Raw genomic sequence first — 115,343 nt, 5'->3', positions numbered from 1 at the left:
ATATATGTCAAGTTAAATCAATATGATTGGGTGACAAATGACTTTCAGTATAAGTCAGAATTAAAATATATTTTTGATGGCGCTCCAGATTTAATCAAGCAGGTTTTACCAGCAGAAAAGTTACCTTCTCATATATTCTGTGCTGGTTGGTTTGCGGCTAAAAAACAAATTTTTTCCGCAGATTTATTAACTACTCTCCTGGATAAATTACAGTCTGGTGAAGCTGATGTTATGGCTTTAGGAGGGCCAGATCAATCTTTATTTAACTACATGGTATTAAAAAGTGATATTGCCTATTATAATTTCGCCTATGATGATTATGAAAATACCACAGGTAATCACTGGATTTCTCAATTTGATGTGCAAGATTATGTTCTCTACGACAAAGGAAGACGTTTAACATATCTGCACTATATGAGCATAGGTGCATCAGCATTTACTAAACTTTGTGCTGGTGAAGATGTGGATATTCCTTACCGAGATGTATTTTTGCATTATCGTTATTTAAAATCTCCTGAGCAGCGTCCGCAAAAATTCATTCGTCCAAATATGCTAATCCAGATGCAAAATCTGACTAGCAGTTTTATCCAACAAAAAATTAACAATATTAAGCTTAACTATCGCAATTTTAAGAATAAAGTTATTCAATAAATTTGCCATGACTCAGCAATTAAAAATACTTATATCAACATTGGAGAGATAATTATGGAGATGTCTCAAGAATTCTGCTTTTGTACATTGGCTGTGGGTAAAAGGTATCGTCATCATGCAAGGATGCTAGCCCAAGATATTCAGCAATACATACCAGCTACAGCTTTATGCATCCTCACCGATGAGCCAGAAGATTTTCGAGAATTTACTCACGTTCTCGCCTTCAAGCACAGGCTTCAAAGCGTGAAAGGATATCATGATAAACGCTTTGTCTTGGAAAAGTCTCTCTCACTATTTAACAGTTGTATGTTTTTAGATTCTGATGTGCGAGTTATTGGTGCTGTCGAAAAACCAATGAATCCGCTTCCAGGAATCACAGCGAGAACTGGTTGTGATTTGCTCCACCACATAGCAAATATTAATAGTTGCAAAGAAATTCAAGTTATAGAAGAAGTGGCTCAAAAGCTAGATATCGATATTCAAAAAGTGCAATGGTTTCATGAATTTATGTTTTTTATGAGGAAGCAGGATGAATTAGAAAAAAAATTCTTTCAATTCTGGGAAACTATTTCTTATTTTTTTGAAACCCAAGGCATTTATCATGGAGAAGGTTATGCTATGGGTTTAGCAGCAGAAAAAGTGGGATTAATGATTAGATTTGATCGGGAAGATAAATTTCCTTTTTTTAAGGACAATATAGAATTAATAAGAATTAAAAATGGCCAATCAGATCTCCAAGAAAAAGCTATTTACTTCCAGATGCATCAGGAAATTGAATATCCAAAACTGTCAATTTTGAGAAGAATAATTAATAAGCTGATAAAACACAGCATATTTTTATATCGTATATTGAGGCTCAAAATATTGGTTCAAAAAGATGAAAAATTCCACAAACTTTTTGGCGTTAGTTAACAAGCTTAAACGCAGACTAAAAAACCACTACACCGGATTGGATTAAGTAAATCACTTAATTCCAAAGTTTGTCAGTTTCCGGTGAGTGGCAAAGTTTGCGTAGTTATATTTTGGCAGCTATTGCTATCAGTCTTAAGATAAAGAATCTAAATCTAGAGATTGCATTCCTCGACTTTCGACAAACTCCAACATACTACCCAATTGCAACCACACTAGTAAACAAGTTAGTAAACTAATTGGTAAGCCAATTCCTAAAGCCAAAAAGACAGGAAAACCAAATATCTGTAACCCGGAAGTGAGAAATAAAGAAATACCGCCGGTGATACCAAGAAAGGGTACGAAGAGTTCTTTTAATTGAGATTTTGGTTTCACACTTTTTGCTCGCTTGCTTGCCCATTTCTGCGCAATTACTTTTAATGTACCAGACAGAGCAATGCCAGAAGTTACGGCGATCAATAAACCAACAAGTAGTAAGAAATAAGGCGGATGCAGAGGGTAATAGTACATGAAAACTCCTAATTGCAGAGAATTGTCAAACTAATTGGGCGTTTTTACTTGTTAGTTTCGATGTGTTAGTTTTGGCTTGGCGCAGAATTGCTACCAAAAGTCATAAAGGATGTGGCTGTTGGGAGAATCGCGGCTGCGCCTTCTCTTGATAACTCTGTTAAAAAACCGATCGCCACATTGAATAGACGATTTGGCTGTAAGTCATCTTTAACTAGGTTCCACAGGCGTTGAACTTCTTCTGTATGCAGACGATCGTCTTCTGTGAGGGCTAGCACTAGTTGCTGACGCAGGAACTTACCTTCTTCAGACAGCAGAAATTGTAACCCCATCTGAGCTGTAGGTAAGACATCAAAGCTGTCATCGGTACGGGCGATCGCAATTAAGTTTTCTAACCGTTGCCACTGAAATCTACCATCTTTAAACAGCACGTTTAGTAGCCGTCGCCGTAATTGGGGAGATTCACCAGTCAGCAAGCGTCTGGCTATATAGGGATAACCCACCTCAACAATTTTAAAATTGGGGTTGAGGCTTAAAGCAATCCCTTCTTGGGTAACCAGGGAACGAATAATTAAAGCAAACTTCGCCGGCACTCGGAAAGGATATTCATACATCAATTCCGAGAATTCATCGGTAATGGTTTTGAAGTTAAAATCGCTAACATTTTTACCGATCGCATTCCCTAACACTGATTCTAATGCTGGTACAATCGGGCAAATATTTGTCTCTGGCGTGAGAAAACCCAACTTGACAAAGTCTGCGGCTAAGTCGGTGTAGTCTTTATTTACCAGATGCACTAAAGCATCTACCAGCGTTTCTTTGGTAGTTTCCTCTAGCTGATCCATCATCCCAAAGTCAATGTAAGCCATCCTACCATCGGGCGTGGCAAACAGGTTACCTGGGTGAGGATCTGCATGGAAGAAACCATATTCTAATAGCTGTTGTAAACCGGAGGTAACCCCAATTTTGATGATCTCCTCTGGATCTAAACCGACAGCACGGATACTTTTGGTATCTGTCAATTTAAAGCCGTTAATCCATTCCAGAGTTAACACGCGGCTATTAGTATACCGCCAATAAATACTAGGAACTTTGACGCTAGGATCGTCACGGAAGTTATGAGCGAATTTTTCCGCGTTGCGCCCTTCATTAATGTAATCGATTTCCTCAAATAACTTGGTACCAAACTCATCCACAATTAAGGAGAGATCGTGACCGAGATTTAATGGTAACCAAGGTGCTAGCCAAGTTGCACCCCAACGCATGAGGTATAAGTCTTTGGTCAAAGTTGGTCGTAAATTAGGGCGCTGGACTTTGACGGCGACTTCTTCACCACTCATTAAGCGAGCGCGATAAACTTGACCTAAGCTAGCTGCGGCTACGGGTTTAGGTGATAGTTCGCTAAAGACTTCGCTAATTGAGCGATCGAGTTCAGTTTCGATAATTTGATAAGCCAATCCATTATCGAAAGCTGGTAATTGGTCTTGTAACTTGATCAGTTCTTCTAAGAAGTCTTTACGTATCAAGTCAGGTCTAGTAGATAGGGCTTGACCTACTTTAATGAAGGTGGGGCCTAGACGAGTAAGCAGTTCACGTAATTGAGTGGCGCGTTTCCTCTTGTTCTGCTCTACTTGATTTTGCCATTCATCCCACTTCAAACTAATAATAAATCCAGAGAAAGACCAGATAATTCTCAGTAAACGCCCCCAAACAAGCCAGGGACGGTAACGATAATAACGGGCGATCGCTTCTGGATCGTAGCGCCTTAGTTGAGCAGATTGATACTCACCCACGCTGTTATTTGCCTCTTCAACTGGGAAATTTACACTTTTTTCTGGTTTCTAAAAATACTTGCTCATTGCAAGTCAAAGATACCGATTAGTTGTTATAAAACACAATAAAGCTTTACCCATTTCTGGGAAGTATTTATGGCAATATTTAGCCTACTTTACTGCTGATTTTTTGTTATCTTTTTCTTAATTATACTTTATAAAAGTACAAATATTCCTGCTCTGTAAGGATTTTGGGTACTTGTGTGATGTAGGATACATTTGGGTATGGGGCATGGGGCATTGGGCATTGGGCATTGGGCATGGGGCATTGGGCATTGGGCATTGGGCATTGGGCATTGCTCAACAGTCAACAGTCAACCGTCAACCGTCAACAATAACCTATAGCCATTCGCCGCCTCGGAAACGCCAACGGGGGAAGATGATGCGCATGAGGCTTTGGGAGGAAATGAAAATTGCTAGCCAAACAATGCTGTAATGGATCAATAAGAATTGTGGTGCTAGTTCTTCTTTGGGGATGGGTAGAAAGCCAAATATTTTGACGCCACAGAAGACAAAGATAAATTCCCAAATTCCCGCCAAGAGTTGGTAAGCTGCAGGCCAGTCTCGATCCCAACGGAATTTTTGCAGATAGTTATAAAGTACATCCCAACCTAACCCAAAGATGGCGACGTAAGCGAGTACCCAGAAATAAGCTGTACTAGGTGTATTACCAATTAAACCGATCGCAAAGGGTAAGGATACTACTACGCCTACAGTTGCTAGTAATAATAATCGAGTTTGCCAGCGACCGAATAAAGTAGGTGTCATAAAAGTACTGAGTAGTTAGTTTAATTAAGCTTAATCATACTCATACCAATTTGAAAAAAGAAGACGACAGATGGTAGGGGCATGGCACTGCCATGCCCTCTAGAATATATTGATGTGCCGCAAAAGCTATTTAAATTGGTATCACAATAAAAAACTCCACAAGATTGTGGAGCTTTTCTGAAAAATGGCAGTTTTTTTAAATCGCTACGGGAGATTGATACTTAGTTAATGCTGGCCAATTAATTACATCTTCTAACAAAGCTTGATAACCTAAGGTGTTGGGATGAAGTCCATCATCGCTGATGCGTTTGCGCCGCCAAAGTTCGCCACGTTCCATCCATTGGTCTAAAATATCAAGATAGGGAATACGGCGTTGATTGCAAGCAATTTTCGTGGCTTCTTTATAGCGATATTGATCGGCGTGATTGTAATAGAAGCAATTGAGGAATGGCATTTTGGCTTCATCAACGGGAACCATCCCCACAAATACCACAGGACAAAGTTGTTGCGCTTGTTCTAGTAATTCGGCAATTTGTGATTCAAATAAGCCAAAATCTGTATAATTCCGCCCATCAAGACGAGATAACCGCGCTGAATCGTTTACGCCTACAGATAAAATGATTAAATCGGGGACGCGATTTCGCAGTTCACCTCGGTGGCGAAATTCTACTTCTAATCTTTGGGCGACTTGTTGAGTGCGATCGCCTCTGACTCCCAGATTATAAAGTATGTGACCGCTACTATCCGGTAACATCCACTGTCGCCGTAGTTGTTCGACCCAGCCCCCTTTATCTGGATCGCCGAATCCATATACTAAGCTATCTCCCAGTGCGATAATCTTCAAAGGCTGGCATTGATTTGGTGCTATGGACAGCTGCATTGAGGAAGGTCGCGCGAATGTTTGCATTTTAAAAAGAGTTTATTTTATATCTCTACAAAATTCTATACATTTGTACACCATTACAGTGTATCTTCCTACTCTATATGTTGAGAAGAGTTAAGCAAGTAGGGAATTAATGTACCTTGGCGCGGCCAATTGCGATAGAGAAAGCGGGCTAGCAAAGGGAGGGAAATCAGCATCAATACAACTCCAATCCACCAAAGAGAACGTAATTGTTCGATTTGGTTCGTGACTGAAGTGGTAGTTTTAGAACCACTAGATAATAATCCCATACCTACGGCGAGAGAATTGTTAAATGCATGACAGGCGATAGGTACAATCAGCGTGCGGGTTTTAATATATAAAACCCCCATGATGATGCCAAATAAAGATAATCCCAGCACATTAGCATGTAACATACCAAACATTATGCCAGAAACTATTAACGCAGTAGGAATACCCCATTTGCTTGCCCAGCGCTGCAAGATAATACCGCGAAAGAGAAATTCTTCAGTAATTGGCGCAATGACTATGTATACTATGGCTGAAAATAAATTATAAAAAGGTGGTGCAGTATTGCGTGGTGATGGACTACTAGCCAGCTGACGCATAACATTTTCGACAAAGGAAGGCGCTGCCAAGGAGAGCAAATAAAATGATACCAAATAGGCGCTAAGGGAAAACAGAATTATTAAGAAGACTAACCCAAGCATAGGTAGCCATTTATACTTTTTAGGTAATCGGCCAACCACATATTGCAATCGAATGCCAAAGCGCTGAAAGTCTGCTAGCTGCCAAAGACAAAGGAAGCTAAAAATTAATATGTAGAGAAAGAGAGTAGTAAATTGATTGTTAAATTTTACTCTCAGAAAGCCTTCCACCAGACCGAGGACAATACCAAGACCAATCGTTAATAATATAGCCCGCAAACATAAGTAGCGAACCTTCAGATGGAGAAATGGATTAGGGGAATTTTCGGCTGTCATAGATTTATTTTGGGCATGGGGCATTGGGCATGGGGCATTGGGCATTTGTTAGAGACGCGATTAATCGCGTCTGTACAATTGTCTTCCTTGTCCCCCTTGTCTCCCTTGTCCTCCTTGCCTTTGGGCGATTACCTAACTGGGAGACTGATTAAACACCCACTTCAGCCACTGATTAAAAGAACTGATGGCGTTCAAGGGTTTAACTCCTGGGGCGCGGGCGGCGGCGAGTCCGTCAACGGCGACGACTGCGGCGTACTGCAAGCCTAAGAAGCTATCAACGGCGGCGTAGGGGCCGCCAAGGGTAATTGCTCCGGCGGCATACATTTGACCTTTGTTGTTACGCATTTCTACTAGCTCAAAGTTGTTGGCAACAACTAAGCGCCCCAGGTGATTGAGGGGCAAATTGTAATGTTTGACGAAGTCATCTAATAAAGGATTAGTCTGGACTTTGGCATCTAAACCAGTGGCGTCAACAATAAAGTCGGCTTCTAGCTTCATTTCTCCCAAACCCTTTTCGCGGATATGGGTAATAGTGCGATTTTTGCTACCTTGTTCTACACCGAGTACATCACCAAAGGTAATTTGATACCAGCCTTCACTTAAGCCTATATCTGTGATTTGTTGCCAATCATAGCGGTCGGCGGTGGTAGTACCGCCCCAGTCTGCGAGTAGGCTTTTGCGTTGGTCGGGAGTGGCTTTTTCTAGCATGACCCGCAATTCCCCGCTCCAACAGGCTTTCGGCCAGTTAAACGGTTGAAATTCATAATGATTTTTGACTAGGCGGGTAGCTTTTTGGAATGTGTTGCCTTTGGGTTTAGGCGATCGCATTAAATGCAAAACTGTAATATTGCGATTTTTCTTGCGGGCTTCATAAATTCGCTGCACAATCCGCGAAGCTACAATTCCCCGCCCACGTAGTAAGACAATCCCACCCTGTTGTTCTAGCTGCTGATAAACATGATCGTGTTCTTCATAGGCATTTACAACAGCCTTAAAATCTTGATATTTTTCTCTATAAGCTTGTAAATCTGGTAAAAACTGAATTGCTGGATAGCCTGTTGCTAAGTGCAAATAACGTGTAATCAAAAAAGCATAATTTCCCGGGCCGCGAGAATAAGCTACGCAATATCTACCATCTTCAGTTTTGCGAATTGCTCTGACACGCCCATAACGATAAATTTGTTGCCAACCAATACGTCTAGCTTCTCGGTCTATAGAATCAAAGACATTACCTGCACGGGGTGTATAAGTTTCTACAAGTGTTGGTTCGCCAAATACCTGCCATAAATATCTAAAAGCTGTTTCTAGCTGACCTTGCCGAAAATCATGCCAAGCTTCTCTTAAAGCATAGCTAGGCCAGCCCCAAATATTATCAGGACAGGAATCAGAATTAGACCGCAATCTTTCATGTAAAGGAATTTGCGAATTTAAACACAGGCGCTTGTAACGGGCGTAAGGTTCAGCTTCTAAGCCCAAGGCGACAATTTTGTCAGCACGAACACCGCTAAGACGCAGTAAATCTGTCCAGATAAAGCTACCCAATCCCGCCCCAACTGCTAGATAATCGCATTCATCTACAGGTAAGCCTGTTGCGTGTAGCGCTTGGACAACGACATGTTGAGCTTGAAATGCTGGTGGCGGAAAATTGCTACCCAAAGGTGTGACAACGGGAGCAGGTGGTAAACTCGGATCTGGAATATTGGTTGTGGGATTAAATTGAATAGTTGAAGGGGGACTAGTAACCGGAGGTGGTGCGTTAACACTGAAGGTTACTGTAATTTGGTAGGGGCCAATTTGTACTGTATCACCGTTAGCTATAACGCTGCGTGTTTGGCGTTGACCGTTGATAAATACACCATTAACACTACCTTGATCGGTAATAACCAGTTGATTTTGTTCCCAATCTATTAGCGCATGATAGCGAGAAACTTGCTCGCTATTTAGCAGCATCCGCGAGACACGCTGTCCCCCCACTTCGTTAGGTAAACGAGCGAATTCTCGTCCAAAAGCGATAGGTACAGCTAATCTCGGTTCTCGTCGTTCCCCTGTAGCTGGATCGTCCCAACTTAATAGAATTTCTACGTTAGTCATTGGTCAATGGTCAATAGTCAGTTGTTAGAGACGCGATTAATCGCGTCTGTACAATAGTCAATGGTCAACAGTCAACGGTCAACAGTCAACGGTTAATACTGTACTTTAGGGATATCCAATTTTTTAAATACCCCATCAATTTGTAATGCGAGCATCTTGCTCGCTGGTGTTCAAAAGCGAGCAAGATGCTCGCACTACAGAATTTGGGTAATTTATTTTTTGTAAGTCCCTTAATGATTGGGTGAGACTAAGACGCTGACGGCTGCTGCTAAAGATGTACCACACCAAGGACAGCCAACTTGCAGATTTTCTGGGGGTGATACTTTGTGACATTTAGGACATTCTAAGCCATACACTCCTTGTGGTGCAGGAGTTACATGTTGGTGCTGGTGATGCTGGTGATGTTGGTGATGTTGGTGATACTGGGGATATTTAGGTTGTACTGGTGGCTGTGGGTTGATGGGCTGTTGATTGATAAGGTTTTTGGTCGGCTGGGTAGTACCTATGGGTGGGGTGAGTGGGGTTGGTGGGGTTGGTGGTGTCAAAATTGTTGCGGGAATACTGTTGATAGCAACAGCAATTACTTTGACTAACATTTGTCCCAATTGAATGGTGCTACCTTCCTGTAAAGGTAGTTCACCTTGGACTAGTTGTTGTCTATCGACTAAAGGCGGATTTTGCGATCGCAGGTTGCGGATATAAAATCTTTGTTGCTGTGAGTTAAAAAATATCTCTACATGCAAACCAGATACAGTAGGATTACTAACAACAATGTCGCACCGGAGTGGATCTCTACCGATGCGGACAGTTCCCGGATTTTTGCTAGGTTGTTGTTCGTAAATATTCTGAGTTATATCATGACCTGCATCGTGCCACTGTAAAGTGAGTGCGTTCATTTGCTTCTAACTTAGTAACTTTTATTGAGTTACTTCAACTCCTCCCTGTGCGATTCCTAACACGTTTAGCCTTGAGCAAGCAAGTATTTGGGAAAAACTTCAAACAACAGGTATTATCTCTGTTTTCGGTTTAGCGATCTGAGGCTAATTTATCAGCAATGCGAGTAGTTTCTGGCAGTCTATATTTTGTGGTGCAACGTAATACGTAGTCAATTGCTGTTGCTAAACTCACTCGATGACCGCTAGAAATATATAAAGGTTTAACTCCTGTGCGGGTGCGTAAAACTGCGCCGATGGTTTCACCTTTATGAATGAGGGGTTGCCAGCTTCCTTTTGTTTCTGGAACTTCTTCATATTTGCCAATAAGCAAGGATTTAGCAGCACCAATTGTAGGTATATCTATCAGCAATCCTAAATGGCTGGCTATCCCCAGTCTGCGAGGATGGGCAATTCCCTGACCATCGCAGAGAATTAGATCTGGGATGATTTTAACTTTTTCTAGGGCATCAAGTACAGCTGGAATTTCGCGAAATGACAGAAATCCGGGAATATAAGGAAAGGTTGTTGGACGATAAGCGATCGCAGTTTCCACTACTTGCAAGCCAGGAAAACTCAATACAGCCACGGCTGCACGGCTAATTGTACCATCGGCTTCAAAGCCCATATCTACACCGGCAACATATTGCACAGTTTCCGGGAGTTTATCTTCTGTAATTATTTGATCGCGCAATTTCTCCTGAATTGCGATCGCTTCTTCTACCGTTTGCGGCCAAGCATGTTCTTGATAAATCTTCATATTTAAGCTGGAATTTTCTTCAAACAGGCATAAATTTAGATTTTGAGAATCAATTATTACGTAAAAATATAAAATTATTTACTAATAAATTACATAGTAGCCCAAAAAAACTTTATTTTGTGGGCATTGCTACCCTAATTATATTTATTTTTTACCAGACAAATAATCTTAATAAATTCCTATTTTAACAAATATTTTTCAGATCTTTTTTAAAGACTACGGTGGATAATTGTTAATACTAAAATACATAATTCCTTGCCCAGTCATGATTATTGCACTCACAAATGACCAATGACAAATGACAAATGACAAATGACTAACAAAAACTATCCACCATATCCCTGAAATTATCTGTTAACATGCTGCCATGTTACAGATGCATAATTCGGTATTAAAGAATCTAACAGATTAGCGATACTTCTATCAGACAAATCGGGAATATTTAAAACTCTGTCGGCTTTATGAAAATAGCTCCCAATTGAGTGATTATAGATGGGGTCGTAATAGGATTTTAATAAGTCTTGTACTAATACTTCCCAAGCACCCACATCAATCAACTGATACCATTGAATTAATTTTTCCCAACCACAGCGATATTTTAGTTTCTCCAGTTTTCGTTTTAAGATTTCTGGACTAGATATCAAGTGACTATATTCCTGTAAGAGAAAATCGACTCTAGCGGCTAGCGGTAGTTGAATTTCTACACAACTAGATTCTCTCATTTTCTGCCATAAAGCATGAGGTAAATAAAGTTGCCCAATTTTGTTACTTTCTGATTCGATCCACACTGGCTGATTGGGGTCGAATTTTTGCAAAACTTGTAATAACTGAGTTTCAAAATATTTTTGTGAAGGTTGGAAAGCACGCTGAGTTTGCAATTCTCCCCCCAACAGAGAACCGCGATGTTTAGCTAAACTTTCTAAGTCTAAAACTTGAGCGCCAAGTTGTTCTAGCTTGCTTAAAATGTAGGTTTTACCGCTACCAGTTAAACCGCACAATATCCGATAATTAAATTTTTCTGGGAGATGCTCTAGTTGTTGGCGGACATAATTACGATAAGTCTTATATCCACCTTCTAAAACAGTGACTTCCCAGCCAATTTGTGTCAGCACAGTAGCCATGCTGTTAGAACGCTGTCCACCCCGTCCGCAGTAAATTAAAGGATGGTATTCTGGGTCTTTAGCCGCAAAGTGTTGACTGAGATGTTGGTAAATATTTCGCGTGACTAAAGCAGCACCAATTTTGCGTGCAGTAAAAGAGCAAACTTGTTGATAAATTGTCCCTACTTCTCCACGTTCAGCATCATTCAAAACGGGTAGATTAATTGCACCGGGGATGCGATCTTCTAGATATTCACTAGGCGATCGCACATCAATGATTTCACTGTAACTTTCAGCCCAAGGACGCTGAGTATATGTAACTGAAGGTAACATAAAATTTAATTTCTCACTTTCTTAATTTTGGCACTCGGATAAGTTTAATGGGGGATTTTTGTACTTTGGTTAATTTAAATAAATCTATGTAAACATTACAGTACACACGAAAACGGGGATCAAAATCTGAATGTCAAAGTTCAACAAGTAATCCAGAGGATAGAAGATCATTTGTTCAATTTATATATAAATCAAGTTTGATCGTAGAAAACCCTCTTTTTGAAGTTTCATTGTAGTGTGTGTCATGTTTTTATTACACAATATTTCCATAATCAAATAAGCATCCTATATTAAATAGAGCTTAATACAGCATTAAGTTTAATATAGCAAGTTTAAATCATGGGTAAAAATTGATAAAAAACTTAAATCACCAACTGCTTCCAGTTATAAGCCAATACAGTTTAGTTAAGGATCATTGTAGGTTGGGTTGAACGAAGTGAAACCCAACAAATTGTCTAAAATGTTGGGTTTCGTTCCTCAACCCAACCTACGCAGCTTAAGGTTTTTGGCACTAACTGAACTGTATTGAGTTATAAGCCCTTTGTTTTACGGAACTCTCGGACAACTTCTTTAATATCTTGTAATTCACCTTCAACTAAATAATTTAATCGGCGCATTTCATCCGCAGTCATTAGTTCTGCTAATGGCGCGATCGCTTTTTTTAATTGCGGGTATTTTGCTAAAATTGCTTGTCGCACAATTGGCGTCGGTTCATAAGGCGGAAAATATTGCTTATCATCCTCAAGAACTACTAAACCCAAACGCGCAATCTGTCCATCGGTAGAGTTACCCGCTACCAAGTCTACTTGTTTTTGAATTAACGCCCGATAAATTAAGCCTAAATCCATGATTTGTGGTGGTTTAGCAAAGCGTAGGTTGTAGGTTTTGGCTAATCCCGCATAACCATCTTCCCGTTCTAAAAATTCATAGCCAAAGCCAGCACGCCATTGGGGTGTATACTTACTAGCTTCCGAGAGAGTTCGCAGATTGTAGCGTCTAGCATCTTCGCCTCTAATAGTAATTGCAAAAGTGCTGTTAAATCCCAAACTGGGCATAACTTCTAAGTTAAATTGTTGAGCATAGGCTTGTTTTAATTTTTCGTAAAGGATTTTTGGATCGTTAATTACTTTTTGTTTTAATATCCCTGTAAACGCTGTACCCGTATATTCAATATAAGCGTCGATTTTGCCAGAAGTAATAGCATTATGACAGATAAAGGAACCGCCTAAGCGAGGGCGACGGACTACTTTTAAATTAGTTGTAGCTTCAATTTGCTGGGCTAAAAGTTCGCCTAAAATATCTTGTTCGGTAAAATCTTTAGAAGCGACAATAATATCACCACTGCTACTATTATTAGGGCTAGAGTTACAACTAGCGATCGCCATTACTAAAGCAAAGGCTAATAAGCAATAAACCACGAATTTCTTCATATTAATTTTCGGGTATTTTCAGCATATTCAATTAATTTTTCTTTAATTTTCCTTCAAGCCAGCCTATTGCTAAATCAGCAATTAATGCAATCGCTGCTGACGGTACTGCTCCTGCTAAAATTAACTGATTATTAACTACAGCAATTCCCCGAAAAATAAATACACCTAAACCACCAGCGCCAATTGCAGCCGCGATAGTTGCAATTCCAATACCAATAACAGTTGCTACTCTTACCCCAGCTAAAATTACACTCATTGCTAGGGGAATTTCGACTTGAAATAATAATTGTTGATCGGTCATTCCCATACCACGCCCAGCTTCACGAATTGCTGGATCGACGCTAGTAATGCCAGTATAAGTATTACGAATTATCGGCAATAAAGAATATAAAGTTAATGCTACAATTGCCGGGACAATACCAATACCGCCAATAATGGGGACAGGAATTAATAAGCCAAATAATGCTAAACTAGGAATAGTTTGCAAGATATTAGCAATACCTAAAATTGGTTGGCGTAGTTGAGTTTTGCGGGTAATTAAAATCCCTAAAGGAATGCCAATTAACACAGCAATGCCAATGGCAATACCCACCATCAATAAATGTTCTAGGGTATGCTGTAAAATTTCTGGCGCATACTTAATTAGAAAAAAGTCTTTCATAAATTGTCTTGCAAAGAACGCAGACATTGCAGAAAAGCTAGGCTTTCGGGATGGTGCGATCGCATAAATTCATCCTTGGTTCCTAATACTACCAATTCCCCCCCATACATTAAACCAATTCTCGATGCCAAAACAAAGGCTTCTTGAATATCATGGGTGACAAATACCACAGTTTTACCTAATTCCTGTTGTAATCGATGAAACTCCTGTTGAATTTCTAAGCGAGTAATCGGATCGAGTGCGCCGAAGGGTTCATCCATCAATAATACTGGCGGATCGGCGGCTAAAGCCCTAGCCACGCCTACCCGTTGTCTTTGTCCTCCCGAAAGTTCGTGAGGATAACGCCCAGCAAATTTTTCTGGTTCTAAACCAATTAATTGTAATAATTCGTACACTCTAGTTTTAATTTGTTTTGGTTTCCAACCTTCCAAAGCAGGAACTAAGCCAACATTGCGTTCCACTGTAAAATGCGGAAATAAGCCAGTTTCTTGAATTACATAGCCAATTTTTCGCCGCAGTTTAATTTCATCCCATCCAGTAGTCGGTACGCCATCAAATAATACTTCTCCTTGAGTTGGTGTCAAGAGGCGATTAATTAATTTCATGGTCGTAGTTTTACCGCTACCACTGCGTCCTAATAATACCAGTGCTTCTCCTGGGGGAATGGAGAAATTGAGATGAGATACCAAAGGACGGCGATCGCGGCTAAAGGTGACATCGCGGAATTCTATAGCGATTTTCTGGTTTTGTGACATAGTTAATTTTGGTGTCAGAGAATAAACTGCGATCGCCCCTGTAGCTAGCGATCGCGGTCATCATAAAATTAGTTGCAGAAATTTGCGGAATTTTCCGAAATCACCTAGCGCCCCATTGTAATCATTACTAGACAAGCAAATTATAAGTAACTATATAACTAAAGGTAAGGGGACATACCCCAACTCAAACCCAGCAATTATCGCTGGGTTTTTGAGTATGTCTGTACAAACTAGATTATAAAAATGCTGATAAAAAAGTCTGGTCAATTTAACCAGACTTAATAAAACGTTATGAGAAAATTGTGCAAAATTGAATTATTTACCTGCAAGCATGGCTTTTGTCGCAGATTCTCCAGCTTTGACTAAGTTGCGCCGCAATTGGAATACTAACAAGCTCATCATAGTCAAGTAACTAAAAATTGGTAGGAAGGCTGTGATGAATGATAGGTATTTACCATCAGGAGAAATTGCGAAAATTGGCCCAACTATTGAATATAACCAGAGAAAATTGTTGTCTCTATAAGTCGAGGTAAATACACCGATAATAATCGCTGGTAATACCATTGCTGCACCCACAGTACCCGCAGACCAAAATACTCGATTGTGATTTTTGCTAAATAAAAGCAGTTGGGCTAAGGCTGCATAAACCATAGCTAAACTCACAGATAATACAAGCGCAAAAAGCGCATTGAGTTTTTCATTCACTGAATATTGAGAGAGGACTATGAAGCCACTAATAGCAATGCTGGCAATTATGGCATTGATAGCGATCGCTAACAAGCCAGGACTTTTTTCGCCCCAAATTAAATCTTGCACTAATCGGCTATCTACTAATCCTTTCACCCGCGCAGTACGGCGATAACGCGCCCAATCTTGTAAAGCTTGACGATGGGGATTTAATGCTGCAATTAAATAGAGAAATAGCCAAAAATCTAAGAACAATAAGCACACCAAATTTTCAGCAAGCTTGTAGTCACCGGGGTCTGATTCTAAAACTAATCTAGACCAATTCGCAAATCCTAAAGTAACCAAGGCATAGCAAGCTGTTAATAGATAACTTTGACGCTTGCTCAACATAGTAGTATTTGGATCGCGAAAACAACGGTTTAAAGATTGGCAGATAAAATATGTTCCTAAACCGTAAATTACGAGAGTAGTTCCTAATGTTGTTAATAAATTACTACCGAGAGGGAATGTAAACCATTCAAAAGGAATCAGTCGCGAATAAGCAGATGAAAATACAGCAGTAATAGCCGTGTCTGGAATTAAGTATGTAGGATTAAACAACCTAGCAAAAATTAAGGGATAATCATCTGATAGTTCTACTAATGCTAATCGCATAGTCACTAGGAGAAAACAGAAAACTACGCCAGCACCTAACCAAGATTGAAACCCGCCTAGCCAAGAACCAACTAAGCCAAATAACAGTGCAGCACTATAATATAAAATGCAGGCAGCAACTACGGCTAAATAAAAGCTGAAAATTTCAACAATCGGAATTTGCCCAGCTAAAGCTGAGGATAAATGCAAAGGCATTGTTAACAGAATGCCAATAAATAATAAAATTGGCACTCCTAACAATTTACCCGATAAAATACTTTGGGGCGATTGAGGACTGAGGCGAATAAAATTGAGTGTTTCTCGCTTTTCTTCAGATGCTAAATCATTAATTATCAGGTAAGTTCCGGCTGTTAAAAGAGTAAAACAACCAATAATACTCAGCCAGGTAAATACATCTAAATGCCACAATTGCCAGTTAATAATCACCTCGCCAAATGCATCAACAAGACATTTGCGTTGATCGCCATATTCTGTAACACCGGTGCAATATCTGTGGGAAGGATTGTATCCCAACTCTAGCTTATTTGGTAGCTGAGTACGGAAATACATAAAGAGAATAAATTGACCCAGCAAAGAAACAGCCGCAGATAGTAATAAATTGCGCGACTTCAGTCTTCCTTTGAGTTCGCGCAACAGTTGCGGGTTCCAGTCTCCTATTTGATTCATCCAGTTGAGATTCATATTATAAAGTCTCGTTAGTCATTGGTTGGAGACGCGATTAATCGCGTCTGTACAATTGTCATTAGTCATTGGTGATTGGCTAACAGTTAATAATTCCTCTTACTTGCGTCCAGCTAACAGTGCTTTTGTGGCTGATTCTCCGGCTAAATTAATTTGCTTATTTAACTGGATATTTAATAACAGGATAACGCCTAAGTTAGTTATGAAGGATGTAAAAACACCCATCATTGCTGAATTTTCTAAAGACCAAGGAAAGTTAAAAAATAGCCAAGCTTCAGGATTATTGCTGACTGTAATACCGGAAATTCCTAAAAATACGGGTGGTAATATAGTCGCTGCAACTACAGCACCAGTCGCCCATAAACCACGTCTGGGAGATTTCATTAGTAGTAGTAATTGCGCTAATGTGGTGTAAATCATCATTAAGCTAATACATAAAAATACACCAGATATAGACTTGAATCTACCCAGAGAATTAACCCAATTGATAGCGGTATTATGGTGAATATTCAAAACGGGTGCAATGACTATCCAAACTATGATTGGTGTGGTGGCGATCGCTAAATTAATTAACATCGCTAATAAAGACGGACTTTTTTCGTCTACAACCCAATCTTTTAACCAAAATTCACCGCGAATATCACGATAATTAGTTGAATTTTGATGTCTATATCTTGCCCAATCTTGAATAGTTTGGCGATGAGGTGAAAGAATAGCCAGCAATCCAAATAATAGGACTATGTTAAAAAATACTATGAAGAAGATATTTTGTCCTATTTGATAATTCACATCATAATAGGGGGTATATTCTTTGTAATTGGGGACATAATTTTTGTGGTATTGTAAAGTAAATCCCCAAAAAATCACTTGATAGCTGGCTACTAACAAATAACTTTGAAATTTGTTAATTGCTGCCCCTTCAGGATTACGAAATCTGCGTTTTATAGCTTGCCATGCCCAATAGATACCAACACCATAATTTAATATATGGATGCCAACCAAACCAACAATGCTTTTACCTACTGGGATATAGAAAAACTGCAATTCGTGTAAAGATAATTCATTTTTTCTCGGCCAGGTATAGCCCAGCATTTCAAAAGGACTTAAAAGCCTTAACCAAGTAGCGGTATGATGTAGTTCTCCATTACTATAACTCATAGTATTGAAAGTGATAAATAGGAATAGCAGAACTAACCCACTACCTAACCAAGGTTGAAAGCCACTAAAAAAGCGACTAATTAAACCGAATAATAATGCATTACTGTAGAAGAAAATACAGCTAGCAATTAGGACTACATAGAAACCAAAAATTGCGCCGATAGGGATATTTGCAGAAATTCCAGACCATAAATTTAAAGGTACAGCAGCTAAAACTATGAGGTAGATAATAACTGGTACTCCTAACATTTTTCCGGTCAAAATACTGTGTTCTGACTGGGGACTGAGGCGGATAAAGTTCAATGTTCCACGACGGTCTTCTTGGGCTAAATTGGCAATTAATAAATAAGTACCAGTAACTAAAAGCGTGAAGACAAACATCACACTTAAAGTTATATATATATATTGCCAATGGTCTTGCCACCAAAGTTGCATATTAATTTGCTCTGGCGGACAGTAGCTTTGATATAAGATTTTTTCAAGCTCAGAATGTTGCGCTTTCAGAGGTTTTAATTGGTCTTTGAATTCCTGAACTTTTACCAAGTCATAGTTTTTAAGACTGGTATAGGCAGTGATTTTTTGTTCAATTTGGTAAATAGCTTGATTGACAGAATTATACTTTAATTCGTAACCTTGCTTGAGATTACAGTATGCTCCTGACATGGAATAGAATTTAGTTGGAAAATCGCTGAATTGATATATAAAAACTCCTAGTTGAGTCAGCAGCGATATTACCAAAGCAATTAAGATGTTGAAAACTTTTAGGCGACCTTTCAGTTCTCTAAATAATTGGGGATTCCACTCACCAATTTTGTCTATTAAATTAAATGTCATAGGAAAATTCTCCAAAGCAGAAAGCTGAATAATTCGTAATTCAGAAGATAGCTAATCGCGATAAAATATCTCTTTCCAGTCAACAGTCAACAGTCAACAGTCAACGCTATTTTCAAACCAGGTAAAAGACTGTACCCAGCCTAAGAAGCTTGTTTATGTCCCAATTTGAGGAAGATAGTTTCTAAATCTTCTTGAGTGCAGTGAAAATTACTGATGGGAATTCCCGCTTGAATTAGCGATCGCAATAAATCAGCACAGTCTTCCTGTTTACCGGAAAAGTTGACTCTGGCGCTATTCCTTCCGGGTAATACTTCCCAAGCTTCCACTAAAGGATTATTTTTCAATTCGCTCAAAAGTGGTTCGATTGTCCCCAAAGTAGATAAAACTATTTGTTGTCGGGATAATCGCTGGTAAAGTTGCTGCAAGGAAGCACTTTCTACTAAAAATCCTAGTTCCATAATCCCCACAGAAGTACAAAGTTCCGCTAAATCACTTAGTACGTGGGAGGAAATCAAAATTGTCATCCCCGCTTCTTGCAAAGCTTTGATGATTTCCCGGAACTGCATCCTCGCTATGGGGTCAAGACCGGAAACCGGTTCATCTAACAGTAGTAAAATTGGTTCGTGAATAATCGTCCGCGCTAAACTTAAACGCTGCTTCATCCCCCGTGACAATGTAGAAATTAAGCTATTGCGCTTATTACCCAGTTGGATTAGTTCTAATACTTCATGGAGACGTTGAGTGCGTCGAGGTTCCCGTAAGCGATATAGCCGCGCAAAGTAATCTAAATAATCCCAGACTGTTAAATCCTCATACAGTGGATAGTCATCAGGTAAGTAACCCAGACGACGCTTAAGAGTAGGGTTGCTTTTGTCACGCAACAAGCGATCGCCATTAATATAAATCTCACCCGTAGTCGGCTCCTCTGCGGCTGCTAACATGCGGATGAGAGTGGTTTTACCTGCGCCATTCGGGCCGATTAGTCCGTATACTTCACCTGCTTGGATCTCTAAATGCACATCGTTGACGGCTATATGCCGATCAAATTGCTTAGTCAGTCCAGAGGTACGAATTGCTAATTCTTTTACCATAGCTGCTTAGGTGCGGCTTGTGATTTACAGTTAACCTAACCTGTCTCTACAGTCTTTGTCAGGTTCGTTTCAGAAATGGTAACGAGGTTTATACAAACTTTACCTTAGCACAGGTTAATACTGAATTTATTGTTTAAATAAAGACAGTTATTTTATTAAATTTACGGGGAATATTAAATTTAGCAAGCTTTAAGTATGCACAGTTAATCAACTATAAAATTTATGGATCTTGACTCGATCATGAACATGCCTGGTATCGGGCCAATAATTGCTAGTGCTATCGAAGATGGTAGGAAGTGGGGAAAAACTTTCATTCAAGATTCATCATGGAAAAGTGATAAGCAGAGAATGGCAAATCATGCCATATATGAATCAACATTGTGGTCAGTGGGCAACGGAATTGCAGGCGGAGTTGTTGGGATAGCTGGAATACCAATTGAAATTGCTACTACCCTTTATTCTCAAGTAAAGTTGGCATCTACCCTTTTTACTATTTATGGAATTGATACCTACAGCCCATCTTCACAACCCCTAGTTTTAGCTGCTGCTGCTGGAGTTAGTGTTGCTGAATTGGCTAATACTTTAGGAAGTAAGGTAGCACAACAGGCTATTCAAAAAGCTTTGATGGCTCTCCCAAATAAAACATTTGCACAGATAAATAAAACTTTGGGGATTAAGTTAATTGCTAAAACTGGTGAAAAAGCTTTCTTGAATGTAGCAAAAATAGTCCCTTTTGTAGGTTGTGCGGTTGGTGGTACAGTCAATGCGGTTATGATGAATGCCTGTGGACATTCAGTGATTGCCTTTATCGACGGTTGGAACAAGGGATAAAATAGCAAAATAGGTAAGGAAGATATCCTTACCTACTTTTTATTTGAATTATTTAGCTTTGTACTGCAGTTTTAACCGATATTCGATGCGGGAATTATCGGCTCAATGCCATTGGACGATAAACTACTAACTGAATAGCGTTGTTCGGGAACTGGATAACCTGCTTCACCAAAGGTTTCTCTGATAGCTTTATTGGTGTCAAAGTACACTTGCCAGTAATGATCGTTATGGCAATAAGGACGTACTGCTAATACCGGGCCTGCCAAATTGAAGGTAATAATTTCTACATCTGGTGCAGGGTCTCTGAGAACGTTGGGAATATTGCTAATTTTAGCTTTCAAACGCGCGATCGCATCGTTATGATTTACATCGTGATGCAGTTGCGCTACTAGGTCAACCCGACGGTAAGGATTGGCGGAAAAGTTCTGAATATTGTCGGAAAAGATTTTGTTATTCGCAATAATCGTCAAAATGTTATCTGGTGTGTTGATGCTACTTGTAAATAGTCCGATTTCTGTGACAGTTCCCGTAACACCTGCTGCGGTGATAAAGTCACCAACTTTAAATGGACGAAAAACAATTAAAAATGCACCTGCGGCAAAGTTTGCTAACAATCCACCCCAAGCTGCACCAATCGCTACACCAGCAGCTGCTAATAAAGCTGCAAATGAGGTAGTTTCAACACCAAAGAAACCAAGAATTGCGACAATGAGAACAATTCTCAAGGTCACAGAAATAATATTCAGAAGGTAATTAATGAGTGTTGGCTCGACGTTTTGACTGCGGAAAGCGCGTTTTATTAACTTTATTGCAAAGTCAATCAATCGTTGAGCGATAATCCACAACAGGATAGCGCCTACCAGCTTTAGCCCAAACTCTGTTAAGAGTTGAAGGGCAACTTGGCCAATTTCATTAAGCTTCATAAATTTTTTTGTTTGTTCATTGTTAAACACAACAAACATACAATTAATTGACACGAAAATGTCTAGAAATACTTTTTTTTTAACTTTTTAGTCTCCTGTGTAATGAAACCGTAAATTATTTTCCGCAAATGTTTGTCAAGCGATCGCTCTGATTATTACCCTCATAAGATATTGGCTGCTCATATCGCAAACCCTTTACTATACTATGGTTTCGCTAAGAAAAGCTATTTATTAACCAGCTAGTGTGTTGATATTTGGCTAGATAGTAATCAAAAAATTTTTGAGCAAGATTTGTATTGTTTTAATATCTTTTTATACACGCAGATATCTTGTGTGTTAAGAGCGATCGCAATTTTATGACTGCGAACAATCAAATTCTGGCTTTTGCGTAATATTCAGTTGAAAAGAAGTAATTAATGTCTATCATTAACTGACTCAACCAAATCCAAGATAAATAATAACTGACAGATTCAATGCCATAAAATGCACCCTATAAGTAATTGACTAGTCATATTTTCATTTAACAATAGTATTGAGAGCATTAATAATAGCAACCGTATCATCACTCTCTGATTTTTTGATTAGTTCGACAACCCGATCAAAGGTACGGTTCGGATTAGCGATCGCTCGACCGAGAAATGATACCTTACTATCAATTACTGTGATAATATCCTGTTGAATCTCAGGAGTTTGATAAGCTAAAATTTTGGCATGATTCCAAGCTGCTTGTCTGGCTTTACGAATACTAAAATTAAAGATAATTTCATCTTTTCTGCCACCAAATCTATCCAGAATCTCAATTAGCGGTGACATTTGCCCTAAAACCATCTCTGTAGGTTCAAGCAAATCATTCAGAATAGCATTAATCTTAATAAAATCATCTCGTAGCGTATGTATTTTTTCACCAGGACAAAGTTTAGCAGCTACAATACCCAAATCTAAATTAATGTGAGAGTTAATTGCTAACAGTAAATGTTGCAAAATTAGTAAGTCTGGTTTTTGTACTGCGTCGAATGTTAGCTGCCAACTGCGAGTTGATTTGATATTTTTTTGGTAATCATCCAAAGCACGAAAATAACGATTAGCAAATTGCGTCGTGAATTCTTCCATTCTGGCTGAATCGTCAAAAAAGCCATGTTTGATACCTATCTTTACTTTCAAAGTTACTTGACGATACAGTGCAGCGAAAAATCCCCTCCGACTACGTTCTGCGATCGCTTCGGCAATAATGTTGTCTAAGTATTGGATTACCTCATCAGTATTTTTAGCTAACATAATATTCTCTGGTGATAGGGATAAACTTGATTGAGTCTGGAATGCATTCAATGCTAGAAAGCATTGCGTTCCATATAATTGCAATCAATCACAAGCGATCCCTATTCGGATTTTATGATTTTTACTTTACAATTCTTAATTAAGTAGATATAACATCAAGCCAAAATACTAGTATCAATTAGAGCAATTAATATACTGACTACTATAGTAAATATTGAGTCATAAAAAAGACGTTATTTTCTGATATACTTATCCGTATCAAATTGAGATTTGAAAAAAATTTAAAATTAGGGTAAAAATAACTGATAATGCCATAAAAATAGGCACAACATTGTTGTACCTATCCATATATCCTATTCTCTTGGTTAATTTGTATAAACTTCAACGATTCTGCCCAAAAGGGTTAGCTGTTAGCTACAGGAATCTGCTGTATATTTCCAAATAGCGATGTCTGGCGACAAGCTGCTACGCATCTACGCAATAATGATAAAAATCTATCCGTCGCGATCGATAATTAAGTTATAAGGCCAAAACAAAGCCTTGAACAAACAAGTAGATTTTGAAATTAAATCTGCTACCCAAACAAAAGGAAAGTGACTGTATTCCTCAAATTCCCGACATTTATTGCTAAGTTGTAACCATTGGATAATGGCTCCTAAAAGATAAGATAAAAGAGCAACCCATAACCAAATTGACATATAAAGATTTGTTCCTCATTTACAGTAGGTACGACAAAATAAGTACTTTCATCTAACAAGTTAAACGGTTTAACTTTTGGCTGTTGTCTGATAAAACTTTTCACCCCAGCGATTAAGCGCCAGGGATAGATAGCTGTCATCAGACTTGCTATTACCAGAGATAGCACGCAGAACCTACCAAGCATCACCTCCTATAGAATTATCCAGTAGGGTGAATTGATATTTTGTCAGATAGTACTTGATTTGAAAAGGATATACAACATCTTGTGAGATTCTTGTGAAGAGGTGAATCAGCAAAAGTTATGAGATTTTGATAAAAATGTTTATCTTATTATGTTCTTATTTTGAGTAATTTAAATTTATTTTAACTGGTTTATAAGTTGAGCTAATTTACCTTTTTGTTACTGCCGCATTGCTAAAATAAGATAAATTTTGCACTTAAACCCAGCTACCGCAAGTGCCATGCCCATACGTATCAATTTAACGCGAAACCCGTCTACCGCAAGGAACTGAAGTTCCTTGCTAATAGCCAAAGTCATCTAAAGATGACTAAATATCCTCAAAATCTTGAGTCTACTTCAGTAGGGGCGGGTTCACAGATATGCTCCCATAATTCACGACTATCTCGCTTAACCCGCCCCTACTTTGGTTATTAGCCTTGGAATTTATTCCAAGGCGGGTGACAAAGCTAAGACAGAGGCTATTTTTAACTTAAATTGACAGGTATGGGCAGTACCATGCACCTACAATCAACGATAATTTGCATTTGTTGATGCAGAAATTTAGACAGCAGCGATCGCACAAACTTGTAACCCCACAGGTGTCTGAATAATTACCGATTCCACCCCAAATACTTGAGCGATCGCGTCGGGGGTAAGTACTGCTTCCGGCGTACCTACATCCCAAAGATAACCTTGTTTTAATAAAGCAATGCGAGAACTATAACGAGCAGCTAAATTTAATTCGTGTAAAACTGTAACAATAGTTAAATTCTGTTGCTGGTTTAAAGTTTTAAGTAATTCTAATAATTGTAATTGATAGTTAATATCTAAATAAGTTGTAGGCTCATCTAACAATAAAACTTGCGGTTCTTGCGCCAAGGCTAAAGCTAAAAAAGCCCGTTGTCTCTCACCACCAGAGAGTTGTTCCACTAAGCGATCGCTTAATTTTTCTAGTTGTGTTTTGACAATTGCCGCTTCTATTTGTTGCCTATCTTGAGCCGTTAATTCCCATTGCCACCAAGGTTGATGCGGTGTACGTCCTAAACTGACTAATTGTCGCACAGTTAAACCCACAGGAACCGTTTGCTGTTGAGGTAATAAAGCTAATTTTTGAGCAACTACATTCGGTGGTTGAGAATGAATTGCTTTGCCATCAAGTAGTACGGTTCCCTGTTGTGGGGAGAGAATTCGACTGAGTAATTTCAGTAATGTAGATTTACCAGAACCATTGGCACCGACTAAACTTAACCATTCTCCCGTTTGCAACGAGAGGTTAATGTTTTGAATAATTGGCGTACTACTGTAACCGCCTGTGAGATTTTGTAATTCTATGGGCATGGGGCATTGGGCATGGGGCATGGGGCATGGGATGATTTTGAATGATTTATTTATCTTTCCATCCCAGAAGAACGGCGATAAAGTAACCAGATAAATAAAGGTGAACCTAGCAAAGCGGTGACGGAACCTACAGGTAATTCTATGGCTCCCAGTCTAGATAGTAAATCGGCAAAAATGAGTAACCATGCACCAGCTAAGGCGGAAAGCGGTAAGACGAAGCGATGATCTGTGCCGATAATGAGGCGTACACCGTGGGGAACGACAAGGCCGACAAAGCCAATTAACCCGCTAATGCTGACTGCACCGGCGGCGAGTAAAGTAGCGACACCACCAATTAATAAACGCGATCGCGTTAATGATACTCCCAAACTTAAAGCTAAATCATCACCCAAAGCCAACACGTTAAGCGATCGCGCCAGCAAACATCCCCCCAACAAAGCCAAAATAATATAGGGGCCAGCCGTAGTAATTTCTTTCCAACCCCGGCCATTTAAACTACCCACTAGCCAATTCAGGGCTATTTGAATTTGACCATCTTCCGCTAATAAAAGTAATGTACTTTGCACCGCACCAAACAAAGAACTAACAGCAACTCCGCCTAAAATTAACCTCTCCACCGCAATTCCCGAACCTGCACGACCGAGGAAAATCACGATCGCTGAAGTTAAAATAGCACCTAGCCACGCCGCTAAGGGAATCGCCGCCGGAAAGATTTGCAGCACTACCATAACAATAACAATTAGTCCTGCACCTGCGGAAATACCTAAGATAAAAGGATCGGCCAGACTATTACGTAACATTCCTTGCAGCAACGCACCAGACATTCCCAACGCCGCACCGACAATTAAAGCGGCGACAATGCGCGGTAGCCGCAAATCCCAGAGAATTGTCTGCTTAATCGGATCGCCTTGATGAAGAATTGCTTGCCATAATTCTCTCCCACTCAAAGGTACTGCACCTTGAGACAGAGAAAGAGCTAAAGTTACTACCAGTGCTGTTGCTAATAGTAAAACAGCCCAAAGTAAACGGTATTTAGTAAAAATTAACTGTATCGATTTATTCATCTTAACGATTAAGGATGAGTCTAGCGCCTATTCCTCTCAACTGAAGTATTAAACGCCTATCCCAGGTTAGCCATTCACGAGAAAATCACACAACCAAATATGAAAATCTCTCTTTCCTAGTCCCTAGCCCCTATTTTCAGGTTAGCCATTCACGCCAGGTTTTGGCACAAGCAAGCATGAAAATCTGTCTTTCCCATGCCCAATGCCCCATGCTCCATGCCCCATGCCCATTTTCAGGTTAGGAATGCAGACATCACCTTAATTTTAGTTAATCCGGAGTCAGGAATTGAATGCTGATTGTGAACTTGACTTGAGGTTAACTGTGAATTGCACCATCTGGCATAATCGCGCCAGCTAAGTTAGCACCAATCAATTTTACCAATAGGCGATCGCCAGAACGAATCCGCGCCCCCGTTAAATCAGCCCCGCGCAAGTCAGCGCCACTGAGATCTGCACCAATTAAATTCGCCGAGCGTAAATTTGCTTCCCGCATATCCGCTAAAAGTAGATTAGCTCTAAATAAATTTGCTTCCGATAAATTGGCTCCTCGCAAATTAACCTTGTGCATAAAAGTATCGCTGAGATTTGCCCCACTCAGATTAGCAAAACTCAAATTTCTCCCCGATAAATCTTTGTTACTCAAATTTGCCCGACTAAAATCTTGTCCACTCAAATCGGGATTTTTCTGTGCTGTTTGATAGTTAGTTTGTGCTGGCTGTTTCGGTTGCGGGGGTGGTGGTGAATATGGTGGTGAATAAGACTGTGCGTAAGGTGGTGAATAAGGCTGTGAATAAGTTGGCGATTGATGCTTAACTTTTAGCGAACGCAATTTATCTCGCGCTTCATTGATTGCTTTAATTTTTTCCTGCGCCTTTTGTTGTAAACGGACATTATCTTGGGGAATGCGATCGGGATGCCAAACAAAAACCAAATCTTTATAAGCCTGGTTCACTTCCTCAATTGTTGCCCCAGGCTCTAATTCCAAGATTCTATAATACCGTTCCAACTCGCTCATAAGATGTTTTAGTTGACAATCAAGTTAAGTATGAGTAATGCATCCCTCTATCGGCTTAATTCATGATTAAATATCTATTTAAATAGGATATTTACGATCGTATGTAAGTTGAGATTTTTACTATCAGGGAAAATAGTTTTAGCTCCTGGAGTTGCTCAACATCATATTTGAGCAGCAGCAGGTTTCAGCTAAAAAAAAGCTATATTAACATGCTAACTGATGCAGTACGGCAATTTTATCAGGAGTACCTGCCTACAGCAAAAAACTTTCTCATAGTTATTATACAAGCCAGTAGTGACTAACTAAGTCCATCAATAACCTTTCTGCAGGCGCACCACCATTAACATAGAGAATAATTCTGCGGCTGCGTAAACTCAGGACTGACGCAGAAATTAGCAAAAACCTTAATTTATTCAACTCCATTAGACATGCAGTGGCTTCCCCCAGGGTAGACGCCAAGAACGCCAATCATTCCCAGATTATACGTCAGTCCTAAAAGTGATAAATATATAGACTTACGCCACAAAAATAATCAATATCAGGTTAGATTTACCAACTGTCACTAGAGAAGGATTTGGTGAAATATTATCCCTGGTATACATTTAGAAATTCTTAACTATTAACCATTGACAAACTCCATCATCAATATATAATATCACCCTGTCTTAGTACAACATTTCCTGAATTCGTAGCTCACTCTCTGCGTACCTTTGCGCTTACCTTAGCGATCCTTTGCGTTTCAATTTCCACCCTCAATCAGCCACGATTTTATGCCAGGCTTTAGTTAATAGTTAATATTCAAAGTTCTACCTCTACCTATATCTACATTTGTCTACTTCTCCAGCGATTTATCGCTCTTAAATATGCTGTGACGGGAATTTGATAAACTTCAATCACAATCCAAAGAATAATTGCTAAATGTAACAAAAAAGTCAATATAGTCCAGATATATGGAACCCAAGTAATAAATTGATGGGGAGTTGGCGGAAAATTGTAAGCTATAATGCCAATCAAAGTTGTGGGTAATAGTATGAAAGCAATAGCTGCCAAACCATAGCCCCAGCCAAGTTCCACCCCTTCTAACTGAGCTTCTGTCCAGCTAAAACCATTCCAACGCCAAATCAAGGGAGGTTGACGAGAAGCCATTTTGATTTGCTGTTGTTCGAGGTTCACAGTAAAAATTTCTTGACAAAAGTCACAAGCCACTGCTTCCATTAATGGCATGTGAGTAATCTTACCAACACGACAAACCGGGCAAGGGTAAACTCCTTGATAGTCGAAAGATGTGGCTAAAAGTTTGGAGCGAGGCATCATATATACTTAAGTGTCACTAGTGAGGTGATAGGGTCTATGTGGTATTTGAGAAAAATGCTGAATTTTTAGATATTTGAGAGTTAATCGCTTCCCATAACCCATGACCCAAAAATACTGGTAAGTTAATATAAATCCTACGGTTTACAAGGCAGTCAATCACGGGAAAATCCCACAACCCAGCATGAAAATCTCTCTTAAGAGTCAACAGTCAACAGTCAACAGTCAACAGTCAACCCTATTTTCAACCTAGGAAACCGTCTTAGTTGGCGCAATAGTACTGAGTTTAACCCTTTTTTGAGAGTTGTGGAGGTATTGACGCCGCCAACTGTGTCTGTTATCGTGGATTCTATATAAGGTTTACATTGATTTACATCAAATATTATCTAGTTGCGTGCCCTAAAAATGTTCAACAGCAAATCTTACTTTTATTTTTGGCAAAAGGCGGTTCACCGGCGGTGAATACAGTTTCCTAATGGAAACCGCCCGGTGAACCGCAGAGCAAACTCTGCGGTTTTTGTTTTTTAGGAGCTTTTTATGATCGCGATCTATTTCGGTAGCTGGTTTTATGGTTTTTACTTTTGGCCCAGAGCAAGTTCCGGGTAGATAGCGTCATGTCGATGATTCAGAACGCGCCCGGAACTCTCAAAACGAGATTCCGGGCTTTTTTATTAGCCCACTCACACTGATAACTAATTACAAGGAGAATTTCCCATGATTCATGCTCAACTCGCTGCACAATCCCACACCAGCCACAAAACAATTGTTAAAATTTCCGAAACAGTCAGCTTTGGCGGTGAAGAAATTGTTATTATTGGTGGCCCTTGTACGGTAGAAAGTTTAGAGCAAATGGAGACTGTAGCCCAAAAGTTAGCAGCTGCACCTGTACAAGCCTTGCGTGGCGGTGTTTACAAACCGCGCACATCTCCTTACGCTTTTCAAGGCATGGGAGAAGACGGGCTAGAAATTTTGGCAGCTGTGCGATCGCGCTACAATGTACCAGTAGTTACTGAAGTTATGTCAATTGCCCAAATAGATATAGTGGCCGCCCATGCTGATATGTTGCAAGTTGGTAGCCGAAATATGCAAAACTTCGATTTACTCAAAGCTTTAGGACAAGTTAATAAACCAATATTACTCAAGCGCGGGCTAGCAGCGACGATTGAAGAATTCGTCATGGCAGCAGAATATATTTTAAGTCACGGCAATCCCCATGTAGTACTCTGCGAAAGAGGTATTCGCAGCTTTGATAATTACACTCGCAATGTTTTAGATTTAGGAGCAGTAGCCGCTCTCAAGCAAATTACTCATTTACCTGTAATCGTAGATCCATCCCATGCCGTTGGTAAGCGGGAATTAGTCGCACCTATGGCTAAAGCAGCTGTTGCTTGTGGTGCAGATGGATTAATTATTGAATGTCATCCAGAACCAGAACAATCTGTTTCCGATGCGCGTCAAGCTCTATCTTTAGAAGATATGGTGAATTTGGTTGCTAGTTTAAAACCTCTAGCTACAGCTGTTGGGCGAAATATTTCGGAATTAAGCGGGGTAAATTTAAAATCAGCCCCGATTTTTTGTGCTGCTTAAATTACCCTTTAGGGTGATGTTTTATTGAAGAATTTAGACATAGACTACCTTAATATAGGTTGATAAAAATTTGGCGATCGCCTGTTTAAAATATCCAACCAACAGTTGGCAAACAAGCCCTGATTGGTTGGATATTTTATTTATGAGTTTTTTTATATGCCTTTTAAGATTCAAGACAAAAATATGGGTATTTGTTGACTGCGTAGCACCGTCCAGCAATAATGCAGTTAGTAAGCCAACAACTCAATTCATTACAGTATTTAGGTTATTTTTAGCGTTCGATTCTTTGTCAGTCGTTCATTTAATACTACTGTCAAAGTATTGCCATCTATCTGTTAGCTGATTTTTCTAATTTTTTTAGATTAACTATACATTTCAAAGTTTCTTAATCAAGTAGGTAGTCTAAAGCAATTCCCTGTTATATAGGGATAATTACTACTTTAAATAAAGTTAATAATTAAACGTGTTGCTTTCATCAAAACTTTACGTTTTTTCAGGATGAATACTTAATAATAGAGATATATCTGCAACAATCAGGTTAATTCATGACTGTAACTGCTAGTTAAAGCTTATACAATTCAGGCAATGAATGCTTGCCAAATCAACACCAACTTAATGTTCTTGTGTTGAAAATGTTTGCAGATCGGACTCAACAAATTATTTTTCAAAGGAGAAAATAATGAATTTCAAAACCATCAGCATTGGGATTGCTGTAACTTGTAGCGCCTTCGCTGTAGGTAGCACTTTCGGTGTTTCACCAGCTCAAGCAGCTTTTCTCAATATTGTTGGAACTTCCGATTTTTTGAATGGAGGTCAGAAGAGTCCAACAACTGACACCATCTTTTTCAAGAACAGTAAAGTAGAAAGTTTCGGTGGTGCGCTGTTTTCTGGTTTAACACTAAATTCACAGGTTAACGTATCGAGTGTTAAACTCACCAACCCTACAAATATAACAACTTTAGGATCAAGAACGATAGCCGATTATACAGGGACATCAAGCAATCCATTCATTACATTTACTAGTGACCCCGCTCTAAGTTTCAAAATCAATAACCCATTTGAAGCGACCAGAACCAGAAACTCAGCTCGAAATACTACAAGAGCAGGTTTTGACTTCTTAGGAGCATTTTACAAAAATGGTAAATATGTAAGTACAGGGGTTTTGACTGCAAATGAAATTAGTGGAAAACCAGGTAGCTACTCAATGACTATTAATGTACCCGAACCTTTAACCATTCTAGGATCGGTAACAGCTTTAGGAATGGGAGTTGCTTTGAAGAAAAAACAAGTCCAAAACTTAGCTAAAAAGAAGGTTACAGCCTAGTTAGCTCTTTCAATAACTCTAAAGTGGAGTAATTGAAGTTGGTAAAGTATCGAACGAAAACGTTATTGTTTATAGTGGATTGTCCTTGTTGCATCTAACCATTTATCTACCTCAACAGAGAAACCTATTTCTCCAGATTTCGCAAGTTTGTAGCTCGATAGCATTTTTTCAGAGTTGTCAAAAATTGATACCTACCATTAATCAGCAGTTGATTGAACTTTTTATATAGTTACAGGGTGCTTTTCTCATAGCTTTTCTACCTTATTTCAAGCTAGATTTACCCTCTCCTACTTGCAAAATCTCTTTAATAGTAACTGTGCTAGTAATAAAAAAAGATAATTTTTTAATTAATCAAAGTTAAAATCTTATATTTTTGTAATTAGACATTAATAACAAAACTGTATTAGGGTGCGTTAGCTCAGGGTAACGCACCCTAAGCTTTAGCCTACATAATAAATTCAATTTTAGTTCGGGTGCAGAGATTCCTCTTCATTCAAATTTTATAAAGATATAACCAAAATTAATGAAATATTATCCACTGTAAAGTTGTTAAGATTGCCTAGACAAGCAACTTTAAAGTTAATTTGAGCTAACCGCTTATTAGCATGACCTTTGCAGCGTAGAGATTTAAACAGCATTCAGAAATCTTACTGTAGTTATTCAAAACCTCATATTTTATTTTTATTTAGGTTCAAAAGATAAATTAGTATTTAACAATAACAAAATAATTGCCTATCAAAAAATCCGTATAATTCCTCTTATATGGGAAATGTTACTCAGCTTATATTTTTATTAGTTACACCAGATAAATATACAAAATAATATATCTGGTCAAAGAGTGTATTTATGCAAATTTCCTCTTTGTTGATAACTAAAACTTGATTTTTCATGAGTAACATTTTACCAAGAAATTAAGAAATATGTCCCAATTTTTTTATAAGCTGACACCACTAATTTTCACAACATTTTCTGCCTTTGTTGTTATTCCTGCTCAAGCGCAAGTCTTGGTAGAAGTGCATAACAGCAATGTTAATCACATTAGTCCTATCTCTTCGGAGTTATCTACTAATTCAGAAAAAGCTGTATCTAATAACTCTGACTCCAGCAATTCAACAAATAAAAAAGCAGATATTTTATCTGAAAATTCTGATAATACCACTCCAAATGCTGCTGCAACTACAACAGCTACAACATCCAATCCACGTATTCCCATATCGAGTAGGATTTTTCCTGTACCGACAATGGAACAGTAATTAAATATCGCAATCCTATTTGATGTATTAACAAAAGGGACAAGGAAGACAAGGAGAACAAAGAAGATAGATATTTGTGACTCCTACCCATTGCTTGTTTATACTCGATCGCGATTGTTCCCTAATCATTGCTGAGGACAACATACTTGTTCGTAGTGTTTACCAGCAATCTCCCAAGTGAATTCTGTTTCTATAAGTTCTCTACTACGAACAGACAACTCGTGTCGTAGTTGTGGAACATCGAATAGTTGACTAATCGCAGTCACATAATCTGCTGGTGTATTTGCTCTGAGCGCTTTTAGTGGTGTATCTTTACCATCTACACCTAACCCTTCTAAACCGCGATCGCTTCCTACTATCGGTACACCGGCAGCCATTGCTTCTAAAGTTTTATTTTTAATCCCAAAACCCGTCCGCATTGGTACAATGCAGACGGTTGATTTGTGTAAATACTCTACCATTGAAGGCACGCGCCCAGTCACAGTAATTCCTGGTTGTTTTTTCAAGGCTAAAACCTCTGGTGCTGGATGACTACCGACAATATCTAAAGTGGTATCGGGGTAAATTTTCTGGATTTCTGGTAGTACTTCTTGACTAAAGAAGCACACTGCATCAATATTGGCTAAATTATCCATTGCACCGATAAATATTAAGCGATGTCCTCCCGGATCGCTTTTTCTATAAGGAAAAGATACTAAATCTACACCATTGGGAATTACCGTAATTTCACTATTAGGGTTAAATTCTTGTAATTGGATTTTGTCTTCTGCGGTTGTGACGACAATTGCAGAGAACTTAGAACAGTAGTTTTGCTCGTAACGCCGTAAAAGTGGCAGATTAATTTGATCTCTCAATTTATTTTCGGAAATACCAGTGGCGAGTTGGTTATAGCAGCTACCGTAGACTGAACTGTGGATATTAACTACAGTTCTTAGCTGTTTTTGGAAATGAGGACGAATATAAATTTCATTCACGCTATGTTCGCAAGCGATCGCATCATATTTTTCGGCTTCAACAGCACGATCAATCCATTCTTGCATTTCAATAGAATAGCGGCTGAGTACACTCGGCGGTGTACCCTGTTGCAAAAATGAGCTGAAGCGCTGGAGTTTCTTGAATATTCCGTCAGTTGTGTCGATTTCTGAGGGACTTTCAAAAATCACCGCCAGATCTACGCAATCCTTTAATCCTGCTATTTCCGCTTCTGTGACAGTGCGATCGCGCTGAGTTAGCAGAGTAATATGGTGACGTTGGCTCAAATATTTGAGTAAATTAAAAGTTCTCACCTGGGTTCCCCCCCGCGTGGGTGGATAGGGAAAAGTAGAAGATAGCATCAGTATATTCATATAAAATAATTTCTGTAATAACACCAATAAAGGCAATCATATATATACAATGACTTCAGTTAATGTTGATTGTCATCACGAATATCCCTGAGATATTTTTGCTAGAAATTCACTAAATCAAAACTACGCGAAATTTAGTACAGCACAGTTGACAACCCTAACTATAATTTCTAGTTGTAAGTACAGTTAACTAAGTATTTTCGCGGTTAATATTTTTAAGATTGGTGTTAAGATAGCTGTAGTATTGGGAATACTAAAATATAGGCTAATTTTTATCTATGAAAGCTTTTAGTTATTGTGAGTAAAATTAGTATTTGTATTCCTACTTTTAATAGAGTAAATTTATTGCCTTACGCTATTGAAAGTGTAATGCAGCAGAGTTATCAGGACTTTGAATTAATTATCTGTGATGATGGTTCTAGTGATGGTACAAGCAATCTAATGTCACAGTATACAGATAAGCGGATTAAATATATCCGTCATCACCAAAATGTTGGTAAAAGTAATAATATGCGCTCTGGCTTTAATGCGGCTATAGGCGAATATTTTATTAAATTTGATGATGATGATAGACTGACACCAGATTTTCTAGCGCGTACTGTTGCTATTCTTAAGCAAGATTCGAGCCTTGATTTTGTTGGTACCGATCACTGGATTATCGATATTAACAACGCCAGAAATGATGAATTGACTCAGGAAAATTCTCGTCGCTGGGGGAGAACAAAATTATCGGCTGGTATTGTCGATAATTTATTAGAAGTAGTTTTTATTTATCAAAGCTTTCAAGTTGGTGCAACATTATTTCGGCTTCAGACTTTGCAAGAATTGGGGTTTATGCTTCCCAATATGCAAAACTGTGAAGATAATGATTTATTTGTGCGGTTAGCTTTGGCTGGTAAAAAAGGCTATTATTTACCAGAATTATTGATGGAATATCGCTACCATACAGAACAGCAAGGTATTAATCGCGCGATTCCTTATTTATTTGATAAGATTCGCTATTTAGAAAGCTATAAGTTTGAGTCAGAGAAATTAGAAATTATTCGGAAGACTCGACTAGCAGAAGCTAAGTTAATATTAGGTTTGCGTTTGATAGAAAAAGGTGAAATGCAAGCCGGTAGGGAGTTGGTGTTAGCTGGTAAGTCTTTTTCTCATACTAAAGCTTGGATTGGGTTAGGGTTATCTTTATTACCTGGTGGATTGTGCGATCGGGTGTTTAATGTGTTGCGGAGGGTACAGAGGTAAGAATGTCTCACGCATAAAAGCAAAGTATAGAAACAAAAGAGAGTTAATACCAAAATTTACTGTCATGGATAAGACTGCGATCGCCACAGATAATATCCTGCTATTTACTGCGTATCTCTGAAACTTTTCTGAGCTTTTCGTAAGTACCATACGCAAAATTCTTAATCTTATATTCACTGCCTGATGCTGCTGATTCTCTCAAGTTTTCCCAGCTTAAAGTTTTGCCAGGTTGTTTCCAGTATTGAAGAGCTTTCAAGGCAGCGTTTCTTTGATTTTTATTTGCTCCTGTTTCATCTAAAGCATTCTTAATATCTTCCTCATTTGCAGTTAGCAAATTCAACTTAGGCCGAGGCATTAATTCTTGGAGGCTCACTGCAAGTCTTTCAATAGCGAATGACAAATTTTTAACTTGACTTTCAATTGTTATTATTTTTTGTTCTAAATCTGATTTACTTACATTAGCTGTAGTGTCAGAAAGTAACTGGTTTAGCTTAGTGTAAATTGGCTTCAGCTTACTTTCAAGTAAGGTAGCAACATCAGTTTCTTGGTTTATAGGTTTTTCTCTATTACTTGACGAACCAAGCAATTGCTGCATTTCTTCTTGAACTGCAACAGCTTGCTCATCGTTCATATCAAAAACCCAAACCCATAGTTTTTCTATATCAAGTTGTTTAGCAACAATGCACCAATCAGCGCCATAGATAACTTCATACTCTTCCTCTTCAGAATATTTGTCAGTACGACGCACAATTAGAGGAATGAGATTACTTTTATGTTGAATAAGAGTATCTTCTATAAGCTGGCTCCTTTCAAGAGAAATATTCTCTTTTTCCGACTCTGGTATGGCAATTTGAAAAGTGTAAACTTGACCATGACTAATTGGCTCAATACCCAAATTTGCTCTAATACGAGCGCGACGTTCAGAACTATCCATTAATTTTTTGAAACTCCATTAGTGATTTTGATAAAATGTTGCGCTAAATTAGCATAGCGTTCAAGTACTTTCTGTGCTGCCTCTTTTTCTTGAGACATCAATTTCTCATCAAATTCCCCTTGATACAGTGGATAACCTTTATCTTGACAAATAGAAATTATATTTAAGCGTGGAACCCAAGTACTTTCAGGAAAAAGTTCTACTTTGTTACTACCACCACTTTTTTCTAAAATATCGAAGAGTCTGGCAACCATAGACTGATTAAACTTAACTGATTTCTGGTCATACATACTCACTGCTATCCCCAAAATGGGTAATGCTTCATCTTTTAATTGCTCTATTTCATTTGTTCTATTTAGAACATATTCCAAGGCTCGTATTGCATAGGCTGATAACTGAGTAGGAATCAGAATACCTGATGATGCCATTAATGATATGTTGTTAACTTTACCGAAAGATGGAGGAGGATCTATAAGGATGAAATCATAATCATGCTTTTTAAGTTTTTTTGCCAGTAATCTATCACTATCTACTGTTTGATTCAGAGTAGTTTCCATTCGACTTAAACGAATATGAGAAGGAACTAAATCTAATTGAATATCTGCCCAATTAGTTTTAATGATCGTATCTTCTAATTTAGTTCTCGGTTCAGTTAGTAGATGGGTAATATCTTTCTTACCTTGCTGTTCTATATCCTCTAAAGGATCGATGCCTAACCCCATTGTTAGATTTGCCTGAGCATCAATATCGATTAGTAAAACTCGCTTACCAAGTTTGTTGAGAGCAGCAGCCAGGTTAATAGTCGTTGTGGTTTTACCCACACCACCTTTATTATTGAAAACAGTAATAATCATCGAATTAGATTCCTCTTTAGTTTCTAAAATTGAAACTTTGTCTTTACTGATAACTTTGGTGTCTGGAGGAGAGGCTTTACCTTTGTTGAATAATCCCAACATATTTTCTTGTTGCACTTCTTGTGAAATTAAATTTAAAAAATGTAACCGAATATTCTGTTGATTTTTATATAACGTTGAATTAAAACTTAAACAAGTTTTTTTTGATAAAATTTTGTAAAATAAAATATATTTTTGAATCAGTGTTTCTTGAGTTAACTCTATAATAGTTGTGATTTTTTTATCATAGTTATAAAGTATATGAAAATCATCACCATTGGTTAATAGACCAAGCACAGATCCGGTGCGGCGCATATAATTATTGATTTGCCAAACACTATGAGCAATATTTTTACTGGGTGCTTTAACTTCAATAATTAAATAAGCTGGTGTTATTAATTCTGAGTCTGGTAGGCTTACAAGAAAGTCAAGCTTTGAGTTTAGGATTACAACCTGAGTCTGCCAATCTGCGTTATTGTAACCAAGAATACGTAGTAAAGGAACTACTACCTTTTGCTCTACATCAGATTCGCTACTATTTGGGCTGATGGACTGAAAAATGCTTTTTAACGTCGAGCCATAGTCAGTAGTCATACTAGCATAGAAAGGCATCCAACTTTACAATTTTATCCACTAATCACTATTATGTGTAAAATTTTTGTCTATGCACTTTTGTAAATGTGCTTTGCATAACCTATCGTTACTCGCAGCAATGTGTTACTCACTGCTATAATTCTGACTGCCTCAATTGTGGCATGTCACTGGAATTACTTTGTGTATTCCAGAAAGATTAAATTGAACGTAAATTTTCATATATCAGGAGAGGTGTACGCTACCTGGATGGGAATGCGTCATCAAAGGACTTACCAATGGGATATGTAATTGCAACTGCAAATATGAAAGGTGGTGTCGGCAAAACCACCATTACAGTAAATTTGGCTACTTGCTTGGCTAAGTATCATGGCAAGCGGGTGTTAGTTCTCGATTTAGATAGTCAAATTAGTGCGACACTCAGCTTGATGTCGCCGTTAGAATTTGCCAAGCGACGGAAGACGAGAAAGACTTTTAGATATCTAATAGATCAAGTTATTACACCTGAACCAAACGCTAAATTTGCGATTCATGATATCGTTCAGAGCAAGGTTTGTAACTTGCCTGGGTTGGATTTGTTGCCGGGAGATATCGATTTATATGATGAATTTGTTGTTTCAGAAATGCTGCATCAACAATCGGTAGCTTTAGGCGAGCAAGATTTTGAAACTGTTTGGAATCGCTTTGAACGGGTGTTAATTAATAACATCTTAAAGCCAGTGCGGGACGAATATGATTTTATTCTTTTAGACTGTGCCCCTGGCTATAATCTTTTAACTCGTAGTGCTTTAGCTTGCAGCGATTTTTATATTTTACCTGCTAAACCAGAACCTTTATCGGTGGTGGGTATTCAATTGTTAGAAAGACGCATTGGACAATTAAAAGATAGTCACGAGCATGAGGCAAAAATTAATATAAAAATGCTGGGGATTGTATTTAGTATGTCGAGTGCAAATCTGCTGACTGGCAGATATTATAAACAAGTTATGCATCGCGTTGTGGAAGATTTTGGTGTTGACAAAATTTGTAAGAACCAAATTCCTGTTGATGTAAATGTGGCTAAAGCTGTTGATAGTTTTATGCCGGCTGTTGTCATGAATCCGCAATCTCCTGGTTCTAAAGCGTTTCTTCAATTAGCCCAGGAGTTGTTGGAGAAGTTGTAAAAATTGGGCATTGGGCATGGGGGATGAAACTGTACAGACGCGATTAATCGCGTCTCTAGCTTAAATATTGATGCTTTGAGGAATTTTGGAAGGGAGGAGATAGTTATAGGTTGGGCGGCTTAAGTTACGCTGATTGATAGCGTGTTCAACTTGTTGGAGATTTTCTTGGAAATTCTGCAATAAGGGTTTGACGCGGCTGTCGGTAAAGTGTGCTTGAGGATATTCACCGAGTTTGTTGTAATATATAGAACCTAGCAAAGCAAGCAAGTTATATTGCCTTTGGGCTTGATCTAGAGGTGCGAGTAATTTGAGGTAGTCTTGCTCGGTGACTTCTCCTTTAAGAGCTGAGGCGGGTACGTAACCTGCTAATGGTAAAGCGGCGGCGTAGCCCATTAAGTCTTTTTGGGGAAAGTTCACTGCTGCGTGTTGGGCGCTGGCGGTAAATATAATCAGTGTGACAGCATCAATTAGGTAGTCTCGCGTCTGGATACGTCCATCTTCACCAAATTCGCTGATGCGCCCACCTTCATAAGCTTGAACTTCAGCCGCCCAGGATTGTAGGGCGGTATCGTTTTGAATATCTCGATCTGTGGCGTAGTAAAGTTGAAGGTAGTCGCTTACCCATTGACGAATGGCATCCCAGACTAATAAAGCATCGTCTCGGTAAGGATAAATCGGTAGTAAATTGCGATCGCTTACTCCGCGTTGTTCAAATTGCTTGGGTAACATGGCACTATTAAAGCCATAGCTTTGCAATCCCTTAACAGCTAGCACCCGTGAGTTATCAATTGTGGATGAGAGTAATCTATCTACACCACCACCACGAGCAATCAAAATCCTTTGGGCGGCGTCATTAATCGCTAAAGTGCCGGCAAAATGGGGACGTAGGAGTAAGCTCAGGGGATGGTTAGCTGGTAGTTGTCGATAGGTAGCGATCGCAAAAGCACCGACAAATAAATGAGTTCTCGCTAGGTGGGTAACTGGTTCGTGGAAGTTAGCATCAGCGATTTGCACGATTGTTTTGGCAAATAACCAAGCATATTTACCAGAATTAGGCGTAATAATCGGATAATCGGGGCTTGGGGTTTGTCCGCATTGGATAGCGACTGGGCGCAGAAAGCGATCGCTATTGGAACCTCTGGGTACAGCAAACAGCGCTAGGGGTGCATACACATATTTTTGTTCTGTGGGGTAGGTTCCGTTGAGCGCACCCTCAAAAATGCCATAATCTGTGAGGTAAAGTCTTCCTTCTTCCCCTGCTGCTTGTAAGGAATCGTCACTTCCCATCACAGCTTGATAATGTTCATCGGTAACGGGAAAGCGATCGCTTAATTTACTCACTCTCTCTATCATCACGGGATTGTAACCCGCTACCCGCATATAAGCGAATACTGCGTCTTCTTGAAAAGTTTGCGCGATCGCTGGTACACCAATTACTGGGAATAGCTTTTCGTAGTCTGTCAGGCTGGTTACATGTCCTGTGGGATGTTCTGCATACAACAGTTCAATTACCCCATTTAAAGCATCTCTCAGAATCTGGACTCCATTCTCCTTGAGAATAGCAAACAACAAATTGTCAAGTTCGTGAAAATCTTTGGAGATTCCTTTAATTAAAAACTGGGGAACAATCTGTAACAACCTAGCAATAATCGTGATATTCAAAGGAATCGCCCCTTTGAATATGGCTTCTAAAATAAACAATCTGACATCATCGCGAATTGACTTAGAACCCCGATTACCTCGGTTAGTAATCAAAGTATTGACAAACAGCACTCTTAACTGCTGCGCCAACAAATAATACCAGCTAGTAGAAAAACCTTCTGTCTCCGGTAACTCATCCACCATTGCGATCGCTGGAATATGGTTATAGTTATAGCGATATTCCTGTCTAGCTGTCTCTAAGCTTTGAGTAATCGGCCGACGGAGCAAATTATCTGGTGATGCATTCATAGAACTAATTGCATGTAGTTTTTCACAGAGAACTTCAAAACTCAACCGGAAAAAAACTTCCGAGTGGTTGATGTGATGTCTGTCTCGTTGAGCTTATTCAAATATTCAGCCCCAGTGGAGATTCTTCCAGTTTTGTGTTGCAAAAATTTGTATGAGACAAGACTTGGGTATAAATCAAAACTAATTATGCAATTAGAAAAGAAATTTTGGCAACAAATATAAAATTACGTTTCACCAAAGCTTAATCTTTCTTTAACCTTGCCTGTTGTACCCTAGCATGTAATTTAGTAGTTGAAATTTGTTTTGTTCGTAGTCAGGACTCAATTCCTGACTACGAATTTACCCATAAAGATGCCGTTGTTGTAGTGAACTACTAAATATCTCTGTGCAAAATTCCCCATCAAGTCTTACCAATGGTTTTTGATCTTGCTCATTGGCTGTAACAGAGCAAACATAAGTAAAAAATACACAATTTCAGGGCAGTTTAAATGTTAAATGCTGTACAGACTATCAGTATCTTTCAAAAACAACCAAATCCGAAAGTGGTTTCAGCAGGCCAGGTAATATTTGAGGTAGGAGAGCCTGGTGATTGTATGTATGGCATTATCCAAGGCTCGGTTGATATATTAGTTGATGGCAAGGTTGTAGAAACAATTTCCGCCGGAGAAGTTTTTGCGATCGGCGCACTTGTAGGTGTAAAAAATAGAACTTATACCGCTATTGCCAAAACCGATTGTCAGCTTGCTTTCCTGGATGAGCAAAGGTTTCTGTTTGTAGTGCAAGAAACTCCTTTGTTTGCACTACAAGTTATGAAAAACTACTCAGAACGTTTGACTCGTGTGGAGCGTTCCCTCTCTGGTTTGAGAAAATAAGATACTCGTGTAGTGAGGAATTTAGTTCTCACTACGAAATCAATCTTAATATTTTTTTATTTTTGAGCGATCGCACAATTTAACATCTATAGGATTCATATTTGATTTTTGAACAAATACGTAGGGTGTGTTGTCGCGCAGCGCAACGCACCAAATCCCATAATACGGTGCGTTACACTTCGTGATAACGCACCCTACATATACTTAATATTTTTTTATTGTTGAGCGATCGCACAATTTAACATCTAAGACAATCGCTACAAGTCTTTTTCCCTAATTACTCCAAAGGAATACTGTAAGCACTAAAGCCATAAGCTAAAGTTTCTTTCCAAGCATCTGATGGCTTGAGACTTCTATTAATTGCTTTAGCAAAAGGTACAGGAATACCTTTGATAGTTTCCGGTAAAATTGCATATTCTGTTGTTGGTTCAACTATATATTGAGGACATTTAGCTTGAATCCCTGCATTATTCAACATCTCCTGAATTTCTATTGCTGAATATTGCTTGAGGTAAATGGGATTTTTGCTAAATATATTCAGGTTCCTAATAGAATTGTGGATGATATGGGAAGGACAAGCTTTGTTATGAAAGGAATGATTAAATACAAACATTCCTCCAGGCTTGAGAACCCGGAATATCTCGCTTAATAAGTTTCTTAACTGTGCATCTGGTATATGCATAAATACACAGTTAGAAATTACTAAATCTATGGAGTTGCCTGCTAAAGGTAATGTTTCTGCAGAATTACAAATTATATTAAATTCGGCATTTGGGAAAAAGTTATACTCTGCTTTGACCTTAATTAATCGCCTTAATAAAGATTCAGAAATATCAATAGCATAATATTTTTGGCATTGGAGATTTTTTTCCTTAGAAAGATGTAAGGGAGCGCGACCATAACCACAACCAATTTCGAGAATAGAATCTACAGATTTATCCATAGGAAACTTATTCCAAGTTCCCCCAGGTCTGCCACCTAATAAAGTGTAATCTTGTTTAATGGCAGATGTTTCTGTTACTTGCTCAATTTTTTGGGAACCATAGTAGGTTTTGCCGATTGCATCCCATTTTTGTTTATGTTTAGTACTATTTAACTGTTCATAATTTTTAGGGAAATATATACCATCAATCAATTGAAAGTCATTTAAACTAGGTTGAGAATCGGCTAATTGAGTCATTTGACTATTTGGGAAATATAACTAGATTTTTTCTTGTTATACTCCTAAATAATAATTATCAGCAAGTGTGATTATATCTATAGTAATTAAAGTCTATTTAGGTAAATTATTACGTATATATTCTGAACAATATTTGCTCAAGCTTCGCAAATAAAAATATTGCCAGTTTTCCGTAATTTTACTATCAATCAGTTAAATCAGTTTACAAATCCTTTACATTTAATTATAGAGTGCAATTATCGGAGACTGTGCGGCAATGAATGAAGAGTCACAACAAAAACGGGTAGTAGTTGTGGGTGCAGGTTGGGCTGGTTTAGGCGCAACCTATCACTTAGCCAAACAAGGATATGATGTGACGCTTCTAGAAGCCGGGGCTTATCCGGGGGGACTCGTTGCGGGTTGGAAAACCGCCGCAGGACGTTCTGTAGAAGCAGGTATACATGGTTTTTGGTATCCTTACAGAAATATTTTTGCCCTGATTAATGAATTAGATATTAATCCTTTTACTTCTTGGACTCGTTCGGCGCAATATTCCCCGGCGGGTTTGGAAGTGGAATCACCAATTTTTCAAGAATTACCCCGGCTTCCTTCACCATTAGGAACTTTTGTTTATACTCACTTTCAGCGTCTACCATTAATTGACCGTTTGAGTGCCTTACCTTTACTATATGCTGTGGTTGATTTTGATAATTCTCCTGATGCATGGCGGCGTTATGATTTTGTCACGGCGCGAGAATTATTTAAGGATTTTGGCGTGTCAGCAAGGCTATATAAAGATGCATTTGAACCAATGTTATTGGTAGGTTTATTTGCACCTGGAGAACAGTGTTCTGCTGCTGCAACTTTAGGAATGCTGTACTTTTTTATTTTGGCGCATCAAAGCGATTTTGATGTTGTTTGGTGTCGGGGAACTGTAGGCGAAAAAATATTCCGCCCTTGGGTAGATAAAATTGAGAAGGCTGGGGCTAAAGTATTATCAAAACGGCGGGTAACTGATGTAATTATTGATGATAAAAATTGCGCTAAGGGTGTAGTTTGCGATGATGAAGTATTTGAGGCTGACGCTGTAGTTTTTGCTGTGGGGGTGACGGGAATGAAGAAAATTGTTGCCAATAGCCCCAGTTTACAAAGTCGGCAAGAATTTCGCGATTTAAATAATTTAGGTGCAATTGATGTTTTAGCAACTCGCTTATGGTTTGATAGAAAAGTTAATATTCCTCGCCCTTCTAATGCTTGTTTTGGATTTGATAATACTACAGGCTGGACATTTTTTGATTTAAATGCGCTGCATGATGAATATAAAAATGAATCAGGAACAGTAATTGAAGCTGATTTTTATCATGCAAATCAGTTTTTACATTTAGCTGATGAAGAAATTATTCCTATAGTGCAGCGTTATTTAACAACTTGCGTTCCTGATTTTCGCGAAGCCAAAGTGATTGATAGCAGTGTGATTAGATTACCGAATGCGGTAACTCATTTTGCACCGGGAAGTTATCGTCATATGTTACCAGCCCAGACGAGTTTAGCAAATGTGTTTATGAGTGGGGATTGGATTGTTAACCGTCACGGTTCTTGGTCGCAAGAAAAGGCTTATGTTACAGGTTTAGAAGCGGCAAATTTGGTAATTTCTTATTTAGGACAAGGACAGCCATCTGAGATTTTACCAGTAGAAGCCGATGAAGCCCATATCCAAGTAGCGCGATCGCTCAATCAAACAGTACGCAATCTCAGCAAATCTATTCTGCCCGATTTCTGGTTGCCTTAGCAGCGCACACTTCAAGCGGTAGTTGAGCGAAGCCGAAACTACCGCCTTTCAATGCCCCATGCCCCATGCCCCATGCCCTATACTTTGTTTGGGTAAGCTGACTGTAACTTTGGTTCCTTGCCCAATTTGGCTAAATAATTTAATATTACCCCCATGTAATTCTACGCAAGATTTAGCGATCGCTAATCCTAAACCTGTACCGGGAATTGTACCGACGTTACTACCCCGGCTAAAGGATTGAAATAGCTTTTCTTGATCGGCTATGGGGATACCAATACCTTCATCTTTGATGTAAACCATCACATCTGATTCTGTGCCAATTAAATCAAATTCAATGCTCCCTCCATGTGGCGAATATTTGATCGCATTGGAAATTAAATTCATAAAGATTTGTTGCAATAATCCGCGATCGCCCCAGAAGCCTTGATAGTTTCCCCTGGTATTAAAAATTAATTCATGTTCCTCGGTTAATGTTTCTCTTGCTTGTTGGAGAATATCAGCGAAAAATGGTAGTAAATCGAGGGGAATAGGCTTAAATCGGGTTTTATCCAGTTCAATTTGGTTCACCATCAGCATATTATCTACCAATTTGGACATTGACCGAGCTTTTTGCTCGATAATGCCTAAAAATCGCTGCTGTTTCAATTCATCTAATTGTTGACCATGTTTGATTAAAGTTGATGCCGCCGCCAAAATAGAGGTCAAAGGTGTACGATACTCGTGAGAAACTGTGGCGACGATTTGCGATTTAAAGGTATTGAGTTGCTTTTCTTTGATTAGCGCTGCTTGGGTTTGGGCGAATAATTCTGCTTGTTGAATTGCGATCGCTAATTGTACCGATAATTCGTTAAGCATTTCTACTTCATCGGCTTGCCATTTGCGTTCTTGGGAACTGTGATGCGCTATCAACAATCCCCAAAGCGGATTTTCGCGATCGCAATTATTACTCAACTGAATTGGAACTACTAAATTATCCTTTGTTTTAAATTGTTCTAATAAATGTAAATAATTATTACTTAAACTAGCTTTACATACTTGAGTAATTGCTAATTTACATCCCCATACATGGTTTTCACCCCCTACTTCATGACAAATATCTTGGATATTATGAAGTGGTGCTATAAATTCTCCGGAGTCAACTGAGCAAGCTACAGTTTTACCGCCATTATCTGGGGTAAATTGATACACTAAAACGCGATCGCATTTGAGAAGTTGCTGCACTTCTACTACTGCTGTATTCAAGATTTGCTCTAAATCTAAAGACTGGCGAATACGTAACGCTGTGGTTGCAATTAAGCGCTGTTTTTCGCGAGTTTTATAGAGTTGGGCTTGCAAATACGATTGTTTAATGGCATTGCGAACAGCTATTTGCAGCACATCTGGTTTGAGATATTGCTTGACTAAATAATCTTGCGCACCTCGTTTCATTGCTTGTACAGCAACTTCTTCATCGCCTCTCCCCGTCAGCATAATTACTGTTTTGGGAGTATCGAATATTTCTTTATTTAAGCGATCGAATAGTTCCAACCCACTCATATCTGGTAAGCAAAAATCTAGCAGAATGACATCGCAATGCACTTTTTGGCACAAAGCTAGCCCGCTTTCTGCACAATCTGCCTCGAAAATTTGATAAGAATTGTACGGATCTTGTAAAAGATATCGACGATAAATTTTTCGATCCGCCGCACAATCATCTACGATCAGTAGCGTCCATGTATCCACCATATAAGTATGAGGATCGGGGAATAATAGTGTTTTTTTAACTTATGTAGCTATTGCATAATTCTAAAAATAATCTAAAATAAATATAAATAAAATCTAAAATTTTTTGAAATAACTTTAAGTACTCGGCTAACTTGTCTGTTTGGATAAGTAAGTATGCATGAATTTGCGAGTCGGTAGTTACACAGTAAATCCCAAGAATTGCTAGTTAAGAGGGGGAAACAGCGTGACGCGGAGAAATAAGAGATCGAGAAGATACAGAGACACAGACTTACTCAGAACTTATATGCAGTATGAGTACGAAACATCAGCATCAATAGACGAACAAAGTCTGATGCTGTATCAAGCTCCGCGTACTTTTCTGCTCCCGACTATCCCATCAACTAGAAACATGCAAACTACGTTGAGACAGGCGGAGTATTAGTTGCTAGCCAATAGTCTACAAATGCTTGAATTGTCTTTTGTAGTTCTTGTGCATCCATTGGCTTAACTAAATAGCCATTCGCGCCTTTTTGGTAACAAAACTCAATATCCCTGGGATTAGAGGATGTGGTGAAAACAACTATCGGGATTTCTCGGAGGCTGATATCTTGTTTAAGCCGCTCCAAAATATCCCGACCGTCAATCCCTGGTAAATTCAAATCTAGCAGGATTACAGAAGGTCTGAGTTTTGTCTGCGGATTTTCGTTACCACTGTCTTGATAAAGCAAATCTAAAACCTCATCTCCATTAGTACAGCGATATATAGGATTCTGCACCGCCATGCGACGCATGAGGCGTTGTAGCATCCTAAAATCTTCATTGCTGTCCTCAACCACAAGTAGAGGTTCATGAAGTTTCATTGTCATTAGTTGTCTTTACAAAATGTAATAATTAAAAGATTTTTGTTACTAATCTTAAACTATTCCAGGGTCAAATAGAAAGTCGAACCCATACCTGGGGATGATTCAACCCAGATGCGCCCATTATGCAGCTCAACAATTTTCTTAACAATGGCTAATCCTGCGCCTACACCCCCACCATACTTTTCTTGAGAGTGGAGACGTTTGAATAGTCGGAAGATGGTTTCTCGATGATGTTGAGGAATCCCAATGCCGTTATCGCGGACATAAAATACAGGATTTACAAAACTTTGCGCTTGCGTTTGTTGCGGATGGGAATCTAAGTAGCCAATTTCCACCCATTGGTCAGTTTTATCATTGTATTTAAAGGCATTCGTAATCAGGTTACTAAATATTTCGTTGACGAGAACCGCATCACAATCAATTGTGGGTAAAGGTCGAGGGATGCGAATATCAAACAGGTGAGAATCGGGACGACTAGCACGGAGAATATCAATTAATTCGGTGAGTAATTCGTTCAAATTGGTAGCTTGCTTACGTAATTGTGCTTGTCCTAATTGCGCCAGTCGCAGTAGTGCATTAATCAGAGTTTCCATGCGCACTGATAAATTAACTACTGTCTGTAGACATTCAATTCCCTCATCATCCAAAACTTGAGCGTAATCTTCTAGGAGAATGGTTGAGTAATTATAGATACCGCGCAGAGGTTCTTTGAGATCGTGAGAAGCAGCATAAGCAAAAGAGGCTAACTGACGGTTACTGCGCTCTAATTCGCGGTTAATTTTGGCTAATTCATCGGCTTTAGAAAGTACAATACCAACGATCGCATTTCTGAGTGCGATCGCACTATCAAGTTCACATTCTTTCCAAGGTAGAGAAGTTAACCTAACTGTTTCTTGCCATTTTGCAAAAGATTTACGCGGACTCAGGGTAACTGTACCATCTACCTCTGTGACTTGAAAAGCTTGATGAGGGTTACCTGCCCAGTTTACCGTTTGAATCACTTCAGGACGAAACCAGAGAATATAATAACGCCGAACTTGGGAAATTCGCAGTAGTAACAATCCACTAGCTGTATCTTTAAACGCAACGCTTTCTGGATAAAGTTGGGGTAGAGAATTGGTAGAAAACAGATTGTCTTTAATTTGAGTATCTGCCCATTCAATTACAGCACGAACTTGCTCAATCTCTGGTGTTGTGCCAACTAGGGTAATTTCATTATCTAAACAAACTGCAGCACCAGAAGCACTGACAACATCTAGTAACCGGATTTCTGGTTTAATCAGCGCATCAATAAAATTATCAGCTAGGGAAATCGATTCAATAAACTCAGATTGAAGAGATTTGAGTTTGACTTGATAATCTAATTCCAATTCATTAACTTTATGGGTTAACTCCGATGAGACAATTCGCCCTAAAAAGGCGCAAATTTGCCGCATTTCATAGGAAAGCTGCTTAGGAGTTTGGTGATGACAAGAAATTAAACCCCAAAGCTGCTGATCTTGAATCAGCGCTATCACCAAAATTCCCGACACGCCCATATTTTGATAATATTCCATACAGCAAGTATCAACACTCCGGAGGATAGATAAGCTTAAATCCAGAGGTTGCTGAGTGATGGGGTTGTCGAGGGGAACTAACTTCACAGCCGTTGCAGTTAAATTCGGTACAAATCGCAACATACCCCGCTTGTATAAATTTCTCGCCTGTAGCGGAATATCTGTAGCCGGATAATGTAACCCTAAGTATGGCGGTAAATCTTCCCGTTTTGCTTCCGCAACTACAGAACCGGCTCCCGTATGGTCAAATTGATAGATAATTACCCTGTCAAAAGCTGTGATTTCTCTAACTTGGCTGGTGACGAGGTGCAAAAAGTCACTCAAATTGGATGTTTTTTGAATATCCGCGATCGCTTCACTGACTAAAGCATGGAAACTTAAAAAACTCAACTCCGAACTAGATTGAGTCGGTTCTAGTTCTAAAATTAAAGTTTCTTCTGTACGATGGGCAATACAATCAAAATATTGTTCGGAATTATTAGTATTTATAAATACTTTGCAACTAGTGTAAATACCATGCTTTTTTGTCCAGCATTGCCTAATAGCAGCAACTTGTTGATTATCCAGTAAGCTAGTTAGCGGTTTATCCAACAATTCAGAAATAGATTTACCCAAAATTTCTTGGGTATTATTACTAACTTGTACTATTTGTAATTGAGAATTGAGAGTTAAGAGTACACCATGAGGTTGGATAGAGCCAGGTAGGTGAATTAATTTGCGATCGTGGTTCGTCAAAGAAGCCGTTGAGGCAAGATTGTCTTCTGACTGGCTCATAGCTTAAATTTAATAGCAAGCTTCTTTTTACAATACCGCAATTAAATTTTACATTTATTTATGATTTCATAATCATTTTTCATGATGGTTTATCCTAACATCTGCTGAGTACTATTCTGAAAGGTTAACTGTTGACTGTTGACTGTTGACTGTTGACTGTTGACTGTTGACAATGCCCAATGCCCAATGCCCAATGCCCCATGCCCCTTAATGATTCCTATTAGTGATAATGTGCGCACTCGCCATCGCCCAATTATGAATTACTGGCTGATTGGCATCAATATTGCCGTGTTTTTCTGGGAAATCCAGCTAGAACTCGGTAATAAGTTAGGTGAAGTGATTTATAGTTGGGGTGTAATACCTGCACAAATTACTGGCGCGATCGCAAATGCGATCGCAAATCCCGCAGCTTGGGTAGTTGTTTGCTTGCGGTTGATTGCTTTACCTGTGGGAATGTTTCTACATGGTAGTTTTAGCCAAATTTTAGGAAATCTCTTATTCTTGTGGGTTTTTGGCAAGACTTTAGAAAACATTCTCGGACATGGAAAGTATTTAGGATTTTATTTATTAAGTGGTATTTGGACAGCATTAGTCCAAATTGTCGCTGAACCAAGTTTATCAGTTCCCTTGATTGGGGCGAATGGAGCGATCGCTTCTGTTTTAGGCGCATATATGATGAAGTTTCCCAAAGCCAAAATAGATAGCGTCATTCCCTTGATAATTATATATATTCCGGCAAAATTACCTGCTTTTGTCTATTTATTTTGGTGGTTTATTCAACAGCTTTTTTATAGTATTGGTAGTTTAAATATCCCACCTAGTGGTGTGAATCAATTTAGCATTGGTTACTGGGCACAAGCAGCAGGATTAATTATTGGTGCGGTTGTGATGAAATTGCAAAGGAGGTAATGGGGATTTGTCAGAGACGCGATGAATCGCGTCTGTACAATAGTCTTCCTTGTCTTCCTTCCCTTGTCCTCCTTGTCCCTCTTTCATCCATAGGGATGACAATTTTTTTCAACCAGACTGCTTCCTTATAGCTGTAGTCACATAGGTTAGAACATCTTGAAAGCGTGAACTTTAGGTATAGCAATAATTTTACCTTCTGCCTTCTGCCTGCTGCCATCTGCCTTTTGCTATACCTACCCTCTACTCCAAGTTCATATATCGCAATGCAAAAATTGCATTCACCCTACATAACTGTTATCTAGTTTTCTTGATAAAGTATGACTTAATTTAGAAGCAAAATTCTGCGGATAGGATGTATCTTGAAATATTAGATATTTTCTTCTTACTCCCTAGCCAACTGCAAACTGGGAGAAGTGCAGCTTTAAGTCTCCCTTTTTTGGGGTGATTTAGAGGAGTGTTAAGTTGCTTGTGTATCGGTAATGACTTTTAGGACAGTCTCTGACAATCGTGGATAATATTTATTTCCCACTTAATTAAGATTCTTGTCATGACAAAGTCTCTAGCTTAGGCAAAAAAATTGCCGAAAATCGGCAACTAGATACACACTGATGCTATTTCATTTGCTTGAATAGCTATATTGATAGGACAGAAATTCACCACTTGTTATTATGCCTAGTAAGTTAATAAACGTTAGAGAGTACACAGTTCGCGCACATCAAAGAGAAATCCACACTCGTGTATTTCACTTTATCTGCAAGGAGTGTAATGAGAGTACGCAAAGGGAGACTTATGGGCCTCGACCGTTATATTGCGAACGTTGTCGCCCTCCCCAAGCGCCGAAGAAACCGCAGAAGCCAGCAGCTAAAGCCAAGCCCAGGCCCATGACTTACAAAAGTAAATCTGATTTGGATTGATTAATGTCTTATGACTGTTAAGGGAAAATTAGAACCTCCTCCAGATACTTACCTCTCTCCACTATTGGAATTAAGAGACTACTATGCGCGGATTGTAGAAGAGTACGAACGCTTATATACACAAGCGCGATCGCATCTCAATCATGTAGAAGCTTTGTTATCTAACTGGTCAAATTTAGATAACAGCAACAAAATTGTTAAGTCTGATGTGACTGATGAGACATTAGCTCGTCAAGCAGAAGAGATATTATCGCTAAATGGTATTGCTGATGCTGATACCGATTTGTTAGAGTCCACTAAAGCTCCATCTCCAGACTCGGAACTTCCAGACTCGCCAAAATTGGAACCACTGCAGTTATCATTTGCGATCGCCAACGATCAAGAATTGGAATCTGCACAGTCTGAATCTGCACAGTCTGAATCTGCAACTACAGATTCTAGCGAGTCCTCTGTAGAAGCGAAAGAGCAATCAATCAAAGGACAGGACTTTCCGATGCTACCGGAGTATCGAGACTGTATCAATCGGATTGAAGCGATTAAAAGGGTGTTGCAGGCATATAGCGGTACAGTATGTCATATCGATTTCATTGTGCGATCGCTCTATGGAGATTTAGACCCCAGTATCTTCAAAATAGTTAAAGGTAGAGTCCAATCTTCACTCACTCAAGGTAAAGGTAGTAGTTGGTCAGCCATACCCGATGAACCTGGTTGTTATACCTTGGATCTGAAGTTGCTCAATGCAAATCACAGTCACGCATCTACCAAGACTCTCTCCCAGAAAAAGAAGAAACCTATAATTCTTCCCAAGACAAAAATAGTACCAATGCTCAGAGCTTATGAGGGTCAATTTTTAATTGATGCTATCACCTCTCTGTTAAGGCAAAATTCCGGCAAAGTTTTTACCGTAGCGGAAGTGATCGCTGGGCTGTATGGCGAACTAGATGCGGATGAACTGCGAGAGATTAAAAGTAAGGTGCTAAATGAGCTATCGCGAGGTTATCGTACAGGGCGATTCTCCAGAGTTCCCGAAAAGGTTGGCTTGTACACTTGGGATACAAATTTAATGAGAGAAAGAAGTTGAACGATTAACCATCGATATAGCGAAGAGTCCAAAGTCAAAATAACTCTGGACTCTTTACGAACCTAATTAAAGGAGGATTAATTACTAATTGCGAATTGCTACTACTCCAATCTAGCCCGCAGTGCAGGAGAGCGAAACAGGGTTTGGAAAGCTTCTTGTCTTTGTGCAGATGTTTCTTGTGGGTAATCCCAAAGACTTTCATAATAGAAGAAAGACACCCCTAAACCTCGTTCTTGAGCAGCACGCACCTGAGATTTAATTTGCTGTATTGGTACGGGATTATTACGCAATCCTGCCATAATCCCCACACCGGTGGGAATTGATTTTTGTGCTTCTTGAATTTCTTGACGAGAAATATTCGCCACAAAACTTTGGAGATTGGGGCGATAAATTTGCACAATTAGCTCATCGACAATATTCAGCTTGATCCAGTTGAGCCAGTCTTGGAGTTGAAACTTGTAAGCAAAGTCGTAGTAGTTAGGCGCAACAGAGAAAATTAAGCGAGGTTTTTGCGCTTTGACAGCTTGGTTGAGTTTTACCATGAATGCTGTGATTTTATCGGCTCGCCAACGCACCCATTCCGGATCTTCTGGATTCTTCGGTGGGTTTTTCTTAGTTTCTTGATTGTACAAGGCAATTGTGTATTTATCGTAGCCAAATTCAACTGGCAAACTCATGTGATCGTCAAACTGAATCCCATCAACATCATATTGGCTGATGTTTTCTAGTACGAGACTGGTAATAAACTGCTGCACTTCCGGATGGAAGGGATTCAGCCACATCACTTCCCCAGCTGCACTAATGGAAGTTTGAGCGCCGTTTTGCTTTTGGGTAAACCAGTTAGGATGCTCCATCACTAATTCTGATGTTGGTGGAGCCATAAAGCCAAACTCAAACCAAGGAATCACAAGTAATCCTTGGCGATGGGCTTGGTTAATCAAGTCTGCTAAAATATCATGTCCGTCTGTACCTCGCAACACAAAGGGTTGAATACCTGTACGCTTGGCTACAGCACTAGGATACATCACATAGCCTGAATTCCAGACTACAGGATAGATGGTGTTGAAATTAAGTCTTCGCAGTTTGGTGACAGACTCGGTAACTTTGGCGCGTTCCTTGAGAACGTCAATGTCATTGTTAGTCATCCACACACCGCGAATTTCTTCGCGGGGTAATGGGGGAACTTGAGCGATCGCAGCAGTGAAGTTATCTACCAGTAATATCGTTATACAAGATATCAAAACTAGGATCGGGAAAAGACGCTTGCGCAATGTCTGACTAAAAGTGGACGCCTGTCTACGTCGCCAACCTTGAAAAACAGAAATTACTTTCAAAATTAGTTTCATAGGTCTAAAAAATGCGTTAGCTACCCACAGGCGCAGGCTTTGATTGTTAAATCTACTAGTCATATAGTCTACAAGCATTTATGCCTATTAGAGAATTGATTAACTGGTAGTTATGCATTCCCTGTGCATTAAAATCTTTAGGGGCTAGGAGCTAGGGGCTAGGGGTTAGGAGAGGGAGCTTTTCATGTTTGGTTGTCAAATATTTTCGCGATCGCCTGAGTTGCCTGAGTTATGCAAGCAAACTCAGCAACTTAAAATTTGTGACGTATTAAGTAGCAATTAAGTGCCCAATATATCTATTTTCTTGGTGTCAGTTGTCAGTAGGATCAAGGTCATTGAGATTGCGGTTCATCATCATACAGGCGATCGCGCTTTGCATTTTTGGTTTGCGATCGCTTGACTTTTAAGACAGTCGCTACTGTCAATATAAGTATTAAAACTATTGAAATAACTGGTATATTTACGCATAATTACTCTGGTACGGGAAAAAGCCGCCGAAATAAGCGATATTTTGTAATTTAGGCTACATTTTACCAGTAAATTTACACAATCTTTATACATCTGCTTCGGAAATCTCGTTAGACTCCTGTGTAGTACCTAATTGAATATTTAAAGGTTGCATCTAGGCTTACGTTAAATTACTGATTTGCCGAATATCAGGTATTTGTCATGCGATCGCGCGATCGCATGAATAATTTTGTGTCACTACTTACCTCTGTTTTTGCAAAGGTATGGAGGGGATTTTGATGAAATTTACAGGTCACTCCATCATTTCAAACCCAACAAGGATATTACAACTATGGCTCTGATTCCAGGAACCAACAATAACGATACTTTAACCGGGAATGCGGAAAATGATACTATTCAAGGCGCTGGTGGTAATGATTCACTTTCTGGAGGAGGTGGAAATGACCGTTTAGAAGGTGGTATAGGCAATGATACCCTATCCGGTGGCGCTGGTAATGATGTCTTTAAATTTGAATACCCTCAAGGTAACGATCTTGTCACAGACTTTGTTCGAGGACAAGACAAAATTGATGTCAGCAACCTGAAAATTAGTGATTGGAATACCCTGAAATTACTTATTAGTAATGATGGTGAAAACAATGCACTGATTACAACTTATTTTAGTGGCGATCAGTCCCAAATCAAACTCCTGAACATTAATCCCAGCCTACTACAAGCCAGTAATTTCATTTTCAACACTGCGAATACCAATGATACTGTTAATGGTAGTAATTTTACCAGTTACCCCGATCAATTATTCGGTGGTTTAGGTAATGATACCATCAACGCATTAGCTGGTAATGATGTCCTGTTTGGTGAACAAGGTGATGACCGTTTAGACGGGGGTGCAGGCAATGATACTCTCTACGGTGGCACAGGTAATGATGTCTTCAACTTGCAATACGATCCAGGCAACGATGTCGTCATAGACTTTATTCAAGGACAAGACAGAATTGATGTCAGAAACCTGAAAATTAGTGATTGGAATACCCTGAAATTACTCATTAGTAATGATGGTGAAAACAATGCACTGATTACAACTTATTTTAGTGGCGATCAGTCCCAAATCAAACTCCTAAACATCAATCCCAACGTACTACAAGCCAGTGATTTCATTTTCAACGCTGCGAATATCAATGATACTGTTAATGGTAGTAATTTTACCAGTTACCCCGATCAATTATTCGGTGGTTTAGGTAATGATACCATCAACGCATTAGCTGGTAATGATGTCCTGTTTGGTGAACAAGGTGATGACCGTTTAGACGGGGGTGCAGGCAATGATACTCTCTATGGTGGTACCGGGAATGATATCGCTGTTTACTCAGGTACTCGTGCCCAATATCAAGTCACTAGTAGTGGAGGCGTCTATACAGTTACCGATACAGTGGCTGGTCGTGATGGCATCGATAAACTATACGATCTCGAAAGAATCCAGTTTTCCGATCAAACTCTCACCCTAGATGTCCCTTCTAGCATTACCCTGGCTGTATCTCCGAGTAGTGTCCTCGAAGATGGAACAGCCAATTTGGTTTACACCTTCACCAGAACTGGAAGCACAACTAATGCTTTAACTGTTAACTATAACGTTGCTGGTACAGCCACCCTCAACACAGACTACACCCAAAGCGGTGCAGCCAGTTTCACAGCTACCACAGGAACCATTACCTTTGCAGCAGGTGCAAGTACAGCCACTCTCACTGTTAACCCCACCGCAGACACCACCTTTGAAGCTAATGAAACCGTCGCTTTAACTCTGGCAACAGGAACAGGTTACACCATCGGCACGACAACAGCAGTCACCGGCACGATTACCAATGACGATCCTTCTGGTATCACCATCAACCTCAGTGCTAGCCAGACAATAGTCGAAGGCTTAATCAGTCCACAAAACGCTGCATATACCGTTAGTCTCTCCCAAGCCAGCAGCCAAACTATCACTGTTAACTATGCTACTGCTAACGGTACAGCTACAGCAGGTTCAGACTACACCAGCACTACTGGAACCCTGACTTTTGCCCCAGGACAAACCAGTAAGGCGATCAATATCCCCATTCTCAATGATTCCATTAGTGAAGCAGATGAAACCTTTACCCTGAAACTGACATCTCCTACCAATGCGAGCCTGGGTACAACCAGTACTGTCACCACTACTATCACGGATACCCTCAGTGCTGCTGTCACTACTACATTGCCAACTAATGTAGAAAACCTCACCCTCACAGGAACAGCCGCCATCAACGCTACAGGGAATGCTGGCAATAATATCCTCAAAGGTAATAGTGCCAATAATACTTTAGCTGGTGGTACAGGGAATGACACCTATGCTTTTGTAGCTAATACAGCTTTAGGGACTGATACTATTACTGAAACAGCTACAGGTGGTATTGATACCATTGATTTCAATGGTACTACTGTAGGTGTGCGGGTGAATTTGGGTGTCACCACAGCGCAAACGGTGAATACTAATCTCAAATTAATTCTCTCTGCCAACAATGTGATTGAAAATGCCAGAGGTGGTTCAGGTAATGACCGTCTCACAGGTAATGCTTTAAATAATAACCTCACTGGTGGTAGTGGCAACGACCAACTACAAGGATTAGCCGGAGATGATACCCTCTGGGGCGGACTGGGCGATGATATTCTGACTGGGGGAACTGGTAAAGATAAGTATTTGTTCCAAGGTAGTGGAGCTTTTACTAGTACTTTAGGCGTTGATTACATTAGCAACTTTGAAGCGGGAGAAGACTTAATTGTTCTGAGTAAAGCTACTTTTACTGCTGTAACTAATAGTGCAGGACAAGCTTTAAGCGACTTTGCGGTTGTTACTGATGATGAGTTTGTTAATGCTAGTAATGCACGGATTGTCTTTAGTCAAGGTAGTGGTAGCCTATTCTACAATCAGGATGGAAATCTTTTAGGTACAGACAAAGTGTTTGAATTTGCTCGTTTAGGCAATCCTGATATTACCCTGGCTAGTAGCAATTTTAGTTTGGTTGCTTAGTACTTTACTCTCTTAGTTGTCATAAATTAGCGATTATATCCCCGAATTCTTGAAGAATTCGGGGATATGAATTAAATGTTATTTTTTATTTAGTAAAAAATCTGCGATCGCCTGAGAAATGGGTAAGCCAGGACAGCGTTCTAGCCAGAAGAACTCCCCAACAGGATTGACTTCTAAAAATACATGACGATTATCTGGCGTTAACAAAATATCAATTGCACCGTAATTTAAACCCAATTCCGCCATCAGTTTCAGCAGTTTTGATTCTACATCCTCTGGTAATTGATATGGTTGCCAAGCGTCAAGTAAGGCGATTCCTTCTTTTCGCCAATCATATTGTGCTGTTTTCAAAGCTTGAGAATCAACGGCGGCGGTAAATATCTGTTTACCAACAATCGTTGTCCGCAATTCTAGCGCTTTAGGAATTTTCTCCTGAAAGGTCATCGGACAAAAGCGTAACCCGTCTAAATGTTGTAAATCTTCAGGTGTAACCGGATTAGTAAATACTACTTTCTCCTGTCCTTGCTCATCATAAATTGCAAAAGAAGAAAGCATTTTGGTAATTATACCCTGCTCGCATTCCTCAGCAAATTGCTTGACGGCTATGGGGTTATTTGTGGTTAAAGTACGCGGTGTATCTAAACCGATTTCTCTAGCTATTTGTATTTGTAATTGCTTATTTTCAGCGCGACGGATATGAGGTAGCGGATCGAGGTGAAATCCCCGGATACTAGCAATCATTCCGAGAACAGTCACGCGAGATTCTTGCATAGAAGCTTGTCGCAGTTGTGTATCCATTGTTGGTGGAATTTGCGCCGCGATCGCAATTCTGCGATACCAAACTGCAGATACTGTATTTAAATCTAGCTGTTGGTCGCCATCGGTGAGTATCAAGCGTTCATTTTTGCCATAATACACATCTAGCTGTATCTCTGTGGGAAATCTATCTGTATCAAACCGAAATGCTTTACCTCCCCGATTTGCGATCGCTTCCATCACCATCGGGATACTTTCGTTATCTTGGCTATAGGTAATAATTAAAACATTCATTTGAATTAAAAAATCTAAAAAAATATCTAAATTAATTACGGTTGACGGTTGACGGTTGACGGTTGACGGTTGACAGTTGACAGTTAACAGTTGACAGTTGACAGTTGACTATTGACTATTGACTATTGACTATGGACTCTTGACTAACGCATCAGCGATCGCTTCTGATATGGGAAGTTGCAAATCTCGTTCCAGCATTCCCCATTCACCTGTAGGGTTCACCTCCAGAAAGACATATTCTCCAGATGGAGTTTGAATCAAGTCAAAAGCGCCGAATATTAAGCCAAATTTTCCCATAAAAGCATGAAGACGCTGAATAATTTCCTCAGGAAGTTCATGATTGAGCCAAACGCAAGTCTCTGCTGTTCCTTTGCGCCAATCTACTGTTGCTGCATTATATTTGGTTGCGTCTAATGCGCCAACAAAAACTTGACCATTTACATACACTACTCGCAGTTCTTGCTGTTTAGGAATTTGTTCTTGAAAAACCATTGGACAATAACGCAGAGTTGCCAAATCTGCTAAATCTTCCTCTTTCACAACACTGGTATAAAGAAAGAAAGAAGAACCTTCCATACTATAGGAAAGAGGTGTTAATAGTTTTGTCACCATCTTTCCCCCTACCTGCGTGAAAAATTCTTTTACTTGTTGAGGGTTATTTGTCACCAGGGTTTGCGGAATTACCAAACCCACCTCAGAAGCTACTCGCAGTTGACGTAGCTTGTTTTCAGCCGCATTGATTCGTTGTAAATTATCTACCCAGCGCGCATGTTTTAGGCTATCCCAGAAACCATCCAAAGCCGCTAAAGATTCGCGAATACAAGCTTGTTGGTATTGGGGAGCTAATTCTTGGTTCAACTGAGCAGGCCAAATTCGCCGCATCCACACAGCTTGTACTTGTTCTGTGCTGATTGACACATCACCATATTCTAGCCTGTGACTAGCTTGAGAATTTCTGATATCAGCTTGAAGTTGAACTGCGATCGGAAATTGATCCGTATTCAGGCGAAACGGTTTGACACCACGTTTAGATAGAGCATCCGCAACTCTATCAATAGTGAAATAGTCCCCACTGTGGGTAAGTAATAAAACAACATCACGGGACGGTTGCATACAACATCTAATTAAACTGTATTTTTTAATTACGAATTAGTAATTATATTAAATGATTAATGGTGCGTTGCAGGACAACGCACCTAGTAAAATCTTCAGTTGAGTCTTAACTAATTTTGTCTATAGTTACAATAGACTCTTCATTATCTGATGGATATTTTTGAGTGGTAACAAGTTCTTCATTATCAGAAGGATACTTTTTAGTAGCTATAGCACCATCTTCATGATCAGAAGGATACTTAAGAGTTACGGCTATTTCGTCTTTTCTAGGTTTAGTAATACCACCACCATTTTCATGATCCGAAGGATACTTCTTGGTAGCAAATCTAATACCGCCTCCGACTCCTGACAATTCTTCTTCAGATAACTCTTCGCTATATTGGCCTTCGAGATAGCGAGCAAAGAATGGTACAGCAGGAGAATCTAAATCGTGTAATTTAATGTCAGACATAAATTTCCTTGTTTGGTTAGTTAAGAATGTAATTCCGCAAACTTCTTGTAAATTTGCAAAAATAAATAATTAGTTAACTGCTACTGTGCAATACATCAATATATAAAATGAGATTAGATAAATGTATTTCTTGGTAATATTTGGCGCAACAAATAGTTGAGTAAACTTTATTTGTTTACTATGTGATATGGATGTATTTACAGCGAATTGCAAGTTGGTGACGTACAGATAATCGTTGATTGTAGGGGCATTGGCACTGCCATGCCCCGAAGCGAGTAACTCATTTACCCAATTTAATGCTGTGCAATTACAACATTAAATCGGGTAAAATTCTACCCAGAAAAGCATCTAATTAAAAATTAATCGGTCAATAAATAATTTTTTGCCGATTTTTTTAGTCAATTAGAGATGAATAAATTTATATTTTGTGAGTAATTTCATCAAACTAATTAAATTAAACACATATCTAGGTAATTTGTCTGGCCATTTTGGCTAGTATTTATTTTTTTTATTGTTTTGATACCTATCATTCTGAAAAATGATAGTGACAGCTAAATTCACACAGTTTATGCATAGCATTCTATTCTGCGGACGAAACCCAACGTCAGCAAATATGGTACGCATTGGTGTTAACTTAATGCGAAATTGGCTATGAGCAAGGAACTGAAGTTCTTTGCTCATAGCCAAATTCATCTCAAGATGACTAAATATCTTCAAAATCTTGAGTCTACTTCAGTAGGGGCGGGTTAAGCGAGATAGTCGTGAATTATTGGAGCATATCTGTGAACCCGCCCCTACTTGGGCGATGAGCCTTGGAATTTATTCCAAGGCGGGCGACAATGACAAATGACAAATGACCAATGACAAATGACCAATGACAAATGACTAACTATTTAGCAATTTTGATTAATTCATAGCAAATAAAAAAACAGGACTAACACAAAGGTAAGTCCTGTTGATAGTTATCAACCTTTTAATCTCAGATTTTCTGCGTGCTACTATTGAGCTTTTTTAGCAGCAGCTTGGGCTTCTACTTTAACAGTCTTAACACCTTTTTGTTCTTTAACTAAAGGTTCAATTTTCTTGATGTCAGCTTCAGTGGGAACTGTGCCTTTAACTGTGACTACACCATCTTTTTCTTCAACTACTAACTTGCTACCGGGAATCTTTTCTTCTAATTTGGTGAGAATGGGACTTTTAGCAGTAGTTTTGGTATTAGCAGCAGCTTCTTTCACTGGAGTTTTACCAGTTTCTGTAGCAGTTTTCTCATTAGTTTTGGTCTTTGCAGAAGCCTCTTTTGCTGGTTGAGTGGCTTCATTGGTGTTGCTGGGAGTTTCCGAAGCATTTTTGCTGGCATCTTGACAACCAACAGCACCAACTACAAGAATACTGCTAACTAAAAATGGAATGAGCTTTTTCATATCAATCTCCAAATTGATTACTTGAAGCGAGTCATTGATGTGTGTGTCATGTTGAGGAGCAAATGTTAAAAAACAATTAAAATTACACAAGTGCCAGAATCAGCAAACAGGTGATAAAAATCTGAAATCCATGTAACTGCTGAAGGCAAGAATATTACAGCCAATTCCAGAATTACTGGTTGATTTCAGTTCAGGATTCTGATGAGTCAGACTGTGCCAAAACTTGATTGTTTATTAACAGCTAAAAGCAGCCGCTAAGTAGTTTTTTCAAGGTAGGCTATCTGAGTTTTCTCAACAGAAAATAGATTTTAACAGGTTTACATCAAAGTTGCACATCATCGTGCAAAATTTAATAATTGGGCATTGGGCATTGGTAATTAATGGAAAATAAGCAATAGTAATTTATTGAGCGATCGCCTTGCGTCTCGCAGATAAGCCAAAGTTGCGTACTCTCATATCTTCAGTTGCGATTTTGGCGATCGCGGGGGAATTGCGGCTATATTGTTCGGTTATACGACTGTCGCCAGGGCGCAAATGACTATAACCTCGTAAGTAGGTAGGGAAATGCCTTACTTAAGTCGTTGTCAGTTGCTTTCAATCTAGGGGTGAGAACTTGTGTACGAATGGATATTGCCAAGTCTGAGAGAGATTTTAGCTGAAAATCAGTCAAGCGTGGCTGTATGTTCGCCCGCAAAAGCAGAGTGGCAGTGGCGTACTAGCCTAGCAGCAACTGAACAATTGCTCATCAATACTTTAGCAACGGCTACAGGTGATGCTAACCAAGGATTAGTTTTGGCTGCACCAGCACCTCTGTTTAGCCCAACAACATTAACTCAAAGCTTACAGAGGGTAACCTTCACCGCTAAACCATTCAATCCTTTGGCGCTGATGCCCTTTGAAATGCCTACAGCGCCGGAAATGGCTGATGAAGTTGCGCTCCATGAATCAGTGCTGCCTTTATTGCCTGCCGATCCCTTGGGTAAAGAGAAATTTTGCTTAGTTTTTACAGATAAATTTAAATTAGTATTAGTTTTAGCAGAACACAACAGCCAAACATCATTTTTATTTTCCTTTGAACCTGAGGTAGTGGAACAGGCTTGGCGGGCTTTAGGTGCTAGGGTAATGCTCACTAATCCCGATTATTTTGCCGATTTGGATGCATTAGTGAAAAAATATGCCCCAGTCGCCCCAGATTATCGCACTGTGATGCAGTTTAGCCAGTTGTTGCTGCAAGTAACGCCAGAACCAGATAAGGAAAGTATCCCGGCGGCTGCACCAGTTTCTGCGCCTGCAACTCCTCCTTCTCGCCCAGATGTGGAATTACTGCAAGCTTTTGCCCATGAAGTGCGAACTCCTTTGACTACTATTCGCACGATGACACGGTTACTGCTGAAGCGGAAAGATTTACCAGCTAATGTCATCAGTCGTTTAGAAACGATCGATCGTGAATGTACGGAACAAATCGATCGCATGGAGTTGCTATTTAAAGCGGCAGAATTAGAAACTTCTAACACGGCGAAATCTGCACAGACGCAATTGACAGCGATGTCTCTCGATCAAGTTTTGCAACAGAGTATTCCCCGTTGGCAACAAGCTGCAGATCGTCGCCATTTAACATTGGATGTGGTTTTACCCCAACAATTACCAACGGTGGTTAGTAATCCGACAATGTTAGATAGAGTTCTGACTAATTTAATTGACAATTTTACCCGTAGTTTACCTGCTGGCAGCCATATTCAAGTACATGTAATACCTGCTGGGGATCAATTAAAATTACAACTCTCACCACAGCCACAGTGTAAGGATCAAAGTAAACCAACTACACCCACACCACCAATTCGTAAAGCTTTGGGTCAATTGCTGATGTTTCAACCAGAAACCGGGACAATTAGTCTCAACATTGCGGCGACTAAGCATTTGTTTCAAGCAATTGGCGGTAAGTTGATTGTGCGTCAACGTCCGCAATATGGGGAAGTTTTGACGATTTTCTTACCTTTGGAAGTTAATGCTAAAGATTGGTAAAGTTTAGCGATCGCGCACGCGGGGTAAATTGACAATAAAAGTTGTACCTTCATTGGGTTTACTTCTGACAGTGATAAAACCACCGCAACGCAAAATTAACTGTTGTGTTACCGTTAACCCCAAACCAGGGCCGCTAGATTCATCTGTTGTGCCAGAACGCACGCGGTAAAAGCTGTCAAAGATTTTGGGAATCTCTGCTTCTGCAATTCCAATCCCCGTATCGCGAACTTCTAGCTGTACATAATCGCCATTGACACGCGATCGCACCCACACTTGTCCGCCATTGGGTGTAAATTTGATACTGTTATGTAATAAATTAATCGCAATCAGCTTTAACCCGCCATTGATGCACCATACAGATGGTAGGTTTGTGGGTATGGTGTAGGCGAGCATAATTCCTTTTTCTTGGGCTACTGGCTGATAAGTACTCACTATCCCAGGAACTAAATCGCCTAAAGATACAGCTTCTAAAGGTGACTCTTGTAAATTGCGATCTAAATGGATTAAATCTAACAACCCACTAATTAAAGAATTTTGGCGATCGCACTGGTTATTTAACATTTGTAAATAACGTTGCCGTTGCGGTGGTTTCAATGTGGGAGAATTTAATAACGACAGTGCGGTTTTCATGTGTGTTAGAGGTGTCCGCAACTCCTGACAAGCATTGCTTAAATATTCATCTTTGGTTTGTGCTTTATTTGTGAGTTTTTGATTTTGCTGCTGTAATTTAGCAATTCGCTTTGTCATCACTTGTCGATCAATTTCATTTTGCCGTTGCACTTGTTTAATTAACAGCTGATTCACCAGTATGGCTTCAGGTATATCAGGACAAATCACATCAGATGCAACGATCGTAGATGCGGATTCGGGAGTTACTACTTGTTTAATCCCATCTAGCACCCGTTGAATGATTCTACCTTCAACAGTTGTCATTACTACTAAAGGTGGAGTTTTTCTATTTCCCCGCCTTAAGGTTTGGGTTTTCCGCCTTTTCAGGGGTCGATGAGCCAAAATTAAACTGCTAAACTCTGGCGATAAGGCGATGAAGAAATATTCTCTTTGTAAATATCTAGTTGGGAATAATTTAATTACCGATTTATCTGGTGATGGCTGAAAATCAGTCCCTCTGGGTTCATGTTTGCGCCGTTCATTTAATTGACAATCATAAATTGTCACCGATTTATTGACAGATTTCTCAATAGCAGACTGATAACGCCATAATTCTGCTTGCCAAATTTTTCCTGGCGGTAGTTTCACCCATAAAGTCGCGACAATTTGTCGCTCAATTAACAGGTCAATTTGTGACCTCAGTATTGATAGCACAGTAGCAGGACTAAGGGGTAATGGTGAGGGAGGCGCTTGCATTGACAAAGCCAACTGATAAATCGACAGATCCTGAGCAAGAGAATCATTCATGAGCCAAGCACAACCAGGAGAGGTATAGAAGGAGAGAGGAAAAGACCATTTTGTCTTTGCTTTTCATCCTAATGTTTACTTTTTTTGCCAGAAAGCTAAAAAAATTAATATTAATTATGAATTCTGGAATATGAAATATAAAACTAATGGAGTGTATCATTTACATTATGATGTCGCAAGCATCAAGCAGTTGAAATAAATTCAGAATTAACAATTAACGATTAAAGTTTGTTGATATCTTCAAACTCTGCTTTAATTATTTTTTATAGTTATCATTCTTTACACCTGATGGTGGGCATTGCCCACCATAAATTTTAGATTTTTAATCTGGTTTGTAAAGCAGCTCTTGCTTGTTCTCTGTCGTCAAAGTGAATTTTTTCTGTACCGAGAATTTGGTAATCTTCGTGACCTTTGCCAGCAAGTAATACTCCATCTCCCGGTTGAGCTTGTAAAATTGCTGTCTCAATAGCAGTAGCGCGATCGCTAATAACTGTGGGATTTATCGTTTCGGGAATACCTGCCAAAATATCTTGAATAATCCTGTCTGGGTCTTCAGTGCGGGGATTATCGGAAGTTACCACCGCTACATCAGCTAATTCGGCGGCGATTTTTCCCATTTTCGGGCGCTTAGTGCGATCGCGATCGCCACCACAACCAAATACGCAAATCATTTTACCGGGAATAAACGGACGAGCAGCTTTCAGCAAGTTCTCTAAGCTATCTGGTGTATGGGCGTAATCCACAATCACGCTAATATCTTGGTTGTCAGCAATCTGCACTCGTTCCATTCTTCCCGGTACGCCAGGAAACTCAGGTATACTAGCTGCCACTAGCTGCAAATCTAAACCTAAGTGTAAAACTGCGGCGACAGCTGCTAAGAGATTTTCTAAATTATATTGACCAACCAAAGGCGAACGAAAAGCTATGTCTCCTTTAGGTGTATGTAAAGTTCCACTGACACCATTTGGTTCATAATTGAGATCGCTCATGTAAAAATCAGCGCGATCGTTAACGCTGTAACTCCAAACCTTATCTGGACTTAACGATGCAATTAATCTTTTGCCATAAGCATCGTCAGCATTAATTATCGCTCTCCCTTTGAGATAATTGGGACTAAATAACAAAGCTTTCGCCCCAAAATAATCTTCCATATCCCGGTGATAATCCAGGTGATCTTGGGTGAGATTGCTAAATACTCCTACCTCAAACTCACAACCCAAGACTCTACCTTGGGCTAAAGCATGAGAACTTACTTCCATCACGCCATACTCACACCCAGCATCAACAGCTTGGGCTAGCTGTTGTTGTAGTTCCACCGCAAAGGGTGTGGTATGTACCGCAGTTTCGCTAAAACCAGGCCAGCGCGTGTAGAGAGTCCCCATCAAAGCTGTGGGTAATTTGGCTTGACTTAAAAGATATTCAATCAGGTGAGTAGTTGTGGTTTTACCATTAGTACCAGTGACACCAACTAATTTCAGCTTTTTTCCTGGATAATCGTAAAAAGCACCGGCTAATTGGGCACAGGCTTGAGTCATATCACTAGCGCTAATGACAACCGCCTGATTATTAGGCGGATTTTTCTGGGCAGCTTGGGGAGAGACAATCGCCGCTACTGCACCGGAAGCGATCGCACTTGGCCAAAATTCTCCACCATCTACCCTAGTTCCTGGCATACCAATAAACAAATCACCCGCACCACAAGCATGGGAATTTGTTTTCAATCCCTGTACTTCTACATCCGCCACAGCTTGATGATTAGGTAATTGCTCTACAGAATCTATCGCTGCTAGTAATTCCCGCAGTTTCATGTTGTGAACCTCGCCGCACGCTTTTCTTGGGCTTATTCTGCATTATTTTAATCATTAGGGAAATACTTACGCAGCATTTGCTCCAACTGTTGCACGCTAGCACGAGGTGAAGGACGGGGTAAAGGTTGCTCGCTCACGCCTTCCTGTTGGGGGTTGACGAGATATAAAACGGGTATTTCATACTGATAAGCTAAAAACCAATCTTCACTTGTAGTAATATCGCGGATCTCTAACTCAAAAGTCAGATTTTGGATTTTTTCCAGCTTTTCCTGCAAACCCTCACATAAATGACATCCCGGTTTGCTATATAAAATCAATCGCATTTGCTGCCATCCTTGCTTGCACTCCCATTTCTACCAGCCATCATAGGGTTAAACAGGATGGAGTTGAATCGTATTACATAAGGATGCGATCGCATTGCATCCCCATACAACCTTACCAATGACCAAAAAGGCGGAGGGGCAGGGAGCAGGGGGAGCAAAGAAAAATCTCCTTAAATAATTGGACTTACGCACAAACTACGGAAGAATCGAACCGCAAAGACACGTTCGGCGAAGCCGTTCCCGAAGGGTAGAACACGAAGAAATAAGAGTTTCAAAGGTATTTTGCGTAAGTCCTGAATAAATTGGGTAATTTATTCTCTGGAAGTCCCTTGAATCGATATTTTGAAGAAAAATCTCATCGCATTGCAACCCGATACAACCATACCAATGACCAATGCATACCAATTTTCTATTCTGCTCATTGATAAAATTCATGCACGTATCACATCGCAATTACTGCTAAGATTTAATCCATTCGCAACACTTGCTGCATGAGCATATTCAACAATTATATTGACATATATTTTACTTGCTAACTTAGCGTCAGATGCCTATAAAATTTTATAATGTGTGCAAATACAGTGTAAATACGTAAGCATCTAATTCAATTAGATAGATTACAAAGCTTGATCTGTTATACAGGGTTCGGTGCATCTACCTTTTAATACTTTACATCAAGGTATAAATACCGAATGAATCATCCTGACTACTCACAAAATTTAGACAGAATAATTTCCGAAGATAGTTTGCTAAATCGCATAACATCTCGAATTAGACAGTCTTTGGAACTAAAAGAGATATTAACCACCAGTGTTACAGAAATCAGGGCATTTTTGCAGACAGATCGGGTAATGGTATATCGCTTTGATCGTGATGGTAGTGGGGAAGTAGTTGCCGAATCTATACATCAACAGCGTCTACCATCTCTGTTAGGGTTACACTTTCCGGCTACTGACATTCCCCAAGAAGCGCGAGATATGTTTCTGCGAGCGCGACAGCGTTCAATTGTGAATGTAGCCAATGGGCGGATTGGGCTGTCACCATTAGATAGTCCAGATACTGGTAAATCTCTCAGTAGTGAAAATCTCTACTATCGCACGGTAGACCAATGCCATATTGATTATCTAACGGCAATGGGCGTGCAGTCTTCGCTAGTTGTGCCTATTGTCCATCACGATCCCAAAGACCAATTAGCTAAACCTAGATTATGGGGCTTGTTGGTATCACACCACAGTACGCCCAAAAATGTTGAGAAACGGGAACTGCAATTAGTCCAGCAAGCAGCAGATCACATAGCAGTAGCGATCGCCCAAAGTCACCTACTCAACCAAGTACGTGCAGAAAAGCAGCAAGAAGCGATCGTCAATCAAATCACCACTCTCTTACATTCCTTACCAACAATTCAATGTCAAACTGCACTAGAAGCTACTGTTGCTGCTTTTGGTGGTAGTGGCGGCAGAGTTTATGTAGAACAAGGTGCCGAGTTATACACCTGCGGCGAACAGCCAACATTACCCCAAGGACAAGCAAGTAATGTTATAGAGCAGCATCCTCTTTGGCAAGACTGGCTAGGGGAATGTAAAATAGGTAACATTTGGGCAATCAACGATCTGCATAAAGAACGCCATTGGCAAGATTTAGCGCCCCTATTCTCACAAACTAAAATCCGGGGGATGTTAATTATTCCCCTCAGCTACCGTCAAAGTTTTATCGGGATTTTAACTATTTTTCGTCCTGAATTGAATCAAGAAATTTTGTGGGCGGGAGAACGAGATACCAGCGACAGACAAAGACTACCCCGACTTTCCTTTGCAGCTTGGCTAGAAGAAAGAAAAGGACAAGCCCCTGAATGGAAGCCAGAAGAAATATCCTTAGGACGCGCCATAGCCGATCAATTTGCGATCGCTATTCAGCAACAGCAAATGTACCAACAAGTCCACACCCTGAACTCTAATTTAGAAAAATTAGTCACAGAGCGCACAGCCCAATTACAAAAATCTCTAGATCTCACCAGAGTCATTAAGCAAGTTTCCGATCAAATACGTCGCAATCTCGACTATAAAATCACCTTGCAAACCCTCGTTCAAGAAGTGCGCAAACTTCTGAAAACAGACCGGGTATTAATTTATCAACTTTTTGGTGACGATGAAGGAGAAGTTATTGTAGAAGATGCAGACAGTAACTTGCGTCCAATTTTAGGGCTGAAAACACCATTAGAATGTTTTCCCGAAGAATCTGCCCGTCTTTACTTACGTGGTAGAGTCAGAGCCATTAACAATACAGCCTCAGAAGATATTACACCTTGTCATCGAGAATTTTTACTCAGTCTTCAGGTAAAAGCAAATTTAATCGTCCCCATTTCAATGGGTAACCAATTATGGGGATTAATTATTGCCCATGAGTGTTTTACACCAAGAAATTGGCAAGAAGAAGAAATTGATTTGTTGCAGAATGTCGCTGATGAAGCGGTGCTAACTATTCAGCACGCACAACTATATGAAAATAGTCGTGCAGCAGAATCAGCTGCTACAGAACAAGCCAAACAACTAGTACAAGCCCTAGAGCAAATCCAAAAAACCCAAGCACAACTAATTAAAAGTGAAAAAATGTCCAGCGTTGGGATCTGGGCTTTGGGTGTCGCCCATCAAATTCAAAACCCTGTTAACTTTATCTCTTCTCATCTTTCCGATATCGGCGACAGCATCCAAAAATTGCTGGAACTTTTGCGCCTATATCAATTGAACTATCCTCACCCCAACGGAGAAATTAGCTATCACACCCAAGCCGTCAATTTAGAGTTTCTGATTCAGAAATTACCGAAAATTCTCTTAACCATGAAGCTACATGCCGATCGCATCAATTCTATGATGTCATCTTTACGCAGTTTTTCTTACCAAGATGTAGTCGCCATGAAAGTTAGCAACCAGTCAGACAACTCAGAAATCAGAAATGTATTCTCTGAGCAATCAGAAATCCGCTCCTCTGAATTCACCAAGGAAACCTCATAATCATCAGCATTTTTGGCGAAGGGTATGATTTTGGCTGACGCAGAGACGGGAAGACTCGGTGAAGCATTAAGGTAGTCTTTCCCGTTATTTTAAAATTCAAAATTCAAAATTCAAAATTCAAAATTTCAGAGGATGTTTTAAAAGTCCTGTCCTTGGTAGCACGTAGATTGGGTTGAGGAACGTAGACGCAAAGGGGCTTCCCGCAGGGTAACCCAACAATCCAAAGTCCTGTAATTCTTTGGTTTACACAAGGTAATACCATTTCACAAAAAATTATGATGTGGATGTAGGTTGGGTTGAGGAACGAAACCCAACACCCCAAAGTCCTGTAATTGTTGGGTTTCACTCCGTTCAACCCAACCTACGCATCTGTCTCATTTTTTCTGGAATTGGTATTAGGCTTGTGTGTCTGTCCCATTGTCTTTTTAAATTGGTATGACAAATGACTAATGACAAATGACTAATGACAAAACCTTAAAGCCCCTCTGCAGCATCACAGAAAGGCTTGTAAAGTTTATTTGCTAAAAATTTGCTGGCTTTTTTTAAAATGCATTCATGATGGTAATAATGCTAGCGCTTGTCAAAGCAATTAAAGCGCCCATAACTATAGATACACCCAAAGAACCCGGAGTTTTTGAACTGTTCATTTTTTTGATCCCTGCAAGTTAAGGATTCTTTAAGAATATCAGGATGGTATTTTATATCCATAGAAATACGGTAAAAGTTAAGATTCCGTAAAGTTTCTTAGTAAAGCCTGTAGCGATTACTTACAGAAGAGGCTGCTGAATTGCCGAAATTTATCCAGATGCAAGGACTGTCTGGGCTTTATATATATAGATTTGCTGATGTCAAGTATATTTCTACTGATTTAGTATCAATTATTACTAAATAATAGCTTTAAAATTACCTCATTCCCTAGCGGTTTATGTGCCTTTTTGTGTACCTTTTTGGGATAAAATAAATTTTGTTGAAGTTCAAGAACCATTTAGCTAAAAATTATCATGACAGCTTCCACGATCTCTAAAACCCAAACAACCGAATTTGATCTAGAGCAGTTAAATCAACAATTTGAAACTGCCACTCCTAAAGAGATACTGGCCTGGTCTATAGAAAATATCCCCACAGGACTGGTACAAACCAGCGCCTTTAACGTGGATGACATGATAATTACCCATATTCTTTACTCTGAACTGAAACATCCAGTCCCAGTTATTTTTCTCGATACCCTATTCCACTTCCCCCAAACCTTAGAATTAGTTGCGAAAAGCAAAGAAATCTATAACCTGGATTTGCAAACCTACAAAACTCCAGATGTAGATAGCCGCGAAGCCTTTATTGCAAAATATGGTGAAGCACTTTGGGATAAAGATATTACCCAATTCCACCAAGTAACCAAAATTGAACCTCTGATGAGGGGTTTAGACGAACTCAACACCGTAGCTTGGATTACTGGTCGTCGTCGCGACCAAGCAGTCACCCGTGCTAACATGCCCTTTGTCGAATTAGATAGCCAAGGACGCTTAAAAATTAATCCTTTAGCTAACTGGACACGCCAAGATAGCTGGGCTTACGTAGCTGAACATGGAGTAATTTACAACCCATTACACGACCAAGGCTATCCCAGCATTGGCGATGAACCCATCACCACCAAAGTTGCTGATGGTGAAGACGAACGCGCTGGACGTTGGCGGGGAACCGGCAAAACTGAATGTGGGATTCATATTTAGTCAATAGTCAGTGGTCAGTGGTCAGTGGTCAGTGGTCAGTTGTTAGTGGTATGCGATCAAAGTATAAGCACATCACATACAAGACAACTGGCCATTGTCCGTAGTAAGTAGTCAGTTGTTAGTGGTATGTGGTCAAAGTATAAGTACATCACATACACTATGGAAAAGTTTTAAAGATAATTCCATAGCAACTGACTATATAATGGATGGCAAAACCGAATTTTGAGAACTTACAAGTTTACCAATTAGCTGAGAAACTAGCTGACGAGATTTGGAATATTGTTGGCAAATGGGATGAATTTGCTAAAGATACCGTTGGTAAACAAATTGTTCGTTCAGTAGATAGTATCGGTGCAAATATAGCAGAAGGTGAGTCACTGCGGTGGACGGGTTTCCCGGCATAAAGCAAGTGACGAACCCGAAGGGTACTGGTCGGTACAACTTTCAGGAAAATCGCCGTTTTGTCAGAATAGCAAGAGGCTCTTTAAACGAAACTAGGTACTGGTTGCGACGAGCTTATACTCGAAATCTTTTGACAAGTGAACAAGTTGATAAGCTTAAACCAATGGTTGATCAGCTATCACCTATGTTAAACGCTTATCTCAACTCCATAGGCGATTCCGGAAAAAATCATAACCACTGACAACTGACAACTGACAACTGACAACTAACTAATTATGATCAAAATCCTCCATCTCTCAGATATCCATATGGGGAGTAGCTTCTCCCACGGACGTATTAATCCCACAACAGGGTTGAATACACGATTGGAGGATTTTGTCAATACTTTGTCTTTATGTATTGACCGCGCGATCGCAGATCCGGTAGATTTAGTCATATTTGGTGGTGATGCTTTTCCCGATGCGACTCCACCGCCTTATGTACAAGAAGCTTTTGCTAGCCAATTTCGCCGTCTGGTGGATGCAGAGATTCCGACGGTGCTGTTGGTGGGAAATCATGACCAACATTCTCAAGGGTTGGGAGGCGCGAGTTTAAATATTTACCGCACCTTGGGAGTGCGGGGTTTTGTGGTAGGCGATACTTTAACTACCCACAATATCCAAACCCGCAATGGGAAAGTGCAAGTCATTACTCTACCTTGGCTGACACGTTCCACGTTAATGACGCGCCAAGAAACTGAAGGTTTATCAATTGCAGAAGTCAATCAACTGTTAACTGATCGGTTACAAGTTGTTTTAGAAGCAGAAATTCGCCGTCTCGATCCGGATGTACCTACTGTACTGTTAGCACATTTGATGGCTGACAATGCAACTTTGGGAGCCGAACGTTTGTTAGCTGTAGGGAAAGGTTTTACTCTCCCGTTATCTTTATTAACCAGACCTTGTTTTGATTATGTCGCCCTGGGACATGTGCATAAACATCAAAATCTGAATAAATCTAATAATCCCCCGGTGATATATCCCGGAAGTATTGAGCGGGTGGATTTTAGCGAAGAAAAAGAAGCTAAGGGTTATGTAATTGTAGAATTAGCGCCGGGTAAAGCAGATTGGGAGTTTTGTCCTTTACCCGTGCGGACTTTCCGCACAATTGAGGTAGATTTATCGAAAGCAGAAGATCCGCAAGCAGCATTAATTAAAGCGATCGCAAAATATGATATTCAAGATGCGGTAGTCCGGTTAATTTATAAACTTCGTTCCGAACAATTAGATGCTATTGATAACTCTTCCCTGCATGATGCTTTAAGTTCTGCTCATACCTATACTATTCAACCAGAATTAGTCAGTCAGTTGGCTAGACCCCGCATTCCCGAACTGAGTGCAAGTAGTAGCATTGATCCATTTGAAGCATTGAAAACTTACTTAAGTAATCGCGAAGATCTCAAAGATATCGCCGGCTCAATGCTAGAAGCTGCGCAGAAGCTACTTGCTGATGATGTGGAAGTCTGGCTAGAAGGCGCAACTCAGGAGTAGGATGGGTAAATTTTGCACAATTGTACACGATCGCGTCTCTACGGGTGGGTGCATAAACTGCAATCTAAAACCTAATACCAATTCAAAATTCAAAATTCAAAATTCAAAATTAAGAATCCAGACAGAACAAGGCGTTGAGGTTGTGTATCTGTCGCATTCTTTTTTCAAATTGGTATAACATTAAAACTCATACAAGGGCGGGGAAACCCCACCCCTACCGAGCATTGACCATTGACTATTGACCATTGACCATTAACAATTAACAATTAAACTTTTTGCAATGGTTTGATGGGAATTTCAATGAAAAACTCTGTTCCCTGATCTGGTTTAGAGACACAGCGAATTTGACCTTGATGTTTTTCTACGATGATTTGATGACTAATAGATAAGCCTAATCCCGTACCTTTACCAACTTCCTTGGTGGTATAGAAGGGTTCAAAAATGTGCGATCGCACTTCTTCGGGAATTCCTAAACCATCATCAGCTATTTTAATTAAAATTTGTTGATTCACTATCTGGGTACTAATCCAAATCGTTAAAGGAATTTCGGGACAAGGTTTTGATAAATCTAAATACTTTTGTTTGATAGCATGATACTTATCTTCTAAGGCATCAATGCTGTTACTTAAAATATTCATTAGCACTTGATTAAGTTGTGCTGGATAGCATTCTACTAAAGGTAAATCGCCATATTCTTGGATAAGTTTAATAGCTGGTCGCTCTGAGTTATTTTTAAATCTATGCGCTAATATTAGTAAAGTGCTATTCAAGCCTTCATGAATATCGACTGATTTTAATCCAGCCTCATCTGTACGAGAAAAATTGCGCAGTGACAAGACAATTTGATGAATTCGTTCTGTTCCAATATTCATGGATTCTATAGTTTTTGGCAAATCTTGGAGAATAAAATCTAGTTCTTGCTGCTCAATTTTATTGTGAATATCAGGCAGTAAAAAATCATGCTCTCGATAAATATTAATAACCTTAATTAATTCTTGTATATATTCATTTAAATAAGTCAGATTCCCAAAAATAAAAGTAACAGGATTATTAATTTCATGGGCAACTCCCGCAATGAGTTGTCCTAATCCAGCCATTTTTTCACCCTGAATCAATCGCGATTGCGTTTGTTTTAATTCTTGTAAAGCTTGAGTCAATTCTAGGGTTTGACGTTTAGTTTGTTCGAGTAATTCCCCTTGTTGAATAGCAATTCCTAATTGTACGCCTACTTGAGCTAGTAAATTAATTTCTTCATCTTTCCAATAGCGAGGTTGGGAATTTTGATAAGCTACTAACAATCCCCATAATTGCTCGCCTTGGCGAATGGGTACAAAAGTTTCGTTGCGTGGAAGTTCGTTATCATCATCTGTATTCACAAAACTTTCTATTGGTATTGTTGGCGCTTGAATAAAGGGTTTCCAACCATCTTTAAAGGAATCTGCGACAAATTTACCGCTCCAATCAGAGTTAAACCGATAGATAGCAACTCGCTCAACTTCTAGTAATTCTAGTACAGCTTGAGTTGTGGTTTTAAAAATAGTTTGAATATCGAGGGATTGACGGATTTTATCAATGGTTGCAGCTAGAAGTTTTTGCCGTTCCATTGCTTTATCGCGCTCGGTAGCTTCTGCTAGTTGAGCGGCTTGATTTTGAAATTTCTTTAAATAAGAATCTTGTTTTAAAGCTACTCCTAACTGCTCGGATATTTGATTGACAAATTCAATTTCTGAAGGTTGCCAATAACGAGGTGCATCGCATTGATGAATACAAAGTAATCCCCAAAGTTCGCCTTGCTTTAATAAAGGAGCGACCATATTAGCGCGGACTTGAAATCTTTCCAAAATCTGCATATAGCAGTTCTTTAATTCTCCTTCGTAAATATCAGCAATTGTATGTACTCTGCCTTGGAGATACAGATGTGCAAATTTGTTGCTAAAACAGCGATCGTAAACTTTTTCTTTAATTGCTGAAGTCAAATCGGCAGCGATATCTTCATAGATAACTTCTCCTTCCCAGTCTTGTTGAGGGTCAAATTTAAATATTGCTACTCGGCTGGCTTTAAGTAATTGTCGTACTTCTTTAACAGAAGTTTGAAAAATTTTATCTAAATCTAAAGACTCGCGGATTTTGGCAATCACGCTAGTTAATGTTTTTTGTTGCTCTGCTTGGTATCTTGCATCTACTAAAAGTTCGTTATGTTGTAAAGCCACGCCTAAATTCTCGGCAACTTGGCTAACAAATTCAATTTCAGTAGTTTGCCAGTTGCGAGGATTACTGCATTGATGGACGCACAAAAACCCCCATAAAATCCCTCGTTTTTGCAACGGTACTATTAAATTAGCACGGACTTGAAATTTTGCTAAAATATCGATATGACATTGACTCATTTCCCCATCATAAATATCTGCAACAGCTTGAATTTTACCTTGTTGATAGCGCTCGACAAACTGTTTGCCAAAACAGTGGTCGTAAACTTTAATGGTGATAATTGGCAGCCAATTAGGTGCAACATCTTCAGAAATAAATTCTCCTTCCCAACCTTTTTGCGGCTCGAAACAAAAAATTGCGACTCGGTCGGCTTGCAACATTTGTCGCACTTCTTTAACTGTAGTTTGGAAGATAGTATCTAAATCTAGAGATTCGCGAATGCGAGTAATAACGCTGGTTAAAGTTTGTTGTTGCTCTGCTTGATATTTAGCTTGCAGTAGTAACTGATGGTGGCGCAAGGCTACGCCAATTTGTGTGCCAATTTTTATAAGTGATTCGACTTCATAAGATTGCCATTCTCTAGTTGTAGAATTTTGATAAGCTGCAAGCACTCCCCATAATTGCTCGCCCTGAAGAATGGGAACCGTGGCGAAAGATTTAGCTTGAAATTGCTCTAATAAAATAACGTGACAATCTGATAATCCTGCTTGATAAATATCATTGACGGTAAATGTATGATTATGAGCGTAGCGTCCCCCTTGATTTTGCTGTAAATAAGTATCGCTAATCACAGTATCTACACCAACCAAAGGCGTCCAACCTTCCGTAAATGATTCAGCAACAAAGTTACCCGTCCAGTCTTCATTAAAGCGAAAAACGGCAACCCGGTCAGCTTGGAGAAGTTCCCGGATCGCTTGGGTTGTCATAGTAAAAATACTTTCGATATCCAACGGGGAACGAATTTGATCGACAATCTGAGCAATAACGCGATCGCGCTGGGCTGCTTGTGCTAATTTTGTCGCTTGGAGTTGTACTTCCTGTAGATGCTGGGCTTGTTGAATTGCAACAGTTAAATGATTAGCAATTTGGCGAATAAATTCAATTTCTGATTCTTTCCATTGACGCGGTTCGCTACACTGATGAATACACAGCAAACCCCACACTTGTTTATCTTTTAACAGGGGAACAACTAAGTTGGCGCGGACTTGAAATTTACTTAAAATCTCTACATGACAATTACTCAGTTCAGCTGCAAAAATATCAGCAACCGCCTGTACTCGCCCTTGTTGATATTGAACCGCAAATTTTTCGCCAAAACAGCGATCGTAAACTTTAGCGGCGATAACTGATTCCCAGCCAGAAGCAACTTCTTCGCAAATAAATTCACCTTCCAAATTTTTTTGACTATCGAAGCGAAAAACGGCAACACGATCGGCATTGAGCAATTGGAGTACAGATGTTACCGTAGTTTGAAAAATCGTTTCTAAGTCTAAAGATTCGCGAATGCGCACAATCACACTAGCCAAAGCTTTTTGTTGCTCTAGTTGTTCCTGTAGGTCAGTATTTGACATAAAATGTTGATTTGCCGCAGAAGTTGAATTGAGTTCCATTGCTCCAAAAAGTGGGAATAGCTGATAAATATATGGTTATCAAAATTCGCTAATTTCTCAGCCTTAATCGCTAAAAAATGCCAAATATAGCAATTTTTTTGATTGCAAAAGCAGATGCTTATACCAATCCTCCAAAATTCAGCAACGCATCTAAACTCAGAAAACCCTTCCAGATATGGCTTTTTGAATTTTGAATTTTGAATTTTGAATTTTGAATTGGTATTACCTGTATAATTCCCATTTATTCAGTAGGAAATTTAAATAGCCAACGAAAATATACAAAGGCGGATTCGGGCTAGGTAAGGATTTTTTTGTGAATTGGGGAAAATCTGCTGAGGCTTGAAAGCAGTTTACTGGATTATGATTTTAGTCACGTAATTATACTATGTGTTATGTCTAAACTACTGCCAGTTGCCTTAGCTGCCGTGACTGTTCTGGTTACCTCAACTAATCACCCTAGCTCCACTTTAGCAGGAACTTGTGCTTCTAAATGCGGCCCGAAACCAATTCAATTTACCCCTGGTCAATCTATCCGCTTAGAGGTAGTAAATAGAACATTGGGGATAGTCAAACTGGAAAAGCTCCAAGGAACCGATCCGATTCCCTTACGTCCGGGACAGGAATTGCAATTTTTTCAAGGTGACGAGATTCAGCCAAAACTTTCTCTAGCCTTCTGGGATGATATGGGATTACCACTACAAGCGACAATTTCTAAACCGGACTTTGCTACCTTACGAGTGGAATTGCGGCCTGGGAAACGTAACCCAGGCGATCGCGCTTTGAATATGCTCAGTGATGGGCGAATTAACGTGTATTAATTAGCAGTTAAGCTTTGATGGGAATAGCGATCGCAAATTCTGTTCCCTCTCCCAAAACAGAATTAACTTCTATGCTACCGCCGTGTTTTTCTTCAATCAGTTGTCGGGCGATCGCCAATCCTAACCCCGTACCTTTACCGACTCCCTTAGTCGTAAATAAATGGTCAAAGATTTTGGCTTGGACTTCTGCACTCATGCCTTTACCGTTATCGCGGATTTTAATGTAAACTTGGTTGGCGATCGCTTCTGTAGAGATAGTAATTTTTTGAGGATGAGCTTGCAATTCATTAAAGCTGAGAGTTGCAGCCATTTCATCAAACATATCAATGGCGTTGGCTAAAATATTCATAAATACTTGATTTAATTGACCGGGGAAGCATTCAATTAGTGGTATATCCCCATATTCTTGCTCGATAGCGATCGCCGGACGGTGTTCGTTACCTTTGAGACGATATTTTAAAATGAGTAGGGTGCTATCAATCCCTTCATGGAGATTAGCCATGACTTTGCGATCGGTATCAGCACGGGAGAAGGTACGCAGACTATGACTAATCAATTTAATGCGGTTGGTTGCTCCCTTCATCGCTTCCAGAAGTTTTGGTAAATCTGCAATCAAAAATTCCAAATCAATATTTTCGGCGTTGTCTTGAATTGGTGTATTTGGTTGAGGATATTGTTGTTGATATAGTTCTAGATGTCCTAGTAAGTCTTTGACATAATCTTGAGCGTTATTAATACTACCATTTAAAAAACCAATGGGATTATTTACCTCATGGGCAACACCTGCAACTAAATTACCTAAAGATGCCATTTTTTCATTTTGAACTATTTGCAATTGGGATTGATTTAAATCTAAAAGTGCTTGTTTGAGTTGTTGCGTTTTTTGTTGTCGATGGTGAGATTCTAGGGTGAGGGCGATTAAATTCGCAATTGAACTAATAAAATTTTGTTCGGCTGAAGTCCAATTACGTTTTTCACCCACTTGTTCGCAACAAATAACGCCACCGATGCTACCATCTACTTGAAAACTAGCATCTAGCATAGATGAAATATTGAACATATCTAGATAACCATGCCTAAATTCACAGGTGCGGGGGTCGGTTAAAGCATCATCTGCGGCGATAATTGGTTGAGATTTAATTGCTAGGAAATAGGCAGGATAATCTGCTATTTTTAGTTGCCAGCCTTGTGAATGTTCTAGACAAGAAAGTTGGCATAAATCTACACAAGTAATTTTCGTATGCTGTTCATCAAATAGCCATACACTTACCCGTTCTATTTGTAAAGTTTGGGCAGTAATTTCTGTTAATTCTCGGAAAGCTGTACTCAAATTTCCTTGACTAATAGCTTGACTTTGCGACAGTTGCAGCAAGGCTAAAGCTTGTTTTTGTAATGCTTGTTCATCTTGCATTAGCTGCTTTTGAGTGGTTTCTAATATTTGCAGCGATTGTTCTAACTGTTGGGCATAATTTTGAGATTTTTCATATAATCGCGCATTTTCCAGAGAAATAGCCGCTTGAATACAGAGAAAATTGAGAATGAGAAGGCGATCGCTCGTAAATACGCCACTGGTGGTAGAATTCTGCAAATACAAAATGCCAATTAAATATCCGTGATTGAGAATTGGTAAGCATAGCAGACTTTTTGGGAGTTGCTGCTGTAAATATTCATCAATTATCGGTAAATCGGTTTTGAGTTCGTCAATCATCACCACTTCTTGGGTATTTTTGACGTACTGAATTAGCTTGACAGGAACTTTGGAATTACCTTCTAGGGTTTGAGAACAAAGTTCTGCGGTTTCGGGGGTGACAATAGCCTTCACTTCAAATACCGCATCATTGTTGCGTAAAATTAAGGCACAGCGATCGCCCCCAGAATGTTGGAGAATAATTTGTGTTAGTTGCCAAATTAATTCATCTAGTTGAATTTTACTCGCCAAACTGTGAGAAGCTTTCAGCACAGTAGTCAAATCTAGCCGATGATTGAGACTAGAACTAGAATTACCACTAGTGGCACTAGAAGCATGAATTGACAACTGAGAATTGTAAATCATCCCCAAGGTTTCCAATGGGTTGGAAATGGGCGTTACCTGCTGCAAAATCGGGCGGAGTAAATCAGGATAGCGCTGTTCTAAATCGTCGGTTTTGGCTTTGGCTCCCCACCGGGCGTAGCAGTAGTAAGCTTCTTGCATGTAAGTTGTCGCTATCTTATCTTTACCCCAGTTAAGGTAGAATTTGGCTGCTAATTCATTGGCTAAAGCCTCTGCTTGCAACCATTCATGTGCTTTAGCTTGGGTAATAGCGCGATCGTAATTATCTATTGCTGCTAACAAATCCCCAGAAACTCGACAACTTTCTGCTGTCACTAAACAGCACAGATGCAGAAAATTTCCCGGATTATTTTCTGCCCAAACTGTTAATTGTTGTTGATATTGGCAAATTTTCTGCCAACAATTAGGCTTTTCGGCTTCTGTAAGTTGGGGATAACGGGCTAGCAGTAAAAGTGCATGAATAAAACAATGATGTACGTATGGTAATAATCCCTGGGGCGCAACATTGATAATTTCAGCTTCGGCTTGTTCGCTATAATTAAATGCAGCCTCTAGCTGTTCGCAAACTAAAAGTAGTTGGCTTTTGAGGATATTATAAATACAAATTACTTGCCAGTTTTTATGTGTCCGGCAATCTTCTAAATAATTAGCTTCGTCAATTGCAAATTTTATCCCCATAAATTCAGTGATAATAATTTGCCCGCCAATAAACAAATCAATTGCCCACTGATTTTTATATTTTTGACTAAAAGCCAAAGATTCGGCAATTTCTGTCAATAGTTGTTCGAGATGAATACTTTGATAAAAGCGACAATACATATTATGCCCAAAGGCATAGGCGGCATATTGTAAATTACTCGATGCTAAACCGACTTGATAGGATGATAGATAATCTTCGCTAGCTGTATGTAATGGATGAGACCAATGTCTTAAGGAACTACCAATCATTAAATAAGCTACACTCTCCGCAGATTTATTATTAAATACCTGCATTAACTTGAGGGTAACATCGAGCAATTCCCCCGTACCTTGATAATTATTCAGTGCATATCCGCGCAAACCGCCAAAAGCCGGATAAATATAGCCAATTTCTGGACTATTGCCATATTTTAAACATAAATTTACCGCCTTAGCACAAATCACCGACCAAAGTTTTTGGTGAGAACGATAGGTTGGCGGCCCCATGCTAATTAATAGCTTGATGCCCATTTTTTGCTCTGGTTGGGTGACAATCGGTAAATCTAGCAAAGCTGAAAAAGTGCGATCGCTTAAGGTGTCTTGAATCATCGCTAATTCTGCATCTCGTACCCGCTCAAAATCTGTTTCTGGGAGATGAATATTCACTAAAGCCAATGCTTCTCTCCCGGCTTGAATTGCTTCGGGATACTTGGCTTGTAGAGTGTATTGGACAATCGCCAGATTATATACTTCGGCTTTTTCTAAAGGTGCTTTTGCCCTATTTAAAGTCTGTTGTAGCCAAGATTCTGCTTGAGCGAAATTGCCGTTTAAATATTCAATTTCGGTACGTTCTTTAAATAAAGCCAAACTTAAATTATCATAACGTTCCCAGCAGTTCTCCGGCAAAAGTTCTATGCCCGCAGTAATATATTTTAAAGCCCCGGCATATGCTGTTGCAGCTTTGGCTTTTGTTCCTGCCAATAAATTCAGCTTGGCTAATTCGATTTTTTGCGATATGGTACTAATTAATGTTTGCCCAAGATTTAAATGATTAACGATTTCAAAAATCCGTTCTTCAATTTCTTTGGGTGATAATTTTTCTAATAACAAAGTACCAATATCAAAATGGGTAGCTTGCTTTTGGGCTGGTGCAATTAGAGAATAAGCTGCTTGTTGAATGCGATCGTGTAAAAAACGATAGGCTACATTTTCGATATTGCGCTTATTAGTTTCTGGCTGCTGATAATTGACATAAAATTTATATAATTGACTTTGCGGAATAATCAGCCCTTCTTGCAAAGCTGTCCATAAATCTGACGCCACATCGGCTGCTGAATATTCGCAAACAATCGCTAAAGTATCTAAATCAAAAGAGTTACCAATACAAGCAGCTAACTTGAGGATATTTTGTGTTTCTGAGGGTAGCTTTTGTAACTGTTGGGCAATAAATTCTACTACATCATCAGTTAGGGATAGGGCTTTAATTTGAGCAATATCGCATTCCCAATACCATTGATAATGATTAAAGGTAATTTGTCCATCTTCATATAAAGCTTTGAGGAATTGGGTGATAAAAAAAGGATTACCTTGAGTTTTAGCGGTAATTAATTCGCTTAAAGGATGCGCTCTCTTTGTTGCACAATGTAAGGTATCAGCTACCAACTGATTTGTATCATTCCAAGTTAAGGGGGCGAGGCTAATAATATTCACAGTTTTACCCGATTTGTGCAATTCCTCTACCATCAAACTAAAGGGATGTGTGGGAGAGACTTCATTATGCCGATAAGCCCCCAATAACAGTAAATATTGCCGATCCTCCATCAGCAGTTTAATTAACTGTAGAGAAGCTAAATCTGCCCACTGTAAGTCATCCAAAAATATGACTAAGGGATGTTGTTTTTTGGTGAATACAGCAATAAAATTTTGAAACAGTAAGTTAAACCGATTCTGGGCAGCGTTTCCCGATAATTCGGCTGCGGGTGGTTGTTTACCAATAATTTTTTCAAGTTCGGGAATCACCTCGACAATTACCTGAGCATTTTCTCCCAACGCCGCCAAAATTTGCTCGCGCCATTGCTTTAACTTCGCATCTGATTCTGATAATAATTGTCCCATTAAATCGCGCAAGGCTTGAACAAAAGCACTGAAGGGAATATTACGATTAAATTGGTCAAATTTACCTTTAATAAAATACCCTTTTTGCCTGGTAATGGGTTTGTGGACTTCGTTAATAATCACCGTTTTCCCAATCCCGGAAAATCCCGCAACTAGCATCATTTCTGATGTGCCATTAGCAACCCGTTCAAAAGCTTGGAGTAAGGTATTAACTTCTGATTCGCGCCCATATAATTTTTCGGGGATGAGAAAGCGATCGCATATATCCCGTTGTGCAATTTGAAAGTTGCTAATTTCCCCTGTATCTTTAAGTTGGGCTAAACAAGTTTCTAAATCATGCTTTAATCCTAAAGCACTTTGATATCTATCTTCAGCATTTTTCGCCAGCAACTTCATGACAATATTCACCATTACTGGCGGTATTTCTGGATTGATAATTGCATTGGGTTGTTTAGCAAGATGACAATGTATTAATTCCAGGGGATCTTCACAATTAAATGGTAACTCCCCAGTCAATATTTCATAAAATGTCACGCCCAAAGCATAAAAATCGCTACGGTAATCTATACCGCGATTCATTCTTCCGGTTTGTTCGGGAGAAATATAAGCTAATGTCCCTTCTAAAACATTCGGACTTTTAATTTCTGTGGTTTCTTTAGGTAATAGGGAAGCGATACTAAAATCAATTAGTTGTACTTGTTTGGTTTGGGGGTTAATGAGAATATTGGCAGGTTTGATATCTTTATGAATTGCGCGCTTGTGGTGTAAATTATGCAGAATATTGGTTAATTGAATAGCAATACTGAAAAACTCTCTCAAGGATAAATCATGAATTTTAATATATTCCCGCAGAGAAATTTCTCCTGTATCTGCCATCACCAAAATATAACCATTGTTATATGTTTCTAAGGCTAATGGCTGCAAAATACCCGGAATTTGCAGAGATTTAGTAATAGTATATTGGTGGCGAAATTGGACTAATTCTTGGAAGTGGGGAAATTCACAAGCTAGAAGTTTGATGACTACTGCAACTCGATCTGATTCGCGAATAGCTCGATACACCTTAGTTCTCGCACCAGCATATATTTGCGAGCAAATTTGATATCCGGGAATCGTCGGATTGTAAGTTTCAGTCGTCATATCAACATCCCTTATAATAGAAGCTGGTGTTTGCCGTCTGAAATTAGTATTCCCAATTTTAGATTTGAGATTTGAGATTTTAAATAAAATCCACGCATCCAAAATTGGTTGACGGTTGACGCTTGACGGTTGACTGTTGACGGTTGACTGTTGACTATTGACTCTTAAGAGAGATTTTCATGCTCTCGTTATGCGATCGAGGGCATCTGTCTGAAAATTTCTTTAATACGCGAATTTTGAATTGTTCATGAGATTAATTGTTGATGGGAATAGCAATGATAAATTCTGTGCCTTCTCCTAACACAGAATTTACTTGAATGGTTCCGCCATGCTTATCTTCAACAATTTGGCGGGCGATCGCTAATCCTAATCCCGTACCTTTACCTACAGCTTTTGTAGTAAATAAATGGTCAAAAATTCGTGTTTTTACATCCTCACTCATGCCCTTAGCATTATCAGCAATTGATACGTAAAGCGTGTTATTTTCAATTGTCGTTCTCACAATGATTTTCTGCTGATTTAGCTTCATCTGGGCAAAACTCTGCCCAGCACAGGATTCATCTAAAGCATCAATAGCATTAGCCAAAATATTCATAAATACCTGATTAAGTTGCCCAGGAAAACAAGCAACTGTTGGTAAGTTAGCGTATTCCGTAACTACGGTAATTTCTGGACGTTGTGCGTTAGCTTTCAGGCGATGTTTAAGAATTAAAATTGTACTTTCAATGCCTTCATTAATGTTAAAGGGTACTTTATAATCCTTATCGGCACGGGAGAAAATTCTTAAACTCGTGCTGATATTTTTTAATCGCTCGCAAGCCATTACCATTGCATCGAGCATTTTGGGTAAGTCTTCTAAGCTATAATCCAAATCTATTTCTGCTGCATGTTCAAGAATTTCTGCCTGGGGATTGGGTAAAGTTTTTTGATATAACTCTAAGTGTTCGGTAATATCTGCCAAGATTGGTTTTGCTTGTTTGAGACTAGCAAAAATAAATCCTAGAGGATTATTCATTTCATGGGCTACCCCAGCCACTAAATTACCGAGTGCAGACATTTTTTCATTTTGGATCATTTGCAGTTGGGCTTGTTGCAGTTCTTGCAGGGCTGTTTCCAGTTCTTGGGATTTTTGCTTCAGTGCAGTTTCCGCTTGTTTACGCTCGCTAATATCGCGAATAATTGTTGATAGATATGCCAATTCACCGTTGGTATTTTTGTGCGCAATTATCACTTGCGATACCGGAATTTCATTTCCTCGATCGTCGAAAATAGCTGACTCACCACTCCAAGTTCCTTGGCTGATAGCGGTGGGAATAGCGATATTTTGGATGAAATCCATCGCTGGCGCTGGGGTAATAGCAGAAATATTAAATCCAGCTGGCATTTGCCAAACTCGCTCTCCGGCTGGATTAATGTAAAGACTATTACCATGAGCATCAGCAATACCCACAATATCTGGGGTAGCATTCACAATTGTTAGCAGTCGCTGTTGCTCTTGTTCTGCAAGTTTGCGATCGCTAATATCAATTACAATCCCATCCCATACCATTTCTCCATCTTCACCGCGTTCTGGCTGAGAAACCGCTTCTACCCATTTGATATTGCCATTAGGTGTAATAATCCGCCATTGATGTTGAAATGGGGTGAGATTTGCGGCTGATTCTAGAGTGAGGCGTAATATTTCAGATCTATCATCGGGATGTTCAAAATCACGTAAGCTGTATTTCCCTGAGAGCAAATCCTCTGCGGCTACTTCATAAAGATTTTGACAACCAGAACTGACGTAGGAAATAGAAGATGAACCATCGGCTTTCATTCGCAACTGATAAATCAATCCAGGAATATTATTTGCGAGTTTTTGAAAGCGGTTTTCGCTGAGGTGTAACTGTTCTAGAGATTGTTCTAACTTTTGCCCATAAATTTGCGAATTTTGATAAAGAAGGGCATTTTCTAGAGAAATTGCAGCTTGAGTACAGAGGAAGTTAAGAATTAAAATGCGATCGCTGCTAAATACACCTCTAGCGGAGTGATTTTTTAAATATAAAATGCCAATTAAATGTCCTTGATTGAGAATTGGCAAGCAAAGCAGGCTTTTTGGCTGTCTTTGATCTAAATATTCATCAATTACAGGTAAATCTGTTTTGAGTTCGTCAATTACCACCACTTCTTGGGTATTTTTGACGTACTGTATCAGCTTTAGCGGTAAGTTGGGATTCCCTTCTAACAGTTCGCTACAAAGTTCTGTAGTTTCAGATGTCGCAATGGCTCTTACCTGCCATTCTCCCTCACTGTTGGGTAAGATTAAAGCACAGCGATCGCCTCCAGAATGTTGCAGAATCATCCGAGTGAGTTGGTGCATTAATTCATCAAGTTGAATCGTACTCGATAGACTTTGGGAAGCTTTGAGAATCGCCGCAAAATCTAAAGCTGTATTCACGCTGGTGCCGGATAAAAGTTTAGTTGTGGTCGCGGTATGATGTGAGAAATTCAGCCCCGTCATCGAAGCTAGAGTTTCCAACGGATTCAAAGTGTGTGCTGCTTGCTGAAAAATGGGGCGCAGTAAATCGGGATAGCGATTTTCTAAATCCTCAGTTTTGGCTTTTGCACCCCAACGAGCATAACAATAGTAGGCTTCTTGCATATAAACGGCGGCTACCTTCTGTTTACCCCAATTTAGGTAAAATTTCGCTGCTAGTTCGTTGCTGATTGCTTCGTCTTGCAGATAACCGTGGGTTTTTGCACCATTAATCGCTAATTCATAATGCTCAATTGCCGCCGCAAATTGCCCTAGAATGCGATCGCGTTCTGCTGCTACTAGTTCCCAGCGATGTTGATGATTGAAGGGGGTACGAGTTGCCCAATTTTGGAGTTTTTCTTGATGGGTATTAACTCGCTCAAGAATCGCTAATTTTTTGTCAGCCTCAGCATCCTCATAAATTGCCAGATGAATTAAAGCATCATAAAATACTTGGATCGCAATCATCACATAGCCAATGCCGGCATCGCTGAATTCTTCTGCTATGGCTACTGCTTGCAAGGCTGCTTCGTATTCTCCAAACAGGTAATTCAGACTAGCTTGGCATAAAGAAAGATGAAATAATCCCCCGCGATCGCTCTTAGCTTGAAAATGAGGTAAGATTTGGCTGGCATCGAAGACTTTACCTTGTAAACAATAGGGAACTTCATTGTCACCCAATAAGTTAATAATTGTTTGCTGGTAACACTCATGATATTTTAGTGGTGCTTCTTGCTTGACTTGGCTGATAGCTTGGCGATAAGCCTCCATTTCTTTAGCCAAATCAGTTAATTCTCGACCGCTCCAATAACTATAATGTCCGTAGATCATTAAATTCAACGCTACGCATTCCCAGTCTCCGTTTTCTAGCCCATTTTGATAGCCTTCTAAAAGAGAGGGAATCGTGTGATGCAACGGTTCTTTCCAGTGGCGAATAAAGCTGTTGAAAATAAAGTAAGCCCTGCTTTTAAAGGCGTTCATTTGCAGCTTTTCTAATAACTTTAATCCCAGTTGTCCAAATTCATACCCAGCATCAATATCGCCCATGAAACTACAGAGCATCAATCCATAGTCTGCATAGGCAAAGATGGAAATCGGCGCATTCCCAAACAGGATAGAAATCTCAACTTCTTTAAAGACAAGTAGCGGTAACAGCGTCGGTGCGGCAATGTATGCAGCAGCCATCAGTTTTGTCAAAATTTGCATAACTGCAAGTTGCTGCGCATCGCTCATCGCTGGCAAATCTAGCAAACTCATGGGTGTACGCCCTTGCCAAAGTTGCCTTGTTTGCTCGGCAGTTGCACCAATATCTGCCATAGTTGGCTGTTGGGGAAATTCCACGCCGAGGGATTTTAGCACTTGTAACCCAGTCTCAACTACCTGCTGCAATTTACCTTGAGACCGCAATGCCATGATTTGAGTTTCATGGACTTTAATAGTATCGAGTAAAGAAGTCGCAGATTGCAAGACAATCTCACCCCATACTGCTAGCTTGTCAAAGTCTAAGTTCAGACAAGCTGCTTCTAAGCGCTCGTGATGCAAATTTAAGGTTAATGTGTATTGTGTTGCCCAAGCATCAGGGGGTAGTAAATCAATTGCTTGGGTAAAATATTTCACTGCCGCATCATAGGCGATCGCATTTTTGGCTTTACACCCAGCAATTAAATTTAGTCGCGCTATTTCTAGCTTTTTCTCTGGCTGGGTAACTAAATCAATGCCTGCATTTAAATGATTGACAATTTCAAATATATGTGAATCTAGTTGCTCGGCGGAAGTGTGAGATAGTAATAACTCCCCAATCCTCAAATGGGTTGCTGATTTATCCGCTTCTGCAATGAGTTTGTCAGCAGCTTGTTGAATGCGATCGTGGAGAAAGCGATAAGTTAAATTAACAGACTGCGTTTCTAGAGTTTGTGCGGCGTTTTCTACCTGAAAGAATTTATAAGTCTGACTGGTGGGTAAAATTAACCCCTCTTGCAAAGCTTTCCATAAAGCTGTAGCGGTATAAGTTGACGATTGTTGAGATGCGATCGCTAAGGTAGTTAAATTAAAAGTATTGCCGATACAAGCGGCTAATTTCAACACATTTTGGGTTTCTGGCGGCAATTTTTGCAATTGCAGTGCCATAAACTCTACTACATCATCGGTAAGAGATAAAGCGTTGATTTGCGCGATATCACATTCCCAATAACCTTGGTTACGATTAAAGGTAATTTGCCCATCTTCCGATAAAGCTTTGAGAAACTGGGTAATAAAAAAGGGGTTACCTTGGGTTTTACGGGCGATTAATTCTGTGAGAGGATGGGTTTGGGCGGTGGAACATTGCAAAGTATCCGCAACTAAGTGATTGATATCGCTTACAGCCAAGGGTTTCAGGGTAATTGTATGAATTGTTGTCCCCGCTTTCAGCAATTCCTCTACTGTCAGCATCAATGGGTGTGCTGGCGAAACTTCATTATCTCGGTAAGCACCCAACAACAGCAGATGTCCATTATCTGCCATCACTAGCTTAATTAAATGTAAAGATGCTAAATCTGCCCATTGTAAGTCATCGAGAAATATGACTAAGGGATGTTCTTTTGTAGTAAAAACAGAAATAAACTTTTGGAATAATAAATTAAAGCGATTTTGTGCGGCTGTTCCCGATAATTCTGGCGTTGGGGGTTGATTCCCAATAATGATTTCTAATTCGGGAATCACCTCAATTAAAACTTGCCCATTTTCGCCCAAAACATCCAAAAATTTGCTTTTCCATCCTTGGAGTTGGCTGTCAGACTCACATAACAATTGCCCGATTAAATCCCGCAAGGCTTGCACAAAAGCGGATAGGGGAATATTACGATTAAATTGATCGAATTTACCTTTGATAAAATACCCTTGCTGACGGGTAATGGGTTTGTGAACTTCATTGACTACCGCAGTTTTCCCAATACCCGAAAATCCCGCCACTAGCATTATTTCTGATGTGCCATTGGCGACACGTTCAAAGGCTTGCAATAAGGTGGTGACTTCTTGCTCTCGCCCATATAATTTTTCTGGGATTAGGAAGCGATCGCACGCATCCCTCTGCCCAATTGTAAAATATTGAATCTCGCCTGTATCTTGCAGTTGGGCTAAACAAGTTTCTAAATCATGCTTTAATCCCAAAGCACTTTGATATCTATCTTCGGCATTTTTCGCCATTAATTTCATCACAATCTCCGCAATTACCTGCGGGATATTTTCTCTACATTCCAAGCCAGTTGGTGTTTTCGCGATATGACAATGCAGCAGATCTAATGGATCTTCTGAGAGAAATGGCAACTCACCAGCTAATATTTCATATAAGGTAACACCAAGAGAATAAAAATCACTGCGATAATCTATTCCCCGATTCATTCTCCCTGTTTGCTCAGGAGAAATATAAGCTAAAGTTCCTTCTAAAACATGGGGATTGTTAATTTCTTGAGTTTCTTTGGGTAGTAAGGAAGCAATACTAAAATCTATTAATTGAATTTGTTTGGTTTGGCAGTTAATCAGTATATTTGCTGGTTTGATATCTTTATGAATTACGTTATTTTGGTGCAATGACTGAAGAATGTTAATTAATTGAATAGCAATTTGCAAGAATTCCCTTAAGGAGAGATTTGTAATTTTAATATATTCTCTTAAAGAAATTTCTCCTCCATCTTCCATCACTAAAATATAACCATTAGCATAATTTTCTAACGCTAATGGATGAACAATACCGGGAATACGCAGATTTTTACTGATGGTATATTGATTGCGAAATTGGAGTAATTCATTAAAGCTAGGAAATTGAGAATTCAGAAGTTTAATGACTACTGGAAGTCCATCCTGCTCGCGGATAGCTCGATATACACTCGTGCAAGAACTTGCATAAAGTTGAGAGCTAATTTGATAACCAGGAATAAGGGGTTTAAGATTCTCTGTAGCCATTTTTACTGACAAGATAATGTAAATTGATTTTTGCGTTTCTAGCCTTTGATAACGCTGAACTTACAAAAGTTGCTGTAAGCACGTTGAGACAAATTTATTATTCCCATGAATAAGTTGTTGACTAACGCTAAAGGCTGTAAGTCTTTTACATTTGTTAATTTAATGATGCAAATAACTAGCAAAATTGAGCAGTTTGCGCTATGAGTTATGAGGGTTAAGAATAACTTTTATTGTGAATTGTGCTAGACATTGCTCGCTCAGAAACGTCAAAACCTCACAGACGCTTACCTAATCAGCGTTGGCAAATTTACCCGCAAAAAACGGAATTTGCCCATAAATTGGCTTTATCCAGTCAAATATCACCTATTATTAGCCAGCTTTTAATTAACCGGGGTATTGAAAGCCTAGAAGCAGCAAAAGCTTTTTTAGATCCAGAATCTCTAGTTTTACCTGCGCCATTAGAAGAATTCCCAGATTTGGCGCTGAGTGTGGAGTTATTGCAAAATGCGATCGCCTCAGCAGAAAAAATTGCTATTTGCGGTGATTATGACGCGGATGGAATGACTAGCACCGCTTTACTATTGCGCAGTCTCCAGGCTCTAGGTGCTAAAGTTGATTATGCTATCCCCAGCCGGATGCATGATGGTTATGGCATTAATAAACGCATTGTGGAAGAATTCCACAGCGAAGGCGTAGGCTTAATTCTCACCGTTGATAATGGAATTTCCGCTTATGAACCCATCGCCAGAGCTAGAGAACTAGGATTAAAGGTAATTGTCACCGATCATCATGACATTCCCCAACAATTACCACCCGCAAATGCTATTCTCAACCCGAAATTAATCGCTGAATCTTCACCCTATCGCGGCGTTGCGGGTGTTGGTGTCGCTTATATTCTGGCGGTATCCCTAGCACAACAGCTAGGCGAAACTAGGGGTTTAGTTCAGCCGATGTTAGCATTATTTACCTTGGGCACGATCGCAGATTTGGCTCCCTTAACCGGCGTCAACCGTCGCTGGGTAAAACGCGGTTTACAGCTTTTACCTAAATCCCGGTTACCAGGGATACAGGCGTTGATTCAAATGGCGGGAGTTCAGGGGAGTGAAACAATTCAAAATTCAAAATTCAAAATTCAAAATTCAGAAGAACAAAATTCAGAAGAAGTTGATACCAATCCAAAATCTAAAATCCAAAATCCAAAATCGTTAAAGCCGGAGGATATTGGCTTTCGTTTGGGGCCGAGAATTAATGCGATCGGGAGAATTGGCGATCCGCAGATTGTAATTGATTTACTCACCACAGATGATATGGGAATCGCGCTGGAAAGAGCAATGCAGTGTGAATCGGTGAATCAACAGCGCCAGGAAATGTGTGAGCAAATTGAACAAGAAGCGATCGCTTATGTGGAAACTGAATTTATCGCATCACTCCCAGACGATCGCGTATTATTAGTTGTTCAGCCAAAGTGGCATCATGGTGTAATCGGAATTGTCGCTTCCCGTTTGGTAGAACGCTATGGCGTGCCTGTATTTATTGCTACTTATGAAGATGATACACACATTCGCGGTTCCGCCAGAGGAATTCCGGAATTTCACGTATTTGAAGCTTTACAAGCTTGTGACGATTTATTAGGTAAATATGGCGGACACAAAGCTGCTGGAGGATTTTCTTTATCTGTAGAAAATTTGGCAAAAATGCGATCGCGTTTAATTGAATTTGCAAATCAATGCTTAGAACCCCAGCACCTCAAGCCATTATTGAAAATTGACACCCAAGTCAATTTTAGTGAAATCAATTACCAGCTTTACCAACAGATCAATGCTTTGCATCCCTGCGGTATCGATAATCCCGATCCAGTCTTCTGGACGCCGAATGTGCAAGTAGTCGAACAGCAAATAGTTGGGAAAGGACATATCAAACTCACACTTGCCCAAACTATCGACGGACAACAGTATAAAATTAAAGCGATCGCTTGGCGGTGGCGCGACTACTACCCCCTACCCCCGCGAGTCGATATTGCTTATAAATTGCGAGAAAATAACTTTAATGGCAATACCACCATTGAAATGGAACTTATAGGACTGCGCCTAACAACCCAGTCTCACCTATTTGGAACTTCCTCACCCCGTCCCTTAAAAACCACCTTTGAGTACAAACAACGCCAGTACAGTTGTGGTATTTTTCACCCAGGTTCCTTACCAGAACTGAGAATTAAAAATCCTGAAGGCAAAGTTTTAGTGATGCAACCAGGACATACAATTGGTTTACTCGGCAATAGCCGTGAAGATGCCCAAGAAATTGATATCTGTCAACCACAGTATGACAACATCATTCAAGCCGCACTTCAGGCTTTATCCGTACTGCACAATCAATCCTGAATTTTCAGACATCGAACCTCAGAGCAGCTTGAGCTGCTCTGAACTTCAGTAACGCAGTACTATTACAGATCGCCGTTACGAAATGCTAGGACAAAGATTACAGCTGGCCCAGCAAGGACAATGAGACCAACAAAAAGTAGTTGAAAAATAACTTCCCAATTGATATTGGCTAGAGCCTCAAACATGTTATCCTCCCGATTGTCTTAAAAAATTCAATAACGTCAAATTGCAAAACCCGCAATCGATCATATCCGGCGAAGGAGCGTCAGATTTAATTTACTTAACAAAATTATAGAAAAAAACACAAAAATGTAAGGTGAGGGGCTAGGGGCTAGGGAGTAGAGGGGGACAAGGAGGACAAGGGAGACAAGGGGGACAAGGAAGACAAATGACTATTGTACAGACAAGGGTTCATCGCGTCTCTGACCATTGACCATTGACCATTGACTATTGACTATTGACTATCATGACAACTTGGCAATGTATTAAGCAATGTGGAGCCTGCTGTAATCTTGATCCAGCAGATCGTCCAGAGATAGAAGATTATCTGACACCAGCAGAACTCGAACTTTATATGAGCATGGTGGGTGAAGGCGGATGGTGCGTGAATTTTGACCATATCACGCGAGAATGCCGCATCTACGCCAATCGCCCGCGTTTTTGCCGCGTCGAAGCCGAAATATTTCAAGATATGTATGGTATTGAGCCGGAAGAGTTAAACGATTTTGCCATTGACTGCTGTCGCCAACAAATAGAAGGGGTATATGGCGATCGCAGTTTAGAACTGATCCGCTTCAACAAAGCCGTCGGTTTTTAAATTGTACAGACGCGATTCATCGCGTCTCTGGAAAATATTACGATTCATCGCGTCTCTGGAAAATATTACGATTCATCGCGTCTCTGGCAAATATACGATTCATCACGTCTCTTGCAATTTATTACAACAATCTGAGAAAATGAGAGAAATATGAAAACAATCTAGAAATCAAACTACTGCCCGTGAAACTTGATTCTGCACCACCAAGCCTTTCTAATATCTCTCAGACTGAAAACCAGCTAGAACTACAAGATAGTACCGATATTAACGTCACAACAGCAACCCTTGAGCCACTTCAGCCTGTAGTCGCCGATAGTCCCAAAAAGCCAGAATCAGTAGCAATGATTTTTGGTACTACCTTCATCACCATTTTTCTTGCAGAAATCGGTGATAAAACTCAGCTATCTACCTTATTGATGAGTGCAGAATCTCACGCGCCTTGGGTAGTGTTTATGGGTTCTGCAGCAGCATTAATCACCACCAGCTTATTAGGAGTCCTCTTAGGAGGATGGATCGCCACTAAGCTAAGTCCCAAAACCGTAGAGAAATCAGCAGGTGTGATGTTATTGCTCATTTCCATCATGCTGTTTTGGGATGTAGTAGTTGGTTAATAGTCATTTGTCATTTGTCATTTGTCATTTGTCATTTGTCAACCGTCAACCGTCAACCGTCAACCGTCAACAAATAATATGGATTGGCATCTTTTAGGACTAAGCTTTATTACAGTTTTTTTATCAGAATTAGGTGATAAGAGCCAGCTAGCTGCGATCGCGCTTTCTGGACGCAGCCAATCTCGGCGGGCGGTGTTTTTTGCTACTGCTATTGCTCTCATATTAACTAGCTTATTGGGAGCATTAGCCGGGGGAGCCGTTGCAGAGGTTTTACCCACAAGGTTACTAAAAGCGATCGCGGCTGTAGGATTTGCGATACTCGCTGCACGCTTGTTATTTTTTAACGATTCCGAAGAATCAGCATAGTCAATACAAAACTCGCAAAATAATTACCATATATCAATTAGGGGGCACAACAATGTTGTACCCCCTAATTTTGGTTAATTTTATTGAAGATAATAGCTTAAGATTGCAATCTTAAGCTTCCTGTTTCCAGCAACAGTTTAAAAGCAAACCACCAGCTATCAGTTTGATAACTTCCAATACCCAATAACTACCGTGGAGCAAATTCATCGCTGCGGGAATAGTAGTTTCCGCATCAAATGCATTGAGATGTACACCAATCGCACTCATCTGTGGCGTTAAGAAATAAGTATCAAGCAAAGCTATAACTAGCAGTAGCACAGATAAAATAATACCCTTGTGCCGCCAGTTGAGATGGGTTTGGCTTAAAGCTAGTACACCAGTTAATACTACAGCAGCCGACAATAATTCCACACGATTAAAGTTCCAAAAAATCACATAGCCAACTGTAGAAAAACTAGCTTGAGTCATCATGCCAGAAATGTATAGGCTAGGCATAATTACCCAATCTAAAAGTAGGCTAGCACCCAGCCAAAAGCCTAAAGTTAATAGGACAGCAGGTCGCCAAAAGGACTGCTTAAATTGAACGTTAGAAATAGTATGCATAAGAATAATTGCTGTGTTGTATTTCTAGTGTCGAGCTGTAGGCATGAGTTTGACAACACTTATCAATTATCCTTTACAAACTAAGTGCAACTGGGGATAAAAACAGCAGTATTATTGAGTTTTATTACTTAAATATTCAATGTGATAATTTTATTTAAAATATCTATTAGTCATTGGTCATTTGTCTCCTAATCCTTAGCCTCTAGCAGATGTAGGTTGGGTTGCGCTGCGCTTAACCCAACAAGGATCTTGAAAGCTTAACCTAGATTTTGGTGTTGGGTTTCCTTACGTCAACCCAACCTACCAAATTAGGTAGGAAATTCAGCGATCGCTTCAATAGCTAATAGTTACATTTGATGTAAGCATATCTGTGAACCTGCCCCTACAGTCATTGCTTCAAATCGGGAAACCAGTCCACGGTACTGGCTCCCCATCCCAGACAATCAAATGCCAAATTTATGATTTGATATCTTTGCGTTCAATATAATAAGAACCCAAGACTAAGGCATCCATGTGAGTTCTCAAGAAGCATAAAATAGCTTCTGTAGGAGTCCGAACAATGGGTTCATTTTCATTTAGGGAAGTGTTAAGGATTAGGGGAACCCCAGTGCGTTGAGCGAAAGTATTAATCAAGTCCCAATACAGGGGATTGGTTTGACGACTGACACTTTGTAACCTACCAGTACCATCCACATGGGTAACAGCCGGAATCTCTTCTCGCTTTTCTGGACGGATTTTAAAGACTTTTTCCATGAAAGGAGCAGGCTCATCAATTTCAAAGTATTCACCTATCCGTTCCTCAAGAATACTGGGAGCGAAGGGACGAAACTTTTCCCGAAATTTGATTTTGAGGTTGATAATATCCCGCATATCTACACGACGCGGATCGGCAATTAAGGATCTATTACCCAAAGCTCTAGCCGCGAACTCCATTCTCCCTTGGAACCAGCCAACTACTTTGCCTTCACTTATGGTATCAACAACTAAGTTTAATAACGCTTCTCTTTCTAAGTGTAATGGTTGTAGATCGTGAGCCTGCAATGCTAATAAACATTCTTCATCAGAAAACTCACAACCCCAATATGCATGATCTAAAACAAACTGGCGCGGTTGCTTAAGAATTTGATTCCAAACAAAAAAGGCGGCTCCAATAGAAGTACCATTATCAGCCGCACCTACAGGAATATAGACATTTTTAAAGGGTGTATTTTGCGTAATTTTACCATTAGCAACGGAGTTCATCGCTACACCGCCCGCTAAACAGAGATTTTCGCTATTATAGCGATCGCTTAATCGATTCAGTAAATGAAAAATGATTTCTTCCGTCACCGCTTGCACAGAAGCAGCTATATTTTGATGCTTTGTTGTCAGTTCTGAATTAGGTTGACGCGCCGGGCCGAGTAATTTTTCTAACTCTTGGCTATGAAAAGCATCAACCTTGGGTATCCCACCATCCCATGTCATCGCAATACCTTGCTCATGGTGAGTGAAATAATCTAAATTCAGTTCAAAACCATCTCCGTGAGGATAAATAATTCGCCGGAAAGCTTCTAAATATTCTGGTTCTCCATAAGGAGCCAATCCCATCACTTTATATTCATCGCCATAAGCTGGAAAGCCTAAGTAAAGGGTAATGGCGTTGTACAGATAACCAATAGAGTGAGGATAATAGGTGCGAGAGAAATATTCTAAATGGTTACCTTCGCCTGCTGCTGACAGGGTACTCACAAAGTCCCCCATGCCATCAACAGATAAGATAGCCGCTTTTTCAAAGGGAGAAACTAAAAACCCACAGGCTAAGTGAGTTGTATGGTGTTCTAATGTATGAATCTGAGCATGAATATCTTCTGGTTGAATGTAGCAAGCGGCTGCTAACTGTTCCTTCAAACTTGCAGATTTACTTTGTTTGTTGAAGCGATCGAGGAGTGAAGAAAGTGATGGACGTTGTTGCAGCGTAAATAATAACTTACGATTAAGATTAGCTTTAGGGTTAAAAGATAAAGCTACATGCTCTAAATCTGTGGCACTAATTCCGCCTACTTTTAAACAATAGCGAATAGATTCAGCCGGAAAACCCGCCCAATGTTTAACTCGATTAAATCTTTCTTCTTCAACTGCTGCTACTAGCTGACCATTTTGAATTAGACAAGCTGAAGCATCGCCGTGGTAAGCATTAATTCCGAGGATATTCATGTGAGTTTTACTATGATTTATTAGTTACGTTTAAGGTGATACTACTTTTAACCCCTAGGTAAAACTAAGGTTTGAAACTAGCTCCAGTACGTCCAGTAATAATCCACAAAACAGAACGACCACTATCGCGAAGGATGTGGAAGATTGATTCTTGAGGTTTATTGGAGAAGATAGATACAGGAGTGAAAGTAATGCCTTGACTACCGAGAACAATAATAGCTATAGTTTTTGCTCTCGGCATATGATAATTGGAAGTAATTAGATAGAGATGGTGAATCTGGTGTTGTTTGAAATTTGAGACGAGAGAAGTAAAGTTAGTAACTGTGTCCACAGCACGGTAATCGAGGTGAAGGCGGCTGTTTGGGATATCTGCGTTATGAAATATGTCACGGGCTTGCTTCGGAGGTATACCGCTAGAAACCCAGATTTCAAGATTAGGATGTTTTTGGGCAAATTGAGCAGTAAATTTTTCTCTCTCTGAACCGCCACCAAGGGTAAGAATAGCTTGAGGGTAGGGGGCTTGGTAAGATGCGATCGCAATTCGGAGAGGAATTACACTCAACAACACCACAATCATTGTGGCTAAAGTTAATAGCCAATATTTTCTGATTTGTCTATACAACTGTTATATCCTGGGAAAAAAGCTAAATTTCTTCAGGATTAATCCCCAGTTCTCGCAGTCTTTGTGCTAATTTACCAGCCTTTTGTTCTGCTTGTTCTGCACGTTGACGTTCCTGTTCTGCACGTTGACGTTCTTGTTCTGCACGTTGACGTTCTTGTTCTACTAACTCACTTCCCCAAGGTAATAAATTACCAGATCGATCCCACCAGCGTAGCCAGTAGCCTTCTAATTCTGCTTTTTTCCCCATCCACACCCCTAAAAATAAACCCAAGGCTTCTATCCAAAAGCGTCCGTTTTCATCTGGGGATTGTTGTTGATACTTACCCTGCTCTAATAAATGAGTTTCTAATACTCCGATTTGCGGATGAAAAATTACGTATACGGGAATTTTTAAAATCTGTTCGTAAAAGTACCACTTACCATAAGGATAATGGGGATTAATTGAATATTCTCCTCCCTCAGTGGCGGAGATAAATTCCATGACTAAAGCTGGCTTGTCTCCTTCTGCATGGGGAGTATAGCTGCGGCGAATTTCTCCTGCAGGTAAGGGATGAACCGATGGGACATAAACCCAATCGGGCGCTTTAATGATAGTTTTGTCACCGACGGTGGCACAAATACCAAAATTAGAAGCAATCAACATTGATTCGAGAATCAAACCTGCTAATTCTAGGGATTCTCGCAAGGCGGCGGCTAACAGGGGTTGTAGATTACTTTCCACAGGTTCATCGGGCAAAGGAAAATCAGCAGGTAGTTTCTGCCAGGTAATCGGTGGTAGGGCATTTGCCGGGTGACCTTGGAGAACTGTCATGGTCTGATTTAGGCGATCGCTAGCAGGGTCGATTTCTTATATTATACAGACTTGGATTGATTAAAGCCGGGATGAGTGCGATCGCATTTCACATCAATTACTTAAACTGAGTAATGCTAGACAGGCGAACTTGCTAATGATTTTTCATTCAGGCGATCGCGTACGAAATCTATGGCAGAATCTGCGATTGCTAAAACGTTATTGCCTTTTTGTTGTGCAAGTGTAATTGAATGTATTTGGTTAGTATCAGCATCATATTGATACAAACTATAACCATAATCTTGTAGAAATTTTACAACATCCTGCTTTTGCAGCCCAAAATTATTTACTGCATCATTTATTTCCATAATCCAAACATAAGGACGCTGTTTTTTTAGTAAAGAAACCGCTCCCTTGAAAGCTAAAATTTCTGCTCCTTCAATATCTATTTTGGCTAATGTAAGATTAGCAGACGATTCGTACTTTAGTAGATTTTCAAGAGTGTCAGTAGGTACTTTAATTGTGTTATCAGTCACTTGATCGGTCATAAATGGCATAGAATCTCCCTCAGCCAGATTAAGAGCAGTAGTGCCAGTAAAGTCAGAAACTGCTATTGCATATGGTTTAACCTGCTGTAATTGATTTAATTCAATATTTTGTGTTAAGCGAGAATAATTTTTAGGGAGTGCTTCAAAGCTATATATTAAACCAGATTTAATTTTAGAAGCTGCTAAAAGTGTATATATACCTACATTAGAACCAATATCTAAAAATGAATCACTGCCTCTTAAATACCGTAACAGAAAATTCATTTCATCATAGTCATATAGCCCACAGTATAATGCCGCCGCAGCCGAATAGCTATCAGGATGGCAGCGAATTTTAATATTAGATATCAGTTCTATATCAAGATATTTATGAGTTAAGCGTTTATAAAATTGCCAGCCTATAAATTTGAAAATAGATTTAATTCGTTGATTTTTGCAGTTGGGATGCGACCAGATATAGCGCAAAGTGCTGACAGCAAATATATTACTCATAAATTATTATATCCTTAATTTTTCTGCTTCAATTAGATAAATGGCTAAAAGAATTTCAGCTAATGCGCGTTGGAATGCATAATAACAACCACGCCAACCGTCAAGAATACCACCTTTAATAACTAGGCAATAAACTAATATAATTATCGGTGCAAGAACTTTCTGTTTACGGATGCGATCGCCTAAGCTGAGTTCGTTATTGGGAGTTTCTAGCAATTTTTTAGCTTCAATCAGCATGTAGCGATCCTGTGCCCATAACCAACGGCTTAAGGGTTTGCGATCGTCATGATAAATGTAACCAGATAGTAATCTAGAGTTTCCCTTGATACTGACTCGGTGAGCATGTCCATCATCTACATAAATTGCTTTTTCTTTTTTATATAACACTTTGCGAGGTGGAAGTAGCGCTCCGCGTAGTGGCTTTCCAAAAATGCAATATTTAAATTTTATGCTGTAACTGTCTGCATCTGTATCTGTTGATAGGGCTTGAATTTCTTTAATTAACTCATCAGTTAATACATAATCAGCATCTAAAGATAGTACCCATTCAGATGGGATTTTTTCTAAACCATAGTTACACTGAGATGCAAAGGAATCAAACTTTTTTTGATAAATTTTTATTTGAGGATAAGATTCTAAAATTTCTAGAGTTTTATCTGTGCTGTAACTGTCAATAACTACAATTTGATTTGCCCAAGTAAGTTGCCGAAGTGTGTAATTAATATTGGAAGCTTCATTATAAGTGAGAATGAGAGGGGTAATTTTTTCTAGCATTGTATGTTTATATAGAGTTGAATATGGTAACTACATTGGAGTGCTAGAAGATAACATTGATTTCCATAAATAGGGAAATCTACCTGCAAACTTAAATTTGATGTCTGTATAGTTTTCTGATTGAAGTAGCTCATTCATTGTTGCTACAGAAAAAAACTTGATATGTCCACCATCCCAGAGAGTTGTAAAGTGTTTATCCATTTTGCCAGAAACAGCAAGCATAATATTCTTGAGGTAACCATGATAAGGAGTGGTAATAATTAAACGTCCATTAGCTTTGAGACATTTTTTAACATTTCTAACTAATTCTTTGGGATAAAATAAATGCTCAATTACCTCAGAAGCAATTACAATATCAAATTTCTCTTCTAGTTCTTGATAAGGAAGATTGTAAATGCTTCCTTGAATAAACCGACAATTGGGAAAAGCAAGGCTCGCAAATTTTACACCAGACTCAGATTCTTCAATACCAACAACTTCATAACCATTATTTGCAATGAAGTTGCTTAAACTACCATTACCACAGCCAATGTCTAAAATCCGCAAAGGACGTTCTCTAAAAGTCATAGAAGCAGATTCAGCTATTAGATCTAATAAAGGTTTAGTAAGATAGGCATGATGATGTCCAAGTTCAGCATCAGCATAGGAATATTCATATTCATTAGTAATCATAAGCGTCATAAATTAAGGTTGATATTTGATAGCAAGAGAAACTAGAATTAGGTTAGTTTTTAATTATTTTTTGATAAATTGCAATCAATTTTGAGGCTACACGCTCCCATGTATAATCTTTTAAGAGAAATTGACGAGCGCGATCGCCTCTATGCTTTGCTTCCTCAGGATAATCTAGAGCTTGTTGTATAGCAGAAGCGATCGCATCTATATCCAACTCTGCAACATAGCCTATTTTTTCCTTTGCTACCATATCAGCTACAGCAACACCAGGAGTAACTACCACAGGAACACCAGCACCTAAAGCTTCCATGACTGCTACCCCAAAATTTTCTGAGTAAGATGTGAGCGTAAATAAGTCTGCACCTTGGATCAATAAATCTTTTATTTCTCCGCTGACAAATCCTGTAAAATGAGTGCGGTTTTGAATACCATGAGAAACTAACAAAGATTTAACTTCAGTTTCATAATCTGGAGAACCACTACCGGCTAATACCAAAGTAAAACGGTAGTCAGATAGTTTCCCTAAAGCTGGAATTAAATAATCTAAACCTTTTTTAGAATGTAGACGAGATAAAAATAAAATTATCGGTTCATCTGTAGGAAGTTTAAGATGTTGTCGTAACTGCTGGCGAGCATTAGGAATATTATTAACAATAGTAAGACCGTGAGGCAAAATAAAGCTAGGAGCAATTAAATTTAATTTCCTAGCTTCTTGCTGTTCTTGCTCTGATGTGAAATGAATATATTGACTATAATTAAGATTATCTTTTTCTATAAGCTTAAGATATATCTGCTTTTTACGAGTGCTTTGTTGCAAAGACCATTCACCCAGTTGTCCTAAAGGGCGAACAATATAAGGAACTCCCTTGAGACGAGCGATCGCCATTGCGGCGGTAGAAGCATAGGAAAAGATAGCATGAATATGTAGCAAATCATACTCATGTATCATCTGCCATAACCAAGTGGTTAACTTTCTGGAAAAAGCGAACTCTCGAATGGCGTGCTGTTGAGGAGAGAAGCGGGGAAAGAACCAGACTGGAACCTGTTGATATTGAGTGCGTTTTCCTAGAGGAACATCGAGCAGATCCAGTCCATTATCGTTAGTAGTAACAATTTCTGCATCAATATCGCCATCTCTGAGTGCTTTCACTATCTCTAACACTGCCTGACTAGGGCCACCTCTAACTGAAGCAACAGACGGAATTACATGGAGAATTTTCATGCACTAACTTGCTCCCACCAATATTTGAGAATTCCCAAACTCCAGCGACGATACCAAGGTTTAACAGGTATATTGTGGGGAATTTTCATATTTGGGAAACAATAACCAAACTCACCACTCATCCATTCTTCAAATGGAAAAAAGAACCCTTGCTTAGGACGATTAATGACCCATTCAGGTAACTCATGTACAGATTGAATTAATAGTTTTTTACCCTGAGCTAAACGAATTTGACTAGGAATTGATGCTACTGTTTCTAATAAGACTTTATCTACCAGAGGTACACGTAATTCTAGCCCCCAATTCATACTCATCACATCACTATCTCGCAGTAACTGATTACGCATATAACAACTCAGTTCTAAAAAACTAACTTCATCTTCTGGGGTTAAAAAATTAGCATTTTTAAAATTTGGAAGATTTGAGTTACTTGAAACTCCTAGCCATTGCTGAATAATCGCACAAGCTTCTGTATGAGAAAAAATTCCTCTAAAACTGCGATAAGCTGAATTAATACTAGGTGGTTGATATAAGAAGTCGCCTAAGCGCTTCATCTTAGGAACGTTTCCCCATTGTGCTAATCCCATACCTAAACTCTTGCTGAAACTAGGAAATTTTTGTATTTGTTTACTCCATTTCAGCATCTGAGGAACTTTTTGAAATGATTGATATCCGCCAAAAGTTTCATCCCCACCTAACCCAGATAAAACTACCTTCATACCACTGTCATGGGCAATTTTAGATACACAAAAAGTATTGAAGCCATCAATACTAGGTTGGTCGATTGCACCTAAAAATGTAGGCAATAAATTTTTAGCAAAAGATAATGTAGCTTTATACTCTGTATGTTTTGCACCAAAATGGTCGGCTATTTTTTGGGAAATTTCTCCTTCATTCCATTCTGATTCTGCAAAAGCAATGGAATAAGTATGCAACTGTTCTGTTTGTGTTTTTGTTGCTAAAGCCAGAACTGTTGTTGAGTCAATACCACCGCTAAGAAAAATACCTACAGGAACATCACTAATAAAATGATTTTTAATGGAATCTAATAAAGCATTTTGTACAATTTCTTGAGCTTCTACGGGTGAAATATCACTAGGAGTAAAGTTAATTTGCCAATACTGTTTTTTTGATGCATTTCCACCTTGCCAATATAGCCAATTTCCAGCAGCTAAACAATGAATATCTGCAATTAATGTGTATGGTTCGGGAACTGAACCAGTAACCAAATAGCCATATAAACCATCTATATTCAAATCAACTTTAGGCAACCCAGATGCTAAAATAGCTCTAAGTTCGGAAGCAAATACTAAAGTTCTACCAGATTGCCAATAGTAAAGTGGTTTAATACCTAAAGGATCGCGAGCTAAAAAACAAGTTTTTTCTAAATCATCCCAAATTGCAAAGGCAAACATGCCGCGTAAATGATGGACACAATCAGAACCCATTCTTTGATAAAGTTTTAGGATTACTTCTGTATCTGTTTGGGAATAGAACGTTTCACCTTGGGAAATTAAATTCTGTCGCAGTTGTTGAAAATTATAGATTTCTCCATTAAAAGTAATTGAATAGCGCCCATCACTAGTAGACATAGGTTGATGTCCAGCAGAGCTAAGATCAAGAATAGAAAGACGAGTGTGAGCTAAGGCTGCTTGTTGATCGCTTGAAATATAAATACCTGTATCATCGGGGCCACGGTGTTGCAATGCAATTTGCATCCGTTTAATTTGGGTTTCCAAGTGTTCATCATGGTAATTAAATCTAAGAATTCCAGCAATACCACACATATATAAAATTAGCTTTTGCTTATTTGATGATATAAAAGCATGAAAAATTTATTTTAATTTCTGATGTAAAAATCAATCATAAATAATTTTGCAAGAATATTATTTTATCTAAGTCCAGAAAAGTAGATAAATATAAAATGTTTATTTATAACATATTTAACAATAATTTCTAAAATATTAGAATTTATAAATATGTAATTTTTGCTTAAAATTCTCTTCCATGTATTTTTTTAATGTTTCTTGAAATCTATCAAATCCAAACAGATTAATTACTTCTTGGCGTAAATATTCTGGTTGATAAATTAATTTATTAGGATATTTACCCTGTAAAATTTGAATTATGCTATCAGCAATTTCCTTTACATCATCAGGGTTAACCAATGCACCTAATTTACCATGATCAAGAGCATCAATTGAACCATCTTGATTACCTCCTAGCACTGGTTTACCACAAGCTAATGCTTCTAAGTAGACAATACCAAACCCTTCCATTTTGCTAGGCATTGCAAAAATATCGCACAGATTGTAGTAATCACAAAGTTCAGAATCAGGAATAAAACCAGCTAATGTCACACAATCTTGTAATTTTAATTGAATAATCAACTCTTCAATTCTTGATTTATCGTTACCTTTACCAACAATAATATAGTGAACATCAGGAATAAGTTCACGAATTTGTGGCATTGCCTTCAGAACTTGATCGTAACCCTTATACTGTTCTACCTCTGATAGTCTAGCTACAGTTAAAATGACTTTCTGTTTTGCTTCTAATCCATATCGGTTTAGTAAATAAAGTGGTTTCGATGTAGGTTTAAAATTATTGGGATCAAATTGGCATGGCAAAAGAAAAACTTTATTAGGATCAAGATTTTGTTCTTTAATCAGGCGATCGCGTGTATAACTACTGATAGACAAAATTCGGTCTGCATGATGTAGATATTGGTTCACATGAGTACTTTGAATACCCCAAGCTTCTATACCATAAGTGATTACCCAGTAAGGTATACCTAATATACGCTTCAACCAATATGCTCCCACAATAAAATTGATGTGGCAAGCAATTACTAGACTAGGCTTTTTCCATAAACCTGTAAAAATTAGCTTAATTGCAAATATAAGTGTTCTTAGTGGTAAAGGCACAAAACCAGTGCAGTGAAGCTGGGTAGAATTTAAGCTAGATAAATTAGGTAATGGTTGGATATCATTCTTCAAAAAAACATCGTACTTAGCATTTGGGTAGATATTTTTTAGAGCTTGAAGAAAAAATAATGAGTATACTTGAATCCCTCCTTTAAATTTAAATATTTCTGGCATCCAAAGATGAAATGATAGATTGTTACTCTGATTCTGCATATTGATAATCAAATAGTTTGAAAGTTAATATAGGATTCATATTTGATTTTTGAACAAATACGTAGGGTGTGTTGTCGCGCAGCGCAACGCACCAACTCCCATAATACGGTGCGTTATCACGAAGTGTAACGCACCCTACTGGCGTGGCAAGGCTAAAATAGTGCAATAAATTTTGTAGGTTGGGTCGTTCGCGTTAGCGTCACGTAGTGAAGAATGAGACCCAACACATAGATCCTTGTTGGGTTTCGCAAAGCCTCAACCCAACCTACGCCTAATGCATCATTTTAGTCGTGTCAGTCCACTACATATACTTAGATTTTTTCAGAAATCAAATCGGATTCCTATAGCTAATTTAAAATATAATTAAATAACAACTATATATTTACTTTTTTAAAATGTGATCTATTGCTTGAGTTAGTCCCTGAGTAGCTTCCATATAAGTATATTTAGAGATAATCCTACGGCTTGTTTCTCCCCATTGCTGCAAGCTTTTTCTGTCAGAAAATGCTGCTTGTAAACTATCAGCCAATGCAGAAACATCACCCGCAGAAAAAATTAACCCATTTTTACCAGGATGAACTAAGTCTTGAGAGCAACCTACATGATTACTGACAATTACTGGGCGAGCTAAACACATTGCCTCATTAATCACCAGTCCCCAAGTTTCTCCATAACTAGGTAGTACAACCAAATCAGCAATTGCGTAAGTTCGTGGCATTAAAGATTGGTTTTGAAATGGAGCAAAGTAAATATTTTCCTGTCCTGCTGCTTGAGATTTAAGATCATCTTCTAAGATTCCTGCTCCTACAAATAACAGTGATACATTATCAAGCTTGGCTTGTAAAAAAGCTTGAAGCAAATCTATGGGACGTTTTGTCTCTTCAAATTTGCCTGCAAATAGAATTACTGCATGGTCTTGACGAATTCCAAGTTCTTGCTTCCAGGTAATGGCTTGTTGCTTGGCTGTTCTAGCTTGAGTGGAGAAGCGATCATTATCAATTGCATGGGGAGAAAAAAACAAATTATTCTTAGATACACCATGATATTGAAAGTATTCATAATTAGCTTTACCCACATATAAACAAGCGGCAAAATACCGATAAATTTGAGTAATAAACTGCCTACGCACAAAAGCTTTTATTCCTTTTATAGGTAATAAGCGGTGGGAATCACCCCGAAATAATAAAGGTATATTATGGGTATTCCAATTCCAGAGCAAGCGATAAATGCTAGCGTAGTTATAACTCATCAACAAAACCGCATCTGGATTGTAAGCTCTCACTTGTGATATTAAAGATGGATTCTGTAATCCCCAAAAGTGATGAGTACCAGGATTGGGGCTAACATTAGTTACAAATTCATATTCATAGCCATTTAATAATGGAATATCCCATTGAAAAGCTTGACCAAAACCCTCATCAACCTGTTGTTTTACACCAAAATCCCAAAGATAAAAAACTTTGATAGATAAACATCCAATATTAGCTAAATATCGAAACCAAGGAGCATAGTATTGAATTGGATGAGAAGTAACAATTGCCAGTTTTTTCATTTAAATAAAGTAGGCTATACGCAAATAGAGATAAATTTTACATATTTACTATCCGACTTTTGTAATTAAAGTAAGGAAATTGTTATATCTACTCCGAAAATATTTACCATTATTTTATAAATCTATCTAATTCAGTCCTTTGCTGACTGTAAGTATAAGGTAAATATGCACTAGGCTGACTGAGAAAAACCATTATTTTACGACCATAAAAAACTAATACAGCAACCGTGGATAAATATCTAACCACAAGTCCGCCCAGATGTTTCACAGCGCTAGTTTCAATTGCACTACCAGCAATTACTACTATAATACAGGCGCAAGCAAAGCCCAGTGGTTGGGGAAATTTATTGGTTGTTAAAATTCCAAAAAACTTACCGTAAAGCCAGCCTAGTATAAAGATAGGAAAAAACATACCCCAAGAGCCAAAGTCAATATAGCTTTCAGTTATATAACCTAAACTGATTGATGTTCCTTGATCTACTCCTGCAACTCCAAGACCTGTATAAAGATTAGTTTGAGCCGAATCATCAAGAGCAGCCTTATTGGGGTCGAGAATTCGCGGTACTAAAATATGTTCAATAGCTTGCCACCAAATAATTTCACCTTTCGGATTCATCAAATTATGCTCTCGATCAATTACTATTGCAAAAAATCGAGTGTAACCAATCCTTTGAGCAAGCTTATCTGATGCTGTATAAATATCTTTAAAACTAGTTTTATTTACTAAACTAAAAATATTATTTAGCCCTTGTTGCCAAGAAACTTGAATAACTTGTTGTGAACTGCCTTGATTTAAAAAAGCCCGTTGCTGAACCTTAATAGATGTCCAATATAAACCAAAAATTAATGTAATAGATAAAAGAAGCGACAATATTAATATACGTTTAGTTTGAGAGAAAGTTTTTATTGTAAGAATAGATAATATCAGCCAATAAAAAGAAAATTTGAATGTACTAAAATAACTAAATAACCCAATTAAAATGTTAGTTCCAATAACTATGGATAACCAAACAAATCCTCTAATTGTTGAAAATACTGTAAGGGTTAATAAAAAAATTAAAGCTTCTTTAAAAACTAAAATAACTAAAAAAGCTTGAGACAAGTTAGGAAGCAGTCTCACTAGTACAGGTTGCAAAAAAGATAACAGCAAAACCACAACAGAGGTAATTGCCACTTTTCTTGGCGATAGCATTACAAGATTGTCTAAAGCAGATGAAAACTTAGGTAGTGGATTTAAGCCATACCCAACTCTTATACCACAAGCAAAAGCTAATACTCCTAGTAATGACAAAGCACATGCCTCTGCATGATATGGTAGTCCGGTAAATTCATTAAGAGAAATACCTGCTGTATTGGCTCTAAAAATATCCATTCCCGCTTGCAACCACTGAAAACCAGAAGCCATTAATGCACATGAAAGTATAGAATTGAGACCAAACAGCTTAAATAAACCTGCTAGCACCAAAAATGCTAGTATTGTCAACCCCCAGTTTTGAAATGGTACGAAAAATAGTAATATTAATAGAAAAACAATGCAAACCAGCAAACTAAAAATATTGCTATTTTGTTTACTGTGAGAATTAATATCTAAGTTATGCATAACAAAAAATTATTTAATATTTTTAGAATTTTCATAAACTATGATTTTCAAAAGATAAAAACCTATTATTTATTCTTACAAGATTGGATAAAAATTTTCGCCCATTGTTGTTGAAATTTTTCTTGACTGAATTGTAGTTGTAAACTTGCACGGGCTGCTTCAGCAGCTTGATACCGCTCTTTTGGATGCTCCAAAAAGTAGGTGAGTCCTTCCACAAGAGCATCTACCGTTGCTTGTTTGCAAATATAACCATTTACTTTATGTTCGATGAGTTCGGGAATACCACCAACAGGAAACACAACTGAAGGTACACCAGCTTGCTTTGCCTCAAATACAACATTGGGAGAGGGTTCATCCCATATAGATGGACAAACATGGATATCTGCAAGCTCAAATAATTTTTGAGTGTCTTCAACGTAGTCTAAAAAACAAATTCGCTCTTCTAAGCCTGCATCTTTTACTTCAGTTCGTAATTGCCTTATTAACTCAGGATTCCACCTAGCATTGCCAGCTAACCACAGCACCACATTCTGCCCCCTGAGTATGAGTTTAATCATACTTTTTATCAGTAGTGGTACACCCTTATGTTCAGAGATTTGACCAACATATAATATTAAAGTAGCACTTTGAGGAAGCTTGGGTATTTCAATAGAATTGATACTTTTCTCTGGACGATAAGGAGGGGAGTTGTAAATAACTACTGGATCAAGAAAAGGCAGCTTTTGAGAAATTTTATCTGCTAAAAATTTGCAATTGCATACTAAAAAGCTTACACGATGAAAAATCAGACGATTAAACCATTGATGGACTTTTTTGGAAGAATGAATTTCATCTCCTGCACGATACACAAAAGGTAAACGCGACAATAAAATAAATGGTGCTGCATAGCTTAGACTTAACCAGTTTCCAGTGTAAAGATGTGTTGGTTGCCAGCGTTGTACTTCGCGCCAAATTAAAATATTGGTCGCTAAAACTCCCCAAAGATTAGTAGGCGCGCATTGCAAATAGTACCAGTGATAACCAAAAGGTACTTGAATCCATTCTAAGCTCAACTTATCTAAGTAAGGTGCAATGTTTTCAAGCCCCAATCGACTACTAATCACAAAACGAACTTTAAGCCCAATTTCACTGAGAGTTCGGAAAATTTCAATAGTTGCACGCTCATGTCCGAATAATTCTGAGCCACCAAGTAATACCAATACCCGAATTTTATCCAGACATAACTGCTGATTCTCCGTACTATTTAAATTAACTATTTGTCTTAAATCCATTTAGTAGAAACCTTGTTAGTCAAAAATAGAAATGACATAGTTATAAATTTTCCCGCCCACCTACTTACTGATGAATTTCACAATAATGACTGATTAGAAAGAAAAAACAAAAAAAGCTAATTTCAAGTAAGTTGTTAATCTGATTGCTTCTAGTTCGTACTAATTTAGACTTAAGTCAAAAATACAGCATTGCTGTCGCGTCATTTCTTTAGCAGTATAGGCTTTAAAAGCTGACCAGTCTGTTTCCGGTTGATACCCTTTTTGTAAGGACAGAAACCAATTAAGTTCAGCAGTTATCTGATTTAATAAATCACCAGGTTGGTTGCCTGAAGTGAAAGTTATAGCCCGACCTGCACGACATTTATTAAGAATTTTTATCACGGAACTCTGTTGATGGAAAATAGCTAATATTGGCTTTTTTGCCAAAATACATGGATAAAGTTTAGAAGCTGTGTAACCTGGATCGTCAGAACCAATTAATAAAATAGCATCACTATCTATTAAGGTTTGTAGGGCTTCAAAATAAGGGATACGGTAAGGATATTCTTCTACCAAATCAGCAACCCCTAATTCTTTGGCTATGGGTTCTACTGTTTTGACAGCTCGGTGATCGGATGCGTAACTAGTACCCACAAAATGTAATTTAATGGATTCCCAAACTTCAGGGTTTTGACGACGCTGTGATTGAATGCCTAAAAACAAAACCCGCAATGCAAATGACATAATATTACCTACTGCCCCTACGTAAACCCAATGGCGTTTACCATCTTTGGGATTAAATATTTGCTGCTGAATATTTAAAGAGGGGAGTTGTTCAAAATCAGACTCTGGTGCACCAAAAGGTAGAACTGTAAATTGTTCTGCCTTGAGATGTTTATAACGCTGTTGTAAAGTTTTTGGATATTCTGGTGAAACACTAATTATGTGATTAACATTACTCACCGCTATAGGTTCTAATATTTCTGCCTGTAGTTGAGAAAATTTATATTTCAAACGTCCGCCTGGTGGGCTTAATCCTGATTTTTCGTAGTAATCACTTAGCCAAGGATCTTGAAAATCTAATACGTAAGGAATATTAAAGCGACGATACCATCTAGCACCCAAAGCCATAGTAATAAATACAGTTGTAGAAAAATAAATTAAATCAAATTTTGTTTGGCTAAGGAGGCGATCGCCTGCTTGCAGTAAATAGGGAAAACACCGCAGTCCCAAGCTACCTATCCCCAGATGTTTAGTATATTGAAATGGTAATGCTTTGGTATAGGTAACTGGGATATGCTGAGGAATAGTTTTTGCTAGTAGTGAATCGTTAACACCTTCAATAAATTCTGGTCTTACCGTAAGAATGTGAGGTTTCCAACCAAATTCTTTAAAGTATGGCAAGGACATGCGCACCCTTTGATGGTCAGCTGCATTAATGGGTGGAAAGTGGGGGCTAATAATTAGAACTCGATGAGTCAAGGCTTTATTTTTACAGAAAAGGAATTATAACTGTTACTTAAACTTAGTTTGTAAAACGTTTTTTTAGAAAATTTAACATTGGTAACTCAACATATAAATATGTAATCACTCCTGAAGCGACCACAAGCATAAACAAAATATTTGATGCCCAAAATCCACCTATTAATTCATGTATTTTGAAATGTTTCATAGCTTTTGATAAAGCCGAAATAGCTGGGCCATGTGTTAAATAAATTGAATATGATGCTTCTCCCAAAAGTATCAGACCAGAAAATAATACATAGCGATTAATTAGACTTACTCCTGTATTTTTTCTGACTTTATCATAATTAATATCCTTTGAATAAACATTTTTATTCAATACATCAAGAAAAGCAAGACATAAGATTAAAATCATTGAGGTGATGCCATATATTAATACATGAACACCAGTTAATAAATTGAAAATTTTTATATTATAGTATCTTGCAAAACCTGACATGATTATGATCAAAGCGCAAAAAAGCACATTCAATTTAATTAAAACAATTGTTCTTGTAGATATCTTTTTCACATTGTTTAAGGTGTTAATTACTATTTTTGCAGCCAGACATCCGAGCAAAAATTCTATATTTTGAGGATGTGTTACTAATCTTATAACAGGATTTTGTATATTAATTTCAATTGCATAAAAATTGTAAATAAAAAGTACTAATATGATAGTTGACCAAATAATTATTATACTTTTTGAAAGTTTAGGTTTTAATACTATAATCAAACCAAAAATTAAATAAAATAGCATTTCATGAATTAATGTCCATCCAGAAACTAGGATTGGTGATCTATAGTTAGGTATTAAAAATAATGAAGTAAGAATAACATTGAAATTCAATTCATCCCCCTGTCCAAATGAAGGAATGATTGCATAAGCGGGTAAAATACTTAAGGTTACTATCCAGTAAATAGGATAAATTCTAATAATTCTTTTTCTGATAAAGCTGACAAATTTAGAAGGATCACCAATCAAATTATAGTTAGAATAAAAAATAATAAATCCACTCAGCACAAAAAAGATATCTACACCACAGTTACCCATGTAAAAATACTGGTCAAGATAATTTTCATTAAAGGCTGTTTCGACCACACCTGTTCCATGAATAAGAATTACAAGCAGCGCAGCAATTCCTCTTAATATCTGTAAGGAATTTAATTTTTTTTTGTTTACATAATTTACCCTATTTAAACTCATCATTTATTATTTCTTGAATAAAAGAACACTTTTTTATTAGAAGGCATAATCGATTGTTCTAACTAGATTCTGTTTAAGTAGTCAGACAGAATTAATTACACAAAGTCATTGCAAATGGAGCAAAGCGGAATGCAACAATCACAAGGGCTGGGATTGCTTCATTCCGCTCGCAATGACTGTAAATGTTTTCGTCTAAGTACTTACCCTATTTAGCCAAAAAATGACAAACTTCTGGTTCAGTAACAAAATCTGGTTTTTTATGAGTTTCCATAACAGTTACATTGTAACCAATACTTGTTAATAATAGGTTGCATTCATGAGCCAATTCACGAGAGTGAATTTCTATAAATAGTTGTGGCTTACATTTTTGTAATGTATCAATCGCACCATGTAAGACTAAAATTTCCGCACCTTCAACGTCAATTTTAATTAAGTTCGGTTTTTCTAGTTGACCAGACTGAACAAGGTTATCTAATGTATCTATCTGCACAGTAATCTTTTCATTTTCCTGCGCATTTACCTGAAAAGAACTAGCAGAAAGCTTTCCCATACTAGCTTCTGGCATAACTAAAAACTCAGCTTCGCCTTTTTGATCGCCTACTGCAATATTTTGGAGACTCATTGACAACAAGTTAGGATTTGCAGCCATGACTGCCCGAATTTGTTGACAATTATCAGGCAAAGGTTCAAAAATATACACGTTTTTGGCACCAGCTAAAGCAAGCACCGCGCTAAAAAAACCTCGAAAACCGCCAATGTCATAACACACATCTCCAGGAGTAACAGCTTCTGCTAAAGCAGTAGCAAACTCTACTTCATAAGTTCCTATCCAAATTGATTTATCTTGTGGTAAATGAACTGGATAGCTTAGTCCGCAGGCAGGGCCAGCATTGATAGTATGGAGAAACTTTTGTTCATTGAGAAACTGGTTGATTAGCCTGCGCTGAAATGAGGCAATCAAAGGCACATCCTTGATGCGGCTACGCCATTTCCAGGGAACAAATGAAATACTTTGTTGAAGTAACTGTGAAATCATTTCTAGACTATTTCTAATAAACTGCTTAAGGGTATTAAGATTGACAAAGTTTTAGCTAGCTATTTCTGCCACAGATTGGCTGATAGGTAATATATATTTTTGGTCACAAATTACACTAAAAGCTTGGGTAAGTTTCTCCATCTCGACTCTCCAATTTCCTTCAGACAAGGCAAAATTACGAGCATTTGTGCTTAACTCTTGAAGGTATGAACGGTTGTTGTATAAAGTCATAATTTGCTTTGCTAAATCATCGGCTGATCCAGCTTCAAATAACAGTCCACCATTTGATCGCTCAATAATATGCCTTAAACCTGGTAAGTCACTTGCAATTACTGATAATCCTGCCATCATATAGTCGAACATTTTATTAGATACTGTTAAATCATGGTTTCGTACACCTTTGCGTTCCAGGCACAAGCCAATTGTATAAGTAGCTGCCATCTTGATTGCTTCTTCTGGCAAATAGGGGGGATGGATGATGACTCGCTGAGTTATGTTGAGTTTAGCAATTCGAGTTTTTAATGCTTTCCCTCCATCGAGTGGGAGCCTTCCTTGTAGATGAAGTGTAATATCTTCAGGTAGTTGTGATAACGCTAATAAAGCTTCGTCAAGGCCACGCTGACTTAATCCGATAACAGAATTACGCCAGTAAAGTGTGAATTGTTTGGTATTCTTAGGTGGTAGGCTAGGTTCAATGCTGGGCACATTATAAAGTGGGAGGGGTCGCCTAATTCCATACTCTTTAGCAATCTCATCAGCCATTTGTTCGCTACTAGCAAGAACCAGTTTGCAATTTGAAAGCCACTTAGACTCTAAAGTACGGATCATTTTTTGTTCTAGTTTTGTTTGAGAGTCTCCCATATCTGCATGAAATTCCATTGAATCAAACATCAACAATGCACCAAGGCGTTTAGCAACCTGTGCACATGGAAGTAATGTATCAATGTTGTGTGCTAAATATATGTCAGCCTGCACCTCATTCAAAATTTGCTCAAGCCCTATGACATTTGTACTGAAAGCAGCTGGTAACAATAATTCAAAAGCCTGAAATAGCATCTGGGCTGTGCGGTTCCAGAGTCGATTCAACAATAAAGCTATGATGCTTGATTTACGATGTGGGTAGAAATGTGTACGCAGTTTAATATTTGGTATTTTATCTAACTGTTTTAAATAACTTGCTGACTCCCCCATAGATGCACACTCGATGAAAGTTACTTCAAACTCTGAACCAAGTTGTGCAATAGCAGCAGCGTGACGCGGTGCACGGGGTTCACGATCTGCTCGGTAGGAAGTGCAAACACACACTTTTATAGAAATATTTTTCTTTTTCACGCTTAAATGAGAAATTGTTTATAAATGTTCATTACTCAATTTTTTTGGTTCTTTAGGACTTGTTATGCTAAACAATGAAATAAAAAGGCAAAAAGCAGTAAAAAATTCATCCAAACAATGAACAAAAACCTTGTTCTACTTGACACAGA

85 protein-coding genes (1 of these 85 running past the window's edge) are annotated in these 115,343 nt (G+C 39.0%); 25 read left to right on the top strand and 60 right to left on the bottom strand.

Features of this window, described 5'->3' with window-relative positions; translation table 11 throughout:
* Positions 1-651, top strand: the 3' portion of a protein-coding gene (locus H6G08_RS00410; protein ID WP_190538330.1) for an Npun_R2821/Npun_R2822 family protein. It extends 384 nt beyond the left edge of the window; only the last 651 of its 1,035 coding nucleotides appear in the window; its start codon lies off the left edge, out of view; the stop codon is at positions 649-651.
* Between the two features lie 54 nt (positions 652-705).
* Positions 706-1,563 (top strand): hypothetical protein, encoded by an 858-nt coding sequence (locus tag H6G08_RS00405; RefSeq protein ID WP_190538329.1) that lies wholly within the window; start codon positions 706-708, stop codon positions 1,561-1,563.
* A gap of 132 nt (positions 1,564-1,695) precedes the next feature.
* On the opposite strand, the gene H6G08_RS00400 is transcribed toward H6G08_RS00405, so the two are convergent.
* The 15 genes from H6G08_RS00400 to H6G08_RS00330 all read right to left on the bottom strand — a co-directional run bounded on the left by H6G08_RS00400 (position 1,696) and on the right by H6G08_RS00330 (position 19,700).
* Positions 1,696-2,070, bottom strand: a complete 375-nt coding sequence (locus tag H6G08_RS00400; RefSeq protein WP_190538328.1) for a hypothetical protein — start codon at positions 2,068-2,070, stop codon at positions 1,696-1,698.
* Between the two features lie 65 nt (positions 2,071-2,135).
* Positions 2,136-3,860 (bottom strand): ABC1 kinase family protein, encoded by a 1,725-nt coding sequence (locus H6G08_RS00395; RefSeq protein ID WP_190538327.1) that lies wholly within the window; start codon positions 3,858-3,860, stop codon positions 2,136-2,138.
* 378 nt (positions 3,861-4,238) lie between these two features.
* Entirely contained in the window at positions 4,239-4,667 is a 429-nt protein-coding gene (locus H6G08_RS00390; RefSeq protein WP_190538326.1) for a hypothetical protein, read from the bottom strand.
* 196 nt (positions 4,668-4,863) lie between these two features.
* Positions 4,864-5,574, bottom strand: a complete 711-nt coding sequence (locus H6G08_RS00385) for a GDSL-type esterase/lipase family protein (protein ID WP_190538325.1) — start codon at positions 5,572-5,574, stop codon at positions 4,864-4,866.
* 68 nt (positions 5,575-5,642) lie between these two features.
* Positions 5,643-6,557, bottom strand: coding sequence for a CPBP family intramembrane glutamic endopeptidase (locus tag H6G08_RS00380; RefSeq protein WP_242046029.1), 915 nt, complete (start codon positions 6,555-6,557; stop codon positions 5,643-5,645).
* Positions 6,558-6,665: 108 nt separating this feature from the next.
* Entirely contained in the window at positions 6,666-8,624 is a 1,959-nt protein-coding gene (locus tag H6G08_RS00375) for an FHA domain-containing protein (protein WP_190538324.1), read from the bottom strand.
* Between the two features lie 230 nt (positions 8,625-8,854).
* Positions 8,855-9,520, bottom strand: coding sequence for an FHA domain-containing protein (locus tag H6G08_RS00370; RefSeq protein WP_190538323.1), 666 nt, complete (start codon positions 9,518-9,520; stop codon positions 8,855-8,857).
* A 130-nt stretch (positions 9,521-9,650) separates the two neighbouring features.
* Positions 9,651-10,316, bottom strand: a complete 666-nt coding sequence (gene nfi, locus H6G08_RS00365; protein ID WP_190538322.1) for a deoxyribonuclease V — start codon at positions 10,314-10,316, stop codon at positions 9,651-9,653.
* 347 nt (positions 10,317-10,663) lie between these two features.
* Positions 10,664-11,749, bottom strand: a complete 1,086-nt coding sequence (gene mnmH, locus H6G08_RS00360) for a tRNA 2-selenouridine(34) synthase MnmH (RefSeq protein WP_190538321.1) — start codon at positions 11,747-11,749, stop codon at positions 10,664-10,666.
* Between the two features lie 530 nt (positions 11,750-12,279).
* Positions 12,280-13,179, bottom strand: a complete 900-nt coding sequence (locus tag H6G08_RS00355) for a glycine betaine ABC transporter substrate-binding protein (RefSeq protein ID WP_190538320.1) — start codon at positions 13,177-13,179, stop codon at positions 12,280-12,282.
* 31 nt (positions 13,180-13,210) lie between these two features.
* A complete protein-coding gene (locus H6G08_RS00350) occupies positions 13,211-13,840 on the bottom strand; it encodes an ABC transporter permease (protein WP_190538319.1) in 630 nt (209 codons plus the stop codon).
* A complete protein-coding gene (locus tag H6G08_RS00345; RefSeq protein ID WP_190538318.1) occupies positions 13,837-14,595 on the bottom strand; it encodes an ATP-binding cassette domain-containing protein in 759 nt (252 codons plus the stop codon). The genes H6G08_RS00350 and H6G08_RS00345 overlap by 4 nt, the downstream gene beginning before the upstream one ends.
* A gap of 315 nt (positions 14,596-14,910) precedes the next feature.
* On the bottom strand, positions 14,911-16,617 hold the full coding sequence (locus H6G08_RS00340) for a hypothetical protein (protein ID WP_190538317.1): 1,707 nt from the start codon (positions 16,615-16,617) through the stop codon (positions 14,911-14,913).
* Positions 16,618-16,716: 99 nt separating this feature from the next.
* A complete protein-coding gene (locus H6G08_RS00335; protein WP_190538316.1) occupies positions 16,717-18,609 on the bottom strand; it encodes an ABC transporter permease in 1,893 nt (630 codons plus the stop codon).
* A 140-nt stretch (positions 18,610-18,749) separates the two neighbouring features.
* Positions 18,750-19,700, bottom strand: a complete 951-nt coding sequence (locus tag H6G08_RS00330) for an ABC transporter ATP-binding protein (protein ID WP_096642780.1) — start codon at positions 19,698-19,700, stop codon at positions 18,750-18,752.
* 222 nt (positions 19,701-19,922) lie between these two features.
* On the opposite strand from H6G08_RS00330, the gene H6G08_RS00325 reads away from it, so the two are divergent.
* The gene (locus H6G08_RS00325) at positions 19,923-20,531 is read left to right on the top strand and encodes an EcsC family protein (protein ID WP_190538315.1); all 609 of its coding nucleotides are present in this window, start codon (positions 19,923-19,925) and stop codon (positions 20,529-20,531) included.
* Positions 20,532-20,602: 71 nt separating this feature from the next.
* Here the strand turns inward: H6G08_RS00325 and H6G08_RS00320 are convergent, their stop codons facing one another.
* From H6G08_RS00320 to H6G08_RS00290, 7 genes are all read right to left on the bottom strand, one after another.
* The gene (locus tag H6G08_RS00320; protein ID WP_190538314.1) at positions 20,603-21,454 is read right to left on the bottom strand and encodes a mechanosensitive ion channel family protein; all 852 of its coding nucleotides are present in this window, start codon (positions 21,452-21,454) and stop codon (positions 20,603-20,605) included.
* A gap of 516 nt (positions 21,455-21,970) precedes the next feature.
* The gene (locus tag H6G08_RS00315; protein WP_190538313.1) at positions 21,971-22,729 is read right to left on the bottom strand and encodes a DUF5995 family protein; all 759 of its coding nucleotides are present in this window, start codon (positions 22,727-22,729) and stop codon (positions 21,971-21,973) included.
* Between the two features lie 494 nt (positions 22,730-23,223).
* Positions 23,224-23,427 carry a hypothetical protein gene (locus H6G08_RS00310; protein WP_190538312.1) on the bottom strand — a complete coding sequence of 68 codons (204 nt, stop codon included), beginning with the start codon at positions 23,425-23,427 and terminating at the stop codon, positions 23,224-23,226.
* A 782-nt stretch (positions 23,428-24,209) separates the two neighbouring features.
* A complete protein-coding gene (locus H6G08_RS00305; protein ID WP_190538311.1) occupies positions 24,210-24,986 on the bottom strand; it encodes an ABC transporter ATP-binding protein in 777 nt (258 codons plus the stop codon).
* Positions 24,987-25,036: 50 nt separating this feature from the next.
* Entirely contained in the window at positions 25,037-26,050 is a 1,014-nt protein-coding gene (locus H6G08_RS00300) for a FecCD family ABC transporter permease (protein ID WP_190538310.1), read from the bottom strand.
* Positions 26,051-26,366: 316 nt separating this feature from the next.
* Positions 26,367-27,065, bottom strand: a complete 699-nt coding sequence (locus tag H6G08_RS00295) for a pentapeptide repeat-containing protein (RefSeq protein WP_190538309.1) — start codon at positions 27,063-27,065, stop codon at positions 26,367-26,369.
* 822 nt (positions 27,066-27,887) lie between these two features.
* The gene (locus H6G08_RS00290) at positions 27,888-28,376 is read right to left on the bottom strand and encodes a hypothetical protein (RefSeq protein ID WP_096642774.1); all 489 of its coding nucleotides are present in this window, start codon (positions 28,374-28,376) and stop codon (positions 27,888-27,890) included.
* 714 nt (positions 28,377-29,090) lie between these two features.
* Between H6G08_RS00290 and aroF the strand changes: the two genes are divergently transcribed.
* The 3 genes from aroF (at position 29,091) to H6G08_RS00275 (ending at position 32,540) form a co-directional block, all read left to right on the top strand.
* On the top strand, positions 29,091-29,963 hold the full coding sequence (gene aroF / locus H6G08_RS00285; RefSeq protein WP_190538308.1) for a 3-deoxy-7-phosphoheptulonate synthase: 873 nt from the start codon (positions 29,091-29,093) through the stop codon (positions 29,961-29,963).
* A 679-nt stretch (positions 29,964-30,642) separates the two neighbouring features.
* Positions 30,643-31,287 (top strand): PEP-CTERM sorting domain-containing protein, encoded by a 645-nt coding sequence (locus H6G08_RS00280; protein ID WP_190538307.1) that lies wholly within the window; start codon positions 30,643-30,645, stop codon positions 31,285-31,287.
* Between the two features lie 920 nt (positions 31,288-32,207).
* On the top strand, positions 32,208-32,540 hold the full coding sequence (locus H6G08_RS00275) for a hypothetical protein (protein ID WP_190538306.1): 333 nt from the start codon (positions 32,208-32,210) through the stop codon (positions 32,538-32,540).
* 125 nt (positions 32,541-32,665) lie between these two features.
* Here H6G08_RS00275 and H6G08_RS00270 read toward each other — a convergent pair whose 3' ends face one another.
* A complete protein-coding gene (locus H6G08_RS00270) occupies positions 32,666-33,886 on the bottom strand; it encodes a glycosyltransferase family 4 protein (RefSeq protein ID WP_190538305.1) in 1,221 nt (406 codons plus the stop codon).
* A gap of 297 nt (positions 33,887-34,183) precedes the next feature.
* On the opposite strand from H6G08_RS00270, the gene H6G08_RS00265 reads away from it, so the two are divergent.
* Positions 34,184-35,131, top strand: coding sequence for a glycosyltransferase family 2 protein (locus tag H6G08_RS00265; protein WP_190538304.1), 948 nt, complete (start codon positions 34,184-34,186; stop codon positions 35,129-35,131).
* Positions 35,132-35,231: 100 nt separating this feature from the next.
* Here the strand turns inward: H6G08_RS00265 and H6G08_RS00260 are convergent, their stop codons facing one another.
* Positions 35,232-36,065 carry a ParB N-terminal domain-containing protein gene (locus tag H6G08_RS00260; RefSeq protein WP_190538303.1) on the bottom strand — a complete coding sequence of 278 codons (834 nt, stop codon included), beginning with the start codon at positions 36,063-36,065 and terminating at the stop codon, positions 35,232-35,234.
* Positions 36,065-37,552: an AAA family ATPase gene (locus tag H6G08_RS00255; RefSeq protein WP_242046028.1), complete on the bottom strand. Its 1,488-nt coding sequence runs from the start codon at positions 37,550-37,552 to the stop codon at positions 36,065-36,067. Before H6G08_RS00255 ends, H6G08_RS00260 begins: the two co-directional genes overlap by 1 nt.
* A 275-nt stretch (positions 37,553-37,827) precedes the next feature.
* On the opposite strand from H6G08_RS00255, the gene H6G08_RS00250 reads away from it, so the two are divergent.
* Positions 37,828-38,712 (top strand): ParA family protein, encoded by an 885-nt coding sequence (locus H6G08_RS00250; protein WP_096642766.1) that lies wholly within the window; start codon positions 37,828-37,830, stop codon positions 38,710-38,712.
* A 60-nt stretch (positions 38,713-38,772) separates the two neighbouring features.
* Here H6G08_RS00250 and H6G08_RS00245 read toward each other — a convergent pair whose 3' ends face one another.
* The gene (locus H6G08_RS00245) at positions 38,773-40,662 is read right to left on the bottom strand and encodes a lipoxygenase family protein (RefSeq protein WP_190538301.1); all 1,890 of its coding nucleotides are present in this window, start codon (positions 40,660-40,662) and stop codon (positions 38,773-38,775) included.
* 488 nt (positions 40,663-41,150) lie between these two features.
* Between H6G08_RS00245 and H6G08_RS00240 the strand changes: the two genes are divergently transcribed.
* Positions 41,151-41,534 (top strand): cyclic nucleotide-binding domain-containing protein, encoded by a 384-nt coding sequence (locus tag H6G08_RS00240; RefSeq protein ID WP_190538300.1) that lies wholly within the window; start codon positions 41,151-41,153, stop codon positions 41,532-41,534.
* 277 nt (positions 41,535-41,811) lie between these two features.
* Here H6G08_RS00240 and H6G08_RS00235 read toward each other — a convergent pair whose 3' ends face one another.
* Entirely contained in the window at positions 41,812-42,714 is a 903-nt protein-coding gene (locus H6G08_RS00235) for a class I SAM-dependent methyltransferase (RefSeq protein ID WP_190538299.1), read from the bottom strand.
* A 238-nt stretch (positions 42,715-42,952) separates the two neighbouring features.
* On the opposite strand from H6G08_RS00235, the gene H6G08_RS00230 reads away from it, so the two are divergent.
* On the top strand, positions 42,953-44,482 hold the full coding sequence (locus H6G08_RS00230; RefSeq protein ID WP_339381673.1) for a hydroxysqualene dehydroxylase: 1,530 nt from the start codon (positions 42,953-42,955) through the stop codon (positions 44,480-44,482).
* A gap of 48 nt (positions 44,483-44,530) precedes the next feature.
* Here the strand turns inward: H6G08_RS00230 and H6G08_RS00225 are convergent, their stop codons facing one another.
* The 3 genes from H6G08_RS00225 to H6G08_RS00215 form a co-directional block, all read right to left on the bottom strand.
* Complete coding sequence (locus H6G08_RS00225; protein WP_190538297.1) at positions 44,531-46,207, bottom strand: hybrid sensor histidine kinase/response regulator; 1,677 nt, start codon at positions 46,205-46,207, stop codon at positions 44,531-44,533.
* Positions 46,208-46,602: 395 nt separating this feature from the next.
* The gene (locus H6G08_RS00220) at positions 46,603-47,052 is read right to left on the bottom strand and encodes a response regulator (RefSeq protein ID WP_190538296.1); all 450 of its coding nucleotides are present in this window, start codon (positions 47,050-47,052) and stop codon (positions 46,603-46,605) included.
* Positions 47,053-47,105: 53 nt separating this feature from the next.
* Complete coding sequence (locus H6G08_RS00215; RefSeq protein WP_190538295.1) at positions 47,106-49,379, bottom strand: ATP-binding protein; 2,274 nt, start codon at positions 49,377-49,379, stop codon at positions 47,106-47,108.
* A gap of 210 nt (positions 49,380-49,589) precedes the next feature.
* On the opposite strand from H6G08_RS00215, the gene H6G08_RS00210 reads away from it, so the two are divergent.
* The 3 genes from H6G08_RS00210 (at position 49,590) to H6G08_RS00205 (ending at position 52,283) form a co-directional block, all read left to right on the top strand.
* Positions 49,590-50,288: a rhomboid family intramembrane serine protease gene (locus H6G08_RS00210; RefSeq protein WP_190538441.1), complete on the top strand. Its 699-nt coding sequence runs from the start codon at positions 49,590-49,592 to the stop codon at positions 50,286-50,288.
* Between the two features lie 668 nt (positions 50,289-50,956).
* A complete protein-coding gene (locus H6G08_RS37285) occupies positions 50,957-51,202 on the top strand; it encodes a hypothetical protein (RefSeq protein WP_096642757.1) in 246 nt (81 codons plus the stop codon).
* Between the two features lie 10 nt (positions 51,203-51,212).
* Positions 51,213-52,283: a hypothetical protein gene (locus tag H6G08_RS00205; RefSeq protein WP_190538294.1), complete on the top strand. Its 1,071-nt coding sequence runs from the start codon at positions 51,213-51,215 to the stop codon at positions 52,281-52,283.
* 101 nt (positions 52,284-52,384) lie between these two features.
* Here the strand turns inward: H6G08_RS00205 and H6G08_RS00200 are convergent, their stop codons facing one another.
* The gene (locus tag H6G08_RS00200) at positions 52,385-53,692 is read right to left on the bottom strand and encodes a glycoside hydrolase family 10-like protein (RefSeq protein WP_190538293.1); all 1,308 of its coding nucleotides are present in this window, start codon (positions 53,690-53,692) and stop codon (positions 52,385-52,387) included.
* A gap of 736 nt (positions 53,693-54,428) precedes the next feature.
* Between H6G08_RS00200 and H6G08_RS00195 the strand changes: the two genes are divergently transcribed.
* Positions 54,429-57,140, top strand: a complete 2,712-nt coding sequence (locus tag H6G08_RS00195; RefSeq protein WP_190538292.1) for a Calx-beta domain-containing protein — start codon at positions 54,429-54,431, stop codon at positions 57,138-57,140.
* Between the two features lie 78 nt (positions 57,141-57,218).
* Here H6G08_RS00195 and H6G08_RS00190 read toward each other — a convergent pair whose 3' ends face one another.
* The 5 genes from H6G08_RS00190 to H6G08_RS38000 form a co-directional block, all read right to left on the bottom strand.
* Positions 57,219-58,190 carry an MvdD family ATP-grasp ribosomal peptide maturase gene (locus H6G08_RS00190; protein WP_190538291.1) on the bottom strand — a complete coding sequence of 324 codons (972 nt, stop codon included), beginning with the start codon at positions 58,188-58,190 and terminating at the stop codon, positions 57,219-57,221.
* Positions 58,191-58,319: 129 nt separating this feature from the next.
* Positions 58,320-59,303, bottom strand: a complete 984-nt coding sequence (locus tag H6G08_RS00185) for an MvdC family ATP-grasp ribosomal peptide maturase (RefSeq protein ID WP_190538290.1) — start codon at positions 59,301-59,303, stop codon at positions 58,320-58,322.
* Positions 59,304-59,409: 106 nt separating this feature from the next.
* A complete protein-coding gene (locus tag H6G08_RS00180; protein WP_190538289.1) occupies positions 59,410-59,754 on the bottom strand; it encodes a microviridin/marinostatin family tricyclic proteinase inhibitor in 345 nt (114 codons plus the stop codon).
* Positions 59,755-60,752: 998 nt separating this feature from the next.
* Positions 60,753-61,175: a BON domain-containing protein gene (locus H6G08_RS00175; protein ID WP_190538288.1), complete on the bottom strand. Its 423-nt coding sequence runs from the start codon at positions 61,173-61,175 to the stop codon at positions 60,753-60,755.
* Between the two features lie 402 nt (positions 61,176-61,577).
* Positions 61,578-61,709 (bottom strand): hypothetical protein, encoded by a 132-nt coding sequence (locus H6G08_RS38000; RefSeq protein WP_277877779.1) that lies wholly within the window; start codon positions 61,707-61,709, stop codon positions 61,578-61,580.
* Between the two features lie 81 nt (positions 61,710-61,790).
* Here H6G08_RS38000 and H6G08_RS00170 point away from each other — a divergent pair, with 81 nt between their 5' ends.
* Positions 61,791-63,197, top strand: coding sequence for a sensor histidine kinase (locus tag H6G08_RS00170; RefSeq protein WP_190538287.1), 1,407 nt, complete (start codon positions 61,791-61,793; stop codon positions 63,195-63,197).
* A gap of 3 nt (positions 63,198-63,200) precedes the next feature.
* On the opposite strand, the gene H6G08_RS00165 is transcribed toward H6G08_RS00170, so the two are convergent.
* From H6G08_RS00165 to H6G08_RS00155, 3 genes are all read right to left on the bottom strand, one after another.
* The gene (locus H6G08_RS00165) at positions 63,201-64,613 is read right to left on the bottom strand and encodes a DICT sensory domain-containing protein (RefSeq protein ID WP_190538286.1); all 1,413 of its coding nucleotides are present in this window, start codon (positions 64,611-64,613) and stop codon (positions 63,201-63,203) included.
* A gap of 314 nt (positions 64,614-64,927) precedes the next feature.
* Complete coding sequence (locus H6G08_RS00160) at positions 64,928-66,421, bottom strand: UDP-N-acetylmuramoyl-L-alanyl-D-glutamate--2,6-diaminopimelate ligase (protein WP_190538285.1); 1,494 nt, start codon at positions 66,419-66,421, stop codon at positions 64,928-64,930.
* A gap of 47 nt (positions 66,422-66,468) precedes the next feature.
* Positions 66,469-66,744, bottom strand: coding sequence for a glutaredoxin family protein (locus tag H6G08_RS00155; protein WP_190538284.1), 276 nt, complete (start codon positions 66,742-66,744; stop codon positions 66,469-66,471).
* 692 nt (positions 66,745-67,436) lie between these two features.
* Between H6G08_RS00155 and H6G08_RS00150 the strand changes: the two genes are divergently transcribed.
* From H6G08_RS00150 to sbcD, 5 genes are all read left to right on the top strand, one after another.
* Positions 67,437-69,752 carry a GAF domain-containing protein gene (locus H6G08_RS00150; RefSeq protein WP_190538283.1) on the top strand — a complete coding sequence of 772 codons (2,316 nt, stop codon included), beginning with the start codon at positions 67,437-67,439 and terminating at the stop codon, positions 69,750-69,752.
* A gap of 1,001 nt (positions 69,753-70,753) precedes the next feature.
* Positions 70,754-71,479 carry a phosphoadenosine phosphosulfate reductase gene (gene cysH, locus H6G08_RS00145; protein ID WP_190538282.1) on the top strand — a complete coding sequence of 242 codons (726 nt, stop codon included), beginning with the start codon at positions 70,754-70,756 and terminating at the stop codon, positions 71,477-71,479.
* Between the two features lie 206 nt (positions 71,480-71,685).
* Complete coding sequence (locus H6G08_RS38465) at positions 71,686-71,883, top strand: four helix bundle protein (RefSeq protein WP_313940727.1); 198 nt, start codon at positions 71,686-71,688, stop codon at positions 71,881-71,883.
* A gap of 5 nt (positions 71,884-71,888) precedes the next feature.
* Positions 71,889-72,122, top strand: a complete 234-nt coding sequence (locus H6G08_RS38460) for a four helix bundle protein (RefSeq protein WP_313940725.1) — start codon at positions 71,889-71,891, stop codon at positions 72,120-72,122.
* A 34-nt stretch (positions 72,123-72,156) separates the two neighbouring features.
* A complete protein-coding gene (gene sbcD, locus H6G08_RS00135) occupies positions 72,157-73,410 on the top strand; it encodes an exonuclease subunit SbcD (RefSeq protein ID WP_190538281.1) in 1,254 nt (417 codons plus the stop codon).
* A 266-nt stretch (positions 73,411-73,676) separates the two neighbouring features.
* On the opposite strand, the gene H6G08_RS00130 is transcribed toward sbcD, so the two are convergent.
* Positions 73,677-77,189, bottom strand: coding sequence for a GAF domain-containing sensor histidine kinase (locus H6G08_RS00130; protein ID WP_242046027.1), 3,513 nt, complete (start codon positions 77,187-77,189; stop codon positions 73,677-73,679).
* Between the two features lie 431 nt (positions 77,190-77,620).
* Here H6G08_RS00130 and H6G08_RS00125 point away from each other — a divergent pair, with 431 nt between their 5' ends.
* On the top strand, positions 77,621-78,046 hold the full coding sequence (locus H6G08_RS00125; RefSeq protein WP_190538279.1) for a hypothetical protein: 426 nt from the start codon (positions 77,621-77,623) through the stop codon (positions 78,044-78,046).
* Positions 78,047-78,053: 7 nt separating this feature from the next.
* Here H6G08_RS00125 and H6G08_RS00120 read toward each other — a convergent pair whose 3' ends face one another.
* Positions 78,054-84,029, bottom strand: coding sequence for a trifunctional serine/threonine-protein kinase/ATP-binding protein/sensor histidine kinase (locus H6G08_RS00120; protein ID WP_190538278.1), 5,976 nt, complete (start codon positions 84,027-84,029; stop codon positions 78,054-78,056).
* 253 nt (positions 84,030-84,282) lie between these two features.
* Complete coding sequence (locus H6G08_RS00115) at positions 84,283-90,483, bottom strand: ATP-binding sensor histidine kinase (protein WP_190538277.1); 6,201 nt, start codon at positions 90,481-90,483, stop codon at positions 84,283-84,285.
* A 239-nt stretch (positions 90,484-90,722) separates the two neighbouring features.
* Between H6G08_RS00115 and H6G08_RS00110 the strand changes: the two genes are divergently transcribed.
* A complete protein-coding gene (locus H6G08_RS00110; protein WP_190538276.1) occupies positions 90,723-92,861 on the top strand; it encodes a single-stranded-DNA-specific exonuclease RecJ in 2,139 nt (712 codons plus the stop codon).
* A 62-nt stretch (positions 92,862-92,923) separates the two neighbouring features.
* On the opposite strand, the gene psb30 is transcribed toward H6G08_RS00110, so the two are convergent.
* The gene (psb30, locus tag H6G08_RS00105; protein ID WP_096642123.1) at positions 92,924-93,046 is read right to left on the bottom strand and encodes a photosystem II reaction center protein Ycf12/Psb30; all 123 of its coding nucleotides are present in this window, start codon (positions 93,044-93,046) and stop codon (positions 92,924-92,926) included.
* Positions 93,047-93,327: 281 nt separating this feature from the next.
* Between psb30 and H6G08_RS00100 the strand changes: the two genes are divergently transcribed.
* From H6G08_RS00100 to H6G08_RS00090, 3 genes are all read left to right on the top strand, one after another.
* A complete protein-coding gene (locus tag H6G08_RS00100; protein WP_096642124.1) occupies positions 93,328-93,678 on the top strand; it encodes a YkgJ family cysteine cluster protein in 351 nt (116 codons plus the stop codon).
* A gap of 182 nt (positions 93,679-93,860) precedes the next feature.
* Positions 93,861-94,289 (top strand): TMEM165/GDT1 family protein, encoded by a 429-nt coding sequence (locus tag H6G08_RS00095; RefSeq protein WP_190538275.1) that lies wholly within the window; start codon positions 93,861-93,863, stop codon positions 94,287-94,289.
* 78 nt (positions 94,290-94,367) lie between these two features.
* The gene (locus tag H6G08_RS00090) at positions 94,368-94,655 is read left to right on the top strand and encodes a TMEM165/GDT1 family protein (protein ID WP_190538440.1); all 288 of its coding nucleotides are present in this window, start codon (positions 94,368-94,370) and stop codon (positions 94,653-94,655) included.
* Between the two features lie 111 nt (positions 94,656-94,766).
* Here the strand turns inward: H6G08_RS00090 and H6G08_RS00085 are convergent, their stop codons facing one another.
* The 17 genes from H6G08_RS00085 to H6G08_RS38455 all read right to left on the bottom strand — a co-directional run bounded on the left by H6G08_RS00085 (position 94,767) and on the right by H6G08_RS38455 (position 115,194).
* Positions 94,767-95,258 (bottom strand): DUF4149 domain-containing protein, encoded by a 492-nt coding sequence (locus H6G08_RS00085; RefSeq protein ID WP_190538274.1) that lies wholly within the window; start codon positions 95,256-95,258, stop codon positions 94,767-94,769.
* Between the two features lie 456 nt (positions 95,259-95,714).
* Positions 95,715-97,451 carry a carbamoyltransferase family protein gene (locus H6G08_RS00080; RefSeq protein ID WP_190538273.1) on the bottom strand — a complete coding sequence of 579 codons (1,737 nt, stop codon included), beginning with the start codon at positions 97,449-97,451 and terminating at the stop codon, positions 95,715-95,717.
* A gap of 64 nt (positions 97,452-97,515) precedes the next feature.
* Complete coding sequence (locus tag H6G08_RS00075) at positions 97,516-98,028, bottom strand: YdcF family protein (RefSeq protein WP_190538439.1); 513 nt, start codon at positions 98,026-98,028, stop codon at positions 97,516-97,518.
* A 67-nt stretch (positions 98,029-98,095) separates the two neighbouring features.
* Entirely contained in the window at positions 98,096-98,884 is a 789-nt protein-coding gene (locus H6G08_RS00070) for a Uma2 family endonuclease (protein WP_190538272.1), read from the bottom strand.
* 116 nt (positions 98,885-99,000) lie between these two features.
* Positions 99,001-99,903: an FkbM family methyltransferase gene (locus tag H6G08_RS00065; protein ID WP_190538271.1), complete on the bottom strand. Its 903-nt coding sequence runs from the start codon at positions 99,901-99,903 to the stop codon at positions 99,001-99,003.
* Positions 99,904-99,909: 6 nt separating this feature from the next.
* Entirely contained in the window at positions 99,910-100,677 is a 768-nt protein-coding gene (locus H6G08_RS00060; protein WP_190538270.1) for a glycosyltransferase family 2 protein, read from the bottom strand.
* A gap of 30 nt (positions 100,678-100,707) precedes the next feature.
* Positions 100,708-101,358 (bottom strand): class I SAM-dependent methyltransferase, encoded by a 651-nt coding sequence (locus H6G08_RS00055; RefSeq protein ID WP_242046026.1) that lies wholly within the window; start codon positions 101,356-101,358, stop codon positions 100,708-100,710.
* Between the two features lie 43 nt (positions 101,359-101,401).
* Positions 101,402-102,574 (bottom strand): glycosyltransferase, encoded by a 1,173-nt coding sequence (locus H6G08_RS00050; RefSeq protein ID WP_190538269.1) that lies wholly within the window; start codon positions 102,572-102,574, stop codon positions 101,402-101,404.
* Entirely contained in the window at positions 102,571-104,361 is a 1,791-nt protein-coding gene (gene asnB, locus H6G08_RS00045) for an asparagine synthase (glutamine-hydrolyzing) (RefSeq protein WP_190538268.1), read from the bottom strand. Before asnB ends, H6G08_RS00050 begins: the two co-directional genes overlap by 4 nt.
* 177 nt (positions 104,362-104,538) lie before the next feature.
* A complete protein-coding gene (locus H6G08_RS00040) occupies positions 104,539-105,675 on the bottom strand; it encodes a glycosyltransferase (RefSeq protein WP_242046025.1) in 1,137 nt (378 codons plus the stop codon).
* Between the two features lie 421 nt (positions 105,676-106,096).
* Positions 106,097-107,266, bottom strand: coding sequence for a glycosyltransferase family 4 protein (locus H6G08_RS00035; RefSeq protein WP_190538267.1), 1,170 nt, complete (start codon positions 107,264-107,266; stop codon positions 106,097-106,099).
* A 109-nt stretch (positions 107,267-107,375) separates the two neighbouring features.
* On the bottom strand, positions 107,376-108,866 hold the full coding sequence (locus tag H6G08_RS00030) for a hypothetical protein (RefSeq protein ID WP_190538266.1): 1,491 nt from the start codon (positions 108,864-108,866) through the stop codon (positions 107,376-107,378).
* Positions 108,867-108,931: 65 nt separating this feature from the next.
* Positions 108,932-110,137 carry a glycosyltransferase family 4 protein gene (locus tag H6G08_RS00025; protein WP_190538265.1) on the bottom strand — a complete coding sequence of 402 codons (1,206 nt, stop codon included), beginning with the start codon at positions 110,135-110,137 and terminating at the stop codon, positions 108,932-108,934.
* Positions 110,138-110,296: 159 nt separating this feature from the next.
* Positions 110,297-111,598, bottom strand: a complete 1,302-nt coding sequence (locus tag H6G08_RS00020) for a glycosyltransferase family protein (protein WP_190538264.1) — start codon at positions 111,596-111,598, stop codon at positions 110,297-110,299.
* A 43-nt stretch (positions 111,599-111,641) separates the two neighbouring features.
* On the bottom strand, positions 111,642-112,829 hold the full coding sequence (locus H6G08_RS00015) for an acyltransferase family protein (RefSeq protein ID WP_190538263.1): 1,188 nt from the start codon (positions 112,827-112,829) through the stop codon (positions 111,642-111,644).
* 202 nt (positions 112,830-113,031) lie between these two features.
* Positions 113,032-113,862, bottom strand: coding sequence for an FkbM family methyltransferase (locus tag H6G08_RS00010; protein ID WP_190538262.1), 831 nt, complete (start codon positions 113,860-113,862; stop codon positions 113,032-113,034).
* A gap of 51 nt (positions 113,863-113,913) precedes the next feature.
* Complete coding sequence (locus H6G08_RS38455; protein ID WP_190538261.1) at positions 113,914-115,194, bottom strand: glycosyltransferase; 1,281 nt, start codon at positions 115,192-115,194, stop codon at positions 113,914-113,916.
* Between the last annotated feature and the right edge of the window lie 149 nt (positions 115,195-115,343).

This window comes from Calothrix anomala FACHB-343, from assembly GCF_014696435.1.
GTDB lineage: Bacteria > Cyanobacteriota > Cyanobacteriia > Cyanobacteriales > Nostocaceae > Aulosira > Aulosira anomala_A.
Note: the sequence above shows the minus strand (reverse complement) of the source record. Positions and strands in the feature narration are given on the sequence as shown.

What these genes read in the sequence shown, in the direction of transcription:
- H6G08_RS00375 (WP_190538324.1), bottom strand. Translation starts at nt 8,624, where the DNA reads ATGACTAACGTAGAAATTCTATTAAGTTGGGACGATCCAGCTACAGGG.
- H6G08_RS00055 (WP_242046026.1), bottom strand. Translation starts at nt 101,358, where the DNA reads ATGACGCTTATGATTACTAATGAATATGAATATTCCTATGCTGATGCT.
- H6G08_RS00225 (WP_190538297.1), bottom strand. Translation starts at nt 46,207, where the DNA reads ATGGTGGATACATGGACGCTACTGATCGTAGATGATTGTGCGGCGGAT.
- H6G08_RS00350 (WP_190538319.1), bottom strand. Translation starts at nt 13,840, where the DNA reads ATGAAAGACTTTTTTCTAATTAAGTATGCGCCAGAAATTTTACAGCAT.
- H6G08_RS00370 (WP_190538323.1), bottom strand. Translation starts at nt 9,520, where the DNA reads ATGAACGCACTCACTTTACAGTGGCACGATGCAGGTCATGATATAACT.
- H6G08_RS00220 (WP_190538296.1), bottom strand. Translation starts at nt 47,052, where the DNA reads ATGACAATGAAACTTCATGAACCTCTACTTGTGGTTGAGGACAGCAAT.
- H6G08_RS00180 (WP_190538289.1), bottom strand. Translation starts at nt 59,754, where the DNA reads ATGTCTGACATTAAATTACACGATTTAGATTCTCCTGCTGTACCATTC.
- H6G08_RS00075 (WP_190538439.1), bottom strand. Translation starts at nt 98,028, where the DNA reads ATGATTGTGGTGTTGTTGAGTGTAATTCCTCTCCGAATTGCGATCGCA.
- H6G08_RS38465 (WP_313940727.1), top strand. Translation starts at nt 71,686, where the DNA reads ATGGCAAAACCGAATTTTGAGAACTTACAAGTTTACCAATTAGCTGAG.
- H6G08_RS00390 (WP_190538326.1), bottom strand. Translation starts at nt 4,667, where the DNA reads ATGACACCTACTTTATTCGGTCGCTGGCAAACTCGATTATTATTACTA.
- H6G08_RS00270 (WP_190538305.1), bottom strand. Translation starts at nt 33,886, where the DNA reads ATGAATATACTGATGCTATCTTCTACTTTTCCCTATCCACCCACGCGG.
- H6G08_RS00250 (WP_096642766.1), top strand. Translation starts at nt 37,828, where the DNA reads ATGGGATATGTAATTGCAACTGCAAATATGAAAGGTGGTGTCGGCAAA.
- H6G08_RS00210 (WP_190538441.1), top strand. Translation starts at nt 49,590, where the DNA reads ATGATTCCTATTAGTGATAATGTGCGCACTCGCCATCGCCCAATTATG.
- H6G08_RS00165 (WP_190538286.1), bottom strand. Translation starts at nt 64,613, where the DNA reads ATGAATGATTCTCTTGCTCAGGATCTGTCGATTTATCAGTTGGCTTTG.
- H6G08_RS00150 (WP_190538283.1), top strand. Translation starts at nt 67,437, where the DNA reads ATGAATCATCCTGACTACTCACAAAATTTAGACAGAATAATTTCCGAA.
- H6G08_RS00185 (WP_190538290.1), bottom strand. Translation starts at nt 59,303, where the DNA reads ATGCAACCGTCCCGTGATGTTGTTTTATTACTTACCCACAGTGGGGAC.
- H6G08_RS00400 (WP_190538328.1), bottom strand. Translation starts at nt 2,070, where the DNA reads ATGTACTATTACCCTCTGCATCCGCCTTATTTCTTACTACTTGTTGGT.
- H6G08_RS00195 (WP_190538292.1), top strand. Translation starts at nt 54,429, where the DNA reads ATGGCTCTGATTCCAGGAACCAACAATAACGATACTTTAACCGGGAAT.
- H6G08_RS00310 (WP_190538312.1), bottom strand. Translation starts at nt 23,427, where the DNA reads ATGTCAATTTGGTTATGGGTTGCTCTTTTATCTTATCTTTTAGGAGCC.
- H6G08_RS00160 (WP_190538285.1), bottom strand. Translation starts at nt 66,421, where the DNA reads ATGAAACTGCGGGAATTACTAGCAGCGATAGATTCTGTAGAGCAATTA.
- H6G08_RS00125 (WP_190538279.1), top strand. Translation starts at nt 77,621, where the DNA reads ATGTCTAAACTACTGCCAGTTGCCTTAGCTGCCGTGACTGTTCTGGTT.
- H6G08_RS00120 (WP_190538278.1), bottom strand. Translation starts at nt 84,029, where the DNA reads ATGACGACTGAAACTTACAATCCGACGATTCCCGGATATCAAATTTGC.
- H6G08_RS00280 (WP_190538307.1), top strand. Translation starts at nt 30,643, where the DNA reads ATGAATTTCAAAACCATCAGCATTGGGATTGCTGTAACTTGTAGCGCC.
- H6G08_RS00015 (WP_190538263.1), bottom strand. Translation starts at nt 112,829, where the DNA reads ATGATGAGTTTAAATAGGGTAAATTATGTAAACAAAAAAAAATTAAAT.
- H6G08_RS00320 (WP_190538314.1), bottom strand. Translation starts at nt 21,454, where the DNA reads ATGAAGCTTAATGAAATTGGCCAAGTTGCCCTTCAACTCTTAACAGAG.
- H6G08_RS00100 (WP_096642124.1), top strand. Translation starts at nt 93,328, where the DNA reads ATGACAACTTGGCAATGTATTAAGCAATGTGGAGCCTGCTGTAATCTT.
- H6G08_RS00025 (WP_190538265.1), bottom strand. Translation starts at nt 110,137, where the DNA reads ATGGATTTAAGACAAATAGTTAATTTAAATAGTACGGAGAATCAGCAG.
- H6G08_RS00305 (WP_190538311.1), bottom strand. Translation starts at nt 24,986, where the DNA reads ATGCCCATAGAATTACAAAATCTCACAGGCGGTTACAGTAGTACGCCA.
- H6G08_RS00355 (WP_190538320.1), bottom strand. Translation starts at nt 13,179, where the DNA reads ATGAAGAAATTCGTGGTTTATTGCTTATTAGCCTTTGCTTTAGTAATG.
- H6G08_RS00155 (WP_190538284.1), bottom strand. Translation starts at nt 66,744, where the DNA reads ATGCGATTGATTTTATATAGCAAACCGGGATGTCATTTATGTGAGGGT.
- H6G08_RS00295 (WP_190538309.1), bottom strand. Translation starts at nt 27,065, where the DNA reads ATGAGCGAGTTGGAACGGTATTATAGAATCTTGGAATTAGAGCCTGGG.
- H6G08_RS00405 (WP_190538329.1), top strand. Translation starts at nt 706, where the DNA reads ATGGAGATGTCTCAAGAATTCTGCTTTTGTACATTGGCTGTGGGTAAA.
- H6G08_RS00235 (WP_190538299.1), bottom strand. Translation starts at nt 42,714, where the DNA reads ATGACTCAATTAGCCGATTCTCAACCTAGTTTAAATGACTTTCAATTG.
- psb30 (WP_096642123.1), bottom strand. Translation starts at nt 93,046, where the DNA reads ATGTTTGAGGCTCTAGCCAATATCAATTGGGAAGTTATTTTTCAACTA.
- H6G08_RS00070 (WP_190538272.1), bottom strand. Translation starts at nt 98,884, where the DNA reads ATGACAGTTCTCCAAGGTCACCCGGCAAATGCCCTACCACCGATTACC.
- H6G08_RS00050 (WP_190538269.1), bottom strand. Translation starts at nt 102,574, where the DNA reads ATGAAAATTCTCCATGTAATTCCGTCTGTTGCTTCAGTTAGAGGTGGC.
- H6G08_RS00030 (WP_190538266.1), bottom strand. Translation starts at nt 108,866, where the DNA reads ATGCATAACTTAGATATTAATTCTCACAGTAAACAAAATAGCAATATT.
- H6G08_RS37285 (WP_096642757.1), top strand. Translation starts at nt 50,957, where the DNA reads ATGCCTAGTAAGTTAATAAACGTTAGAGAGTACACAGTTCGCGCACAT.
- H6G08_RS00215 (WP_190538295.1), bottom strand. Translation starts at nt 49,379, where the DNA reads ATGAGCCAGTCAGAAGACAATCTTGCCTCAACGGCTTCTTTGACGAAC.
- asnB (WP_190538268.1), bottom strand. Translation starts at nt 104,361, where the DNA reads ATGTGTGGTATTGCTGGAATTCTTAGATTTAATTACCATGATGAACAC.
- H6G08_RS00240 (WP_190538300.1), top strand. Translation starts at nt 41,151, where the DNA reads ATGTTAAATGCTGTACAGACTATCAGTATCTTTCAAAAACAACCAAAT.
- H6G08_RS00260 (WP_190538303.1), bottom strand. Translation starts at nt 36,065, where the DNA reads ATGGATAGTTCTGAACGTCGCGCTCGTATTAGAGCAAATTTGGGTATT.
- H6G08_RS00040 (WP_242046025.1), bottom strand. Translation starts at nt 105,675, where the DNA reads ATGCCAGAAATATTTAAATTTAAAGGAGGGATTCAAGTATACTCATTA.
- H6G08_RS00205 (WP_190538294.1), top strand. Translation starts at nt 51,213, where the DNA reads ATGACTGTTAAGGGAAAATTAGAACCTCCTCCAGATACTTACCTCTCT.
- H6G08_RS00380 (WP_242046029.1), bottom strand. Translation starts at nt 6,557, where the DNA reads ATGCCCCATGCCCAAAATAAATCTATGACAGCCGAAAATTCCCCTAAT.
- H6G08_RS00275 (WP_190538306.1), top strand. Translation starts at nt 32,208, where the DNA reads ATGTCCCAATTTTTTTATAAGCTGACACCACTAATTTTCACAACATTT.
- H6G08_RS00345 (WP_190538318.1), bottom strand. Translation starts at nt 14,595, where the DNA reads ATGTCACAAAACCAGAAAATCGCTATAGAATTCCGCGATGTCACCTTT.
- H6G08_RS00315 (WP_190538313.1), bottom strand. Translation starts at nt 22,729, where the DNA reads ATGTTAGCTAAAAATACTGATGAGGTAATCCAATACTTAGACAACATT.
- nfi (WP_190538322.1), bottom strand. Translation starts at nt 10,316, where the DNA reads ATGAAGATTTATCAAGAACATGCTTGGCCGCAAACGGTAGAAGAAGCG.
- H6G08_RS00255 (WP_242046028.1), bottom strand. Translation starts at nt 37,552, where the DNA reads ATGACTACTGACTATGGCTCGACGTTAAAAAGCATTTTTCAGTCCATC.
- H6G08_RS00335 (WP_190538316.1), bottom strand. Translation starts at nt 18,609, where the DNA reads ATGACATTTAATTTAATAGACAAAATTGGTGAGTGGAATCCCCAATTA.
- cysH (WP_190538282.1), top strand. Translation starts at nt 70,754, where the DNA reads ATGACAGCTTCCACGATCTCTAAAACCCAAACAACCGAATTTGATCTA.
- H6G08_RS00130 (WP_242046027.1), bottom strand. Translation starts at nt 77,189, where the DNA reads ATGTCAAATACTGACCTACAGGAACAACTAGAGCAACAAAAAGCTTTG.
- H6G08_RS00190 (WP_190538291.1), bottom strand. Translation starts at nt 58,190, where the DNA reads ATGAATGTTTTAATTATTACCTATAGCCAAGATAACGAAAGTATCCCG.
- mnmH (WP_190538321.1), bottom strand. Translation starts at nt 11,749, where the DNA reads ATGTTACCTTCAGTTACATATACTCAGCGTCCTTGGGCTGAAAGTTAC.
- H6G08_RS00290 (WP_096642774.1), bottom strand. Translation starts at nt 28,376, where the DNA reads ATGCCTCGCTCCAAACTTTTAGCCACATCTTTCGACTATCAAGGAGTT.
- H6G08_RS00090 (WP_190538440.1), top strand. Translation starts at nt 94,368, where the DNA reads ATGGATTGGCATCTTTTAGGACTAAGCTTTATTACAGTTTTTTTATCA.
- H6G08_RS00300 (WP_190538310.1), bottom strand. Translation starts at nt 26,050, where the DNA reads ATGAATAAATCGATACAGTTAATTTTTACTAAATACCGTTTACTTTGG.
- H6G08_RS00175 (WP_190538288.1), bottom strand. Translation starts at nt 61,175, where the DNA reads ATGAAAAAGCTCATTCCATTTTTAGTTAGCAGTATTCTTGTAGTTGGT.
- H6G08_RS00035 (WP_190538267.1), bottom strand. Translation starts at nt 107,266, where the DNA reads ATGAAAAAACTGGCAATTGTTACTTCTCATCCAATTCAATACTATGCT.
- H6G08_RS00200 (WP_190538293.1), bottom strand. Translation starts at nt 53,692, where the DNA reads ATGACTAGTAGATTTAACAATCAAAGCCTGCGCCTGTGGGTAGCTAAC.
- H6G08_RS00010 (WP_190538262.1), bottom strand. Translation starts at nt 113,862, where the DNA reads ATGATTTCACAGTTACTTCAACAAAGTATTTCATTTGTTCCCTGGAAA.
- H6G08_RS00385 (WP_190538325.1), bottom strand. Translation starts at nt 5,574, where the DNA reads ATGCAAACATTCGCGCGACCTTCCTCAATGCAGCTGTCCATAGCACCA.
- H6G08_RS00340 (WP_190538317.1), bottom strand. Translation starts at nt 16,617, where the DNA reads ATGAATCTCAACTGGATGAATCAAATAGGAGACTGGAACCCGCAACTG.
- H6G08_RS00325 (WP_190538315.1), top strand. Translation starts at nt 19,923, where the DNA reads ATGGATCTTGACTCGATCATGAACATGCCTGGTATCGGGCCAATAATT.
- H6G08_RS00245 (WP_190538301.1), bottom strand. Translation starts at nt 40,662, where the DNA reads ATGAATGCATCACCAGATAATTTGCTCCGTCGGCCGATTACTCAAAGC.
- H6G08_RS00065 (WP_190538271.1), bottom strand. Translation starts at nt 99,903, where the DNA reads ATGAGTAATATATTTGCTGTCAGCACTTTGCGCTATATCTGGTCGCAT.
- sbcD (WP_190538281.1), top strand. Translation starts at nt 72,157, where the DNA reads ATGATCAAAATCCTCCATCTCTCAGATATCCATATGGGGAGTAGCTTC.
- H6G08_RS00060 (WP_190538270.1), bottom strand. Translation starts at nt 100,677, where the DNA reads ATGCTAGAAAAAATTACCCCTCTCATTCTCACTTATAATGAAGCTTCC.
- H6G08_RS00085 (WP_190538274.1), bottom strand. Translation starts at nt 95,258, where the DNA reads ATGCATACTATTTCTAACGTTCAATTTAAGCAGTCCTTTTGGCGACCT.
- H6G08_RS00330 (WP_096642780.1), bottom strand. Translation starts at nt 19,700, where the DNA reads ATGGTAAAAGAATTAGCAATTCGTACCTCTGGACTGACTAAGCAATTT.
- H6G08_RS00080 (WP_190538273.1), bottom strand. Translation starts at nt 97,451, where the DNA reads ATGAATATCCTCGGAATTAATGCTTACCACGGCGATGCTTCAGCTTGT.
- aroF (WP_190538308.1), top strand. Translation starts at nt 29,091, where the DNA reads ATGATTCATGCTCAACTCGCTGCACAATCCCACACCAGCCACAAAACA.
- H6G08_RS00115 (WP_190538277.1), bottom strand. Translation starts at nt 90,483, where the DNA reads ATGGCTACAGAGAATCTTAAACCCCTTATTCCTGGTTATCAAATTAGC.